At 72.9% G+C, this 113,830-nt stretch carries 102 protein-coding genes and 2 pseudogenes (1 of these 104 running past the window's edge); 64 read left to right on the top strand and 40 right to left on the bottom strand.

Annotated features, from left to right (window positions below):
* Both ACQP00_RS28225 and ACQP00_RS28220 read left to right on the top strand, forming a co-directional pair.
* Window positions 1–3,605, top strand: partial view of a non-ribosomal peptide synthetase/MFS transporter gene (locus ACQP00_RS28225; RefSeq protein ID WP_433200134.1) — the 3' portion only. Its footprint begins 1,591 nt before the window's first position; only the last 3,605 of its 5,196 coding nucleotides appear in the window; its start codon lies off the left edge, out of view; its stop codon occupies window positions 3,603–3,605.
* Complete coding sequence (locus ACQP00_RS28220) at window positions 3,598–4,575, top strand: LLM class flavin-dependent oxidoreductase (RefSeq protein ID WP_433200131.1); 978 nt, start codon at window positions 3,598–3,600, stop codon at window positions 4,573–4,575. Before ACQP00_RS28225 ends, ACQP00_RS28220 begins: the two co-directional genes overlap by 8 nt.
* A gap of 24 nt (window positions 4,576–4,599) precedes the next feature.
* Here the strand turns inward: ACQP00_RS28220 and ACQP00_RS28215 are convergent, their stop codons facing one another.
* Window positions 4,600–5,046, bottom strand: coding sequence for a GNAT family N-acetyltransferase (locus ACQP00_RS28215; RefSeq protein WP_433200128.1), 447 nt, complete (start codon window positions 5,044–5,046; stop codon window positions 4,600–4,602).
* Window positions 5,047–5,140: 94 nt separating this feature from the next.
* Entirely contained in the window at window positions 5,141–5,710 is a 570-nt protein-coding gene (locus tag ACQP00_RS28210) for a carboxymuconolactone decarboxylase family protein (protein ID WP_433200125.1), read from the bottom strand.
* Window positions 5,711–5,895: 185 nt separating this feature from the next.
* On the opposite strand from ACQP00_RS28210, the gene ACQP00_RS28205 reads away from it, so the two are divergent.
* Entirely contained in the window at window positions 5,896–6,699 is an 804-nt protein-coding gene (locus tag ACQP00_RS28205) for an SGNH/GDSL hydrolase family protein (RefSeq protein ID WP_433200122.1), read from the top strand.
* Between the two features lie 19 nt (window positions 6,700–6,718).
* Here the strand turns inward: ACQP00_RS28205 and ACQP00_RS28200 are convergent, their stop codons facing one another.
* Complete coding sequence (locus ACQP00_RS28200) at window positions 6,719–7,834, bottom strand: cytochrome P450 (RefSeq protein WP_433200119.1); 1,116 nt, start codon at window positions 7,832–7,834, stop codon at window positions 6,719–6,721.
* Window positions 7,831–8,925: an AAA family ATPase gene (locus ACQP00_RS28195; protein WP_433200116.1), complete on the bottom strand. Its 1,095-nt coding sequence runs from the start codon at window positions 8,923–8,925 to the stop codon at window positions 7,831–7,833. The genes ACQP00_RS28200 and ACQP00_RS28195 overlap by 4 nt, the downstream gene beginning before the upstream one ends.
* A 44-nt stretch (window positions 8,926–8,969) precedes the next feature.
* Here ACQP00_RS28195 and ACQP00_RS28190 point away from each other — a divergent pair, with 44 nt between their 5' ends.
* Window positions 8,970–9,800: an alpha/beta hydrolase gene (locus tag ACQP00_RS28190; protein ID WP_433200113.1), complete on the top strand. Its 831-nt coding sequence runs from the start codon at window positions 8,970–8,972 to the stop codon at window positions 9,798–9,800.
* A 6-nt stretch (window positions 9,801–9,806) separates the two neighbouring features.
* On the opposite strand, the gene ACQP00_RS28185 is transcribed toward ACQP00_RS28190, so the two are convergent.
* Both ACQP00_RS28185 and ACQP00_RS28180 read right to left on the bottom strand, forming a co-directional pair.
* Window positions 9,807–11,045: a hypothetical protein gene (locus tag ACQP00_RS28185; RefSeq protein WP_433200110.1), complete on the bottom strand. Its 1,239-nt coding sequence runs from the start codon at window positions 11,043–11,045 to the stop codon at window positions 9,807–9,809.
* On the bottom strand, window positions 11,042–11,563 hold the full coding sequence (locus ACQP00_RS28180; protein WP_433200107.1) for a SigE family RNA polymerase sigma factor: 522 nt from the start codon (window positions 11,561–11,563) through the stop codon (window positions 11,042–11,044). Before ACQP00_RS28180 ends, ACQP00_RS28185 begins: the two co-directional genes overlap by 4 nt.
* Before the next feature lie 199 nt (window positions 11,564–11,762).
* On the opposite strand from ACQP00_RS28180, the gene ACQP00_RS28175 reads away from it, so the two are divergent.
* Window positions 11,763–12,908 (top strand): amidohydrolase, encoded by a 1,146-nt coding sequence (locus tag ACQP00_RS28175; RefSeq protein WP_433200104.1) that lies wholly within the window; start codon window positions 11,763–11,765, stop codon window positions 12,906–12,908.
* Here ACQP00_RS28175 and ACQP00_RS28170 read toward each other — a convergent pair.
* On the bottom strand, window positions 12,865–13,284 hold the full coding sequence (locus ACQP00_RS28170; RefSeq protein ID WP_433200101.1) for a MarR family winged helix-turn-helix transcriptional regulator: 420 nt from the start codon (window positions 13,282–13,284) through the stop codon (window positions 12,865–12,867). The genes ACQP00_RS28175 and ACQP00_RS28170 overlap by 44 nt on opposite strands.
* A 77-nt stretch (window positions 13,285–13,361) precedes the next feature.
* Between ACQP00_RS28170 and ACQP00_RS28165 the strand changes: the two genes are divergently transcribed.
* Both ACQP00_RS28165 and ACQP00_RS28160 read left to right on the top strand, forming a co-directional pair.
* Window positions 13,362–13,763 carry a MarR family winged helix-turn-helix transcriptional regulator gene (locus tag ACQP00_RS28165; protein ID WP_433200098.1) on the top strand — a complete coding sequence of 134 codons (402 nt, stop codon included), beginning with the start codon at window positions 13,362–13,364 and terminating at the stop codon, window positions 13,761–13,763.
* 7 nt (window positions 13,764–13,770) lie between these two features.
* Window positions 13,771–14,757: a pyridoxal-phosphate dependent enzyme gene (locus ACQP00_RS28160; protein ID WP_433200095.1), complete on the top strand. Its 987-nt coding sequence runs from the start codon at window positions 13,771–13,773 to the stop codon at window positions 14,755–14,757.
* Here the strand turns inward: ACQP00_RS28160 and ACQP00_RS28155 are convergent.
* Window positions 14,754–16,163, bottom strand: a complete 1,410-nt coding sequence (locus ACQP00_RS28155) for a DUF2207 family protein (RefSeq protein ID WP_433200092.1) — start codon at window positions 16,161–16,163, stop codon at window positions 14,754–14,756. The genes ACQP00_RS28160 and ACQP00_RS28155 overlap by 4 nt on opposite strands.
* 176 nt (window positions 16,164–16,339) lie before the next feature.
* Between ACQP00_RS28155 and ACQP00_RS28150 the strand changes: the two genes are divergently transcribed.
* From ACQP00_RS28150 to ACQP00_RS28130, 5 genes are read left to right on the top strand one after another with little or no spacing between them, the layout of a single operon-like run.
* The gene (locus ACQP00_RS28150; protein ID WP_433200089.1) at window positions 16,340–17,431 is read left to right on the top strand and encodes a hypothetical protein; all 1,092 of its coding nucleotides are present in this window, start codon (window positions 16,340–16,342) and stop codon (window positions 17,429–17,431) included.
* Between the two features lie 40 nt (window positions 17,432–17,471).
* A complete protein-coding gene (locus tag ACQP00_RS28145) occupies window positions 17,472–20,300 on the top strand; it encodes an ATP-binding protein (protein WP_433200086.1) in 2,829 nt (942 codons plus the stop codon).
* Between the two features lie 22 nt (window positions 20,301–20,322).
* Complete coding sequence (locus ACQP00_RS28140; RefSeq protein ID WP_433200083.1) at window positions 20,323–21,222, top strand: hypothetical protein; 900 nt, start codon at window positions 20,323–20,325, stop codon at window positions 21,220–21,222.
* Window positions 21,222–21,848, top strand: a complete 627-nt coding sequence (locus tag ACQP00_RS28135; protein ID WP_433200080.1) for a pentapeptide repeat-containing protein — start codon at window positions 21,222–21,224, stop codon at window positions 21,846–21,848. Before ACQP00_RS28140 ends, ACQP00_RS28135 begins: the two co-directional genes overlap by 1 nt.
* Entirely contained in the window at window positions 21,845–22,138 is a 294-nt protein-coding gene (locus tag ACQP00_RS28130; protein ID WP_433200077.1) for a DUF1905 domain-containing protein, read from the top strand. Before ACQP00_RS28135 ends, ACQP00_RS28130 begins: the two co-directional genes overlap by 4 nt.
* Before the next feature lie 73 nt (window positions 22,139–22,211).
* Here the strand turns inward: ACQP00_RS28130 and ACQP00_RS28125 are convergent, their stop codons facing one another.
* From ACQP00_RS28125 to ACQP00_RS28115, 3 genes are read right to left on the bottom strand one after another with little or no spacing between them, the layout of a single operon-like run.
* Window positions 22,212–23,021, bottom strand: a complete 810-nt coding sequence (locus ACQP00_RS28125; protein WP_433200074.1) for an SDR family NAD(P)-dependent oxidoreductase — start codon at window positions 23,019–23,021, stop codon at window positions 22,212–22,214.
* Window positions 23,012–24,607: an NAD(P)-binding domain-containing protein gene (locus ACQP00_RS28120; protein ID WP_433200071.1), complete on the bottom strand. Its 1,596-nt coding sequence runs from the start codon at window positions 24,605–24,607 to the stop codon at window positions 23,012–23,014. Before ACQP00_RS28120 ends, ACQP00_RS28125 begins: the two co-directional genes overlap by 10 nt.
* 56 nt (window positions 24,608–24,663) lie before the next feature.
* Complete coding sequence (locus ACQP00_RS28115; RefSeq protein WP_433200068.1) at window positions 24,664–25,317, bottom strand: TetR/AcrR family transcriptional regulator; 654 nt, start codon at window positions 25,315–25,317, stop codon at window positions 24,664–24,666.
* A gap of 39 nt (window positions 25,318–25,356) precedes the next feature.
* Between ACQP00_RS28115 and ACQP00_RS28110 the strand changes: the two genes are divergently transcribed.
* The 4 genes from ACQP00_RS28110 (at window position 25,357) to ACQP00_RS28095 (ending at window position 30,570) form a co-directional block, all read left to right on the top strand.
* Entirely contained in the window at window positions 25,357–26,808 is a 1,452-nt protein-coding gene (locus ACQP00_RS28110; protein WP_433200065.1) for an MFS transporter, read from the top strand.
* A gap of 364 nt (window positions 26,809–27,172) precedes the next feature.
* A complete protein-coding gene (katG, locus tag ACQP00_RS28105; protein ID WP_433200062.1) occupies window positions 27,173–29,374 on the top strand; it encodes a catalase/peroxidase HPI in 2,202 nt (733 codons plus the stop codon).
* A 108-nt stretch (window positions 29,375–29,482) separates the two neighbouring features.
* Window positions 29,483–30,076: an RNA polymerase sigma factor gene (locus tag ACQP00_RS28100; protein ID WP_433200059.1), complete on the top strand. Its 594-nt coding sequence runs from the start codon at window positions 29,483–29,485 to the stop codon at window positions 30,074–30,076.
* Window positions 30,077–30,081: 5 nt separating this feature from the next.
* Window positions 30,082–30,570: a hypothetical protein gene (locus ACQP00_RS28095; protein WP_433200056.1), complete on the top strand. Its 489-nt coding sequence runs from the start codon at window positions 30,082–30,084 to the stop codon at window positions 30,568–30,570.
* Between the two features lie 29 nt (window positions 30,571–30,599).
* Here the strand turns inward: ACQP00_RS28095 and ACQP00_RS28090 are convergent, their stop codons facing one another.
* Entirely contained in the window at window positions 30,600–33,191 is a 2,592-nt protein-coding gene (locus tag ACQP00_RS28090) for a CHAT domain-containing protein (RefSeq protein WP_433200053.1), read from the bottom strand.
* Window positions 33,192–33,239: 48 nt separating this feature from the next.
* Here ACQP00_RS28090 and ACQP00_RS28085 point away from each other — a divergent pair, with 48 nt between their 5' ends.
* The 4 genes from ACQP00_RS28085 to ACQP00_RS28070 are packed head-to-tail and all read left to right on the top strand — an operon-like array spanning window position 33,240 to window position 36,756.
* On the top strand, window positions 33,240–34,646 hold the full coding sequence (locus ACQP00_RS28085) for a S8 family peptidase (protein WP_433200050.1): 1,407 nt from the start codon (window positions 33,240–33,242) through the stop codon (window positions 34,644–34,646).
* Window positions 34,647–34,675: 29 nt separating this feature from the next.
* On the top strand, window positions 34,676–35,326 hold the full coding sequence (locus ACQP00_RS28080) for a hypothetical protein (protein WP_433200047.1): 651 nt from the start codon (window positions 34,676–34,678) through the stop codon (window positions 35,324–35,326).
* Window positions 35,326–36,111, top strand: a complete 786-nt coding sequence (locus ACQP00_RS28075; RefSeq protein ID WP_433200044.1) for a hypothetical protein — start codon at window positions 35,326–35,328, stop codon at window positions 36,109–36,111. The genes ACQP00_RS28080 and ACQP00_RS28075 overlap by 1 nt, the downstream gene beginning before the upstream one ends.
* An 18-nt stretch (window positions 36,112–36,129) precedes the next feature.
* Entirely contained in the window at window positions 36,130–36,756 is a 627-nt protein-coding gene (locus ACQP00_RS28070) for a hypothetical protein (protein ID WP_433200041.1), read from the top strand.
* On the opposite strand, the gene ACQP00_RS28065 is transcribed toward ACQP00_RS28070, so the two are convergent.
* Window positions 36,731–37,954 (bottom strand): HupE/UreJ family protein, encoded by a 1,224-nt coding sequence (locus ACQP00_RS28065; RefSeq protein ID WP_433200038.1) that lies wholly within the window; start codon window positions 37,952–37,954, stop codon window positions 36,731–36,733. The genes ACQP00_RS28070 and ACQP00_RS28065 overlap by 26 nt on opposite strands.
* Entirely contained in the window at window positions 37,951–39,141 is a 1,191-nt protein-coding gene (locus ACQP00_RS28060; protein WP_433200035.1) for a DUF3500 domain-containing protein, read from the bottom strand. Before ACQP00_RS28060 ends, ACQP00_RS28065 begins: the two co-directional genes overlap by 4 nt.
* A 44-nt stretch (window positions 39,142–39,185) precedes the next feature.
* Between ACQP00_RS28060 and ACQP00_RS28055 the strand changes: the two genes are divergently transcribed.
* Window positions 39,186–39,599, top strand: coding sequence for a nitroreductase family deazaflavin-dependent oxidoreductase (locus ACQP00_RS28055; protein ID WP_433200032.1), 414 nt, complete (start codon window positions 39,186–39,188; stop codon window positions 39,597–39,599).
* 252 nt (window positions 39,600–39,851) lie between these two features.
* Window positions 39,852–42,683: a GH92 family glycosyl hydrolase gene (locus ACQP00_RS28050; RefSeq protein ID WP_433200029.1), complete on the top strand. Its 2,832-nt coding sequence runs from the start codon at window positions 39,852–39,854 to the stop codon at window positions 42,681–42,683.
* A 13-nt stretch (window positions 42,684–42,696) separates the two neighbouring features.
* On the opposite strand, the pseudogene ACQP00_RS28045 reads toward ACQP00_RS28050, so the two are convergent.
* A pseudogene (locus ACQP00_RS28045) lies at window positions 42,697–43,290 on the bottom strand (LLM class flavin-dependent oxidoreductase); the annotation flags it as partial.
* A gap of 79 nt (window positions 43,291–43,369) precedes the next feature.
* Between ACQP00_RS28045 and ACQP00_RS28040 the strand changes: the two are divergent.
* From ACQP00_RS28040 to ACQP00_RS28015, 6 genes are all read left to right on the top strand, one after another.
* Entirely contained in the window at window positions 43,370–44,095 is a 726-nt protein-coding gene (locus ACQP00_RS28040; protein WP_433200026.1) for an ABC transporter ATP-binding protein, read from the top strand.
* Window positions 44,096–44,117: 22 nt separating this feature from the next.
* Complete coding sequence (gene phzG, locus ACQP00_RS28035; RefSeq protein ID WP_433200023.1) at window positions 44,118–44,723, top strand: phenazine biosynthesis FMN-dependent oxidase PhzG; 606 nt, start codon at window positions 44,118–44,120, stop codon at window positions 44,721–44,723.
* 40 nt (window positions 44,724–44,763) lie between these two features.
* Window positions 44,764–45,057: a hypothetical protein gene (locus tag ACQP00_RS28030; RefSeq protein WP_433200020.1), complete on the top strand. Its 294-nt coding sequence runs from the start codon at window positions 44,764–44,766 to the stop codon at window positions 45,055–45,057.
* Window positions 45,054–45,455, top strand: a complete 402-nt coding sequence (locus ACQP00_RS28025) for a hypothetical protein (RefSeq protein ID WP_433200017.1) — start codon at window positions 45,054–45,056, stop codon at window positions 45,453–45,455. The genes ACQP00_RS28030 and ACQP00_RS28025 overlap by 4 nt, the downstream gene beginning before the upstream one ends.
* 79 nt (window positions 45,456–45,534) lie before the next feature.
* Complete coding sequence (locus ACQP00_RS28020; protein ID WP_433200014.1) at window positions 45,535–47,937, top strand: SpoIIE family protein phosphatase; 2,403 nt, start codon at window positions 45,535–45,537, stop codon at window positions 47,935–47,937.
* A 32-nt stretch (window positions 47,938–47,969) separates the two neighbouring features.
* On the top strand, window positions 47,970–48,602 hold the full coding sequence (locus tag ACQP00_RS28015; RefSeq protein WP_433200011.1) for a hypothetical protein: 633 nt from the start codon (window positions 47,970–47,972) through the stop codon (window positions 48,600–48,602).
* Here the strand turns inward: ACQP00_RS28015 and ACQP00_RS28010 are convergent.
* The gene (locus ACQP00_RS28010) at window positions 48,587–49,384 is read right to left on the bottom strand and encodes a sigma-70 family RNA polymerase sigma factor (RefSeq protein WP_433200008.1); all 798 of its coding nucleotides are present in this window, start codon (window positions 49,382–49,384) and stop codon (window positions 48,587–48,589) included. The genes ACQP00_RS28015 and ACQP00_RS28010 overlap by 16 nt on opposite strands.
* Before the next feature lie 21 nt (window positions 49,385–49,405).
* Here ACQP00_RS28010 and ACQP00_RS28005 point away from each other — a divergent pair, with 21 nt between their 5' ends.
* On the top strand, window positions 49,406–49,822 hold the full coding sequence (locus ACQP00_RS28005; protein WP_433200005.1) for an SRPBCC family protein: 417 nt from the start codon (window positions 49,406–49,408) through the stop codon (window positions 49,820–49,822).
* Here ACQP00_RS28005 and ACQP00_RS28000 read toward each other — a convergent pair.
* On the bottom strand, window positions 49,797–50,933 hold the full coding sequence (locus tag ACQP00_RS28000; protein WP_433200002.1) for an FAD-dependent monooxygenase: 1,137 nt from the start codon (window positions 50,931–50,933) through the stop codon (window positions 49,797–49,799). The two genes, ACQP00_RS28005 and ACQP00_RS28000, sit on opposite strands and share 26 nt — an antisense overlap.
* Window positions 50,934–51,010: 77 nt before the next feature.
* On the opposite strand from ACQP00_RS28000, the gene ACQP00_RS27995 reads away from it, so the two are divergent.
* The 3 genes from ACQP00_RS27995 to ACQP00_RS27985 are packed head-to-tail and all read left to right on the top strand — an operon-like array spanning window position 51,011 to window position 52,728.
* Window positions 51,011–51,658, top strand: a complete 648-nt coding sequence (locus ACQP00_RS27995) for a TetR/AcrR family transcriptional regulator C-terminal domain-containing protein (protein ID WP_433199999.1) — start codon at window positions 51,011–51,013, stop codon at window positions 51,656–51,658.
* Window positions 51,659–51,683: 25 nt separating this feature from the next.
* Window positions 51,684–52,505 carry an SAM-dependent methyltransferase gene (locus ACQP00_RS27990; protein WP_433199996.1) on the top strand — a complete coding sequence of 274 codons (822 nt, stop codon included), beginning with the start codon at window positions 51,684–51,686 and terminating at the stop codon, window positions 52,503–52,505.
* Between the two features lie 10 nt (window positions 52,506–52,515).
* On the top strand, window positions 52,516–52,728 hold the full coding sequence (locus tag ACQP00_RS27985; protein ID WP_433199993.1) for a hypothetical protein: 213 nt from the start codon (window positions 52,516–52,518) through the stop codon (window positions 52,726–52,728).
* Window positions 52,729–52,819: 91 nt separating this feature from the next.
* Here ACQP00_RS27985 and ACQP00_RS27980 read toward each other — a convergent pair whose 3' ends face one another.
* Both ACQP00_RS27980 and ACQP00_RS27975 read right to left on the bottom strand, forming a co-directional pair.
* Window positions 52,820–53,719, bottom strand: coding sequence for a Ppx/GppA phosphatase family protein (locus ACQP00_RS27980; RefSeq protein WP_433199990.1), 900 nt, complete (start codon window positions 53,717–53,719; stop codon window positions 52,820–52,822).
* Window positions 53,720–53,780: 61 nt separating this feature from the next.
* Window positions 53,781–55,697, bottom strand: a complete 1,917-nt coding sequence (locus tag ACQP00_RS27975; RefSeq protein WP_433199987.1) for an elongation factor G — start codon at window positions 55,695–55,697, stop codon at window positions 53,781–53,783.
* Window positions 55,698–55,911: 214 nt separating this feature from the next.
* Here ACQP00_RS27975 and ACQP00_RS27970 point away from each other — a divergent pair, with 214 nt between their 5' ends.
* Window positions 55,912–56,559: an SDR family NAD(P)-dependent oxidoreductase gene (locus ACQP00_RS27970; protein ID WP_433199984.1), complete on the top strand. Its 648-nt coding sequence runs from the start codon at window positions 55,912–55,914 to the stop codon at window positions 56,557–56,559.
* On the opposite strand, the gene ACQP00_RS27965 is transcribed toward ACQP00_RS27970, so the two are convergent.
* Window positions 56,546–57,106 carry a class I SAM-dependent methyltransferase gene (locus tag ACQP00_RS27965; RefSeq protein WP_433199981.1) on the bottom strand — a complete coding sequence of 187 codons (561 nt, stop codon included), beginning with the start codon at window positions 57,104–57,106 and terminating at the stop codon, window positions 56,546–56,548. The genes ACQP00_RS27970 and ACQP00_RS27965 overlap by 14 nt on opposite strands.
* A gap of 78 nt (window positions 57,107–57,184) precedes the next feature.
* Between ACQP00_RS27965 and ACQP00_RS27960 the strand changes: the two genes are divergently transcribed.
* From ACQP00_RS27960 to ACQP00_RS27945, 4 genes are read left to right on the top strand one after another with little or no spacing between them, the layout of a single operon-like run.
* Window positions 57,185–57,892, top strand: a complete 708-nt coding sequence (locus tag ACQP00_RS27960) for a helix-turn-helix domain-containing protein (RefSeq protein ID WP_433224018.1) — start codon at window positions 57,185–57,187, stop codon at window positions 57,890–57,892.
* A gap of 45 nt (window positions 57,893–57,937) precedes the next feature.
* Window positions 57,938–59,134: an LLM class flavin-dependent oxidoreductase gene (locus ACQP00_RS27955; protein ID WP_433199978.1), complete on the top strand. Its 1,197-nt coding sequence runs from the start codon at window positions 57,938–57,940 to the stop codon at window positions 59,132–59,134.
* Window positions 59,118–60,752, top strand: a complete 1,635-nt coding sequence (locus ACQP00_RS27950; protein WP_433199975.1) for an NAD(P)/FAD-dependent oxidoreductase — start codon at window positions 59,118–59,120, stop codon at window positions 60,750–60,752. Before ACQP00_RS27955 ends, ACQP00_RS27950 begins: the two co-directional genes overlap by 17 nt.
* Window positions 60,749–61,444, top strand: coding sequence for a nucleotidyltransferase domain-containing protein (locus ACQP00_RS27945; protein ID WP_433199972.1), 696 nt, complete (start codon window positions 60,749–60,751; stop codon window positions 61,442–61,444). The genes ACQP00_RS27950 and ACQP00_RS27945 overlap by 4 nt, the downstream gene beginning before the upstream one ends.
* Before the next feature lie 143 nt (window positions 61,445–61,587).
* Here ACQP00_RS27945 and ACQP00_RS27940 read toward each other — a convergent pair whose 3' ends face one another.
* Both ACQP00_RS27940 and ACQP00_RS27935 read right to left on the bottom strand, forming a co-directional pair.
* Window positions 61,588–62,163, bottom strand: a complete 576-nt coding sequence (locus ACQP00_RS27940; protein WP_433199969.1) for a DUF3455 domain-containing protein — start codon at window positions 62,161–62,163, stop codon at window positions 61,588–61,590.
* Between the two features lie 93 nt (window positions 62,164–62,256).
* Window positions 62,257–62,853 carry a dihydrofolate reductase family protein gene (locus ACQP00_RS27935; RefSeq protein ID WP_433199966.1) on the bottom strand — a complete coding sequence of 199 codons (597 nt, stop codon included), beginning with the start codon at window positions 62,851–62,853 and terminating at the stop codon, window positions 62,257–62,259.
* A 136-nt stretch (window positions 62,854–62,989) separates the two neighbouring features.
* Here ACQP00_RS27935 and ACQP00_RS27930 point away from each other — a divergent pair, with 136 nt between their 5' ends.
* From ACQP00_RS27930 to ACQP00_RS27920, 3 genes are read left to right on the top strand one after another with little or no spacing between them, the layout of a single operon-like run.
* Complete coding sequence (locus ACQP00_RS27930; protein WP_433199963.1) at window positions 62,990–63,673, top strand: SHOCT domain-containing protein; 684 nt, start codon at window positions 62,990–62,992, stop codon at window positions 63,671–63,673.
* Window positions 63,670–64,242 (top strand): hypothetical protein, encoded by a 573-nt coding sequence (locus ACQP00_RS27925; protein ID WP_433199960.1) that lies wholly within the window; start codon window positions 63,670–63,672, stop codon window positions 64,240–64,242. The genes ACQP00_RS27930 and ACQP00_RS27925 overlap by 4 nt, the downstream gene beginning before the upstream one ends.
* A 9-nt stretch (window positions 64,243–64,251) precedes the next feature.
* A complete protein-coding gene (locus ACQP00_RS27920) occupies window positions 64,252–66,381 on the top strand; it encodes a hypothetical protein (protein ID WP_433199957.1) in 2,130 nt (709 codons plus the stop codon).
* A 40-nt stretch (window positions 66,382–66,421) separates the two neighbouring features.
* Here ACQP00_RS27920 and ACQP00_RS27915 read toward each other — a convergent pair whose 3' ends face one another.
* The gene (locus ACQP00_RS27915) at window positions 66,422–67,249 is read right to left on the bottom strand and encodes a DMT family transporter (RefSeq protein WP_433199954.1); all 828 of its coding nucleotides are present in this window, start codon (window positions 67,247–67,249) and stop codon (window positions 66,422–66,424) included.
* A 95-nt stretch (window positions 67,250–67,344) separates the two neighbouring features.
* Here ACQP00_RS27915 and ACQP00_RS27910 point away from each other — a divergent pair, with 95 nt between their 5' ends.
* From ACQP00_RS27910 to ACQP00_RS27875, 8 genes are all read left to right on the top strand, one after another.
* The gene (locus ACQP00_RS27910; protein ID WP_433199951.1) at window positions 67,345–69,207 is read left to right on the top strand and encodes a ricin-type beta-trefoil lectin domain protein; all 1,863 of its coding nucleotides are present in this window, start codon (window positions 67,345–67,347) and stop codon (window positions 69,205–69,207) included.
* Window positions 69,208–69,244: 37 nt separating this feature from the next.
* A complete protein-coding gene (locus ACQP00_RS27905; RefSeq protein ID WP_433199948.1) occupies window positions 69,245–71,536 on the top strand; it encodes a hypothetical protein in 2,292 nt (763 codons plus the stop codon).
* Window positions 71,533–71,676: a hypothetical protein gene (locus ACQP00_RS27900; RefSeq protein ID WP_433199945.1), complete on the top strand. Its 144-nt coding sequence runs from the start codon at window positions 71,533–71,535 to the stop codon at window positions 71,674–71,676. Before ACQP00_RS27905 ends, ACQP00_RS27900 begins: the two co-directional genes overlap by 4 nt.
* Window positions 71,676–72,056 carry a hypothetical protein gene (locus tag ACQP00_RS27895; protein WP_433199942.1) on the top strand — a complete coding sequence of 127 codons (381 nt, stop codon included), beginning with the start codon at window positions 71,676–71,678 and terminating at the stop codon, window positions 72,054–72,056. Before ACQP00_RS27900 ends, ACQP00_RS27895 begins: the two co-directional genes overlap by 1 nt.
* A complete protein-coding gene (locus ACQP00_RS27890; protein ID WP_433199939.1) occupies window positions 72,056–72,250 on the top strand; it encodes a hypothetical protein in 195 nt (64 codons plus the stop codon). The genes ACQP00_RS27895 and ACQP00_RS27890 overlap by 1 nt, the downstream gene beginning before the upstream one ends.
* Entirely contained in the window at window positions 72,247–74,913 is a 2,667-nt protein-coding gene (locus ACQP00_RS27885; RefSeq protein ID WP_433199936.1) for a hypothetical protein, read from the top strand. The genes ACQP00_RS27890 and ACQP00_RS27885 overlap by 4 nt, the downstream gene beginning before the upstream one ends.
* 154 nt (window positions 74,914–75,067) lie before the next feature.
* Window positions 75,068–76,549: a hypothetical protein gene (locus ACQP00_RS27880; protein ID WP_433199933.1), complete on the top strand. Its 1,482-nt coding sequence runs from the start codon at window positions 75,068–75,070 to the stop codon at window positions 76,547–76,549.
* 5 nt (window positions 76,550–76,554) lie between these two features.
* Window positions 76,555–78,339 (top strand): AAA family ATPase, encoded by a 1,785-nt coding sequence (locus tag ACQP00_RS27875; protein WP_433199930.1) that lies wholly within the window; start codon window positions 76,555–76,557, stop codon window positions 78,337–78,339.
* Here ACQP00_RS27875 and ACQP00_RS27870 read toward each other — a convergent pair.
* From ACQP00_RS27870 to ACQP00_RS27860, 3 genes are all read right to left on the bottom strand, one after another.
* Window positions 78,317–78,769 carry a flagellar basal body-associated FliL family protein gene (locus ACQP00_RS27870; RefSeq protein ID WP_433199927.1) on the bottom strand — a complete coding sequence of 151 codons (453 nt, stop codon included), beginning with the start codon at window positions 78,767–78,769 and terminating at the stop codon, window positions 78,317–78,319. The genes ACQP00_RS27875 and ACQP00_RS27870 overlap by 23 nt on opposite strands.
* 49 nt (window positions 78,770–78,818) lie before the next feature.
* A complete protein-coding gene (locus ACQP00_RS27865; protein ID WP_433199924.1) occupies window positions 78,819–79,724 on the bottom strand; it encodes a flagellar motor protein MotB in 906 nt (301 codons plus the stop codon).
* Between the two features lie 125 nt (window positions 79,725–79,849).
* The gene (locus tag ACQP00_RS27860; protein WP_433199921.1) at window positions 79,850–81,097 is read right to left on the bottom strand and encodes an MFS transporter; all 1,248 of its coding nucleotides are present in this window, start codon (window positions 81,095–81,097) and stop codon (window positions 79,850–79,852) included.
* A 156-nt stretch (window positions 81,098–81,253) separates the two neighbouring features.
* Between ACQP00_RS27860 and ACQP00_RS27855 the strand changes: the two genes are divergently transcribed.
* Window positions 81,254–82,561 carry a pectate lyase family protein gene (locus tag ACQP00_RS27855; protein WP_433199918.1) on the top strand — a complete coding sequence of 436 codons (1,308 nt, stop codon included), beginning with the start codon at window positions 81,254–81,256 and terminating at the stop codon, window positions 82,559–82,561.
* Here the strand turns inward: ACQP00_RS27855 and ACQP00_RS27850 are convergent, their stop codons facing one another.
* Both ACQP00_RS27850 and ACQP00_RS27845 read right to left on the bottom strand, forming a co-directional pair.
* Complete coding sequence (locus tag ACQP00_RS27850) at window positions 82,562–83,119, bottom strand: TetR/AcrR family transcriptional regulator (protein WP_433199915.1); 558 nt, start codon at window positions 83,117–83,119, stop codon at window positions 82,562–82,564.
* 322 nt (window positions 83,120–83,441) lie between these two features.
* Window positions 83,442–84,170, bottom strand: a complete 729-nt coding sequence (locus ACQP00_RS27845) for an SDR family oxidoreductase (RefSeq protein WP_433199912.1) — start codon at window positions 84,168–84,170, stop codon at window positions 83,442–83,444.
* Window positions 84,171–84,249: 79 nt separating this feature from the next.
* Between ACQP00_RS27845 and ACQP00_RS27840 the strand changes: the two genes are divergently transcribed.
* From ACQP00_RS27840 to istB, 6 genes are all read left to right on the top strand, one after another.
* Complete coding sequence (locus tag ACQP00_RS27840) at window positions 84,250–84,966, top strand: aminoglycoside adenylyltransferase domain-containing protein (protein WP_433199909.1); 717 nt, start codon at window positions 84,250–84,252, stop codon at window positions 84,964–84,966.
* Between the two features lie 9 nt (window positions 84,967–84,975).
* Complete coding sequence (locus ACQP00_RS27835) at window positions 84,976–87,249, top strand: ATP-binding cassette domain-containing protein (protein WP_433199906.1); 2,274 nt, start codon at window positions 84,976–84,978, stop codon at window positions 87,247–87,249.
* Window positions 87,246–87,989, top strand: coding sequence for a class I SAM-dependent methyltransferase (locus ACQP00_RS27830; protein ID WP_433199903.1), 744 nt, complete (start codon window positions 87,246–87,248; stop codon window positions 87,987–87,989). The genes ACQP00_RS27835 and ACQP00_RS27830 overlap by 4 nt, the downstream gene beginning before the upstream one ends.
* Window positions 87,990–88,047: 58 nt before the next feature.
* A complete protein-coding gene (locus tag ACQP00_RS27825) occupies window positions 88,048–88,350 on the top strand; it encodes a hypothetical protein (protein WP_433199900.1) in 303 nt (100 codons plus the stop codon).
* Window positions 88,351–89,228: 878 nt separating this feature from the next.
* The gene (istA, locus tag ACQP00_RS27820; protein ID WP_433199897.1) at window positions 89,229–90,518 is read left to right on the top strand and encodes an IS21 family transposase; all 1,290 of its coding nucleotides are present in this window, start codon (window positions 89,229–89,231) and stop codon (window positions 90,516–90,518) included.
* Window positions 90,515–91,339 (top strand): IS21-like element helper ATPase IstB, encoded by an 825-nt coding sequence (gene istB, locus ACQP00_RS27815; RefSeq protein WP_433199894.1) that lies wholly within the window; start codon window positions 90,515–90,517, stop codon window positions 91,337–91,339. The genes istA and istB overlap by 4 nt, the downstream gene beginning before the upstream one ends.
* A gap of 433 nt (window positions 91,340–91,772) precedes the next feature.
* On the opposite strand, the gene ACQP00_RS27810 is transcribed toward istB, so the two are convergent.
* Together ACQP00_RS27810 and ACQP00_RS27805 are read right to left on the bottom strand one after the other, a co-directional pair.
* Window positions 91,773–92,831 (bottom strand): sensor histidine kinase, encoded by a 1,059-nt coding sequence (locus ACQP00_RS27810; protein WP_433199891.1) that lies wholly within the window; start codon window positions 92,829–92,831, stop codon window positions 91,773–91,775.
* Window positions 92,828–93,490 (bottom strand): response regulator transcription factor, encoded by a 663-nt coding sequence (locus ACQP00_RS27805; protein WP_433199888.1) that lies wholly within the window; start codon window positions 93,488–93,490, stop codon window positions 92,828–92,830. Before ACQP00_RS27805 ends, ACQP00_RS27810 begins: the two co-directional genes overlap by 4 nt.
* A gap of 86 nt (window positions 93,491–93,576) precedes the next feature.
* Here ACQP00_RS27805 and ACQP00_RS27800 point away from each other — a divergent pair, with 86 nt between their 5' ends.
* The 3 genes from ACQP00_RS27800 (at window position 93,577) to ACQP00_RS27790 (ending at window position 97,120) form a co-directional block, all read left to right on the top strand.
* A complete protein-coding gene (locus ACQP00_RS27800; protein ID WP_433199885.1) occupies window positions 93,577–94,509 on the top strand; it encodes an ATP-binding cassette domain-containing protein in 933 nt (310 codons plus the stop codon).
* The gene (locus ACQP00_RS27795) at window positions 94,506–96,041 is read left to right on the top strand and encodes an ABC transporter permease subunit (RefSeq protein WP_433199882.1); all 1,536 of its coding nucleotides are present in this window, start codon (window positions 94,506–94,508) and stop codon (window positions 96,039–96,041) included. The genes ACQP00_RS27800 and ACQP00_RS27795 overlap by 4 nt, the downstream gene beginning before the upstream one ends.
* A gap of 350 nt (window positions 96,042–96,391) precedes the next feature.
* Window positions 96,392–97,120 carry an ABC transporter permease gene (locus ACQP00_RS27790; protein WP_433199879.1) on the top strand — a complete coding sequence of 243 codons (729 nt, stop codon included), beginning with the start codon at window positions 96,392–96,394 and terminating at the stop codon, window positions 97,118–97,120.
* Window positions 97,121–97,670: 550 nt separating this feature from the next.
* Here the strand turns inward: ACQP00_RS27790 and ACQP00_RS27785 are convergent.
* Complete coding sequence (locus ACQP00_RS27785; RefSeq protein WP_433199877.1) at window positions 97,671–98,537, bottom strand: alpha/beta hydrolase; 867 nt, start codon at window positions 98,535–98,537, stop codon at window positions 97,671–97,673.
* A gap of 75 nt (window positions 98,538–98,612) precedes the next feature.
* Here ACQP00_RS27785 and ACQP00_RS27780 point away from each other — a divergent pair, with 75 nt between their 5' ends.
* Both ACQP00_RS27780 and ACQP00_RS27775 read left to right on the top strand, forming a co-directional pair.
* Window positions 98,613–98,957, top strand: a complete 345-nt coding sequence (locus tag ACQP00_RS27780; protein ID WP_433199874.1) for a winged helix-turn-helix transcriptional regulator — start codon at window positions 98,613–98,615, stop codon at window positions 98,955–98,957.
* A gap of 69 nt (window positions 98,958–99,026) precedes the next feature.
* Window positions 99,027–101,465, top strand: a complete 2,439-nt coding sequence (locus tag ACQP00_RS27775; protein WP_433199871.1) for a glycoside hydrolase family 3 N-terminal domain-containing protein — start codon at window positions 99,027–99,029, stop codon at window positions 101,463–101,465.
* 45 nt (window positions 101,466–101,510) lie between these two features.
* Here the strand turns inward: ACQP00_RS27775 and ACQP00_RS27770 are convergent, their stop codons facing one another.
* Window positions 101,511–102,326: a tyrosine-protein phosphatase gene (locus ACQP00_RS27770; protein ID WP_433199868.1), complete on the bottom strand. Its 816-nt coding sequence runs from the start codon at window positions 102,324–102,326 to the stop codon at window positions 101,511–101,513.
* A gap of 63 nt (window positions 102,327–102,389) precedes the next feature.
* Window positions 102,390–102,827, bottom strand: coding sequence for a VOC family protein (locus ACQP00_RS27765; RefSeq protein WP_433199865.1), 438 nt, complete (start codon window positions 102,825–102,827; stop codon window positions 102,390–102,392).
* Window positions 102,828–102,890: 63 nt separating this feature from the next.
* Between ACQP00_RS27765 and ACQP00_RS27760 the strand changes: the two genes are divergently transcribed.
* Window positions 102,891–103,280 (top strand): VOC family protein, encoded by a 390-nt coding sequence (locus tag ACQP00_RS27760; RefSeq protein ID WP_433224016.1) that lies wholly within the window; start codon window positions 102,891–102,893, stop codon window positions 103,278–103,280.
* Window positions 103,281–103,306: 26 nt separating this feature from the next.
* Here ACQP00_RS27760 and ACQP00_RS27755 read toward each other — a convergent pair whose 3' ends face one another.
* From ACQP00_RS27755 to ACQP00_RS27725, 7 genes are all read right to left on the bottom strand, one after another.
* Complete coding sequence (locus ACQP00_RS27755; protein WP_433223854.1) at window positions 103,307–104,497, bottom strand: IS110 family transposase; 1,191 nt, start codon at window positions 104,495–104,497, stop codon at window positions 103,307–103,309.
* Window positions 104,498–104,758: 261 nt separating this feature from the next.
* On the bottom strand, window positions 104,759–105,040 hold the full coding sequence (locus tag ACQP00_RS27750; RefSeq protein ID WP_433199862.1) for a hypothetical protein: 282 nt from the start codon (window positions 105,038–105,040) through the stop codon (window positions 104,759–104,761).
* Window positions 105,025–106,464: a CBM35 domain-containing protein gene (locus ACQP00_RS27745; RefSeq protein ID WP_433199859.1), complete on the bottom strand. Its 1,440-nt coding sequence runs from the start codon at window positions 106,462–106,464 to the stop codon at window positions 105,025–105,027. The genes ACQP00_RS27750 and ACQP00_RS27745 overlap by 16 nt, the downstream gene beginning before the upstream one ends.
* Before the next feature lie 4 nt (window positions 106,465–106,468).
* Window positions 106,469–108,541, bottom strand: coding sequence for a glycoside hydrolase family 127 protein (locus ACQP00_RS27740; protein ID WP_433199856.1), 2,073 nt, complete (start codon window positions 108,539–108,541; stop codon window positions 106,469–106,471).
* 9 nt (window positions 108,542–108,550) lie between these two features.
* Window positions 108,551–109,354, bottom strand: coding sequence for a carbohydrate ABC transporter permease (locus ACQP00_RS27735; protein ID WP_433199853.1), 804 nt, complete (start codon window positions 109,352–109,354; stop codon window positions 108,551–108,553).
* Window positions 109,351–110,217: a carbohydrate ABC transporter permease gene (locus tag ACQP00_RS27730; RefSeq protein ID WP_433199850.1), complete on the bottom strand. Its 867-nt coding sequence runs from the start codon at window positions 110,215–110,217 to the stop codon at window positions 109,351–109,353. The genes ACQP00_RS27735 and ACQP00_RS27730 overlap by 4 nt, the downstream gene beginning before the upstream one ends.
* A gap of 2 nt (window positions 110,218–110,219) precedes the next feature.
* A complete protein-coding gene (locus ACQP00_RS27725) occupies window positions 110,220–111,467 on the bottom strand; it encodes a sugar ABC transporter substrate-binding protein (protein ID WP_433199847.1) in 1,248 nt (415 codons plus the stop codon).
* 170 nt (window positions 111,468–111,637) lie between these two features.
* Between ACQP00_RS27725 and ACQP00_RS27720 the strand changes: the two genes are divergently transcribed.
* The 3 genes and pseudogenes from ACQP00_RS27720 to ACQP00_RS27710 all read left to right on the top strand — a co-directional run.
* Window positions 111,638–112,621 carry a LacI family DNA-binding transcriptional regulator gene (locus ACQP00_RS27720; RefSeq protein WP_433199844.1) on the top strand — a complete coding sequence of 328 codons (984 nt, stop codon included), beginning with the start codon at window positions 111,638–111,640 and terminating at the stop codon, window positions 112,619–112,621.
* Between the two features lie 45 nt (window positions 112,622–112,666).
* Window positions 112,667–113,215: a methyltransferase family protein gene (locus ACQP00_RS27715; RefSeq protein WP_433199841.1), complete on the top strand. Its 549-nt coding sequence runs from the start codon at window positions 112,667–112,669 to the stop codon at window positions 113,213–113,215.
* Window positions 113,209–113,646 (top strand): annotated as a pseudogene (locus ACQP00_RS27710) (GNAT family N-acetyltransferase); the annotation flags it as partial. The gene ACQP00_RS27715 and the pseudogene ACQP00_RS27710, both read left to right, overlap by 7 nt.
* Window positions 113,647–113,830 lie beyond the last annotated feature (184 nt).

Raw genomic sequence — 113,830 nt, 5'->3', positions numbered from 1 at the left:
CCGGCCGGATCGTTGCCGTGCACCTGGAACGCGGCCTCGACCTTGTCGTCGGGCTGCTCGCCGTGCTGCGGACCGGCGCCGCCTACCTGCCCCTCGACCCGGACAACCCGCCGGACCGCACCGCGTTCATGATTTCCGACGCGGCGCCCGTCGCCGTCGTCTCCGAGACCGGGGTCGAGCCCGCCGACGGTGGGTCGCTCGACCGCGACGACATCGCCTACGTCATCTACACCTCCGGCTCCACCGGCCGGCCCAAGGGCGTGCCCAACACCCACGCGGCCATCCACAACCGCATCGACTGGATGCAGCGGACCTTCGCCCTCGGCGCGGACGACGCCGTGCTGCAGAAGACCCCGATCGGGTTCGACGTGTCGGTGTGGGAGTTCTTCTGGCCGCTCATCACCGGCGCCCGGCTGGTCCTCGCCCGGCCCGGCGGCCACCGCGACGCCGCCTACCTGCGCGACCTCATCGCCGGCGCGGGCGTCACGACCGTCCACTTCGTACCGTCGATGCTGGCCATGTTCCTCGCAGAGGACGGCATCGAGGCGTGCACCGGCCTGCGCCGGGTCGTGTGCAGCGGCGAGGCGTTGCCCGTCGACCTGGCCCGCACCGCGCTGGACCGGCTCGGTTGCCCGGTGTACAACCTGTACGGGCCGACCGAGGCCGCCATCGACGTCAGCTTCTGGGAGTGCACGGCCGAGGCGTTGGCGGGCCGCTCCCGGGTGCCGATCGGCGCGCCGATCCAGAACATCCGCCTGCTCGTGCTGGACGCCGCCGGCGAACCGGTGCCGGTCGGGGTGCCCGGCGAGCTGCACATCGCCGGCGTCGGCGTCGCCCCCGGCTACCTCAACCGCCCGGAACTCACCGCTGAACGGTTCCGCGACGGGATGTACGCCACCGGCGACCTCGTCCTGCGCGACCCGGACGGCACCCTGGAGTACCTCGGCCGCCTCGACGACCAGGTCAAGTTGCGCGGCATGCGGATCGAGCCGGGGGAGATCGCCGCCGTCCTGCGTGCCCAGCCCGGCGTGCGGGACGCGGCCGTCGTGGTGCGCGAGGACCGGCCGGGGGATCAGCGGCTCGTCGCGTACGTCGTCGGCGACGGTCACGGCGACCTGCGCAGCGCGCTCAAGCTGGTCCTGCCCGACGCGATGGTCCCCGCCGCCTACGTGGAGCTGCCCGAACTGCCGGTGACGGCCAACGGCAAGCTCGACCGCCGCGCCCTGCCCGCCCCGGTCGCCGCCGCCGCCTCGTTCGCCGAGCCGGCCACGCCGACCGAGACCGCGATCGCCGCCGTGTGGGCCGACGTCCTGGCCCTGCCCCGGGTCGGCGCCGACGACGACTTCTTCGACCTCGGCGGCCATTCGCTGCTCGCCACCCAGGTCGTGGCCAAGCTGCGCACCGTGCTGCCGGTGCCGGTCAGCGTCATGGAGCTGTTCAAGAATCCAACGGTGCGCGGGCTCGCCGCGCTCGTCGACACCCCGGCCGAGGCCCGTGGTCCGAAGCGGCTCCTGCACGAGCTGACCCGACCCGTCGCCGGAGGACAGGCGGAGCTGACGCTGGTCTGCATGCCGTACGGCGGGGGATCGGCCATTGTATTTCAACCCCTCGCCGATGCGCTCCCGCCGCGGCACGCCCTGCTCGCGCTGGCCATCCCCGGCAACGACGTCGGGCTGCGGGAGGAGGGCAAGGAGTTCCACGCCCTCGTCGCCGACACCGCCGCCGAGATCCTCGAGCGGGTGCAGGGCCCGGTCGCGCTCTACGGCCACTGCGCGATCGGCGGCGCCCTGGCCGTCGCGGTCGCCAGCGCCCTCGAGGCGGCCGGCCGCGACGTCGAGACCGTGTTCGCCGGCGGCATCTTCCCGTTCGCCCGCCCCCGCGGCCCAGTCGCCCGGCTGCTGAGCCGCTTCGACCGGCTGCGCAGCGACCGGTCCTACTCCAACTGGCTCACCTCGCTCGGCCTGGACCTGAGCGACTTCGACCAGTCCCAGGTCCGCGCGATGGTCCGCCGGATGCGCAGCGACAGCGAGGCGGCCGAGGAGTACTTCACCGGCCTGTACCAGTCCGGCGCCACGAGACTCCGCGCGCCCATCATTTCCATCGTCGGCGAACGCGACGACGCCACGATGTATTACCAGGAACGCTACCGGGAGTGGCACTTCCTGACCGAGACGACCGCGCTGTACGTCCTCGACGAGGCCGGCCACTACTTCCTCAAGTGGCGCGCGGCGGAACTGGCGGCCATCGTCACCGCCCGCCGCCCCGTCCCCGACGGCGTCGCCGAGCACGCCACCGAGACCTGGCGCCGGCTCGGCGCCTCCACCCGGTCCACAGTGGAGCGGCGCGGTCCGGAACCGAGCATGCGCCGCTTCACCGTCATCGCCGCCAGCCAGCTGGTGTCCATGCTCGGCACGGCGATGACCGAGTTCGCGGTCCCGGTGTGGATCTATCTGGAGACGCACTCCCTGCTGCGACTCGCCCTGTTCTCCACGATCGCGCTGGTCCCCGGCATGCTCGTCCTCCCGGTCGCCGGCGCCCTCGTCGACCGCTACAGCCGCCGCGCGGTGATGCTCGCCGCCGACAGCGCGGCCCTGCTCACCCAGGGCGCGTTCCTGGCCCTGCTGCTCACCGACCGCCTGCAGTTCTGGCAAATCTATGTGCTGTTGGGTGTACTCTCCGTGTCCCTCACCTTCCAGCGCCTCGCCTACAACTCCGCGGTACCGCAGCTGGTGCCCAAGCGCTTTCTGGGCCACGCCAACGGCATGGTGCAGGTCGGCCTCGGCATCGCCCAGTTCCTCGTGCCGGTGGCGGCGGTGGGCGTGATGGCCGCCATCGGCCTGGACGGCATCCTCGCGCTGGACGTCATCTCCTACGGCGTCGCCGTCGTCGTCCTGGCGATCGTCAAATTCCCCGCGCTGATGGCGTACCGCCGCAAGGAGCCCATGGCGCAGGAAATCCGCAGCGGCTTCCGGTATGCCATGGGCACACCGGGCTTCCGCGCCATGTTGTTGTTCTTCGCGGTGTCGAACCTGTTCCTGGGCCCCGTGCTGGTCCTGGTCCAGCCGCTGGTATTGAGCGTCGGCGGCCTGCGGGCGGTCACCCAGGTCGCGGTCGCGGGCGGCGCCGGCGTCGTGACCGGCGGCCTCATCATGGTGTTCTGGGGCGGCCCGGCCCACCGCCGGATGCGCGGCGTGCTGCTGTCGGCGCTGACGTTCGCCGCGTTCGCCGCCCTGGCGGGCCTGTTCCACTCGATCCCGGTCATCGCCGTCGGCGTCTTCGGCATGTTCGTGGCCCTGACCGTGATGAACGCCATCTACGCCACGATCGTGCAGGTCAAGGTCCCGCCCCGGGCCCACGGCCGGGTCTTCGCGGTCAACACCGTGTTCGCCTTCGGCACCCTGCCGATCGGCTTCATGCTGATCGGCCCGGGCGTCTCGGCGGCCATCGGCCTGGCCCCGACCTACCTGCTGTTCGGCGCCGCGATCGCGGTGATCGCCCTGGCCGCGATGCGGTACCGCCCCCTGGCCCGCTTCGACTTCGACGTCCCCGACACCGAACCGGAGGACGCCATCGGCCTCGCGGAACTGAGGAGGCGCCATGCTTGACGTGTACACGACGGCCCCGGCCTCGGTCGGCCTCGACGGCCCGGCGTTCCGCCGCCGCCTGCTGGACATCACCGCCTGGACCGAGTCCGCCGGCGGTGTGGGCCTGCTGGTGTACTCGGACAACACCCTGATCGACCCGTGGCTGGTGGCGCAGCTGATCCTGGAGTCGTCCGCACGGGTCGCCCCGCTGGTCGCCGTCCAGCCGGTGTACGTCTCCCCGTACGCGGCCGCCCGCCTGGCAGCGACCCTGTCCTACCTGCACGGCCGCGTGGTCCACCTGAACCTGGTGACGGGCGGCTCCCGCCAGCACCTCGCCGCCCTGGGCGACGGCGTGGAGCACGACGACCGGTACGACCGGCTGTTGGAATACGGCACAGCCATCCAACACCTGCTGGATTCCTCCCGCCCGGTCACGTTCACGGGGGAGTACTACCAGCTCACGGCGGCGTCACTGCCCCACCGCCCGCCGCCGTCGCTGTCCCCGCGGCTGGTCCTGTCGGGCTCCAGCGAGGCGAGCACGCGGTGCGCGGCGGCGCTGGGCGTCCTCCGGTTCGCCTACCCGCGCCCGGTCTCCGACTACGGCCCCTCGGAGCTGGCCCGGGCGGGCATCCGGCTGGGCATCATCGCCCGCCCGACCAGCACCGAGGCGTGGAAGGCGGCCCACGACCGGTTCCCGGGCGACCCGATGGGCGAACGGCGCCACCGCATCGTGACCCGCCTGACCGACTCCCACTGGCACGCGCAGCTCTCCGCCGCGGCCGACGTGGGCGTGTACTGGCTGCACCCGTTCAAGACCTACCGCACCTTCTGCCCGTACCTGGTCGGCGACTACGACGAGGTCGCCGCCTACCTGGCCGCCTACCGATCCTGCGGCGCCGAGTCGCTGATCCTGGACATCCCGGCCGAGGAGGACGACCTGCACCACGCCCGCCAGGCCCTCACCCGAGCGGCGGCCCTGACGCCACGATGACGCAACAGCGTCCTGGATGGTCCCTCAGGACGCCTCCTCAGAGAGCCGGTACACCTTCGAGTCGCGCACCTGGAAGCCGAGCCGCTCGTACAGCCGGTTCGCCGCCGCGCGGGACGGGCGCGACGTCAGGTCGACGGTGCGGGCGCCCGCCGCACGGGCCAGCCGGACGGCCTCCTGGGTCAGCGCGGCCCCCACGCCCCGGCCCCGGGCCGCCCCGTCGACGACCACGTCCTCGATCCAGGCCCGCAGTCCCGTCGGGATCGGGAACGTCACCAGGGTGAGCGCGCCGACGATGGCGCCGTCGGCGCGGGCGATCAACTGATGGGTGCCGGGCCAGGTCGCCACGGCCTGCAGCGCTTCGAGGCTCGGCGGCTCGGCCGATCGGGACAGCTGCGGGAGCAGCCGCGCGAACGCCTGCACGATCTCATCCGTCACGTCCCGGACGACCTCGACCTCAACACCCATGCCCATGGTCGCGACTGTATCCATCGGGCGTGGAATTATGCTGCACCCGCCGGGCGGCCGGATGCGCCGGCGGCGGTCGGCAGCCGGCGCGCGTCCGTCGTCAGGCGGTGGCCGGGCTGATGACCTCCTGCTGGAGGACGCCCAGGTAGCCGTGGGCGGTGATCCGCTCGGCGCGGTCGGTGTAGAAGGCGGGGTCGTCCGGCAGGGCGGTGGCCAGGCCGTCGACGTAGCGGTTGAACATGCAGAACGCGGCCGCGATCAGCACCGTGTCGTGGATTTCCCGGTCGGTGGCGTCCTCGGCGCGGACGGCGGCGACCAGGTCCCCGGTCACCGACTTGCCGCTCTGCTGGACGGCGCCCGCGATGGCGAGCAGGGCGCGCATCTTCGGGGTGACCGGCGCGGTGTCGATGTCGTGGTGGACCTGCTCGACCAGGGCCATGCCCTCCGGCAGCTGCGCGGCGGCGTAGGCGGCATGCGCGGAGTAGCAGTAGCGGCACTCGTTGCGGCCCGAGACGTAGGCCGCGATCAGCTCCCGCTCGCCGCGGGTCAGGGTGCCGGGGCCGCACAGCAGCGCCTCGACCAGGCCGTTGAGGGGCAGGGCGGTCTCCGGGCGGTACCGGAAAAGGCCTCGAATCCCTGGCTCGTTGGAATTGAGCTCGATGTGCGGCATGCGCTCAGCCTCCGGGGCGGGTCGCGGGCCCGTCTACTTCCTGCGTGCGCAACCGGCGAACCGCCCGCGCGGCAGAAAATGATCATTTGCGCCTTTGATCAACCGGCGCAAAACGATCTTCCCGTGGGTACACATAGCTTGATATCAATCCGTGCGACACACTCCTTCCAGCACCGGAGTACGACGTGCGGAGATCCCGTCTCGTTACCCTCACCCTGGCCGTCGGTGCCGCGCTCGCGGTCGCGTTCGGTTCAGCCAGTCCCGCCGCCGCGGCCGCCGCCGACCGGTACGTGGCGCTCGGGGACTCCTACGCCTCCGGCGTGGGCGCCGACAGCTACACGTCCGAGAGCGGTTCCTGCCAGCGCAGCACCAACGCCTACCCCGCGTTGTACAACGCCAACGTCAAGCCCGCCGCCTACAAGTCGGTCGCCTGCTCCGGTGCCACCACCGCCGATGTCATCAGCGGGCAGCTGCCGGCGTTGTCCAGCTCCACGACGCTGGTGAGCGTGACGGTCGGCGGCAACGACATCGGGTTCACCAGCATCATGACCACCTGCGTGCTCATGGGCGAGTCCGACTGCATCGCCGCCATCAACACCGCCGAGGCCAAGGTCCGCGGCGAGCTGCCCGCCAAGCTCGCCAATGTCTACAAGGGAATCAAGGCGAAGGCGCCCTCGGCCCGCGTGGTCGCCGTCGGGTACCCGGTGTTCTACCAGCTCGGCACGGTCTGCGTCGGGCTGTCGGCCAACTCCCGGGCGAAAATCAACGAGGGGATCAACCTGCTCGACGACACCACCAAGGCGGCGGCGAGCGCCAACGGCGTGAAGTTCGCCGACGTCCGCTCGCAGTTCACCGGCCACCAGCTGTGCAGCGGCGGCGAGAAATGGCTGCACGCGTTGAATTACCTGACGCTCAGCAAGTCGTACCACCCGACGGCCGCGGGCCAGGCCGGCGGCTACTACCCGGTGTTCCGCTCGGCCGCCGGCTGAACAGAGCGGCCCGGTTGGATTACACCCGCGCCGCTCCGTGAGGCAGTCGGCCGAGCAGGCGCTTGGGGGCGTGGATGATCGGGTCGTGGTCGCGCCACGGCGGATCGTCCTCGGCCAGCTCCAGCTGCGGAAGGGCGTCGAGCAGAGCCGTCAGCGCCGCACGCGCGGTGAGGCGGGTCAGCTCGGCGCCCGGGCAGTAGTGCCGGCCGAGCCCGTACGACAGGTGCGGGTTGGGGCTGCGGCTGGCGTCGAAGCGGTCCGGGTCGGCGAAGCGCACCTGGTCCCGGTTCGCCGCGGCGGTCATCGCGACCAGGTCGGCGCCCTCCGGCAGCGCCACGCCGCCCAGCACGACCGCACGGGTGGTGCGGCGCAGCACGCCGAGGACCGGCGGCACCAGGCGCGCGCCCTCCTCCACGGCCCCGGCGACCGGCAGCGACGGGCCCCACAGGCCACGGGTGAGCAGGGCGTGCAGCGTGTTGACGATCAGGTTCTGGGTCGTCTCGACTCCCGCGAAAACCAACATGAGGCTGTGCGCGCGGACCCAGTCCGAGTCACCCCAAACTGCCCGCAATGCCGCCGGTACCGGTGCCTCGTCGACCGAGGACCGCAGCGCCGCCGTCGCCGCGGCGATCGCCTCCAGACCGGCGCGCCGGGCCGCCGGGTCGCGGGCGTAGGCATCGGCGTGCTCCAGCACCCGGGCCCGGGCCAGGAACGCCTCGGTCGGCGGGCCGGGCGCAACCAGCAGCCCGGCCACCACCCGCGCGGCGAGGGGGTGGGCGAAGTCGGCGAGCAGGTCGAACTGCGGGCCCCGCAGATCCGCGGCCAGCGACCGGGCCAGTTCCAGCACCGGCTCTGCCAGGAATCCAACGGACCGGGGATTCAGCGCCCGGGCGACCGGCGCCCGCCGGGTCGTGTGCTCGGGCGGGTCGAGGAAGAACAGCCACCGGGCCGACCACGCGGCGAAGTCGGCCAGCAGCGGCTGGTCGGCCGGCGGGACCGGCGGTGCCACGGCGGAGGAGTACGTCGCCGGGTCCTGCAGCACCGCGACCACCTCGGCGTGGCCCGACACCACGAATCGGCGCAGCGTTGGATTCCAGGCGACCGGCGCCGCGCCCGGGGGCACCGGGTCCGTCATCGCCGCCGCGGCGCCAGCAGGTCGCGGACCGCCTCCACGGCGCGGTCGAAGCGGCGGTCGAAGTCGCCGTCGAGCAGCACGTACTCGCGGCCGAGCCGGTGCAGTTCCCGCTCGCAGGCCTCGTGGAACGCGCGCCGCTCGGCCGGCGTGTTGCGCTGCTCGTCGCCGACGTATGCGACATCGGGTGCGCACAGGAGGTACAAATGCGGCGCCTGTTGGTTTGCCGCCTCGATCAGCCAGTCCGGGGCGCTGCCGAACAGCCGCTCGCTCCACAGCCGCACGGCGAGCAGGTCGGTGTCGCAGAACAGCGCCACACTGGCCCGCCGGGCGAGCGCTTCCTCGGCGGCGCGCTGACCGTGGGCCGCGAGGGCGAGGTCGGCGGGGCCGAAGCCGGGGCTCAGGGTCCGCAGCCGCTCGGGCACCCAGACGGTGCCGAACTTGCGGGCGAGGTCGCGGGCCAGGGTCGTCTTGCCGGTGGATTCGGCCCCGATGAGGCAGACCCGGCGGGCGTACCAGGCCCGCACCGGCGGCGGCAGGTACCGCTCGTAATCCCACGGGCCGTTGCGCACGGCGGTGCCGGAGACGGGGACGGCGAGGCGGTCGACGCCGACGAACCGGGCGCCGAGCCGGGCGGCGAACCCGGGACCCCAGGGCTCGGCGCTGAACAGGTAGTCGGGTTGCACCTCGGCCAGGATCCGCGGCACCCACTCGTCCTGCCCGCCGTCGATCGCGGTGACCGGGACGCCCGGGAACAGCTCGGCCATCCAGTGCCGGCGCACCTCCCACGGGATCGGATCGTCCGCGGCGATGCGGACGAAGATGTGCACCCGCTCGGCGTGGGCCTGGGCGAATTCAACAAGGTACCGGTGGCCCTCGTGGACCGGCAGGAACCGGCCGAGCACGACCCCGGTGCGCAGCTGCGGATCCGGTTCGGGTCCGAACTGTTCCGGCGTGGCGAGGCGGCGCTCCCGGGCCTTGGCGGCGGCGGCGTCGAGGTCCGCGTCGGTGGGTACCGGCTCGGGTTCGTCCTCGTAGTAGACGAAGCTCCCGCCGTACCACGCGATCGGCGGGGGGCTCGCGGCGATGGTCACACTCCGAAGGATAAGCACGAAACCCCGTGCCGTACCGTGGCGCGGTGCTGATCGACATCGGCGACGGGGGCCGCCTGGAGGTCGTGACCGTCGGACCCCCGCAAGGCCGCCCGCTGGTGCTGCATCTGCCCACCGTGCTCGGCCCCGGTGACCTGCCGCTGCTGACCGAGCCGGCGGCCGCGCGGGGGCTGCGGACGGTGATCTGCGGCCGGCCCGGGTACTCGTCCTCGACCCCGCGCCCCGGCCGGTCGGTGGCGAGCAGCGCCGCCGACATCGGTGCCGTGTTGGATTACCTCGGGCACGCCGAGTTCGTCACCGTCGGCTGGTCCGAGGGCGGCCCGCACGCCCTGGCCGGCGCCGCGCTGCTGCCCGGCCGGTGCGCGGCCGCGGCGTCGGTGAACGGTGTCGCGCCGTACGACGCCGACGGGCTCGACTGGCGGACCGGGATCGAGGACCTGCAGACGCTGCGGGCGGCGATGTCCGGGCCGGGGGCGCTGATCGCCGCGCTGGAGCCCATCGTGGACCAGTACCGGCTGGTCAACGACGCCGTGTTCGCCGCCGCCTGGGCGCGCATGTACGCCTCGGAGTACGGGCTGGGCGAGCTCGTCGGGGCCCTGGTCCGGCTCGGGCTGTCCCGCGGCGCGGCGGGCTGGCGCGACGACTATCTGGCCCTGGTCCGGCCGTGGGGGTTCGACGTGGCCGCGATCGGCGCGCCGGTGGCCATCTGGCAGGGGTTCGCGCTCGAGCACGGCGCCTGGCTCGCCGCGCGGATCCCCGGCGCCCGGGCCCGCCTCGACGCGGAGGCGGGCCGGCTCGGGCACCTCGCCGACTTCGGGGCCATCCTCGACGACCTCCTCGACGCGGCCGGGTGGTGAAATCCCTCAGCAGGTCCATTGCACGATGTCGTAGTCGCCGTTGCCGTCCTCGCGTGAGCTGGCCACGATCGTGCGGCCGTCGGCGGAGATCCCGGCGTACCGGATCTCGGGCTTCTTCCAGGACTTGAGCAGCGGCAGCTTCGTGACGGTGCCGTCGCTCCACACGGCCGGGCCGAAGTAGTCGGAGTACCCCGTCCCGACCAGCCGGCCGCTCGCGCTGACCGCCATCGTCTGGAACCGGCCCAGGGCGTCGGCGGTGCCGGTCCGCAGATTCCAGCGCACGTGCGGGAAGTACGGCGAAGGATTCCCCTTGTTGTTGGAAAAGAACTCCCGGTCGGCTCCGACGAGCCCGTCGCCGACCACCCAGTCGCCGGCCATCTGCAGGCCCTGATAGGCCGGGCCGTCGAGCACGGTGCCGGTGCCGTCGGGGTTCCACCGGTACGCCATCCGCCGCTTGTCCTGGAACACGTAGCCGATCATGACGCCGTCGTCGTTCATGGCGCTCGGCCCGGTCGGCCCGGTGGACTCGTCGGTCAGCTCGGGCGGCGACTGCAGCTTGACGACGCCGCCGGACGCCGGCCAGTACAGCGTCACGTGCCGCCCGTCGCCGCCGATGACGCCGAAGCCGAGGGCGTTGCCGCGGGCGTCGAGGCGCATCGCCTGGCTCTCCCCGACCTCCTCCGGCGTCGGCAGCCGGGTGATCCGGTTGTCCCGGAAGGTCGCGGCCGCCGTGCCGCCCTTGGCGAGCAGCTCGTACCCGGCCATCGTGCCGTTCGCGGCCACGGCGTTGGGCGAGAACCACCGGCCCCCGGACGGGGCGGTGACCTTGCCGTCCTTCCAGACCAGCGTCCCGGCGGAGGAGCTGCCGACGATCCACTTCCCGGTCGGGTCGATCGCCTGCACCGCCCGGTGCAGCGGATCGGTGCCGGCCAGTTCGGGCAGCGCCGTCGCCGTGCAATGCAACGCGGCGCCGGGTTTGGCGAACGCCGGTGGATATTCGCGCTCGGTCCAGCTCGGCGAAGGCGTCGCCGGCACCGCGGGCAGTCCCTTGTCCGGCTTGCGCGCCGGCAGCGCGAACGCCGCCCCGGCCACCACGAGCACGACGGCGATGCCGGCCACCACGGCGACCCGGGTCCGTCCCCGCCGGATCCGCGTCTTCGCCGCGTCGAGGACCTCGTCGGCGGAGCGGCGGGTGGGGGCGATGTCCTGCTCGGCGTACCGTTGCAGCAATTCCTCCGGGCTCACGCTGACCTCCTCGCCGGCAGCTCGGCGCCCGCGGACGCCTCGAACAGTTCCCGCAGCGTGCGCAGCGCCACGGACGTCTGGGCCTTGATCGTCCCCTCGGACCGCCCCAGCACCTGCGCGACGTCGGCGACCGACATGTCGCACAGGAACCGCAGCGCCACCACGAGCCGCTGCCGCTCGGGGAGCCGTTCGAGCGCCTGCCGCACCGCGAGCCGCTCATCGACCTGGCTCGTGCCGGCGTCCACCTCGGTGTCGGGCGGCGACCCGCGCAGGAACACTCTCGTCCACGGGCGCCGCTGGTCCGACAGGCAGGCCCGCACGACCATCGAGTGCACATACGCGTCGAGGTTGCTCACCTCGCCCCGTTTCGACCATCGCTTGTACAGCGTGGTCAGCGCGTTCTGCACCGCGTCCTCGGCACGGTCCCGGTCCCCGAGCACCAGCACCGCGACCCGGTGCAGCCGGGGCAGCTGGGCCCGGACGTACTCGACGTACTCCCGCTCTTCGTCGACCCGCACCCGCGCCGTCTCCCTCCCGTGGCCATGTCCGCCCAGTAGACGCCCGCGGCGGTCAGCGAGGTTTAGAGGAATCCAACTGGACCGCTCGCCCAGGTAGGTCGCCTCCTGCCGGTGCGCTGTCGTGCAGGTCGTGGTGGTGGACGATCCTGAGCACCCGCCGATATCCGGCCGTCCCCGATCCCCCGTGAGAGCATGGCGCATGCACTTCGGCGAGGTAATCCAATGGCGGCACGACCTGCATCGCATTCCCGAGCTCGGGTTGCAGGAGCATCGGACCTCGGACTATCTCGCCGGTGTCCTCGACGGGCTCGGGCTGCGCGTCACGCGCCATGTCGGCGGGACCGGGATCGTCGCCACGCTGCGCAACGGGGACGGACCGGCCGTTGGATTGCGGGCCGACATGGACGGGCTGCCGCTCACCGAGCGCGGCGACCGCGACTACCGCTCGCAACACGACGGCGTCATGCACGCCTGCGGCCACGACGGGCACATGGCCATGCTGCTCGGTGCGGCGGCGGTTCTGGTGGAGGAACGAGGCTTCGACGGTACCGTCGAAATGATCTTGCAACCCGCCGAGGAACACGGCCTCGGGGCGAAGGCGATGCTGGCCGACGGGCTGCTGCGGCGCTTCCCGGTGCGGGCGATGTTCGGCATCCACAACATGCCGGGGCACCCGCTCGGGCACCTGGCGACCCGCGCCGGCGGGCTGATGGCCGGCGAGGACAACTTCGAGATCCGGGTCGTCGGGCGGGGCGGGCATGCCGCGCGGCCGCAGATGGTGGTCGATCCGATCGTCATCGCGGCGGAAATCGTGCTCGCGTTGCAGACCGTGGTCGCGCGCAACGTGGACCCGGCCGCGCCGGCCGTCGTCTCGTGTACCGAGATCACGACCGACGGGGCCCGCAACGCCATCCCCGGCGAGGTCGTCATCCGCGGCGACACGCGCAGCTTCTCCGGCGAGGTGCGGGCGGTCATCGAGGCGAACATCCGGCGACTGGCCGAGGGGATCAGCGCGGCGCACGGTGGGCGGGCCGTCGTGCGGTACACCCACGAGTTCGAGCCGACTATCAACGACGCGCAGGCCGTGGCGGCCGCCCTCAACGCGGCGCGGATTACCGTCCCGCCGGAGCACGTCGACGGGGACACGCCGCCGTGGACGGCCAGCGAGGACTTCGGCGCGTTCCTGCGCGAGGTGCCCGGGTGCTTCATGCTGCTGGGCAACGGCGCGGACTCGACACCGCTGCACAGCCCCGACTACGACTTCGACGACGGGGCGCTCGAGGTCGGGGTGCGGTACTACGTCAACCTCGTCCGTGGCGTCCTACCAGGACCGTCAGCATCCTGACGAGTTCGGCCCGCTCGTCCGCCGACAGCGGGCCGAAGACGTCGTCCTCGGCCTCGGCGATGAGTTGGTCGAGGCGCTTGAACTGGCCGCGGCCGGCCCGGGTGACGGTGACGACGTTCTGGCGGCGGTCGGCCGGGTTCGGGGCGCGTTCGGCGTGACCGCGCTCCACCAGCTCGTTGACGACGGCGACGATGTCGCTGCGGAAGATGCCGGTCCGCTCGCTGAGCTGGGCCTGACTCACCGGGCCGTCCTCGATCAGCGTGGCGAGCACCGCGTAGTGCCACTTGCGCGCGTCGGCGCCGGCCAGGCCCTCGTTCACGCGCCGGTCGGAGTGCATGGCGGCCAACGACAACAGCCGCGTGGGAAGCGTGCGCACGTGCCGATCCTAACACTTGTGTTAGTGGGACTAACGGTCTAGGTTTGCGTTAGTGCCACTAACGGTTGGAGGAACCGATGACCACGTTCGACGCACAGCTGCTGGGCCGCACCGAGAAGGCGCTCAACGCGATCCTCGATCGGCTGCTGGCCGGGCCCGGCCTGACCGAGCACCAGTGGATCGCCCTGACCCTCACGGTCAACAGCGGCGGCGGGACCATCGCCCAGGCGCTGAAAGTCGGCGACGCGGAGGCCCGGCAACTGCTTGTTGGATTGGCCGGCAAGGGCCTGGTGACCATCGGCGACGACGGCACCGCCACGCCCACCGAGCACGGCGTCGCGCAGTGGCGGGAGCTGCGCGCGGCCACCGTCGACATCATGCACGACCTGTGGGGTGACCTGCCCGCGGCCGACCTGGACACCGCCGGCCGGGTGCTCACCACCATCCTGGGCCGCGCGAACACCCTGCTCCCGGCATAATCGCGGGATGCGCAACCGACACCGCGACCCCGCGTGGGTGTGCCCGCCCGCGCCGGCCGCGGTGCCGGATTTCCACCGCTCGCTGCCCGGGTACGCCGTCAGCCCGCTCGTGCCGCTGCCCGCCCTCGGCCGCGTATACGCCAAGCAGGAGTCCAACCGCTTCGGCCTGCCGGCGTTCAAGGCCCTGGGTGCCTCCTGGGCAATCCAGCAAGCGTTGAAATTCCACCGTCATGCCGGCCCGGTCACGCTCACCACGGCCACGGACGGCAACCACGGCCGCGCCGTCGCCCGCTTCGCCCGCGAGTTCGGCGTCGGAGCGGCGGTCTACGTCCCACGCGGCGTCTCCGAGGCAGCGGTCCAGGCGATCCGCGACGAGGGCGCCACGGTCACCGAGCTCGACGGCGACTACGACGCGGCGGTGCGTGCGGCCGCGGCCGCGGCCGCCGGCGATGGCGGCCTGCTGATCCAGGACACCGCCTGGCCTGGGTACGAGCAGGTCCCCGGCTGGATCGTCGACGGCTACTCGACCCTGTTCGCCGAGCTCGACACGCAGCTGCCGGCCGCCCCGGACGTGATCGTGGTCCCGGCGGGGGTCGGCTCGCTGCTGCAGGCCGCCCTGACCCACTTCCGCAGCATTCCGGCGACCACCACGGTGGTGAGCGTCGAACCGACGACGGCCGCGTGCGTGGCGGCCAGTGTCGCGGCCGGCGAACCGCTGAGCGTGCCGACGGGCACGACGGTCATGGCCGGCCTGAACTGCGGCACCGTGTCGTCGCTGGCCTGGCCGTACATCCGCGCGGGCCTGGATGTGAGCGTGACCGTCGACGATGCGGCGGCGTTGCGCGCCGCGTTGGATTTGGCGGCCGCGGGCGTCGACGCGGGCCCGTGCGGCGCGGCCTCCCTGGCGGCACTGCGCGTGCTGCGCGCCGAGGACCTGGTCGCCCCGGAAGCCACCATGGTGCTGCTCATCACCGAGGGCGCCGCCGCCAGTTAGGCGTGCCGGAGCACTGTGACGTACCGGCTGTAGCGCTGCCCGACCAGGTACACCCGGTCGCCCGGCTCGTAGTCCAGGTGGCGGGCGTCGGCGAGCCGGCCGAACACGTCGTCGTACCGGCCCTGCAGGCGCCGCAAGCCGCCCGCGCCGGCCAGGGTCCGGCTCACACGCCAGGGGGTCAGGCGGTCCGAGACGCCGTCGTCGACGACGAAGAAGTACGAGTGCGGCAGGTCGCGCAGGCCCTCCGTCTCCGACTGGACCTGGGTGTTCAGGGTGACGTCCAGCACCGTGCCGGTGAGGCGAACCGGGCGGGCCAGCTCGTCGACGGCGAGCACAAGACGGTACACGTGGCGCAGCAGCTGGAATCCAACGAGCGTCAGCAAAACCGTGCGCGGGACGACCGCAGTGACGTTGAAGGACACGGCGCCGATCGTGAGCCACACCGGCAGGGACAGGGCCGACCAGATCAGCCGGACCTTGGCGTTGACCCGGCCCAGCGGTTCCAGCAGGCGGTTGCGGCGCCAGTAGCGCACGCGGACCAGCCGCGGGGTGCCCGTCGCGGTCGACCACAGCTCGTCGTCGCGGCCGACGGTTTCCAGGTCCAGGGCGTCGGCGGCGTGCTCGAAGACGTCCAGGGCCACGCCGTAGGCGAGGTAGCGGTCCCACACCGCGACCGCCTCGGGCGGCAGGGCGCGCAGGGTCTCGTGGGCGCGCAGCCACGCGGCGACACCGAGCCAGTGGGCGGCGGCGGCCCGGCCGGCGGCGGTGATCCGGTCACGCTCGTCGATGACGACCGTCTCCAGCAGGAACAGCGGGAGCCACGCGAAGACCCCGACGCACGCCACGCTCTGCAGAGCGACCGCCGCCGGGACGACGAACACCGTTCCCAGGGCCAGCAGCAGGCCCGCCACGATCGCGGAGACCGGCATGAACCGCTCGGATCTGCGCACCAGGCCGCGCCGGCGGGCCTCCAGCCGCGCCTCCCTGGCGAGCCAGGCCGTCCAGCGTCCGCCGCCGCCGGCATGCCGGTCCAGAAGAGCCTGCATCGGTACCGGCCGATCGCCCGCCACCCGGCGCACGCGCTCGAACACGCGGCGTTCGAAGGCGGACAGGTTGGCGGGCTTCGGATCGCGGACGCGCACCAGGACGGTGTCGCCGGTGGAGAAGATTTCCAACACGTGTTGGGCGGCCAGGTCGAGCAGGGTCGCGCTGGCCGCGTGGGTCGGCTGGAGGCGGTGCACGAGCAGGTTCACGATCGCCGGCGGCTCGTCGCGCAGCTCCGGGGTGGCGGGTCCGGGCGCGATCGGGCGTGGCCGCGCGCGCAGCGTGGTCACGAGGCGGACGAAGCCCAGGTGCCCGGCCACGACGAGCGCCGCGTACCCGAGCCCGAGGAGGAGCCCGGGCATCGACGTCAGGGTAGGTGCAGCCGGCAAGCCATCGGCCACCCGGACGGCCGGGCTGGCCGAACGGTGCGAACTGCCATTCGAAACGGTTTGCCGCTCTTGTGACGGCGCCCGGCGATCCATAGATTGACCAGGGCTCCGGGCCTACGGAGTGTCGTGACCGAGCAACGGGGAGTTCCATGACTACGCAGGGCTGGGGCGGCGGGGGCGGCGAACCCTGGGACCAGGCGATGCACAACGTGCAGGCCGCCTACCGCAACGCGCGCGTCACGTACAACGACCCCGACGAGTTCGCGGACGACAGCGTCACCTGGAAGCAGCTGCGGCCGCACACCGTCCGCGCGGCCAACGTGGCCCTCGTGCTCACCATGGCGGCATTTGTCATCGTGTGTTGCACGTGCGGCATCTTCCTCAACATCGGCACGAGTTCCCAGGGCGACCTCAACACCGCCGCGGCGGCGACCAGCGGCGCGTTCATCACCCCGCTCATCGTGATCGGGCTGGCGTTCATCGCCTGGATCGTGTCGCTGTTCTTCCCCATCAAGGAGCCGATCGCGGAGTACGCGCTGCTCGTGGAGAACCGGGCCGGGGCCGCACCCGCCGTCTACGGGTACATGCTGCAATCCGCGGCGCAGCGGGCACTGCCGTTCCCGATGGCGCCGGTGCGCATCGCCGGGCAGTACCTGATGTCGTTCGGCGACACCCGGCTGCAGTCGCTCGTCGCGGTGCAGACCTACGGCACCGACCTGTACTTCGGCTGGACCATGTGGCGCTCCCGCTCGACCATCATCCTGATCGGGCACGCGCTGCGGGACGGCTTCCGGGCCCTCGCGGGCGGGGCGCAGTACCGCTCGGCGATCAACGGCGGCCGGACCCGGGCGCTGCGCGAGATCACGCACAGCATCACGCGGCTCGGCGTGCAGTCGGCCATCGCCGGGCTGTCGGCGACCGAGGAGACCAACCGGCTCGTCGCGACCACGCCGGAGGCGCCGATGCCGCCCGGGTCGCAGATCGCGCCGCCGACCATCGCGCCCGTCGCGACGGTGCCGGCCCAGGCCCAGCCGGTGACCGGCGCCTGGCCCCAGGTGCGGCCCGGATATCCAACAAGTGCCCCGCCGGTCAGCGCGCCGCCGGTCTCCGGGCCGCCGACGTACGACCAGCAGCAGCCGCCGGTCTCCGGTCCGCCGACGTACGGCCAGCAGCAGCCACCGGTCTCCGGTCCGCCCACCTACGGCTACGGCCAGCAGCCGCCGGCGACCCCGACCCAGTGACCCCCGACGCTGTGACCCCCGACCGTGTGACCCCGAACCAGTGACCGCGGCGCTCGTCCCCGCGCCCTACCTGCTCCCCGGGCCCGGCCGGGTCTGGGGGTGGGTGGCGCTGAAGGTCACCGCCGCCGTCGACATCTCCCGCCGCTCGGAGTACGCCCGCCTGGACGTCTCCGAGCGGCTCGCCCGTGCCGTGCGGGAACAGGCCGCCTATCTCGGGCAGTTCCTCGCGCTGCCGGAGAGCGAGTCCGTCGCCCTGCGCCTGTTGCATCTGGAACCGGGCCGCATCGACGTGTACCTGCTGGGCCGCGTCGAGCAGCCGACCGTCGAACTGGCCCTGCGGTCCGCGCAATCCCTCGCCGCCACCCTCGCCAATGTCCCCGACCACGTGCGGGCCGAGCCGTTGTTCGAGGCCGAACGGGTACGCGAGGTGCTCGCCCCGTTCACGCCCGCGCCCGGCGGCATCGCCCAGGTCCACAAGCGGGTGCGGCTGGCCCGGCCGGAACGGGTCGACGCCGGCGTGCCCGCGTACGTGGCCGTCGAGCCGTTCGGCCGGCAGCCGCACTCGTGGGAGGGGCTGCTGGAGGCGGTGCGGCTGCACCCGTCGCCGCTCGCGGTGTCGGTGGAGCTGACCGCCGGGGTGGTGCCGGCGGCGCTGCGCCGGATGCTGGAGACCGAGACGACCCGCTACCGGCGGCTGGCCCAGCCCAACGACATCCCGGCCGACGTGGGCGGGCAGATCCACGTCCCAGCCGACGGCGGCGCCGTGGTCATCGAGCCCTACTACCTCGATGCCCTCAGGCGGTACGACGGACGGGCCTTCCGGTTTTCCGCGACGGTGGCGAGCCCCGAACCGCTGCCGGAAACGCTCGCCGGGCACGTCGCCGCGACGCTCAGCCCGGCGCCGCAGGCCCAGCCGGACCGCGACGACCCGCAGACCGTCCTCAGTGGACACGCGGTGGCCCGCCCCGCGAACCAGGCCGAGCACGACGCGCTGGTGCGGGGATTCACCACGCTGCAGCCCGTCGAGTGGGGCGGCGGCGAGCTCGAAGCGGTGCTGCGGGCCGAGTCGGCGCCCGGGCGCCTCTCGCCGCGCTCGCCGCTGCGGCAGTTGCGGCTGCTCGTCGACCGGGACGAGGCGGCCAGCCTGTTCCGGCTGCCGCTCGCGCTGGAGGGGCACACGCCGGGCATCCCGGTCGTCGCGCCCCGCGATCAGGTCCGGGTCGTCGCCGCTCCGAGCGGGCCGGCGCTGCTGCTGGGCCGCCAACCGGGTGCGGGCGCCGAGGGCGAGGTCGGCTTCGCGGTGGCGGACCTGCCGCGACACGGATTCATCGTCGGTACGCCCGGATCCGGCAAAACCAACACCGCACTGCATTTGTGCCGGCAGCTCCGCGCCCACGGGGTGCCGTTCGCGGTCATCGAGCCGGTCAACGCGGCCCTGGACGACTACCGCTGGCTCGCCACGCTCCCGGAATTCAACGACCTGCTGGTGTTCACCGTCGGCGACGACGAGATCGCGCCGTTGCGGCTCAACCCGTTCCAGGTCCCCGACGGCGCCACGGTCAACGCCCACGTGTCCAACCTGCTCGCGTGCTTCGAGGCCGCGTTCGGCCTGTGGGATCCGCTGCCGTTCCTGTACCGCCGGGCGCTCGCCGAGACGTACCGGCGCCGCGGCTTCCACGCCACGCACCGCGCCCGCCCCGCCGACGGCGAACGGTGGCCGGTGCTGCCCGAGTTCGCCGGGGTGCTGGCCGAGGTCGTGGAGCAGCTCGGGTACGCCGGCGAGACGCACGCCAACATCGACGCCGCCGCCCGGCTGCGCGCCGAGGCCCTCGTCGAAGGCGCGTGCGGGTCGACGCTGAACTGCCGCCGCTCGTACGACATCGAGACGCTCATGCACCGCCCCGTTGTATTCGAGCTGGCGGGCGTCGGGGACAACGCCAAGGAGCAGTCGCTCATCACGCTGCTGATCGTGACGGCCATGCGCGGCTGGTACCGCCAGCACCGCCGCTCCACCGACACCCCGCACGTGGTGCTGCTGGAGGAGGCGCACCGGGTCTTCCCGCGGGCCACGCCGCAGAACGGCGCCGGCGACCAGAAGGAGGGCAACGCGCAGGCCCTCGCCGCGGAGCGGATCGCCCAGGGACTCGCCGAGGACCGGAAATACCGGCAGTCGTACCTCCTGATCGACCAACAGGTGGGCAAGGTCGCCGAGGACGCGTACAAAATCACGAACCTCAAAATCATGCACCGCACGGCGGCGTCGGAGGACCGGGAGCTGCTCGGCTCGACGATGGGCATGCACGAGGACCAGATCGCGTCGGCGGCCGCGCTGCGCCCGTTCGAGGCGATCGTGTCGCACAACGGGCTCGATCAGGCGGTGCAGGTGGCGGTACCGGATGTGCGGGCTCTTGATGCCGCGCAGCGGAACCTGCCGGAGGCGCCGCTGGCCGACGACGACGCCGTGCGGGCGCGGTTCGCGGCGTGGCGGGCCTCGACGCCCGGGGTCGACGACGCGCTGGCGCCGTTCGGGGAATGCTTCGAGTGCCGGCACCGGTGCGCGTTCCGGCCGCGCGCGGAGGCGGTGCTGGGCGGGGCAGCGGGCAAGGAGGCGGCGGGCCGGCTGCTCGGGTCGATGGGGACGTCGGCCTGGTTCGGGGAGCTGCGCTCGCGGCTGGACGCGGTGGGCGGGGAGGCGCCGCTGCCGCCGCCGGACGCCGATCCGGTGGCGTGGCGGGAGGACTATCGGGTGTGCGTGTTCGTGCATGCCTTCCGGCGCCGATATCCACCGGGCGTGTGGACGGACAACGACCGGCGGTCCTCGGTGAACTGGGCCCGCGACGTGCGGAGGGCGGTGTCGCGCGATGAGTGACCGGCAGGGTGATCTCACGCCGATGCAGCCGGTGGAGGCGGTGGCGACCGGCGGCGACACGGTTCCGCAGCGCGGCCCGGCCGAATCGGTGGCCGGCCTCGCCTCGGCGGGTCATGACGCGCTGCCGCAGTCGCCGGGCGATGGTGCGGCCGGGCTCGGTTCGGGCGCGGAGGCGGTGCGGGATTCCGTGCCCTCTTCGCCGCTGGAGGGTTCCGCGGGCCTTGGGGAGGCGGGCGGTGGCCTCGATACGGTGCCGTTCCGGGGCGATGCGACGCCGATGCCGGACGGGCCCGATCTGCAGGCGCCGCTGAACGACATGGCCTCGGCGTCGGCGGTGCTGGACGGGGGCGCGGGCAAGGGGCTGACCGAGGCGGCGCAGGGGTTCTCGCTTGACGGTGCCGGGTCGCCGCTGACCGATGCTGCGCAGGGGTTCTCGCTTGATGGTGTCGGGTCGTCGCTGACCGATGCTGCGCGGGGGTTCTCGCTGGACGGCGCCCAGTCGTCGCTGACCGAAGCGGCGCGGTCGGTTGAGGGCGGCTTCATGGACGGCGTCGGGTCGTCGCTGACCTCGATCGAGGGCGTCTTCGAGCTGCCGCAGGGATTGGAGCGGGCGCCGCTGGACGGGATCGGGTCGGCGTTGGAACAGGACGCCGGGGAGTTCGTCGACGCGGCCGGGCAGGGGTGGGACCTGCAGTCGCCGGCGGACATCTTCCGCTCCGGACCGAACGCGGGCGAGCGGATGCCGGACGGTCAGCCCGGGCGGTACGACGGGGACATTTTCGAGCAGCAATTGGACGGTGCGCTGGCCAAGGGGCTGAACGTCATCGTCGACACCAGCGGGCTGTCTCGCGAATCCAACGCCGACGCCCGCCGGCGCGCCGATGCGCATCCGGACTGGGCGAGCCGGGTGCGGTTCTCGTGATGACGTTCGGGCGTACGCCCGTCGCCTGGCCCGCCGACCCCCGCTCCCGGGCCGCCCTGGAGCAGTACGCCGCCGGTGCGGACCGGTTCGGCGGACCCAATGCCGACCTGCGGGGCGCCGACCTCACCGGCCTGGACCTGCGCGGCGCCGATCTGACCGGGGCGATCCTCCCCGGGGTGCGCCTCGTACGCGCCAACCTCGACCGCGCCCGCCTCTCCGGCGCCGACCTCACCGCCGCGAACCTCTCCGGCGCCGAGCTCGCCCGCGTCGAGGCCGACCGCATCCAAGCCGCGGGTGCCGCGCTCCGGGCCGCGCACCTGTTCGCCGCCGATCTCGTCCATGCCGTGTTGGCCGGTGCCGACCTCCGCGACGCGTTGTTGAATTCGGCCAACCTGATCGGGGCCGACCTGCGCGGCGCCGATCTGCGCGGTGCGTCTCTCCGGCACTGTGTCCTCGGTACCGTCGCCGCACCGCTGCGTCTGGCGGGCGCTCGCCTCGACGGTGCCGTCCTGACCGGCGCCGTCGGCTGCGTCACGGGCGCGGCGTCGGTCGGCGGCGAGGTGGTGTCCGGTCCCGGCCTGAGCGCGTGGTTGCGGGCGCGGGGTTGTGTGATGCTGGGCTCGTGATTGTCGAGTTCGAGGCTGAGCTGTGGCAGTGGGACGCGCGGCCGGGCGAGTCGTGGATCTTCGTCAGCCTGCCGGAGGAGCCGTCCGAGGAGATCCGGGAGTTGACCGCCGGGACGCGGCGGGGGTTCGGGGCGGTGAAGGTCCGGGCGCAGATCGGCGCCACGATCTGGAGGACGTCGATCTTTCCGGGGAGCGACGGGCCGTACGTGCTGCCGCTCAAGCGGGCCGTCCGCACCGCCCAGCGCCTGGAGATCGGCGACCGGGCCAGCGTTTCCGTCGAGCTGATTTAGCGTCTCCGTGGAGCTGATCTAGGACGCGCGGCGGCGCATGCCCTTTGCCAGCAGGGCGTCGGCCAGGTCCGGTCTAGGACGCGCGGCGGCGCATGCCCTCGGCCAGCGGGGCGTCGACCAGGTCCGGCAGGCGCGAGCGGACGGTCCGGGTGACCATCGCCGCGGCCAGCGACGGGAAGTGCCGGGCGATCGACATCTCCATGCGGCCGCGGAACGTCGTGGGCACGTCGCGCGGGGCGCGCTTGGCCGTGGCGGCGCGCAGGATCGCCGTCACCACGCCCTCGACCGGTTCGGAGCGGGAGACGCCCTCCAGCGACAGGCCGGCGGTGGCGGTCGCGTCGTGGATGGGGGAGGCGACCATGCTCGGGTACACCACGCTCACCCCGACATGCGTCCCGACCTCCAGGCGCAGGGCGTCGGCGTAGGCGGCGAGGGCGCGCTTGCTGACACCGTACGCGGCGGCCAGGGGGAGTGGCAGCACGGCCATCCGGCTCGCCACGAACACAATCCGCCCGCGCGTGGATTCCAGCGCCGGGAGCGCCGCGGCCGTGGTGCGCCACGCGGCGAGCAGGTTCACCTCCAGCTGGCGGCGGACCTCGTCGCCCGGCGGGAGCTCGGCCGGTGCCGGGCCGCCCACGCCCGCGTTGTTGATGAGCAGGTCCAGGCCACCGAGCAGGTCAAGGGCAGAATCCACCGCCGCTGGTACCGCGGCATCAGAACTCAGGTCGCATTGGATTATCGGCGCCGGGGAGGTGATCGCCGGGACCAGATCGAGCCCGACCACCTGCGCACCCTCGGCCAGCAGGCGCTCGGTCAGGGCCCGGCCGAACGTGCCGGAGGCGCCGGTCAGCAGGACGCGGCGGCCGTGCAGCTTCAGTGCCATGTGACGCTCCCGGGAGACGACAGCCGCCGGGCGCCCTGGCGGAGTTCGTGGGCGGCTTCGGCGAGGTACACGTCGAAATCGATGCGCATCGCGGGCCGGCGGTCGCCCCACCGGTCGCGGGCCGCCGTCAGCCGCCGGGCGCAGTCGGCGCGCTGCTCGGCCGGCGCGGGCAGCGCGTACTGCCGGGCCAGGAACGCGGCGACCAGCCTGGCCTGCGCCTCGACGACGGGCAGGGCGGCGCCGGTGGACTGCATCAGCCCGACGAAGAACAGGCCGGGGGCGTCGAGGTGGAAGATCCGCCGGTACAACGGGAGGCGGTCGGGCCCGGGTGCCAGCAGCGCCGGGTCGAGAAACGGCAGGTCGACGCGGTAACCGGTGCACCACACGACGAGATCGACAGCATCCCGAGACCCGTCAATGAAACAGACGTTGGATTCCTCGAACCGCTCGATGGCCGGCCGGACCCCGATCTCGCCGTGCGTGATACGGCCCAGCAGCCCGTCGGAGAGCGTGGGATGGTCCTGCAGGAACCCGTGCGCGGGCGCGGGCAGGCCGTACTGCTCGGGCCGGCCGACCGCCAGGCGCAGGAGCCGCTCGCTGACCCGCTGCCGCAACCGCCACGGCAGGCGGCGGGCCATTGCACCGTTCCAGGTGTCGGCGGGCCGTCCGAGCAGGTGCTTGGGGACGATCCAGACCCCGCGGCGCAGCGAGAGCAGCGTCGAATCCGCCACGTGCGAGGCGTCGACCGCGATATCCATCGCCGAGTTGCCGCCGCCGACCACGAGCACCCGCCGCCCGGCGAGCTGCTCGGGGCCGCGGTAGTCGTGGCTGTGCAGAAACTCGCCGGCGAAGGTGCCCGGATACGCGGGTTCAGGCGTCTTCGGTACGGCGTTGTGCCCGCTCGCCACCACCACCGCCGACGCCTCGATCGTCTCGCCGCCGGCCAGCGTGACCCGCCAGCCCTGCCCCACGGCCCGGCCCCGCGTGGACGACATTCCGCCCACCGTCGAAGGCCCGACGCTCGCGGCCGGCTCGACGCCCACGGCGGTGTCCACGGTCGGGTGGACGATGGTGATCGGTTCGACGGTGGCGGCCGACCCTGCGTCCGCGTTTGGGTGTGCGGTGGTGATCGGGTCGACGTCGGCTGCCGATTCGACGGTGGCGGCCGGGCTGACGGCCGCCGCTGGATGGACGGCGGTCGGATGGACGGCGGCTGGATCGAAGCCGGTGATCGGTTCGACGGTGGTGATCGGTTCGACGGCCGTGACCGTGACGCCGAAGCGGATCGCGTCGGTGAGGTCGTAGGTCGCGACGTAGGAGGCAAGGTAGTCGGCGATGTGCGTGTGCGACGGATAGTCCGGCCAGTCCGCCGGCATCGGGAAGTCGGCGAACTCGGTGCGCGTGCGGCTCGTGTTGAGGTGCAGCGTCCGGTACGCGGAGGAGTTCGGCGCGCCCAGCACCCACAGGCCGCCCGGGCGCTCGCCGGCGTCGAGGCACAGCACCGGCACCTGCCGGTCCCGCAGGGCCTTCACCGTGGCCAGGCCGGCCGGGCCCGCGCCGATGACGACGACCGGTTTATCCAACACGTGATGGATAATGCGCCGAGCGGTCGGCGGCGGTCAAGCGGTCGCGGTTTTCTCCGTCAGCCCGTGCCGTACATGCGGCGGAGCCAGCGGTGCGCGAACGCGCGGGCCTCGCGTTGGCGGTCCGGGTCCGGGCCCTCGTGCAGCACGTGCACGGCGTGGGCGTGCAGGGCCCAGATGAGGCTGCGCACGGCGGTGTGCGGGTCCGGTTCGTGCAGGATTCCCTCGTCGTCGGCGGCGGCGAGGATGTCGGCGACGCGGTCGTACAGCGGCGCGGCGTAGCGCTCGTCGAGCCCCTCGTGGCCGGTCGGGTCGAGCCAGCGCCGCAGCCACAGGCCGGTGTTCTCCGGGTGCTCCTCCAGGAAGTCGACGAACGTGTCGACCAGGCGGTGCAGGGCCGGCAGCACGGCGTCGGCGCCCTCCGGCAGGGCCAGGCGGGCATCGGTCAGCGTCGAGGCCAGGTAGCTGCGCTCGGTTTCGTAGATCAGGCCGAAGCAGGCGTCGTACAGGGCCGCCTTTCCTCCGGTGTGGTGGTGCACGGTCGCCACGTCGACGCCGGCGCTCTCGGCGACCTGGCGCAGGCTCACCGCGGCGAAGCCGTGCCGGGCGAACAGGCCCACGGCCACGTGCAGGATCGATTCCCTGGTGGCGGCCCGATCGGCCAGCCGGGGGCGGCCCGGGCCGCGTTTGGGGGTGTCGGTGCTGTGCATCATCGCCTAGTATCCATCAACCGTTGAATAAATGGGGGCGGCATGGCCGGCACGCGACTTCCCCGAACCGGGTTGGCGGCGTTCGCCACCGGATCGTTCGGCATGGGCATCTGGATCACGGTGCCGGGCCTGCTGCTGCTCTACTTTCTCACCGACGTGCTTTCCGTGCCGCCCCTCCTCGCCGGCACCGCACTGCTGGTACCCAAGATCGCTGACGTCGTCCTGCACCCGTGGGTCGGCACCGTCTCCGACGCCGGCCTGGCCCGCCACGGCAGCCGGCGCCGGCTGCTGTTGATCGGCTGCGCGCTCGTCCTCGCGTTCGTGACCCTGTTCGCGGTGCCGGGCGGGCTCACCGGGCCGGCCGCCGCCGCGTGGGTCGCGGTCGCGTTCGTCGCCGGGAACCTGCTGTTCGCCGCGTACCAGGTGCCGTATCTGTCCACGCCGGCCGACCTCGCGATCGGCTACCACGAGCGGACCCGGCTGATGGGCTTCCGCATGGTCGTGCTCACCGTCGGCATCCTGGCCAGCGGGCTCGCCGCGCCGCTGCTGACCGGACGCGACGAGCCGACCCGCGGTGGGTACGCCACCATGTCGATCGTGCTCGGCGTGCTGATGCTCGCCGCGATGCTCGTCGGCGTCGCCGGAGTCGGCCGCCTCGCCGCCGCGGCCCCGCCCAACCCGGAAACCCCGCCGCCCGCGGACCGGCCGGTCGCTGAGGTCCGGCGGCCTGAGGAAACCCCGCCGCCCGCGGACCCGCCGGTCGCTGGGGGACTGCGACCCGCGGAGGCGCCGCTCGCCGTCGCGGCCCGGCCGGAGCGTCGGCTGAAGGCCCACGGTCTGCTGGTGGCGCTGCGGGATCGGCAGTTCCGGTGGCTGATCGGCTCGTACCTGGCCATGTCGACCACGTCGCATCTGGTGCTCGCTGCCGTGCCGTATTACACCGAGTATGAGCTGGGGCGGCCCAAGCTCACGACCGTCCTGGTCGCCGCGTTCCTCGCCCCCGCGCTGCTGGCCACGCCCGGGTGGGTGGTGCTCGCGCGGCGGTACGGCAAGCAGCGCGGCCTCCTGCTCGCCCAGGCGGTGTTCGTCCTCGGCTGTCTGGTCCTCGCGGCCGGGGACTCTGCCGGCGTCCCGGTGCTGGTCGGTGCGGTCGCCGTGCTCGGGATCGCGTTCGCCGCGCTGCAACTGCTGCCGTTCTCGATGCTGCCCGACGTGGTCGCCGCCTCCGGAAGGGCGGAGAGTGCGGGCAGTTACACCGGCGTGTGGACGGCGACGGATTCGCTGGGTGGCGCGCTCGGACCGTACGTCTACGCGGCCTGCCTCGCGCTCGGTGGCTTCGTGGCCGGCGGCGACCCGGCCGATCAACCTGGCTCGGCCGTCACCTGGATCCGGCTCGGCTTCGGCGTGGTTCCGGCTGCCCTGATGCTGCTCGCACTGCTGATCCAGCGCCGCTACCGCCTCGACGGAACGGCGCAAACGGAACCCGCCACCTGAGCAAACCGGCAGAACGCAACAAATCGCAAACCGGCGCCGATGAAGCGACCAAACCGGACGCCGTAACCGACAAGCGCCGGCGCCGATCAAGCACACAAACCGGACACCGCAGAAGAAAAGCGCCGTGGCCGAGCAGCGCCGTGGCCGAGGAACACGCGCAAAGCAAAGTGCGCTGGCGGCGAAAAGCGCCGACAAAACGGTACAAGCGAAACACACTGCGTGACCGCAGGGCCAACAACCCGGGTTCGGGCGGACGGCCCGACCCGCCGCCGGTAGGCTTACGCCAGCGCGTCAGACTTGATTGATTCCAGAAACTGCACGAGACTCGGCCTGACAAAAGAGCGAACCAGGAAGAAGGACCGACGTGTCTGAGTACGACAAGGACGCGACCGAGAGCACCAGCGAGAGCGAGAACCCGGTCATCCCGGCGCCGACCGCGAAGGCCGGCAGCCCGCGGACGAACCGCGACTGGTGGCCGAACCAGCTCGACCTGTCCGTGCTGCACCGTCACGGGCCGCGCAGCAACCCGCTGAACGAGGACTTCGACTACCGCGCGGCCTTCCAGGGCCTCGACGTGGAGGAGCTCAAGCGCGACCTCACCGCGCTGATGACCGACTCCCAGGAGTGGTGGCCCGCCGACTACGGCCACTACGGACCGCTCTTCATCCGCATGAGCTGGCACGCGGCCGGCACCTACCGCACCACCGACGGCCGGGGTGGCGGCGGCAGCGGGGCCCAGCGCTTCGCGCCGCTCAACAGCTGGCCCGACAACGCGAGCCTGGACAAGGCGCGCCGGCTGCTGTGGCCGGTCAAGCAGAAGTACGGCCAGAAGCTGTCCTGGGCCGACCTGCTGGTCTTCGCGGGCAACGTGGCGTACGAGTCGATGGGGTTCCAGACGTTCGGCTTCGCCTTCGGCCGGGAGGACATCTGGGAGCCCGAGGAGATCTTCTGGGGTCCCGAGGACACCTGGCTGGGCGACGAGCGCTACAGCGGCGAGCGTGAGCTGGCCGAGCCGCTCGGCGCCGTGCAGATGGGCCTGATCTACGTCAACCCGGAGGGCCCCGGCGGCCACCCGGACGTGCTGGCCTCGGCGCGCGACATCCGCGAGACGTTCGGCCGGATGGCCATGAACGACGAGGAGACCGCGGCGCTGATCGTCGGCGGGCACACCGTCGGCAAGGCGCACGGCGCGCACAAGGCCGACCACCTCGGCCCCGAGCCCGAGGGTGCCCCGATCGAGCAGCAGGGCCTGGGCTGGAAGAACCAGGCCGGCTCCGGCGTCGGCGTCGACGCGCTCACCTCGGGCCTCGAGGGCGCGTGGACCAACTCGCCGATCCAGTGGGACAACGGGTTCCTGGAGAACCTGTACGCGTACGAGTGGGAGCTCACCGAGAGCCCGGCCGGCGCCAAGCAGTGGAAGCCCAAGGAGAACGCCGGCGCGGACACCGTGCCGGACGCGCACGACTCCTCGCGCCGGCACGCCCCGATGATGCTCACCTCCGACCTGGCGCTGCGCTACGACGCCATCTACGGGCCGATCACCCAGCGCTGGCTGGAGCACCCGGAGGAGCTCGCGGCGGCGTTCGCCAAGGCGTGGTTCAAGCTGCTGCACCGCGACATGGGCCCGGCCGCCCGCTACCTGGGCCCGTGGATCCCGGCCGAGCCGCAGCTGTGGCAGGACCCGGTGCCGGCCGCCCAGGGCGAGCCGATCACCGAGTCCGACATCGCCGCGCTCAAGGCCAAGCTGCTCGACTCCGGCCTCACCGCGAACCAGCTCATCTCGACGGCGTGGGCGGCGGCGGCGAGCTTCCGCGGCACCGACAAGCGCGGTGGCGCCAACGGCGGCCGGCTGCGTCTGGAGCCGCAGAAGAGCTGGACGGTCAACGAGCCCGCTCAGCTTTCGTCGGTACTCCCCGTGCTCGAGCAGATCCAGCAGGACTTCAACGCCGGCGGCAAGCACGTCTCGCTCGCCGACCTGATCGTGCTGGGCGGCACCGCGGCCGTGGAGCAGGCGGCCAAGGACGCCGGCCACGACGTCACCGTGCCGTTCACCCCGGGCCGCACCGACGCCTCGCAGGAGCAGACCGACGTCGACTCCTTCAAGGTGCTCGAGCCGCGGGCCGACGGCTTCCGCAACTGGGTCCGCGACGGCGAGAAGCTGCCGCCGGAGATCCTGCTCGTCGACCGCGCGTACATGCTGAACCTGAGCGCGCCGGAGATGACCGTGCTCGTCGGCGGCCTGCGCGCCCTCGGCATCAGCCACGGCCAGACCCAGCACGGCGTGCTCACCGCGACGCCGGGCAAGCTGACCAACGACTTCTTCGTCAACCTGCTCCGCATGGGGACCACCTGGTCGGCGTCGAAGGACGAGAACGTCTACGAGGGCCGCGCCGCCGACGGCAACGTCACCTGGACCGCGACCGCCGTCGACCTGGTCTTCGGCTCGCACTCGCAGCTGCGCGCCATCGCCGAGGTCTACGCGGCCGACGACGCCAAGGACAAGTTCGTCCGCGACTTCGCCAAGACGTGGGCGAAGGTCATGGACAACGACCGGTACGACATCTAAAAAAGCGCGAACCGAGAGCCGGATCTGCCCGAGGGCGGGTCCGGCTCTTTCGCATGTATCAGGCCGCCACCCGCGCGCGTCTACCCCTCAGGACCGGAGGGGGCGGCGATGGACGACTTCGACCCCGAGGAGACCCTCGGGCGCATCCGCGCAGGTGACGCGGCCGCGTGGGAGGAACTGACCGGACGGTACTCCAACCTGCTCTGGTCGATCGCCCGCAGCCTCGGCATGAGCGAGGCCGACGCCGCCGACGTCGTACAGACGAGCTGGCTGCGGCTGCTGGAGCACCTCGACGGCATCCGCAACCCCCGCCGCCTCGGCGCCTGGCTCGCCACGATCGTGCGGCACGAGAGCCTGACCATCCACCGCCGGGCGGCGCGGCTGCAGGTCGGCGCGCCCGACGAGCCGGAGGGCTGGGACGGCGTGGTGGCCGTGGCCGATCCGCTGGAGGACGGGCTGCTGCGCGACGAGCGCGACGCCGCCCTCTGGCACGCCCTGGGCCTGCTCCGCCCGACCTGCCAGCGGCTCATGCGGGTGCTGATGGCCGATCCGCCGCCGAGCTACGCCGAGATCGCGGCCGCGCTGGACATCCCGATGGGCAGCATCGGCCCGACCCGCCAGCGCTGCTTCGCGTGCCTGCGCGAGCTGCTCGACGGCGACCTGTTCGACGAGTCCCGCCCCGCCGACACCCGGAAGGGGTGAGGGTGATGTCGCCCGAAGACACTCGCTGGCAGCAGGACGTGCTGGTCGCGTGCCGGCGCATCGCCGCCGCCGTGGACCCGCCGCCGGGGCACCTGCTGCCGGCCGCCCGCGCCGCGTTCCTGCTGCGCGCCCTCGACACCGAGATCGCGCTGCTCATCGCCGACACCAGCGTGGAGCTGGGCGTGGACGCGTACGAGCCGGTGCGCGCCGAGCCGGAGACGGCACCGGGCCGGTGGCTGCTGTCGTTCGAGGGCGGCGGCATCGCGGTCGAGCTGGAGATCGAGACCCGCGACGGGCGGCTGCGGCTGATCGGGCTGCTGTCGGGCGCGGCCGCCGAGGACTGTTTCCTGGAGTCGGCGGGGGACTGCCGGCCGGTCGCCGTCGACGAGCTGGGCCGGTTCCTGGTCGAGGACGTCAGCCACGGCCCGATCCGGTTGCGCTGCCGGGCGGTGGACAGCGCCCGGGTGATCACCACCGCCTGGGTGACCGTGTGAACGGGTCAGTGGCCGGGTCAGTGGCCGGGTCAGTGGCCGAGCGCGACGAAGGCGAGGGCGGTGGCGAGAGCGACCGGTTCGCCGTCGCAGCCGGCCCGGGCCTCCGCCAGTGCCTGCCCGCCCGGCACGCCGGTCCGCAGGCCGGCGTGGACCCGCACCATCAGCGGGGCGGTCGCCGCGTCGTTCACCGGCACCACGCTGGCCAGCAGGCTCGTCGTGCCCAGCGGTACGAGCACGCTGATCATCCCGAGCAGCTCGTCGCCGGGCATCGCCGCGACCATCCCCGACTCGCAGCTGGACAGCACCAGCCGCCGCGGGGCCCGGCGCAGCCGGCCGAGGTCGTAGACGGTCAGCTTGCCGTCGGCCAGCCGCAGCGAGGAGAACAGCGGGTTGTCGGCCCGGAAGACGCCGTGGGCGGCGATGTGCGCGGTCGCCGCGCCGTCCACCGCCGCCAGGACGCGGGGCGCGGTCGCGGACTCGCCGTCGAGCACGACCGGCCGGCGGTACCCGGCGGCGATACGGGCCGCCTCCGCGCGCGTCCCGGCCAGCCCCGGGCCGACGACGATCACGGTGCGCCGGCGGGGGTCCGGCGGCAGCCGGCGGGCCCGCAGCCACAGCGCCGCCGACGGCGCGACGCACCAGGGCAGCCGGCGCAGGGCGGGCAGCATCCCCCACGGCACCGCGTGCAGCGGGCTCGGCGGGGCGATGACCACCGGCCGGCCGTCGACGTCGGCCGCGGCCGGGCCGAGCACCGCCCGCTGCAGGCAGTCGCCGGCCCGGTCCAGCAGGTCCTCGCTGCCGCGCGGCGGACGGCCCCGGGCCAGGCGGCGCAGCAGGAACCGGGCCAGCTCGACCTCCCGCACCGCCGCGGCGACCGGGCCGACCTCGTGCAGCCGGGTCCGGCCGTCCCGGGCGGTGACCGCGAACAGCGTGCCGTCGACGGCGACCAGCTCCACCAGCAGGTGCCCGTCGAGCCGGCCCAGAACGTCGTCCGGGTGCGCCCCGGCCGCGGCGGCGTTCCCGGCCCGGCGCTCGGCCGCCGCCCGCCGGGTCCGGGCCCGGATCGCGGCCTCGAGGCGGCGCCGGTCGTGCTCCAGCGAGCCGGTGCCCGCCCCGGACGCGCGGGCGCGGTCGATCCGGTTCATGATCAGGCGCAGCGCGGCCAGGTCGGCGGCCAGCTCGGGCTCGTCGGCCGGGCGCAGCGGCGCGGGGGCGAGGGCGCCGGCCCGCCACCGTTCGCTCCAGCGCAGCAGCATCCTCGCGTCATCGCGGCGTACCGCATGCCGCTGCCCGATCGCCGCCAGTTCCGTGCCGTGCGCGGCGGCGTGGATGCGCAACTCGACGGCCCCGAGGCGCTGCTGATGCTCGGCCGCTGCGGCGAGGCCCCGCCGGCACGCGGACAGCGCCGCCGCCGTCCGGCCGTGCGCGTCGGCCCGAAGCGCCCTGGCCAGCCAGCCCGCCGCGAGCCCGTACGGCGGCCCGCGCAGCCCCAGCCGCGCCGCCCGCGCCAGGTGCCGGTCGGCCTCGGCGAGCCGTCCGCCGGCCGCGGCGAGCCGGCCCGCGAGCATGTGCGCGGCCCCGGCCTCCTCGGCGTGCAGCGCGTCGAGCCGGTCGGCGATCCGCGCGGCGTCGGCCACGGTGCGCCCGTCGCGGCGTCCGGCGTCGTGGCGGGACTGCACGAGCACGAACGCGGCCCGGGCGGCCCACCACTGCCGGTGCTGGGCCTTGAACAGGTCGCGGGCGGCCCGGGCCCGTTCGGCGGCGTCGGCGGGGCGGCCGGCGGCCTGGGCGGCGCGGGCGGCGAAGAACAGCATCTCGGCCCGGTCGGCGCTGCGCTCCCGCAGCCGGGTCACCCCGCCGTCGGCCAGCGCCAGCGCCTCGGCGGCCAGGCCGGCCGCGACGAGCACCCGGCACCGGTCGAACACCAGGTCGGACACGGTGGCGCCGAGCCGGGTGTAGCGCTCCTCGGCCTCGTCGAGCCGGGCCAGGGCGGCCGGCAGGTCCCCGGCGAGCACGGCCAGCTCGGCCCGGTTGTGCACGGTGAAGGCCAGCTCCAGCTCCTGGCCGGTGCGGGCGAAGAGCCGCTCAGCGACGGCCAGGTCCCGCTCGGCCCGGGCGGCATCGCCGAACGTGACGTACACGCCGAACCGGTTGCTGCGCGCCCGCGCCTCCCACACCAGGTCGCCGTGGCGGTGCAGCAGCGGGATGGCGCGGTCGAGGTCGGCGAGCGCCTCCTCGCGCCGGCCGAGGGCGGCCAGGACACCGGCCCGCCGCAGCCGCGCCCGCCCGGCGGCCAGCCCCGTGCTGGCCACGACCGCCGCGTCGAGCGCCGCGAGCCCGGCCGCGGTCCGCCCGGCCAGCGCCAGGGTCGCGCCGAGCGTGCCCTGCACGTCGGCCACCCGTTCGGCGTCGCGGGCGCTGCGGGCCAGCCGTAGCGCCAGCCGCGCCTGTTCCAGCGCGTCCGGGAACCGTCCCGCGTCGCGCAGCACGATCGCGCGGGCCTGATGCGCCACCGCCGCGCGCCCCGGACCGGCCCCGCCGGCGAGCAGCCGGTCCGCCGCGGCCAGTGCGTCGGCCGGGCGGGACAATGCCAGCCGCAACAGCTCCTCGCCCTCGGGCACGCCTCTCAGTGTGTCCTACCCGCACGCCCAATCGAAGGAGTTTCATCCATGACGGCAACGAACTGGCCGAGCGCGAGCGAGCCGCGCTCGGCGGCCGAGGCCCAGTCCGCCGCGGTGCTGCGCGACTACGGCGATTACGTCGAAGCCGGCCCGCCGGACTGGCGGGAGCGCGGCGGCATCCGGTACTACGTCCGGCGCGGCTTCGTGCTGGTGCGCGACGAGTACACCGAGCGGGCCCGCGCGATCCTCGGCCAGGTCGACCTGCCGCCGGTCGAGGCGCCGGACCGCCCGCGCACGCAACGGCAGCACCGCCCGGACGGCGACCGGGAGCGGCTGCTGCGGCCCCCGGTGGACGGCGACGTCGTGCACGGCCTGCGGTACATCGGCATCGGCCGCGACCGCAGCGTGTTCGGCGCGCTGGCGGCCCTGCGCGCCGGGATCCGCAGCGGCGAGGACTTCACCCAGGAGCCGCTGAGCCCGGCCGACGTCGGCCCGGAGCACCTTATCCACATCACCGACCACAGCGGCATCTGCCCGGCCGACGAGCCGTCGTTCGTGCTGGACCAGACCCCGCCGGACCCGCCGCTGTGCGAGGACCGCGAGGCCGGGCGGGGCGTGCGCGTGCTCGTCATCGACACCGGGCTGGACCACAAGACGGTCCAGCGGCGGCCCTGGCTGGCCGGCGTCACCGGCGATCCCGATCCGGGCGTCGGCAACGGTACCCTCGCCCGGTACGCCGGCCACGGCACGTTCATCGCCGGCGTCATCCGCGCCGTGGCCCCCGCGGCCGAGGTGATCGTGCGGGCCGGGCTGCCCGCGTACCTCATCGCCGGTGAGACGAACCCGCCCGGCACCGCGTTCGAGCGGGACCTGGTGGCGGCGCTGCAGCACCACCTCGCGCACGACCACCCCGACATCATCAGCCTGTCCGCCGGATCGCAGACCGACGAGCCGGCCAAGCTGATGGTGCTCGAAGCGTTCCAGCGCCGGATTCTCAGCCAGTACAAGGGAATCGTGGTCGTTGCGGCGGCCGGCAACGACAGCGACCGCGCCCCGTTCTGGCCCGCCGCCGGCCCGTGGGCGGTCGGCGTCGGTGCGCTCGCCGCCAACTGGCGCTCCCGCGCCAGTTTCAGCAACTTCGGCGCGTGGGTCGACGTCTACGCGCCGGGCGAGCGGCTCGTGAACGCGTTCCCCAGCGGGACGTACAGCTATCAGGAGCCGCCGCGCAGCAACAACACGCAACGCTTCGACGGCATGGCCGCGTGGAGCGGCACCTCGTTCTCCACGCCGCTGGTCGCCGGGCTGATCGCCGCCCGCATGTCGTACACGGGGGAGAACGGCCCGGCCGCGGCGGCCGCGCTGATCGCCCAGGCCCGCCGCGACGCGATCCCCGGCGTCGGCGCCGTACTCCTGCCGCCCGAGCGCCGTATCAGCCGCCAGGGGTGCGACGTCTAAGCAGCGACGACTCACACTTGGGGGGATCCATGAGTTTGACGCAACAGTTCGGCGTCTTCGGCGCCCTCGGCCAGGCGGGGGTGAACAAGGCGCTGGCGACGTTCCTGACGGTCCGGCCGCGGTACCTGCACTACGCCTCGCCGCCGTTCGCCGGCACCACCTCGGTGGCGGTGACGGCGATGAGCCCGATCGCGTTCCCGGGCGTGCCGGGCGGCATCGCGTGGGCGGTCGACTTCACGCTGCCGATCGTCGACCTGTTCCCGGCCGACGCCGCGCTGCCCGCACCGCTGACCCTGCAACAAAATCAGCTGGCCGTCACCACCCAGGCCACCATCACCGTCGGCTGCCTGCGCGGCGACCCGAAGGACGACCGGCACCAGAGCGTGACGCCGGTGCGCACGACGCTGGACGTGGTGGCGCTCGGCCACCCCGTCAGCCGGTACTTCTCGCCCGGTGTCGGCGACGTCGGCCTCGTCGTGGACCAGGTGGCGATCGAGAAGGTCGAGCCGCAGACCCTGGCCGGGCTGCTCGAATGCCTGGTCCGCTCGCTGCTCAACGGCGCGCTGAGCCAGGTCCGGCTGCCGTTCGACGTGATCGACGGCGGGTTCTTCAAGCTCGTGCTGCAGTCCGGACCGGCCGTCGCCGACGACCAGGTCAAGCTGTGGGGAGGCGTGGCCTGATGCCCACCGACGTCATCACCGCCGTCGACGAGACCGCCGCCAACATCCTGCTCGCCCGCAGCGAGGCGGCGCTCGGTACGCGGACCGCCGCCGACTCGACCTCGTTCGGCCCGTTCGGCCTGTCCTGGAGCGCGAGCGCCAACCTGACGGGCGGGGTCATGTCGTTCGTGGCGCCCGGTACCGTCGCCGTCGACGACATCGCGGTCAACTACAACCTGTCGCTGAAGCTGACGCTCGACCTGAGCTTCCTCGACTTCTGCCTGCCGCGGATCTGCATCCCGACCCCGTTCGGCGATCTGTGCACGCCGAAGATCTGCCTGCATTTCCCGACCATCACGGTGCCGCTGTCGTTCAGCGGCACGGCGATCGTCTCGGCCGACTTCGGTCTGTCCGCCGCGCTCGTCTCCGGCGACTGGGTGGTCTCGATCGTCATCCAGCAGGTGCGCAAGCTCGATGTCGGGCTCGCCGCGACCGCCCTGGTGACCGCGATCGGCGCGGCGGTGGTGGCCGCCCTGGCCGCCGTGCCGTTCATCGGCCCGCTGCTGGCCCTCGCGGCCGGCGTCATCCTGGCCGCGTTCGGGGTGGCGGCGCTGACCGGCCTGCTCGACGACATCGTCAACCTGTTCCTGGCCGGGCTCAGCATCGAGCTGGCCCGCCGCCCGCAGGTCGTCGTGCTGCCCGCCAATGGGCCGAACGATCCGCCGGTACCGTTCACCGTCACCGCCCTCGCCGCCGAAGTCCAGTCCACCGACGAGGACGAGCTCGTCCTCAGCGCCGACATGTGAGAAGGGAGCGGCTTTCCGATGCACACCCTCGACAGCAGATTCCTCAGCCGGACCGACTGCTTCTCCTACCGCTTCGCCACCCCCGGCACGTTCTGCTACGACGTGTCGCCGCTGCCCACGCCGTCCACGATGGACGACTTCGCGGTCCGGGTCGCCTCGCGGGACGGCCAGTCCCAGCAGCAGCACCACGTCACCGTGTCCAGAGTGGACGGTGCGCTGACCGCGTCGCCGGCCCGTCTGGACGTCGCCCTCGGCGACCTCGTCACCTGGTCGGCGGACAGCTCGGTCGGCACCGGCTACGCGATCCGCGGCACGCTGGGCAAGGCCGCCGTCGACTCGGCGGCCCTGCACGACGACTCGGTCTTCACCCACGCCTTCGGCCTGCCCGGCACCTACGAGTGGGCCGACGCCAACGGCAGCGGCCTGCGCGGCGTGGTCCACGTGGCGGAGGCCAAGGCCCTGGGCAAGGCGGGCAACGGCCACCGCTCGGAGTGGCAGCGCGCCCTGGCCCGCGGCACCCTGATCCACGTCCGCGGCGCCTCGGCGGAGCCGGCCGAGGTGTCGATCCAGGTCGGCCAGACGGTGTTCTGGGCGGTGCAGGACGCGCCCGGCATCACCATCACCGACGTGTCGTTGCTGCGCTGAGCCTGCCGCGGCGGCCCGCGATCAGCGGGACCGCGGCCGTGAGGACGAGGGCGCCCACCAGGAACGCCGGGTGGGCGCCCGCCGTGTCCGCGGCGCGCGCGACCGGGTTCGGAAAGCCGAGCCGGTCGGCGAGCCACCCCGTCGCGGCGACGGCGGCCAGCGCGGCACCCGCCAGCCGGACGGCCCGGCGGTGGCGGGAGCGGGCGGCGACCAGCAGCGCGGGCAGGGCGAGCGCGACGAGCAGCAGCTGGACGAGCTCGATGCCGAGGTTGAAGCCGAGCAGGCTCACGATCAGGCTGCCCGCCGACAGGTGCAGCTCGGCGAGGGTGAACGCGAACGCCAGCCCGTGGACGAGGCCGAACAGCCCGGCGATGAGCGGCTCGCGGTCCGGGAACAGCGGCCGCGCGGCGTGCCCGGCGCCGACCAGGATCGTCACCGCGATGGCCGCCTCGACCGGGCGGGCCGGGAGTTCCAGGCGGGTCAGGGCGCTGACGGCCAGGGCGATCGAGTGCCCGGCGGTGAACGCGAGCGTGACGGCGCCGATGCGCCGGAACGCGGTCCGGCCCGATCTTGCCCGGAACGCGGCCGGGATCAGGAGCACCAGCAGGAACAGCAGGTGGTCGGTGCCCTCGACGATGTGCCGCGCCCCGAGTCCGAGCATCGCCGGGAAGCTGCTCCGGTGCCGGTCCAGCGTGACCGTCAGGTCCGGCACCGCCATCGTCCGCGGATCGACCGCGATCACGCCGAGGGCGTCGCCGGAGCGGGACGCGACGAACACGGTGTGCGTGACGACCTGGTGGACCACGGCGTCGTAGCCGAGCGTGAACCGGCCGGTGCCGGCGCCCGGCGGCGGGGTGAGCACGGCGTCGGCGCGCAGCTCCCGGTACGGGCCGGTGTCGGCCTGCTCGTCGCCGGTCACCGTGACGGCGCCGATCGCCACCGTCCACGGGGTGCCGTCGAGCGCTCGCGGGTGCAGGTGGTCGTGGAGGTACCGGCGGAGGCCCTCGAGGTCGGCCGGCCCGACGCCGCTGGCGAGCGCGAGGTCCTCCACCGGGACCTGCAGGCTCGCCGCGACCGTCGCGCCGCGCGGGTCGAGGGTGACGATCGAGTGCGGCATCGGGTGCGCCACCGCCCGGCCCGGGACCGGGACCGCGCCGCAGAGGGCGGCCAGGACGAGCAGGAGCAGCCGGCGGCTCATCCGAACGTGAACTCGCCGCCGTAGTCGCGGGTGTGGTCGCGGTACACCGTGTGGTAGTGGATCTGGTTCTGCAGCACCACGCCGTTCTGGCAGACGAACTCGACCCAGACGCTGGGGCCGTCGATGCGGACGTAGTCGGCGTGCTTGGTCAGGCCCAGGGTGCCGGACCAGGCGACGTAGGTCTGGTCGAGCTCCGACTCGTAGGTGCTCATGAGCGCCGCGGCCGTCGCGTCGTCGGCGTTGCCGACCCACGGCTCGATCGCGGCGAGCACGAGCTTGCGCTGGTCGGCGGTGAGCGCGCTGACCGCCACGCCCGCCTTCTTCGCCGGGAACTGGCCGTCCTTGCCGGGGCCCATGAGGACGTCGCTGTAGGACTCGGTGAGCTTGGCGTTCTCCTGCTCGGCCGTCGTCAGGCCGGCCTCGAGCGCGGCCATGGCGTCCTTCATGTCCCGCAGCGGCGCGTGTCCGGTGCCGTCGGCGTCGGTCCAGCTGGTCGGTTCGACGCCGACGAAGAACGGGGTCGCGCCCTCGACCTTGCCCGCCTTGTACGTGAGGTTCACGGCCAGGTGGTGGCCGCCGAAGTGCAGCTGCCAGGTGCCCGTGGTGCTGGGCTCGCCGAGGAACGCCAGGTAGTAGTTGCCGCTGTCGTACCCGCCGAGGCCGCCGCCCCCGCCCGGACCGCCCGACCCCCCGGGCATGCCGCCGCCAGGGCCACCGGAACCGCCGGGGCCACCCATACCACCGGACGGCATGCCACCGCCGGGGCCGGACGAGCCCTGCACGCTGCCGAGGTAGCCGTCGGCGGCGAAGATCTGCTCGACCCGCTGGTACCCGGTGCCGGTGCCGGTCCCGAGCGCCGTCGCCACGACGCTCCTGCCCGCCGCGACCTGCTCCGCGTCGAGGTCGCCGAACATCACCCCGGGCCGGCACGTCGAGCCGCACGGCAGGTTCGACCACGCGACCGCCTGGTCCTTGGCGAAGTCCAGCTGCGCCGACGCCTTCTCGTCGTTGCCGAGCGTGGCCAGGAACGCCTTCGCGGCCTCGACCACCCCCGCGACCGTCCTGGGATAGGTCTTCCCGCTGGCCGTGGCGGTCGGCGAGGAGCCGGTGTCATCGCCGGAGCCGCAGCCGGCCAGCACCAGGGCGCACGCGGCCAGACCGGCCGCGACGCGGAGTCGAGAGAGCATATACGCAGCGTAACGATCGACATGCGCACGTGGGTGATGATCTGATGGATTCCGTGAGTGACTGGAACACGAAGATCATCGAGGAGTTCCGCGCCAACGGCGGCAAGGTCGGCGGCCCCTTCGCGGGCGGCAACCTGCTGCTGATCCACCACCGTGGCGCCCGCAGCGGCACCGAACGCGTCAACCCGGTGGCCTTCCTCCCCGACGGTGACCGCATGGTGATCATCGCCTCGGCGGGCGGGGCCGACAAGAACCCGGACTGGTACCACAACCTCAAGGCCCACCCCGACACGACCGCCGAGGTCGGCACGGAGGAACTCGCCGTGCACGCGGCGGAGATCCTCGACGAGGACTACACGGCGACCTGGGACCGGGTGGTCGCCCGGATGCCCGGCTTCGCCGACTACCAGACCAAGACCAGCCGGCGCATCCCGCTGATCGCCCTGACCCGGCGCTGACCCCCGCACCCTCCCGACCTTCTGACCCCAGCAAGGCCCTGACCGCCGCCGCGCCCTGAGCGCGGCGGCGTTGTCGTTGCCGCCCCGGAGGGCCCCGCAGACGGGCTAACGGAAAACATTTACAAAACCCCCGGGCGTTGTTAGCTTTCCTTAGGGATCGACGAAGGTCGTTGGTCCGCATCTCGCCGCCGCTCCCGCCAGAGCGCATCCGCGGCGCAATACCCCTCACTCCTGGTCAGGAGGCGTATCGTCGTGCGTCCACATGCCCGAGGACGGGCCCTGACGGCCGCGGTGGCACTCGCCGTGGTGGTCGGGACCGTGCAGTTCAGCGCCGTACCCGGCGCCAGTGCCGCGGTGGCCGATCCCGCCGCCACCGTCAACACGCTCATCGGGTCCGCCAACTCCGGTGAGACCTTCCCCGGCGCCGACACCCCGTACGGCATGGTGCAGTGGAGCCCGGAGAACACCCGCGGCGACCAGACCCGCACCCCGCAGCCGGGCGGCTACGACTACAACGTGACCCGCACCCGCGGCTTCAGCCTGACCCACATGTCCGGCACCGGATGCGCGGGCGGCTCCGGCGACGTGCCGTTCCTGCCGTACCCCGGCACCGTCACCTCCTCGCCGTCGTCGGACAGCACCGACGCCACCTACGGGAGCAACTTCCAGCACGCGAACGAGACGGGCACCGCGGGGTACTATCGCGTCGGTCTCGACTCGGGCGTGAACGTCGAACTGTCGGCGACCACCCGCACCGGGGCCGGGCGGTTCACCTATCCGAGCGGCAAGACGGCGTCGCTGCTGGTGCGCACGTCCAACTCCGAGGTCGGCAGCAGCGCGGCGACGACCACTGTGGACAGTGCCAACCGGGCCATCAGCGGCTCGGTGACGAGCGGCAACTTCTGCGGCTACATCAACACCGAGGACCGGCGCAGCTACTACACGCTGTACTTTTACGCCGCCTTCGACAAGCCCTTCGCCAGTACGGGCACCTGGACCGACGGCACGCTCGCGGCCGGCTCCACCAGCTCCAGCGGCGGCACCACCTACGGCACCGCCGGCTGGCCGCCCGCGGGCAAGGGCTCCGGCGCCTACGTCTCCTTCGACACCAGCTCCGGGCAGGCGGTCGGGGTCCGGGTCGGCATCTCCTACGTCAGCGCGGCCAACGCCAAGGCCAACCTCGACGCCGAGAACCCGGCCGGCACCTCGTTCGACACCGTCCGGACCCGGGCCCACGACGCCTGGAACGCCGAACTGAACCGGATCGCCGTCACCGGCGGGACGAGCGCGCAGCAGGGCACGTTCTACACCGCGCTGTACCACTCCCTGCTGCACCCCAACGTGTTCAGCGACACCAACGGGCAGTACCGCGGCATGGACCAGCAGGTGCACACGGTCTCCGGCGCGCAGAAGGCCCAGTACGCCAACTTCTCCGGCTGGGACGTGTACCGCGACCAGGTCCAGCTCGTGACGCTGCTGCGGCCCGACGTCGGCGCGGACATCGCCCAGTCGCTGCTCAACCAGGCCAACCAGAACAACGGCGTGTGGGACCGCTGGACGCACAACCAGGGCGGCACGCACGTGATGACCGGCGACCCCGGCCACGCCGCGGTGGCGAGCATCTACGCGTTCGGCGGCACCACGTTCGACGCGAGCGGCGCGCTGAGCTCCATGGTGCACGCGGCGACCACGGTCACCGCGGCCGACCTGAGCCGCACCGGCTGGAACGTGATGGTGGTCGGCGAGCGGCCGTCCCTGGACAAGTACCTGTCGATCGGCTACGTCCCGTCCGACGGCAACGCCTGGGGCGGCGCGGGGGAGACCCTCGAGGACGTGTCGGCCGACTTCGGCATCGCGCAGCTGGCCGGGCGCCTCGGCGACACCGCGAACGCGGCCACGTTCCTGGGCCGCGCGCAGAACTGGAAGAACGTGTTCAACCCGGCGACCGGCTACATCCAGCAGCGCAACTCGGCCGGCGCCTGGCAGTCCTTCGACCCGGCGAGCTCGGACGGGTTCGCGGAGGGCAGCAGCGCGCAGTACACCTGGATGATCCCGTTCAACGTGAACGGCCTGTTCTCGAAGATGGGTGGCAACGCCGCGGCGGCCGCGCGCCTCGACACGTTCTTCCACAACAGCGACGGCAGCTGGGCGCTGTCGAAGGCGGGCGGCGCGAAGTCGGATCTGGCCAACGAGCCGTCCATCGGTACTCCGTGGCTCTACAACTTCGCCGGCCAGCCGTACAAGACGCAGCAGACCGTGCGGCAGGTCGTCAACACGCTGTGGTCCAACGGCCCGGGCGGCATTCCGGGCCAGGACGACCTCGGCGCGATGTCGGCGTGGTACGTCTTCGCCGCCGCCGGCTTCTACCCGCTCACCCCGGGCCGCGGCGAGCTGCTGCTCGGCAGCCCGCTGTTCTCCCAGGTCGTGGTCCACCGCGGCAACGGCGCCACGATCACCATCAACGCGACCGGCGCGGCGACCAACGCGCCCTACATCCAGAGCGCGAAGCTCAACGGCGCCACCACGACCAAGGCGTGGCTGGCGGAGAGCGTGCTGAGCGCGGGCGGTACCGTCGACCTCACCCTCGGCACGACCGCGAACACCTCGTGGGGCAGCGCGGCCGCCGACGCCCCGCCGTCGTGGGACTCGACCCCGCCGGCGTCGACGAACCTGGCCCTGAACAAGCCGGCCACGGCCGACTCCTCCTGCAACACCAACGAGGGCCCGGCCAAGGCCGACAACGGCAGCGTCTCCGGCGGCACCAGCGACAAGTGGTGCTCGACGGGCAGCAGCAAGTGGTGGCGGGTCGACCTCGGCGCCACGAAGACGGTCAGGACGGTGACCATCCGCCACGCCGGCGCCGGCGGCGAGTCGGTGTCGTGGAACACCCGCGACTACGACGTGCAGGCCTCCACCGACGGCACCACCTGGACGACGATCGTGCAGGCCCGGGGCAACACGGCGAGCGTCAGCACCCACGCGGTCAACACCTCGGCGCGGTACCTGCGGCTCAACGTGATCAGCGCCGAGCAGTCGGGGACCGGCGGCGCGGCGCGGATCTACGAGTTCGAGGCGTACAGCTGAGCCTTCTGCGGCATCAGCGAACGGCGAAGGGAACCGCCGGCGGCTCCGTGCGCGGAGCCGCCGGATGGTTCCACAGCCCGCGGGCGTGCAGGATCGGCAGGACGCCCTCGCCGAACCAGTAGGCCTCCTCGAGGTGCGGGTAGCCGGACAGGATGAACTCGGTGATCCCGAGCCGGTGCAGGTCCTCGATCCGGTCGGCGACCTCGGTGTGGCTGCCGACCAGGGCCGTGCCGGCGCCGCCGCGGACCAGCCCGACGCCCGCCCACAGGTTCGGGGCGATGGTCAGCGCGTCGCGCTTGCCGCCGTGCAGGGCCAGCATGCGGCGCTGGCCCTCGGACTCGCTGCGGGCCAGGTTCGCCTGGACCTGCTCGACCGTGGCCGGGTCGATCCCGTCGAGCAGGTGCTGCGCCTGTGCCCAGGCCTCCTCGGCGGTGTCGCGGGTGATGACGTGCAGCCGGATGCCGGACCGCACGGTGCGGCCGCGCTCGGCGGCGAGCTTGCCGATCCAGCCCAGCTTCTCCGCGACCGCGTCCGGGCGCTCGCCCCAGGTGAGGTAGACGTCCGACGAGCAGTTCGCGGACATCCTGCGATGACGATCCTCGACCGGCGCCCGCGGACGGCCACGGCGCGATGCTCGGCCTGCTGACCGACCTCGCACTGCGCTACGGCGAGAGGAGGCTCCTGGCATGGCACCGGGGACTGCGGGCCACGTGACCACCGCGACCGCGGTGCGCCGCGCGTTCGGGGCCACCGTCGTGCTCGACGGCGTCGACCTGACCATCGGGCGGGGCGAGGTGGTCGCGCTGCTCGGCGCCAGCGGCTCCGGCAAGAGCACCCTGCTGCGCGTCCTGGCCGGACTGGATGCCGAGGCTTCCGGGGTGTACCGCACGCAGGGCTCCACCGCCGTGGTCTTCCAGGAGCACCGGCTGCTGCCCTGGAAGCGGGTGGCGGCGAACGTCGCCCTCGGCGTGCGCGGCGCGGACCTGCCCGCGCGCGTGCGGGAGGCGCTCACCGAGGTGGGCCTGGAAGACCGGGCGGGCGCCTGGCCGGCCGAGCTGTCGGGCGGGCAGGCCCAGCGGGTCGCCTTCGCCCGGGCCCTCGTGCGCCGCCCCGACCTGCTGCTGCTCGACGAGCCGTTCGGCGCCCTGGACGCGCTCACCCGCCTCAGGATGCAGGCGCTGTTCGGCCGGCTGCGGGCCCGCCACCACTTCGCCGCGCTGCTCGTCACCCACGACGTCGACGAGGCACTGCTGCTCGCCGACCGCATCCTCATCCTGGAGGAGGGCCGCATCGCCGAGGACCGCCCCGTGCCGCTGCCCCACCCGCGCGCGGCCGACGCACCGGGCTTCGGCGCCCAGCGCCGCGCGATTCTCGCCCGCCTGAACGTGCCCGCCTCACCCGGGGAGGCCTGACTTCCCCGGTACCGTGGCCAGGGTGAGCACCGAGCTTTCGCTGCCCGAGTTCGCCGACCCGCCCGCCGACCCGGTCCCGCTGCTGCGCCGGTGGGTCGACGCGGCAGCCGCGCGGGGGATCGAGCTGCCGGCCGCCGTCGCCCTGGCCACCGCCGACGCCGAGGGCCGGCCGTCCTGCCGCACGGTGCTCGTGCAACACATCCGCGACAACGGGCTCGTCATCGGCACCCACACGGTGAGCCGCAAGGGCCGCGACCTGGCCGACCGCCCGTACGCGTCGGCCACGTTCTTCTGGCGCGAGACCCTCCAGCAGATCCACGTCGCCGGCCCCGTGCACGTGCTGCCCGGCACCGAGTCCGACGCCCTGTTCGCCGAGCGCGCCCCGGTCGCCCGGGCCATGGCGGCCGCCTCCCGGCAGAGCGAGCCGATGCCCGACGAGCAGCTGCTGCGCGCCCGCGCGGCCGAGCTGGCCGCCGACGAGCCGGTCGAACGCCCGCTGATCTGGGTCGGCTACCGCCTCGCCTACCAGTCGATCGAGTTCTGGCACGACGAGCCCGACCGGCTGCACCGCCGGCTGCGCTACGACCGCACCGGCACCGGCTGGACCACCGTCCGGCTGCAGCCCTGAAGGCGGCATGCCGAGTTCATACTGATGTAGCCTGAACGGTATGACAACGGTCCGGTTCACCGTGTCCCTGCCCGAGGACGTGGCGGCCCCGCTGAAAGATCTCCCGCCGGGCCAGGTCTCGGCGTACGTGGCCGAGGCCCTCCGTCGCCGGCAGGCCCTGGAGCGCACGCAGGAGGCGCTCACCCGGGCCGGCCACCGGCAATTCGAACCCGATCCGGCCGATGCGGCCGCGCTGCGCGAGGAGCTGCGTGTTCCCGTGGATGTGCGGGACGAGACGATTGCGCGGTTGAAGGCGGACGGCATTCTGCCCGCCGGCTGGCAGCCCTACCAGTGATCGTCGAGGCCGTGCTCGACAGTGGCGCCCTGATCGCCTACGTGCATGGTTCGGAGCCGGTCGGCCGGCTGTTGTTCCGGGCGGCCGAGGACCTCACGGCGGTGGCCGTGCCGACCACCTGCCTGATCGAGGCCTACTCGGGCCTGCAGGGCGAGGAGGAGTTCGACCGGCTCCGGGTGCTGCGCCTGCTCCCCGCCATCCGCGTCGATGATGCACGGTCGAATGTCGACGGACCGGACGACCTGCCGCTCATCGGGGGCATGGCCGCCCGTACCGGCCGCGTCGGGGCGGCGCATGCGGCGCTCGTCGCGGCGAGTCACTCGGCCGCGGTCTACACCTCGCTCCCGCACCAGATCGAGAGCGTGCTGGGCAAGCGCTGGCCGATCGTCGAGGTCTGACCGGCTCCGTCTGGCCGGTCGGGCGAGGGACGCCCGGAGGAGGTTGGCGTCCGCAGGGTGGGAACGGGATGATGACGGGATGGTCGACGGGTCGGAGGTGCTGCCCTCCGCCGACGTGCTGGCGGTCCTCGACGCCGATCCGCAGGGGTGGGCGTTCGCGCGGGCGGTGCGCGCCGGTGGGGACATCGTCGACTTCGAGCTCGTCTACTGCAACGACGCCGGCGCCGGATACCTCGGCCAGCGGCGCGCGGAGCTGATCGGGCGGCGCTACCGCGAGCTGTGGCCCGACACCGTCAACGACACGACGCTGCAGTTGTACCGCAAGGTCGTCGAGTCGCGGGAGCCGGTCACCCGCACCGTGTACTACGACCGGCCCAGCGTGGCCGGGCACTTCGAGCTGTGGGTCGGGCCCAGCGGGGACGGGTTCGTGGCGCGGTTCGTGGACCTGCGGGCGGTCACGCTCGGGCCGCAGTCGGCGGGCGGGACGCGGCTCTACGAGGTGCTCGACGCCGCCTTCGACGGGTTCACGCTGCTGCGGGCGGAGCGCGGGCCGGACGGGGCGGTGCTCGACTTCGTGTGCGAGTACGTCAACAAGCCGGGTGCCGCGCTCACCGGGCGGTCCGTCGAGGAGACCATCGGGCGGCGGTGGAGCGAGCTGGCCGCGCCCGACGAGCGGGGGCACGGGCTGCTCGAACGGTTCCGCGAGGTGGCCGAGACCGGGCGGGAGTGGCAGGCGCAGCTGCGCTACGACGACCACGACCAGGTGTGGCAGATCGGCGCCGCGCCCGCCGGGACCGACGGCGTCGCCGTGTCGTTCCGGGACATCAGCGCGTTCGTCGGGCAGCAGGAACGCCTCGAGCAGAGCATGGCCGCCGCGCGCCGGGCCGCCGGGCGCAACGCCGCGCTGCAGGCGGTCACCACGGCGCTCGTGGCCGCGAGCACGGCCGCCGACGTGTACGCCGCGATCGGCGCCGTCCTGCGCCCGTCCGCCGGTGGCCAGGGCCTCGCGGTGCTGCTGCGCCGCGACGAGCACCTGGTGCTGCAGTACCACGCCGGCTACGAGGAGGCGGTGGTGGCGCACCTGCTGGCGGTACCGCTGCAGCATCTGTATCCGGCGACGGAGGTGGCGCGGACCGGCCGGGCCCGCTATCTGAGCAGCCTGCGGGAGTTCGTGGCGGCGCAGGCGGGCGAACCGGACCCGATCCCCAACGGCGGGCGGCAGGCGTGGGCGTTCCTGCCCCTCGCCGCGGCCGGTGACGTGCTCGGCACCCTGGTCATCGGCTACGGTACCCCGCGCGAGTTCGACGAGGGCGAACGCGCGAACCTCGCCGCGTTCGCCGCGGTGTGCGCCCAGGCGATGCAGCGGGCCCTGCTCTTCGAGGCGCAGCGCTCCATCGCCGGCGAGCTGCAACGCGCCCTGCTGCCGGCCGCGCTGCCCCAGGTGCCGGGCCTGCGCCACGCGGCCCGCTACCTGCCGTGGACGCACGGCGCCGACGTCGGCGGCGACTGGTACGACGTGATCCCGCTCGGCGACGACGTCGTCACCGTGGTCATCGGCGACGTCATCGGGCACAACGCCGCCGCCGCGGCGATCATGGGCCAGGTCCGCAACGCGCTGCGGGCGTACGCGGCCGAGCGGCACAGCCCGGCCGTGGTCATGCAGCGGGTCAACCGGCTGCTGCTCGACCTGCAGCCCGACGCCGTGGCCACCTGCTGCTACCTGGAGCTGCACCTCGCCGAGGGCACCGCGACCGCCGTGCTGGCCGGGCACCCGCCGCCGATCATGCGGGCCGCCGCCACGACCGACATCCTGCAGCTGCGCTCCGGGCCGCCGCTCGGGGTCAGCAACGACGTGGTCTTCAACGAGACCACGTTCCTCGTGCCGAGCGGGGCGGATCTGCTGCTGTACACCGACGGCCTCGTCGAGGACCGCCGCTACCACCTCGACGACGGCCTGGCCGACCTGCGCCGCGCCGTGCGGTCCGCACCCCCGGCCGACCCGGCCGCGATGCTCGACCACGTCCTGAACGCCGGCGTCGGCCCGCAGCCGCGCACCGACGACGTCGCCGTGGTCTGGCTGACCGTCGACGCGGCCGCCGGCGGGGCGGGCATCGCCCAGCGCCGCTTCCGCGGCGACGCGGTGAGCGCCTCGGCCGCCCGCCGCTTCGCCGCCGACGTGCTCATCGCCTGGGGCGAGCGCCGCCTGGTCGACGACACCCTGCTGCTGCTCGACGAGGTCATCACCAACGCCATCCAGCACACCGTCGGCGCCGTGGTGGTCCGCCTCGACCTCGTCCCGGACCGCCTGCGGGTCACCGTGGCCGACCGCAGCGAACGCCTCCCGCACCCCCGCCGCGCCGGCGCCGACAGCGAGAACGGCCGCGGCCTGCTGATCATCTCCTCGATCGCGGCCGCATGGGGCAGCGAGGCCCTCCCGGCCGGCGGCAAGGAGGTCTGGTTCGAGGTCGCGCGCACCGGTTAGCGGGCGCTACCCTCGGTGCAGATCGATCGACCATGGGGGATGGTGCGGTGATCCGGCGGCAGCAGCAGGGGCGGGCGCGGCTCGCGCAGGAGCGGGGCTGGCGGTACGCGCGGCGGGGTTCGCGGCCCGGCTTCGGGGTGGTCGAGGCCCGCTGGCGGGCGGCCGGTGCCGAGGTCGACGAGCTGGATCCGGCCGATGAGCTGACCGGGGCGGTCGCGCCGGGCGGGCGGCCGTTCACGCTGTTCGACACCACGGTCCTGGGGTCCTCCGCGGGGTACCGCACCGTCAGCGTGCTGCACCTGCCCGTCGCCCTGCCACCGGTGGCCGTCGTGCCCGACCCCGACAACGGCGAGCCCCTCGCTGAGGGGCGGGTCGGGCCGGTGCCGCCGTGGGCCGCGCTCGCCTTCCAGCATCCGCCGGAGCTCGACGGGGCGCCGCCGGCCGCGCATCCCGGGTTCGCCGAGGAGCTCGTCACCGGGGAGGTGCTCGACGTGACGCGGCGCTTCGGGCTGCTCGGGTGGCGGATCGCGGGCAAGGACCTGGTGTGGGTGTCGCGGCCCGGCGACCGGCTGGTGCCCGAGCGGGTCGTCGCCGTCCTGCAGGCCCTCGCCGCCCTCGCCGCCGCGCTGCCGGCTCCCGTGGTCCACCGTTACCGCGTGGAGTAGATCAGCAGCGTCGCGATGACGCCGTCGCGGATCGTGAACGCCAGCACCGCGGTGCCCGGCACGTCCAGGCCGGCCGAGCCGTTCACCAGCACCGGCCGGGCCCGTTCGGCGCGGGACGCGAACAGCGCCGCCTCGTGGGCCACGTCCGCCGCGCCGTGCAGGACGCGCAGGCCGGCCGGGGTCGCGGCGCGCAGCTCGATCCGCGGGTCGAGGACCGCGAGCAGGCCGCCGAGGTCACCGTCGCGGGCCGCGGCCAGGAACGCGGCCAGGACCGTGCGCTGCCGCGCCAGGTCCCGGTCGGGGACCGGGGCGGCGCGGGCCCGGCGGCGGCCGCGGCTGGCCAGCTGCCGGGCGGCCGTGACCGAGCGGCCGAGGATCGGGGCGAGCTCCTCGAACGGCACCCCGAACGCGTCGTGCATGACGAACGCGACCCGCTCGGCCGGTGTGAGGGTGTCGAGGACGACGAGCAGCGCCAGCCCGACGGCGTCGGCGCGCACGGCGGCGCTTTCCGGGTCGTCGTCGGCCACGAGCGGGTCGGGCAGCAGCGGAGGACGGCGGGCCCGCAGCTGGTCGATGCAGATGCGGGCCACCACGGTCGCCAGCCACGCCTTCGGGTCGCGCACGTCCTGCGCGGTGCGGGCCCGCAGCCAGGTTTCCTGCACGGCGTCCTCGGCCCCGGCCCACGAGCCCAGCAGCCGGTACGCGATCGCCTGCAGGTAGCTGCGGTGCTGCTCGAACTCCACGGTCACATCCTCGGCCCGGTCCTCGTCCTTCTGGAACAAGACGAAACCCGGAGGATCACCGTGACAGCGACCACCATCGAGATCGACCGTCCACCCGCCGACGTGTACGCCTACGCCACCGACCCCGCCCGCTTCCCCGAGTGGCAGGCCGACGTCCGCCGGGTCGAGGTGCACCCCGACGGGCGGTTCACCACCGTGCGGCGCATCGCCGGCGTCGACCGGCCGATGCTGCAGGAGATCACGCTGGCCGAGCCGCCGGTGCGCTGGGCGGCCGGGGCGGTCGGCGGCGCGGTCCGCCCGGAGGCCACCATCACCGTCGAGCCGCTGGACGACGGCCGCCGCTCCCGGGTCACGTTCACCCTGGACTTCACCGGCCACGGCCCCGCCGACCTGCTGGTGCCGGTGGTGCGGCGGATGGCCGCGAAGGCGGCGCCGCGGTCCTACGCGCGGCTCAAGGAATTGCTGGAGCGGCGCTGACCGCCGGCTGGTCGAGCCCGGTGATCATGGCGGCCAGCCGGTCGTTCGCCTCCGGTACCGTCAGCAGGTCGGCCATCGCCGCGCGCAGCGCGTCGACCTGCGGGCCGGGGCGGGACAGCGCGACCTGGGCCCGGGTGTTCGCGAGCACCCGGGCGGCGACCGGGCGGCGCTCGGCCTCGTAGGTGTCGAGCAGCCGCGGGTCGGCCCCGCGGATGGTCGCGGCGAGCTTCCAGCCCAGGTTCGTCGCGTCCTGCAGGCCGGTGTTCAGGCCCTGCCCGCCCGCCGGCCAGTGCACGTGCGCGGCGTCGCCGGCCAGCAGGAACCGGTCCCGGCGGTAGGTGGCGGCGAGGCGGGCGGCGTCGTGGTACCGCGAGATCCACTGTGGACTGTGCAGGCCGAAGTCGGTGCCGGCCATGGCGGTGAACAGCGCGCGGAAGGTCGCCAGGTCCAGCGGCGCGTCGCGGGGCGCCGGGTCGTACTGGTTGATCATCAGCCGGTGGCAGCCCGCCTCCAGCTGCAGGACGGTGTAGTCGCCGAGCGGGGTGCGCCGCTGGAAGATCGGGCCGTCCGGCGGGTCGGCCAGCTGGACGTCGGCCAGCATCGAGGAGACGGTCGGGTCGGTGCCCTCGAACGGGATGCCGAGCAGGCCGCGCACGGTGCTGCGGCCGCCGTCGCAGGCCACCACGTAGTCGCCGCGGAAGGTCTCGCCGGCGGCGGTGCGCACCTCGGCGAAGTCCGCGCCCTGGTGCACGGCGGTGACCTCGGCGTTCCAGCGCACCCGGTCGCCGTATCCGTGCAGGTGCTCCTCCAGCAGCGCCTCGACCCGCGACTGGACCAGGCCCAGCACGAACGGGTAGCGGGTGTCGAGCCGCGACAGGTCCAGCCACAGGCCCGCGAAGTGCGCGTTGGGCACCCGGCGGCCCTCGGCGAGGAACCGCTCGGCCAGGCCGCGCAGCTCCAGGATCTCCAGCGAGCGCGCGTGCAGGCCGCCCGCCCGGGACTCCCCGGTCCGGGCCGGCCGGCGGTCCAGCACCTGCACCGCGATGCCGGCCAGCCGCAGCTCGCAGGCCAGCCAGAGGCCGGTCGGGCCGCCGCCCACGATGATCACCATGACAATTCCTCCCCGATCCCTCTAACGTCGTTAGAGACGACCCAAGGATGGCTCTAACGTTGTTAGAGTGTCAAGTCATGGCCATCAACCCGGGTGTGATCGCCCGCACCGGACTCGAACTGCTCGGCGAGGTCGGGCTGGACGGGCTCACCATGCGCCTGGTCGCCGAGCGGCTCGGGGTGAAGGCGCCGACGCTGTACTGGCACGTCAAGAACAAGCAGCACCTGCTCGACGCGATGGCGGCGGTCATGTTCGCCGACGCGATCGAGGGCCTGGACGCCGACGGGGCACTGTGGGCCGAGTTCGTCGCCCGCCGCGCCCGCACGCTGCGCAAGATCCTGCTGCGGTACCGCGACGGCGCAAGAGTCTTCGCCGGCACCAACCTGTCGGGCCCCGACCTGCCCCGCGCCATGGAGCAGACCCTCCAGCTGCTGGTCGACGCCGGGTTCTCGCTGCCGACCGCGGCCCGCGGGTTCGCCACGGTGCTGCACTACACCGTCGGATACGTCATCGAGGAGCAGGCCCGCGCCGGCACCGCCTACGACGACAACCCCTACGACCCGCAGGCCCTGACGGCGGCCTTCCAGCCCGGCCGGTACCCCCTCGCGGCCCGGGCCGCGACCGAGGTCTTCTTCTCCCCGGACCCCGACACGGACTTCGACGCGGGCCTCGGGTTCATCGTGACCGGCCTGGCCGCGACCCTGCCGGACCCGGCCGGACTATGATTCCAGCCGCACGGGACGTCCCTGGATGGAGGCTGCCGTGGCATCGGACTGGACCGGCCGCGCCGGCACCGACCTCGCGCACCCGGCCCGCCGCTACGACTACTGGCTGGGCGGCAAGGACAACTACGCCGCCGACCGGGAGTCCGGCGACGCCATCGCGGCCGCCTTCCCGGCGATCCGCACCGCCGTGGTGGAGAACCGGGCCTTCCTGCGCCGGGTGGTGCGCACGCTCGCGGCGCAGTACGGCATCCGGCAGTTCCTCGACATCGGCACGGGCATCCCGACCAGCCCCAACGTGCACGAGGTGGCGCAGGAGGTGGCGCCCGCGGCTCGGGTCGTCTACGTCGACAACGACCCGATCGTGCTCGCCCACGCCCGGGCGCTGCTGACCGGCGCGCCGGAGGGTGCCACCGCCTACGTCGACGCCGACCTGCGCGACCCGCACCGCATCGTGGCCGATAAGGCGCTCAAGGCCACCCTCGACCTGACCCGGCCGGTGGCGCTCATGCTGGTCGCGGTCGTGCACTTCCTGCCGGACGACGACAAACCGCACGAACTGGTCGCGGACCTGCTCGCCGAGCTCGCGCCCGGCAGTTTCCTGGTCATGTCGCACGCCACCACCGAGGGCCTCGACCCGGAGCTGGCCGCGCAGATCCAGGAGGGCCGGCACGGGCCGGGCCGGCTGCGCGACCGCGACGAGTTCGCCCGGTTCATGACCGGCCTCGACCTGCTCGACCCCGGGATCGTCTCGGTCGCCGAGTGGCGCGCGCAGGACGAGCCCCGGCCCCGACCGGCGTTCGAGGAGGTGGCCGTCTGGGGCGCGGTTGGGCGAAAAGCGGCTGGGTAACTGGTACCGCATGAAGGACTCGATGGGCACGACCGGCACCCCCGGCAGCGACGGGGCGTCGGTCATCGACGAGGAAGACAAGGTCAACGGCTCGGCCGAGGGCGTGCCGGTGGTCTCGCTCGGCGGTGAGGTCGACGACCCGCTGATGCCGTTCGACGACAAGGTCGACGCCGAGGGCAAGCTGCACCTGCCCCGCGACGGCAACTCCACCCAGCGCGGCTGACGGCACCGCGCCATCGACCGCGCGCGGGCAGCGACCCCGGCGCGGCTGACGCCACCGCGCCGTCACACCGCGCGGGCAGGATCCAGCGCGGTCAGCGGCGCAGTTCGGCGTACCGGCGCAACAGCAGGCCCTCGCGCAACGCCCACGGGCAGACGTCCAGCGAGCGCACGTCGAGGGCCTCCATCACGGTGACGGCGGTGACCGCCCCGGCGAGCAGCTGCCGGGCGCGGGCCGCCGCGACCCCGGGCAGCTGGGCGCGCTCCCGCGGGTCCATCGCCGCGAGCTTCGGCACCCACCGGCGAAGGGCCCGCCGCTCGAGCCGCTCCCCGTCCCCGGTGAGCCGCGCCAGCTGCTTGAACGTCTTCGAGGTGCCGACCACCCGGTGCGGGTGCGGCCCGCCCGCCAGCTCCCGCGCGACCGGCTTGACCAGGGCGCGCACGTGCCGGCGGAGCCGCTCGACGGCGTCCCGGCCGGCCGGGTGCTCGGGCAGGTAGCGGCGGGTGAGCAGGCCCGCGCCGGCCGGGAGCGACACCGCCACGTCGGGCTCCGGGCCGGTCCCGGCGGCGATCTCCATCGACATGCCGCCGATGTCGAGCAGCCACAGCCCGTCGGTGGCGGCGTGCAGGCGGCGGACCGCCTCGAACGTCACGCGGGCCTCGTCCTCGCCGCTCAGCGAGCGCAGCTCGACCCCGGTCGCCTCGCGGACCCGGCGGCGGATCTCGGCGTTGTTGGTCGCGTCGCGGATCGTCGCGGTCGCCAGGGGGATGAGGTCGGTCGCCTCGTGCGCGCGGAACGCCTCGACGGTCGCCGCCACCGCCTCGACGACCCGGTCCACGCCGCCGGGGGAGAGCGCACCCTCCGGGGTGACCTCCTCGGCGAGCAGGGTGGGGGCCTTCAGGCGGTACACGAGCAGCGGTGGTCTTCCCTTGCGCGCCTGCACGATCTGCAGGTGCGCCGAGTTGGACCCGACGTCGAGCACGGCGAGCAGCAACGGGCGCCTCCCATCAAACCGAACACGCTACGGCATGAAAGGCGCCCGTTACCCTTGATTGTCACCGAGCAAACACACCGGCGGGCGCGGGTGCGTACCCGGCCGGGCGCGTGGTCAACACGCCGCGGCCCTGCGTGCGGCTGCGCAACCGGGTCGCGTAGCCGAACAGCTCGGCCAGCGGTACCGTCGCCGTCACCACGACCGTGTGCCCGCGCGCCTCGGTGCCGCCGACCTGACCCCGCCGGGCCAGCAGGTCGCCCAGGACGCCGCCGACCATGTCCTCGGGCACGGTCACGGTCACCTCGGCCACCGGCTCCAGCACGGCCATCTGCGACTCGCGCAGGGCCAGCTGCAGCGCCTCCCGCCCGGCCAGGCGGAACGCGAGCTCCGAGGAGTCGTGGTCGTGCATCCGGCCGTCGGTGAGCACGACCTTGACCCCGACGACCGGGTGCCCGGCGACCGGCCCGGCCGCGAGCGCGTCGCGGCAGCCGAGCTCGACGGCCCGGATGTACTCCCGGGCCACGTGCCCGCCGACCACAGTGGACTCGAACACGAAGTCCTGTCCGTCCACTGGGGACACGTCGAGCTGGACGTGGGCGTACATGCCGGGGCCGCCGTCCTGGCGGACGTAGCGGTGGTAGAAGCCGCTGACGCCGCGCACGAGGGTCTCGCGGTAGGCGACCTGCGGGCGGCCGACGGCGATGGCCAGGCCGTTGTTCGCCGTGCGCATCTTCTCCACCGCCACCTCCAGGTGCAGTTCGCCCATGCCGCTGAGCAGGGTCTGGCCGGTCTCCGGGTCGGAGCGCACGACCAGCGCCGGGTCCTCCTCGACCAGGCGCGCGAGGGCCGTGGCCAGCCGGCCGGAGTCGGCGCGGCTGCGGGCCTCGATCGCCACCGAGACCACGGGTGCGGCCCGGTTCGGCGGTTCGAGCACGACCCGGTGGGCCGGGTCGCACAGCGTCTCGCCGACGCGGGCGTGCTTGAGCCCGACGAGCGCCACGATGTCGCCCGCCCCGGCCTCGGGTATGTCGGTGTACCGGTCGGCCTGGATGTGCAGGATGCGCGCGACCCGCTCCTTGGCGTCGGCGTTGGGCTCGTACACCTCCGCTCCCTTGCGCAGCGTGCCGGAGTAGACGCGGGCGTACGCGTACCGCCCGGTCGTGCTCGCCTGCACCTTGAACACCAGCGCCGCGAACGGCTCGTCCGGGTCGGCGGGTGCCGGCAGGTACGCGACGACCGCGTCGAGCAGTTCGGTGACGCCGATGTCGCGGTAGGCGGCGCCGCACAGCACGACGACGGCCTGGCGGTGCAGCGTCAGGTCCCGCAGCGCCCGGCGCAGGGTGTCCTGGCTCAGCGTGCCGGTCTCGACGTACTCCTCCAGCGCCCCGGTGTGCAGTTCGGCGACCCGCTCGACGAGCTCGAGCCGCTCCGGGCGGTCCGACGGCACCGTCAGGTCGACGACGCCGGTGAAGCCGGACTCGGAGCCGATCGGCGCCTGCACGACCAGCGGGACGACGCCGAGGCGGTCGCGGATGGACGCCACGGCGGCCCCGAGGTCGGCGCCGGCCCGGTCGAGCTTGTTGACGAACGCGATCCTGGGCACGCCGTAGCGGTCCGCCTGCCGCCACACCGACTCGCTCTGCGGTTCAACGCCGGCGACGCCGTCGAACACGGCGACCGCCCCGTCGAGCACGCGCAGGGCCCGCTCGACCTCGTCGGCGAAGTCGACGTGGCCGGGCGTGTCGATGAGGTTGATGCGGTGACCGTCCCAGTCGACGCTGACCGCGGCGGAGAAGATGGTGATGCCCCGGTCGCGTTCCTGCGCGTCGAAGTCGGTGACGGTGGTGCCGTCGTGGACCTCACCCTGCTTGTAGGTCGCGCCGGTGGCGAACAGGATCCGTTCGGTGGTCGTGGTCTTGCCCGCGTCCACGTGGGCGAGAATGCCGATGTTGCGGACGCGATCGAGTTGCTTGCGCACTGTTGCCCCTTGGGCTCGTCACTTTGGACAGGACAGCGCGATTCCGCCCGCTCTCGCTACGGCAGAGCGGGACGTCCCAGTGCCGCCGCGCGAGCGGACACCGGAGGCAGGGAAGACACGCGGATCACTTCGTGCTGCACGGCGGTCTCCCTCCACTCTCGACGGACGCAACTACGCCAACAGTAGCGTCGCCGCGCAAGCGTATATTCCCGCCATGCGCGCTCTGGTCGTCGGCAACACGGACGGTATCGGCCTCGCCCTGACCCGTCACCTGCTGTCCGAGGGCTGGACCGTCGCCGGCATCTCCCGGCGGGCGGCGTCGCTGGACCACGCGGCCTACGAGCACTTCGTGGCCGACGTTGCCGTCGATCCGCTGCCGGCCGTCGGCGAGGTGGACCTGTGCGTCTACGCGGCCGGCATCGGCGAGCCGCTCGACCTCGCCGACCTTGGTGAACAGACCGCCGCGCTGCGGGTCAACCTGCTCGGCGCCGCGCTGGTCGCCGAAAGCGTGCTGCCGGGGATGATCGCGCGGGGGAGCGGCCACTTCGTCGGGCTGTCGAGCCTGTCGGACATCCTGGTCACGCCGGCCGCGCCCGGCTATGCGGCCTCCAAGGCGGGGCTCACGTCGTACCTGCTGAGCCTCGGCAAGGCGCTGCGCCCGCACGGGGTGGCGGTGACCGCGGTCCGGTTCGGGTTCGTCGACACCAAGATGGCCAAGGCCCCGGTCACCCCGCTCAAGATCTCCGTCGAGCAGGCCGTGGACGTCCTCATGCGGGCCGTCGACAAGCGTCCGGCCGTCGTCTCCTATCCGCGCCGGATGGCCGTGGCCGCGCGGCTGCTGTCCGGGTTCAGCCGGCGCTAGCCCGGAACCGCAGCCGGTTCTCCCGGGCGTCGACCCGCACCTTCGTGAACCCGGCCGTTTCCAGGCGTTCCGGCAGCGTCGCCGGGTCGAGCGGCACCATGACGTCGCCGATGTGCAGCAGCCGGAACCGTGGCGTGGGCAGGCTGTCGCTGCCGGCGAACACCCCGCCCGGCCCCAGCACCCGCCGGGCCTCGGCGAACAGCCGGTCCTGCTGCTCCACCGACGGCACGTGGTGCAGCATCGTGAAGCACACGACCGAGTCGAAGCCGGCGTCGGGCAGCGGCATGGCGGCCCCGTCGCCGTCGAGCACCGTCACGTTCCCGGCCACGTGCTGCCGCAGGCGCGCCGCCAGCTTCGGGTTCACCTCGATGACGGTGATTTCGCCGGTACCGCGGGCAAGAACCCGGGTCGTCGCCCCGAACCCGGGCCCGATCTCCAGCGTCCGCGCGCCCAGCGGCACGTCCTCGAGGGCCCACGGCAGCATGTACCGCTCGACCGTCTCGAACCACTTGGCCGACTTGCACAGCCGGTTGTGCAACAGGTTCATGCCTCGACGCTAGCGATCCCGGCCGATGGCGGCGAGATGCTAGCCTGCCACGTGATAGCGAATTCCGGACATCCCGTGATGCTGGTCGGCGAGCGCATCATGGGCCACGGGTCCGGCTTTGCCCCGCACACCCACCCGGTGCACCAGATGGCCTGGGCCGCCTCGGGCGCGGTGTCGGTGACCACCGCCGACGGGGCCTGGGTGCTGCCGGCGACCCGGGCGCTGTGGATTCCGGCCGGCGTCCCGCATTCGGTTGACGTGACCACCTCCGCGGTGTTCCGCAGCGTCTACCTGGACCGCAACCCGCACCGGTGGGCCAGGCCGACGGTCGTCGCGGTGACGCCGCTGCTGGACGAGCTCGCGGTGTACCTCATGGACACCGCCCTGCCCGCCGCCCCTCGCCGCCGCGCGGAGGCGGTGCTGCTCGACCTGCTGCGCCCGGTGACCGCCGCCGCGCTGTCCGTGCCGATGCCCCGCGACGAGCGCGCCCTGGCCGTGGCCCGCGCGCTGCTGGCCGACCCGGCCGACGGGCGCGACCTGGACGCCTGGGGCCGCCAGGTCGGCGCGAGCGGGCGGACCCTCGCGCGGGCGTTCGCGGGGGAGACCGGGCTCAGTTTCGGCCGGTGGCGGACCAACGCCCGGCTGCGGGCGGCGCTGGTCCTGCTCGCCGCGGACACCCCGGTCGCCGTGGTGTCGCGCCGGGTCGGCTACTCCACGCCCAGCGCGTTCATCGCCGCGTTCCGAGCCGCCCTGGGCGTCCCGCCCGGCTCGTATTTCGGAACTTGAATCCACTCGTTAGGGTGAATGTCTACGGACGGGGGGAGTTCGCAGATGAGCCGACTGGGCTTCGGGGTGCTCATGTTCCCGATCCACCGGCCGACGCACAACCCGACGCTGCAGCTGGAGGGCGACCTCGAGCTCGCGGAGCTGTGCGACAAGCTGGGTTTCGACGAGTTCTGGTTCGGCGAGCACCACTCCGGCGGCTGGCAGATCATCGGCTCGCCCGAGCTCATGGTGGCCGCGGCCGCCCAGCGCACCAAGCGGATCCGGCTCGGCACCGGCGTGAGCACGCTGTCCTACCACCACCCGCTGACCCTGCTCGACCGCATCATCCAGCTCGACCACCTGACCCGCGGCCGGCTGCTGTTCGGCGTCGGCGCGGGCGCGCTCGCCCTCGACTCGACGATGATCGGCCACGACCCGATGCAGGCGCGGCGGATGATGGAGGAGTCCCTCGAGACGATGACCGAGCTGCTGGCGTTCGCCGGGCCGGTCAGCCGCAGCACCGACTGGTTCGAACTGCGCGACGGATATCTGCAGCTGGCGCCGTACAACGGAAGCCTCGACATCCGCGTCGCCGTGTTCCGCTCCCCGTCCGGTCCGCGGCTGGCCGGCCGGTTCGGGGCGGGCATGCTGTCCTTCGGCGCGTCGGCCGCCGTCGGGCTGGGCTCGGAGAACCCGATGACGACGGCGTGGCAGATCGCCGCCGAGCGCGCGGCGCGGTTCGGCCAGACCATGGACCGGCGCCGCTGGTCGGTGATGAGCCCGATGCACCTGGCCGAGACCGAGGCCCAGGCCCGGCGGGAGGTGCGCTGGGGGCTGCCGGCCTACATCGGGTACATCCGCCAGATCCTGCCGATGAACGTGCCGGTCGACCTCGACGACGCCGACGCGGTCGTCGACGTGCTGCACACCGTCGGCCACGCGGTGATCGGCACGCCCGAGATGGCCATCGAGCACATCGAGCGGATGCAGCGCATCAGCGGCGGCTTCGGCACGTTCGTCATCGAGCACGCGGACCTCGCCGACCCCGAGGCCACCCGCCGCTCCTACGAGCTGTTCGCGCGGCGGGTCATGCCGCACTTCACCGGCGCGCTGCGGCCGCGCCTCGCCGCGTACGCCCGCGAACTGGAGCACGACGGCCTGACCCGGCGCACGATGGCCGCCGCGCAGGCCAAGGCCGGGGTGGAGCACTCGCGCGACCGCGCCGCCCATCTGGAGAGGACACACAGTGACGACCCACGTTGAAGTGATGGTGCTGGGCAGCGGGATCGGCGGCAGTACCGTCGCGGCGATTCTGGCCCGGCAGGGCGTCTCGGTCGGCATCGTCGACGCGGCCCGCCACCCCCGCTTCGCCCTCGGCGAGTCGACGATCGGCGAGACCTCGTTCCTGCTGCGCCTGCTCGCCGCCCGCTGGGACGTGCCGGAGCTCGCCCAGGTCTCGACCAGCGCCGGCATCCGCGACCACGCCAGCCACCGGTGCGGCATCAAGACGAACTTCGGCTTCGTGTACCACCGCCCCGACATCGACCACGACCCGTACGAGGTCACCCAGTGCTCGGTCTCGGAGGGCCCGTTCGGCCCCGAGTCCCACCTGATGCGGGCCGACATCGACAAGTACCTCTTCGAAGCCTCCGTCCGCCACGGCGCCGTGGCCCGCGAGGGCGTGCGGATCGCTGATGTGTCGTTCGGCGACGTGGTGTCGATCGCGCTCGACAACGGCGAGATGTTCACGGCCGACTACGTCATCGACGCCACAGGTCGTACGTCGGTCCTCGCCGACAAGTTCGGCCTGCGCGACGAGCCGTGCCGCTTCCGGACCGACTCCCGCACCATCTTCACCCACATGCGCGGCGTCAAGCCCTACGACGCGGTCGAGGAATCCAGCGGCCAGCCCAACCTGTGGCACGAGGGCACCCTGCACCACCTCTTCGACGGCGGCTGGCTGTGGGTCATCCCCTTCGACAACCACGACGCGTCGGAGTCGGACCTGGTCAGCGTCGGCCTGAGCCTGGACACCAAGCGCTTCCCGAAGCCCGACGGCGCGACGCCGGAGGAGGAGTGGAACGCCTTCCTGTCCCGCTACCCGGCCATCGCCCGCCAGTTCGAGGGCGCCACCTCAGCCTTCCGCTGGATCTCGACGGGCCGCACCCAGTTCTCCTCGTCGCGGACCGTCGGCGACCGCTGGGTCCTGATGAGCCACGCCGCGGGCGCGATCGACGCCCTCTTCAGCCGCGGCATGGCCAACACCATGGCCGTCATCGAGGCGTTCGTACCCCGCTTCCTGGACGCCCGCCGCGACGGCGACTACAGCGCCGCCCGGTTCGCGTACATCGACACGCTGAACCAGAACATCCTGGAGAACAACGACAAGCTCATCGCCGGCTCGTACATCGCCTTCCGCGACTTCGACCTGTGGCGGGCCTGGTCGAAAATGTGGTACCTCGCCTGGAACCTGGGCGTCATCCGCATCGCCGGCACCTACTACCGCTACCTCGAAACCGGCGACGACGCACTGTTCGACCGCCTGCACGCCGGCCCGGTGCCGGGTTCGTTCGCGCCCGACCTGCCGGTGGCGCAGGCACAGTTCGAGGCTTGCTACGCGTTGATGGAGCGGGTGAAGCAGGGGACCCTGACGCCGGAGGAGGCGGTGACGCAGCTGGCGTACCTCCTCGGCGACGGCGAGGCCTCACCGTCGCCGCTGAACCTGCACGATGTGCTGCGCCGCTGGCACGACGGGTCGATGGAGACGCAGCGCCTGATCTACCAGTGGGGCAGGACGGCGGGACCGGCGGCGCTGCGGCAGTTCTTCGAGTACGACCGCGCCACGATCCCGATCGCCGCGGAGAAGGTCCTCACCGCGTGACCCTGGCCGCCGCCGTCGCCGTGGCCGACCGCCTCGGCCCGGTCCGGTCGTTGGTGCTGCACGGCTCGCTGGCCTCGGGCGACTTCCGTCCGGGCCGCAGCGACATCGACCTGCTGATGGTCGTCGACAGCCCACCCGACGCTTCCGTCGTCGAGCAGGTCGTGGGTTCGGCTGACCTCGGCGCGGCGGCGGCGCTCGACCTGCACGTCGTGCTGACCTCGGCCGCCGCCCGGCCGGTCCCCGCGCCGCCGCTGGAGCTGTACGTGCGGCGGCATGCGGGCACGCCCGGCCTGGACGTCGAACGGCGGGCCGCTGCCTCGCCGGATCTCATCCTCGAGCTGTCCACTGCGCGGTCCGGGCGCGTGCTGCGGGGCGAGGCGGTGATCGGGGCCGTGCCGCCGGCGTGGGTTGTCCAGCGGGGGCGGTACTGGCTGCGGGCGTGGCAGGCGCTGACCGACGACACGGCGCACGCCGCGTTCATGGCGCTGACGGCGTGCCGGATCTGGCGGTTCGCCCACTCGCACGGCCACTCCTCGAAGCTCGCCGCCGCCCGGTGGGTTCTCGAGCGGGAGCCGTCGCTGGCGTCGGTGCGGGGGGCGATCCGGCAGTACGAGGGCGACGCGACCGCGACGATCGACCGCCGTGACCTGGCCGAGCTGCTCGCCACGGCCCTGCGAGAGACCGACCGCTGACGGGCGGGGCCGACCAGGCGTTGGACGCCGCCGAACGGGCCATCAAGGCGTTTTCGTCGATCACCGATCGTCCCTGTCCGTACAAGGTCGCCGTCCTCGAGCCGAGCCGGCGCGCCCGCCAGACGTTCAACTGAGCCGCGGAGCTACAGCCGGCAGGGCACCCAGAACACGTAGTCGGCGGTGTAGGCGACCGCCCGGGGTGCGTCGGTCCCTGGGTTGCACGCACCCGTCGGGCCGACGCCGCCGGTGGTGTTCACGCGGCTGATGAACTGGACCGGGTCGAGTTCGCCGCGGGTGGTGTTCTCGTGGGCGGCCACGTGCAGCAGCAGCCACGCGATGGTGCCGTCCTTCGGGACCGTTACGTCGACCGCGCCCAGGATGATCGAGTGGTCGCGGTCGGACTCCCAGCGGGGGCCGGCGTAGTGGTGGATCGTTGTGGCCGGGCGGCCGTAGCGCTGCAAGCGGGCCTCCGGCGTCGACTTCGTCGCCCAGGTGGTGGTGCCGTCCGGGTTCGTTGTGCAGGCGTACGTCTGGGTGCCCGTCGTGACGCGGTACGCCGAGCCGATGCGGAAGTCGCTGCCGGGGGTCGGGGCGCCGGGCGGGAGGTGGAAGCGGGTGCCGGCGAACCCGTCCGTGGCGGCGGACGCGGTGCCGGCGCCGGGCGCGATCAGGGTTGCCGTCGCCGCCAGTACGAGCGCGGCCTTCTTGGATGCACGCATGCCGGCAGCCTATGGCCGTGCCCGAGCTATCGGCGCTGACGAATATCCAACAGGGCTGCGGTCGAACCCGGCGGGGCTGGCATCCGTAAGTGGTCAGGCTGGGCGGTACACCTGGATCGTGACGCCCTTCGCGTCGGTGCGGGACTTCAGCAGGTCGAGGGGCAGCTCCGGGCCGTCCGGCGGGAACAGGCGGGTGCCCTGGCCGAGGATCACGGGGACGATTACGAGAGTCAGCTCGTCGATCAGGCCGTGCGCCAGCAGGGCGCGGATCAGGGTGCCGCTGCCGTGCACCTGCAGTTCGCCGCCGGGCTTCGCCTTCAGGTCGGCGACCGCCGTGGCGAGGCCGGCGGGCAGGACGGTGGTGCCGGACCAGGACGGGGCCGTGAGCGTCGACGAGGCCACGTACTTCGGGCGCGTGTTCAGGGCCTCCCAGGTGCGCTCCCAGCCCGGCACGTCGGCGGCGGACAGGGTGCCCCAGGAGGACTGGAACAGCTCGTACGTGCGGCGGCCGAACAGGAAGGCGTCCGCCCGGTGGTACGTGTCGTCGATGTAGCCGGTGGTGTCCCGGTCGCCCTTGCCCAGCGCCCAGCCGCCGCGGGTGAAGCCGCCCCGGCGGTCCTCGTCCGACGTGCCGCCGTTGCCCTGTACGACGCCGTCGACGGTGATCTGGGTCATGGTGGTCAGCTTCATGGTCGTGTCGCCTCTCGTCCGGACGGCCTCTGGTGGGCGGTCGCACCCCTCCTACGAACGCCCGGGGCCCGATCCGACACCCGCTGCGGAAAATTTCCGACAGGGCCGGGCCGGGGCGCACAGTACGGTGCCGCCCATGAACACCCTCGCGCGTCAGGTCGTCAGCCTCGTGGTCGGGCTGGCCGGGATCGTGCTGCTCGGGATCGGGATCAACACCGTGCTCGACATCGGCAGCTGCTCGTCCGGCGGCCCGTACGTGAGTGTGCGGCCCTGCCCCGAGGGGACCGGCACGGTGTTCTGGCTGATGATCCTCGGCGTGTTCGGGTGGGTCGCGGGGATGCTGCTCAGCCCGCGGCAGTTCTTCGCGCCCGGGGCCGGGCAGGTGCTGTGGACCGTGGCGTTCGCCGGCGGCGGCGTCGCACTGTTGGTCAAGGTGCTCACCCAGCCGATGCCGCCGGACGCCAAGCTCGGGGCGTCGATCATGGCCGCGGTGTTCGTGCCGATGGGGCTGGGCGTCGGGATCGTCGGGGTGGTGCAGCTGATCCGGCGGCGACCCGGAAAACCGAGCAAGAAGGAGCCTGTTTCGACGGTACCGGTGGATGACGCCTGGTCGCGCATGAAGGCCCTCAACGACCTGCGCAGCACCGGGGCGCTGACCCGCGCGGAGTTCACGGCGCTGCGCGACGCCCCGGGTGACTCGGCGGCCGGGCGGGTCGCCCTGATCCGCGAGCTGCAGCAGCGGCGGGAGCGCGGCGCCCTGAGCACCTCGGAGTTCGAGTCCGGCAAGCGCCGGGTCCTCAGCGGCGAGACCGTCGAGTGAGGAGCGTCCTGCTGGTTGTGGCCACCGCGCTGGTCTGGCTGGTCGCCGGGATCGCGGGCGCGCTCGGCGGCTGGATGTGGTGGGCCGTGGCCGCGCTGCCGACCGCGGCGTTGCTCGCGGCGCCGATTCCGCTGTTCAAGCTCTCCGGCGGGCGGACCTGGCCGACCTGGGTGGCGTACGGCTTCGTGTTCGTGCTGCTGCTGACCGCCTACGCCGCGCCCGGCGACTGGTACATGCGCGCCGCCGGAAGCCGCGTCACCGCCACCGTTCGCGCGGCGGCCTGCATGGAGACGAGCCAGGACCGCTGCCTGTACCACTACACGCTGCACGACCCCGCCGGCGCCCCGCTGCCGGGGGTGTTCCGCGACACCGTCGAGTACGAGTACGGCGCGCCGATCGACGTGGTCGTCGACCCGCGCGGGCTGCTCGCGCCGCGGCTCGCCGCCGATCTGGACAGCCGGGTCTTCGACGTGCTGACGCTGGTCGCGTTCGCGGGGTTCGCCGCCACCGTGGCCGCCGCCCACCTGGTCGGGCGGCGGGCCTTGCCGCCCGCGCGAGCACACCGGTAAAACCGGTGGATGGGGTTCACGGCTCCGTCTGCCGCCGCGGTGTACGGGTACCTGCTCGGCGGCGGCCCGTCCCCGGCGCTGACGGACCGGTTCGGCTGGAGCATCCTGCTCGTCAACGACTCCTCGCGGGTCTGCGCGGACCTGCTGGACCGGCACGCCGAGGAGCTGTGTGCGCGTACCGGCGGCCGGGTCCGGTTCGGGTTCTTCACCGGCGTGCCCCAGGAGCGGCTGGACTACCTGGCCAAGCGCGGCGGCGCGGCCCAGACCGGCTCTTCGTGGCTGCGCACGGTGCTCGACGTGGTGGCCCGGCCACGGAGCGGGCTGCGGCCGCCGGCGTATTCCCGGTCCGGCCCCCAGATCGCGCTCGACCGGTCGCCGGACACCCGGCTGCGGGCGGTACCAGGGGCGGATGCGGCGGCCCGCTTCGCCCGGCGGCTCGGGATCGGGCCGTTCGTGCCGTGCCTGGTGATGGTCACCGACGCCGGTGAGCGGCGCATCCACGTGCTGCGGCTGGCCGGGCGGGGCGCCGACGCCGTGCACGCGCGGGTGCTGAGCTGGATCGACGCGTACCACGAGCAGAACCGGGCGGTGCTGGAGCGGTGGACGGCGGTCGAGGAGGCGATCGCGGCCTGCGCGCGGGCCGCCCGCACGTCGCTGAGCACCGTGCGGACCTGGCCGGAAAGCCGGCGCGCGGATCTCGCGTGGCTGGCCCGCATCGCCGGGCTGCTGCTCGACCTCGAGGGCGGCGGGCGCGACGGGATCCGCCGGATCCGCCAGGTGTACGGTGCGCCGGCGCCTTTGCGGCACGTGCTGATCGACCTGGAGACCGCGCTCGGGCGCAGCGACCAGCAGGAGCGGGCGGCCCGCGCGTGCGCCGCCCTGTCCGCCGAGATCGACAGCGCGCCCGACGACCGGCTGCGCGCGGTGCTGGGCCGGATGCACGCACAGTGCCCCGACGACGTGCGGCGGCGGCTGCGCGAGGCGGCGGCGACGCTGGGCCGCTCACCCAGCCCCTGCGGCGCCGCCGACGAGCTGGCCCGCTGGTGGCGCAACGCCGCCCTGCCGCTGGTGTCGCGGCGCGAGTTCGGCCGGTGGACGCGGGCCCTGCCCCGGCCGCTGGCGGCGCCGGTCGACGCGGCCGCCTGGCACGTGGCGTACGCGGTGTTCCGGCGCGCGCTCGGCGCCCTGCCCCTCGCCGGGTCACCCGGGGATCCGGTCACGCCGGTCGTCGACGCGCTCGCCACGTGCGCACCGGCCGAGGTCTGGCGCGACGGCGCCCGGGCGCTCGCCCCGCCGATCGGGGCGGCGGTCCAGCGGCTGCGCTCGACGGCCCCGCCGTGGCTGGCCGACCGGGCGCCGGCGGCCACCATCGGCGACGTGGTGCCGATCGGCGCCTCCTACGACCGGGAGACGTTGCGCGCGTTCGTCGCGTCGTCCCCGTTGCTGGCCGGGCTCGTACGGCTGCGGCCCGACCCGGCGGAGCGGGTCCGGGCCACGGTCGGCGCGGCGCTGCTGGACGCCGCCGGGCGGCTGCCGGAGGAGGCGCGTACCGGGCGGCGGGCCGCCTACGCCGCGGCGCGGACCGCGCTGGAGCGGGTGCATGCCGAGCTCGCGGCCTCGCTGGAGCGTTCGGTGGCCGCCGGTCCGCCGCCGGGGCCGGGCCGGCGGGAGACGGGGGCGCTGCTGGCCGCGCTGGACGAGTACGACACGGCGGTCGCCGCCATCCGCTACCCCTACATGCGCGATCCGGAGGTCATCGAACTCACCGCGGACCTCGACCCGTTCACGGCGGCGGACCTGGGACACGGTGGCGGCGCCGCCACGACGGACCGGCTGCGCCGCGAGCTGGCCGCGGCCGAGGAGGCGGCGGACGAGGCGGAGCGGTTGCGGGAGGCGGCGCGGGCGGCCGGGGCCCGGTACACCCCGCTGGCCGAACTGCGCGCCCGCCTCGAGGCGGCGCTGCCCGGCGGACGGGTCGAGGAGCTGCTGGCCGCGGGCGACGCGCTGGCGGCCGCCGCGGCGTTGCGCGAGGCTGAGCTGACGCTCCTGGGCGGGGAGGGGCCGCTGAGCGTCGAGGAGCGGCGGGCGCTGCTGCTGGCCGAGATCGGCGTCCTGCCACCCCGCGCGGAGGACGGCTGACGCCGGCCCGGGTCGCCACGCCGCTGCCGGCGGGCGGGGCTCAGGCCAGCGCCGCCGGTCGGTGCGTGGCCAGCCGGACCACGCCGGCCGTGATCGCGGCCAGGCACAGCGCGAACACCGCCATGTCACCCGGGCTGTGCGGGATCTCCTCGTGCAGCAGCAGCGCGCCGAGCAGGACCGCCGTGATCGGGTTCGCGATCAGGTCCGCCGGATAGCCCACGCCCAGCCCGTCCGCGGCGAACGCCAGCTGCAGCAGGATGAAGCTCGCCGCGGCCGCCGGGGCCAGTAGCACCGTGGCCACCATGGCGTCCGCGTCGGTCAAGGCGCCCCGGCCGAGCTGGTGCCAGGCGGCCGCCACCGCGTCGAGGAGGACCGCGGCCAGCCCGGCGCTGCAGCCCGCGACCAGGCCGAACGCGGTGGCCCGGGCGCGGCTGGGCCAGCGGCGGGCCAGGCTCAGCACGACCGCGCCGCCCACCAGCAGCGCGCCGGCGGTCGCGATCGTCGTGCGCAACCGGAGCGGGTCGGCGTCGCCCGGGTCGCCGACCAGCAGGAAGAACGCGGCGAGGCCGGCGGCGATCAGGGCGCAGGAACCGTACTGCACCCCGCTCGGCCGCGCCGCCCCCAGCCGCCACGCGGTCAGCAGGGCGACCGGCAGGGCCAGGACCAGGCACGGCTGCACCAGGATGACCGGGCCGGTGGCCAGCGCGACCGCCTGCAGCAGGGCGCCGGCGCCGTCGAGGATGACGCCGGTCCGCCAGCGCGGGTCGCGCCAGGAGCCGGAGGAGGCGGCCGCGTGCTCCAGGGCCGTGGCCGCGCCGTAGGCACCGGCCGCCGCCAGGGCGCACGGGATCGCCACTTCGAGCATCATCGGATTTTTCCACGCGCGCGCCGAACTGTTAAGAACATTGACAGTCGTCTTACCAAAGGGCTTAATACAAGTCCTGAAGTTAAGGAGGCGCGAACATGGTCCCAACCCGGCCACTGTCCGCACTGCTCGTGGCGGCCGCCGCGGTCGCCACCCTCGCCTACGCCCAGGTGCCCGCATCCGCCGCGGCCACCAGCGTGCAGGTCTACTGGAGCTCCGAGTCCCGCACCGCGGGCTACGAGCCCAAGAATGCCAACTGGTACAGCAACCCCGCCACCGGCCTCGCCGGCACGCCGTACCAGCTGTCCCGCCAGTCCGACCTTCCGATCACCGCCGCGAGCGGGAGTGCGGGCATCGTTGTCGATACCAACACGCGGTACCAGAGCGTGCTTGGCGTTGGTTCTTCGCTGGAAGAGTCGACGATCTTCAACCTGTCGAGGATGAGTGCCGCGGGCCGCGACCGGGCGCTGCGCGCGCTCGTCGACCCGTCCGCCGGCGCCGGCTTCAACGTCGCCCGGATCACCTTCGGCACCAGCGACTTCACCTCGCACGACTTCTACACGTATGACGACGGGGCCGCCGACCCGTCGCTGTCGCGGTTCTCCATCCAGCGCGACATCGACTACAACATCATCGCCACGCTCAAGCAGGCGCTGGCGATCAACCCGAACCTGAAGATCTTCGCCAGCGCCTGGTCGGCGCCGCCGTGGATGAAGACCAGCAACAACATCATCGGCGGCAGCCTCAACAGCACCTACATCCCGACCCTCGCCACCTACTACCGGCGGGCGGTGCAGGCGTACGCGGCCCAGGGCATCCCGATCTACGCCCTCACGCTGCAGAACGAGCCGCTGTTCTCGCCGGCCGACTACCCGGGCATGCTGGTCAGCGCCGACCAGGAGCGGCAGCTGGCGGTGGCGCTGCGCACCGAGCTGTCCAACGCATCCCTCGGTACCGTGAAGATCTGGGCCTTCGACCACAACTTCAGCGAGGGCGTCTCCTACGCGAACGGCGTGCTGAGCGGGAACGGCTACGCGGCCGTGGACGGGATCGCCTTCCACGACTACGCCGGTGACCCCTCGGCGATGGCGACCGTCAAGGCCAGCTATCCGGCCAAGGACGTGCTCATGACCGAGCGTTCCGTCTGGGGTACCGCGGGCGCCGACCGGATCGTGCAGTACTTCCGCAACTCCGCCACCCTGTACGAGGGCTGGGTGAGCATGCTGGACCAGAACCGCTCGCCCGAGCGCTGGTCCGGTTCGCCCGATCCGACCATGCTCGTGCAGAGCACCACGAACCGCGACACGTTCTGGGCGCTGCCCGACTACAACATGGTCGCCCAGTTCTCGAAGTTCGTGCAGGCCGGCGCCCAGCGGGTCAGCACCGGCTACGGCTCCACCGGCAGCGTCACCAACGTGGCCTTCCGCAACCCCGACGGCACCCTGGTGACCGTCGTGGTGAACCAGACCTCGGCCGGCCAGGCGTTCACCCTGCGGGTCGGGTCGCAGCAGGTCAGCAGCACCCTGCCGGCCAAGACCGTCGGCACCTACCTGTGGGCCGGGGCCGACAGCGGCACGCCGACGAGCCGGACCGGGCGGATCAGCGGGTACGGCGGCAAGTGCGTCGACGTCTCCGGCGCCAGCAGCGCGAACGGCGCCAAGATCCAGCTGTGGACCTGCAACGGCACGACGGCCCAGCAGTGGACCGTCGGCAGTGACGGCACCGTGCGGGCGCTCGGCAAGTGCCTGGACGTGGCCGCGGCGAGCTCCGCGAACGGGACGAAGGTGCAGCTGTACGACTGCAACGGCACCACCGCCCAGCAGTGGACCGCCGGCCCGAACAACAGCCTGGTCGCGCTGGGCAAGTGCCTGGACGCCACCGGCCCGAGCTCGGCCGACGGCACCCAGCTGCAGATCTGGTCCTGCACCGGTTCGGCCAACCAACAGTGGATCTTGCCCTGACAGGTTTTGTCGTACCCGGTTGATAGTGTCCCGAGCCGTGAGGACGTACACGGCACTGGCGTTGATCGAGGCGGCGGCCACCATCGTCGGCAAGTCCGTCGACTGGCCCCGCCTCGTCAGCGGCCTGCGGACGGGTCTGCCCACCCTGCTCCGCTACAGCCGCCGCCTGCCCCGCCCGTTCGTCGAGGCCGCCCTGAACCTCGGCGACCCGGCCCTGCTCGACGAGCTCGCCGAGAACGACCAGCTGCTCGCCGACCTGCCCGACCTGCGGGAACGCGTCGCCCGCTCCGGCCGGCACCTGGTCGCCCTGCGCTCGCTGCGGGCCCGGTGGGACCTGCGCTCCCAGCGCCTCGCCCTGGCCGCCTACCCGCCCGACGGCCCCGGCCTCGACGGCTGGCTCGACCGGCAGCGCGCCGCCATCGCCGGACCCACCGCCGCCGGGGTCCACCAGGCCCTCGAGGCGCACGCCGCGCAGCTCACCACCGCCGAACGCTGGCGGGCCATGGCCACCCTGCGCCGCCTGCAAGGGCCCGATGTGGTACTGCCCGAGCCTGGCCTGCACCTCCAGCTCGACGAGCTGGAGGCGACCGCCGCGGCGTGGGAGGGCACCGCCGGCGCGCTCGCCGAGCTGCGCGACGGCTTCACCGACCACCTCGCCTTCCGCGCCGAGCTGGACTGGTCCGCGGCCGCCGCCGCCCACGCCGAGGCGCCGTTCACCGGACCGGCCGCGGCCGCCCTGGCCGCCCGGCCCGACTGCCCCGACGACCTGCGGTTCGCGCTGTTCCTGGCCGACCCGGCCGCCGTCGCGCCCGCCGTGCCGGTGCTGACCGAGGCGATGGCCCTCGCCCCGCCGCCGAAGAAGGGCGCGGCCAAGGCGGCCAAGGTGATCGCCAGGCGCGCGGTCGCCGACGGCCTCGACCCGGCCCTGCTGCTGGAGCGGATGCGCCCCGCCGTCGCCGTGCTGGAGACGATCGAGTCCGACGCCCTGGCCAAGCTCGTCGAGACCCACCTCGGCACCGACCCCGGCAAGTGGTGCTGGGCCCGGGCGAAGCTCAACGCGTTTCGGGGCACCGTCACCGAGTTCCTGGAGTCGGCCGGCAGCGCGCCCTGGCCCGCCTCGGTCACCAGCGCCCGCCAGGCGTTCCTCACCCTGCTCAACCACGCCCCGGCCGGCGCCCACCTGGCGCTGCTGGAGCGGATGGACGACGGTACGGTCACCGACCTGTTCGCCAAGGGCACCTGGCGCGCCGAGTGGCTCGAACGCGCCCTCACCGACCCGCGGCGGCTGCTGCGGGTGGCGCTCGCGTCCCGCCCGTCGATCGACGCGGCCTCGATCGAGCGGCTGGCCGCCCTCGACGACCCGGAGCTCAACGGGCTGCTGTTCCGGCGGACGGCGGTGCCGTACCGGCTGCGCACGTCGCTGCTGTCCGGCCGCCCGTTCGACCCGGCGGTGCGCGAGCAGCTGCTCACCTTCACCGCCGGCTGGCACGGCACCGACGCCCTCGACTGCGCCGACCCCGACCTGCAGCGGCACATCATCCGGCACGTGCGGGTACGCGGCAACGCGGCCCAGTTCCGCCTCCTGATCAACGTGTGGCACCGGCACGGCCAGGCCGCGGCGGCGGAGCTGCTCGCCGCCGACCTCAAGCCCGCCAACTACAGCGCGTCGCCGTTCAACCCGCCGGTGCGCAAGCGCTTCGGCCAGATCCTGGGCATCGCCGACGAGACCGAGCGGCTCGCGGCCCGCGACGCGCTGGAGGCCGAGGTGGCGGCCGAGGAGTCGCCGGAGGGCCAGTTCGCCCTGCTGCGGGCCGAACGCACCGACCACATGCTGCTGTTCAAGGAGACGCGGCTGTGGCACTGGGACGCGATCCTCGCCGAACACCGCCGCCTGCCACTGCCCGACCCGATCCTCGCCACCATCGCCACGGGCCGCGGCGTCCCGCCCGAACTCGTCGAGGCGGGCCGCGACAAACTGCGCCCCTGGGAGAGCCCGGCCGCCGAGGAGTACGTCGCCGGCCGCCCCCTCGCCGACATCCTCGCCACGCCGCGCGAGGGTCACGACACCAGCTGGATCCTCGCGTTCATCGCCGCCGGCATCGTCACCTGGCCGGAGGTCCTGCGCCAGGTCGTCCCGGCCGCACACGCCCTCGACCTGATCGGCGGCGGCGGCTCTTCCCCGGCCGCGCGCGGGGCGCTGCTGGACCTGATGGCCGCGACCTGGGACGGCAACCTCGACGCGATCGTCCTCGCCGGCGAGCTGGCCACCACCTTCCCGGGCCCGGCGGCGGAACTGCTCGCCGTCGCCACCGCCGCGGTGGCGCCGTGACGCTCGCGCCGGGCCGCCGCGACCGGGGTCTCCTGCGGGCCGTCGACGGAGCTTCCGACGGTTGCCCGGTGGTGGACGCCGGCGTCGCGCCGGGCCGGGTGGCGGGCGTGCTCAAGACGGCGACAGCGGCGGTGGCTTGATGGCGCGTGTGAAGGTCTCGTTCCAGGCGCGGCCGGTGACGGTGGCGCGCGGTCCGGCCCTACTGTCGGGCTTGCCGGTGGCGAGCGCGCTCGGGACTGCGACGGCGGCGGTGGCGGGTGATGCGCACGGTGGCGACGCGGTGGCGCCTGTGCTCGCCGGGCTGGGTAGCGGGCGCGCTCGGTTTGGCGATGGCGCCGGTTGCTTGATGGCGCGTGTGAGGGTTCCGTCGGTGGCTCGCCCGGTGTTCGTAGCGCGTGGTCTGGCCGCGCTGCCGGGATCGGCGGTGGCCGGTGCGCACGGTGGCGATGCGGTCGCGCCGTGTCCACCGGGCTCGGCGGTGGCGGACGCGCTCGGGTTGACGATGGCGGCGGTGACTTGATGGCGCGGCTGATGGTTTCGTCGGTGGCTCGCCTGGTGTTCGTGGCGCGTGGTCCGGCCGCGTGGCCGGGCTCGGCGGTGGGCGATGCGCACGGCGGCGACGCGGTCGCACCCGTGCCCGCCGGGGCGGGTGGCGGGCGCGCCCGGGACGGCGATGGCGGCCGTGGCCTGATGGGTTCGGCGGTGGCGGGGTGACGTTCGAGAAGTCGCCGGGGCCGTGGGCGCTCATGGAGGCGGCTGCGGGGCCCGGCGTCGACTGGGAGCGGCTGGTCAGCGGGGGGAGGGACCTGCTGTACCGGATCGTGCGGTTTCAGGACCGGCTGCCGTGGCCGTTCATCGAGGCGGTGATCGCGCTCGGCGACGGGGAGCTGCTCGGTGGGCTCGCCTGGAACGACGCCGCGCTCGCCGGGCACCCCGGACTGCGCGAACGGCTGGCTTCAACCGGGGCGCGGCAGGTCGCCGATGCCGCCGCGCCGCAGGGGTTTCAGCGGCGGGGGTGGGAGCTGCGGCTGCGGCGGCTCGTCATGTCGCGGCTCACCGAGGCGCCGGGGGACTGGGCCGCGGGAGACAGGGCCGGGGTCGTCGCGCCGGTCGCGTTCGTCGCGCGGAAGGCGACCAACAACGTCGGCGAGCGGCTGACGATCGCCGAGCGGTTGCGGGCGATGCTCAGCCTGCGGCGGGCGGAGGGGCCGGACACGGCCTTGCCGTATTGGCTGCCGACCGTGCCCGCCTCGCCCGCCTCGCTGCTGGAGGGCCGTGTCGCCGAGGAGGAGGGTACGGCCGGGGCGATCGCCGAGCTGCTCGACGGGTTCACCGACCACCTGGCGCTGCGCGAATCGCTCGACTGGTCCGCGGTGGCCGCCGCGCACGACGAGATGCCGTTCGCCGGGCCGGCCGCGGCCGCGCTCGCCGCCCGCGCCGACTGCCCGGAGGAGTTCCGGTTCGCCCTCTTCTTGGCCGAACCCGCCGCGGTCGCGCCCGCGGTGCCGGTGCTGACCGAGGCGATGGCCCTCGCGCCGCTGCCCAAGTCGGGCGCGGCCAAAGCGGCGCGGATCATCGCCCGCCGCGCTGTCGACGACGGCCTCGAACCCGCCCTGCTGCTCGAGCGCATGCGCCCCGCCGCCGCCGTCCTCGAAGCGGTCCGGTCAGCCGCCGCAGCTCGATCGACCGTCTCACCATCGCCGCCGGTCTCCTCTGCGCCCGCGATTCGATCGGCGCCCGCGGTCTCCTCTGCACCGGCGATTCGAACGGCGCCCGCGGTCTCCTCTGCGTCGGCGGATGCATCGGCGGCGGTCTCAAGTGCGGCGGCGGTCTCATCTGCGCCGGCATCGGCGGCCGCGGTGATCGACGTGCACGGGTCGGCCGGCGCCCTGGATGCGGCGGGGGTCGTCGAAGCGGTCGGCAAGCTCGTTGACGTGCAGGGGCAGGCCGACGCAATGAATAAGGCGGCGGTCGTCGAAGTGGTCGGCGAACTCGTCGACGTGCACGGGTCGGCCGGAGCCCTGGATGAGGCGGGGATCGTAGAAGCGCTCGGCAAGCTAGTCGACGTGCACCTCGGGGCCGATCCGGGCAAGTGGGCGTGGGTGCGGGCGAAGGTCAACGCGTTCAAGGGCACCGTCACCGAGCTGCTGGAGTCGGCCGGGAGCGCGGCGTGGCCGGCGGGTGTGACCGGAAGCCGGGCCGCGTTCGTCGCGCTGCTCGACCTCGCGTCCGATGAGACGCAGCTGGTGTTGCTGGAGCACCTGGACGACAGGACCGTGCACGAGCTGTTCGCGCAGGGCGGCTGGCGGGACGCCTGGGTTGAGCGGGCCGTCACCGTTGTGCGGCCGGCGTTGCGGCTGGCGCTCGCCGGGCGGCCGGCGCTTGACGGGGCGGTGGCGGAGCGGCTGGCGGCGCTCGGGGACGCGGGGGTGAACGGGGCGCTGTTCCGGCGTACCGGCACCTCGCACCGGCTGCGGATGCGGCTGCTCGACGGGCGGCCGTTCGATCCCGAGGTGCGCGCGCATCTGCTCACGCTCAGTGCCGGGTTCCACGGTACCGACCCGCTCGACTGCGCGGATCGGGAGTTGCAGCGGCACCTGTTGCGGCATGTGCGGGTGCGCGGGAAGACGGCGCAGTTCCGGCTGCTGCTCAACCTGTGGCACCGGCACGGGCCTGAGGCGGTGACCGAGCTGCTGGAGGACGACCTCAACCCGGTCACGTTCACCCGGGCGGCCATCACGCCGGCCGTGCGCAGCCGGGTGAAGAAGGTCCTCGCGGCGCGCGATCGGGCGGCCAGGCTCGCCGAGCTCGAGGCCGAGATCGCCCACGCCGAGTCGGCGGCGGGGCAGATCGAGCTGCTGCGCTCCGTCGGCGTCGACTTCCAGAAGGTGTACGGCGAGACCCGCCTCTGGCACTGGGACGCCACCCTCGCCGAGCACCGCCGCGACCCCCTGACCGGCCCCGGGCTGACCAGCATCGGGGAGGCCCGCGGCTGCCCGCCGGAGCTCGCCGAGGCGGGGCGGACCCAGCTGCGCCCGTTCGCCAACGCCGTCGAGGCCGCGCTCGCCGCCGGGGCGCCGGTCGCCGAGGTGATCGCCGCGCCGCGGGAGGCGCCCGGCTGGATGTACCGGGCCACCCGTTCCGGTGCGGTCACCTGGGAGCAAATCCTGCGCCACACGGCACCGGCCGCCGAGCCGCTGACCTTCATCGGCGGCGACGACTCCGACCCGGCCGGCCGCGCCGCGCTGGCCGCGCTCGTCGCCGACACCTGCGGCGGCAACCCCGACGCCGTGCTGCTCGCGATCCGCCTCGCGCCCGACTTCCCCGGCCCGGTCGCCGAACTGCTCCAGGTCGCTGCCGCAGCGGTCAGCACATGACGACGGCGGCTTCCGGCCCCAGGGAGTCCGCGGTCAACGACGGGCGAGTGGTGGTCCTGTTCCCCGGCCCGGTCGCGACCTGCTCGCCGGGCTCGCGCACGAGTTCCCGCCGGCCGCCCGGACTGCTTCAGGTCGCTGCCGCGGCGGTGAGCACATGACGACGGCGGCCCCCAGCCCCGGGCATGCCGGCGGTGCGCACATGACCACGGCGGCCTCCAGCCCCGGAGAGTCCCCGGTCGACGACGGGCACGTGGTCATCCTGGGCGTGCCGACGGTCGACCTGCGCGATCGGCGGGCGCTCGCGGCGGTGGCGCACCCGGATCCCGAGGTCACGGCGCGGGCGGAGCGGCTCAAGGAGGCGGCGCTGCTGGACTTCGGGGTGCGGGACAGCGTTGTCGGGTCCTGGATCTACGCGAAGTGCCGGCATCAGATCGCCACGATGGCGGTGCCGACGGCGGCGGTGGTGGCGGGCGGGGACGGGGTGTGCAGCCTGCTGTACAACCCGGAGTTCTTCGCGCGGCTCGGGCCGTCGGGGGTCAAGTTCGTGCTGTTCCACGAGGCGCGGCACCTGATGCAGCGGCACCTGTATGCCGAGCGGGAGCTGGTCGGCGACCCGCTGTTCGTGCTCGCCACCGAGGTCAGTGTGAACCATGTGGCGATGCGGCGGCTCGGGATGGGGATGCCGCAGGTCGAGGGGGAGACCGTCGGGGTCGATCCGGTCGCGGTGCACCGGCGGTACGAGGCCGACCTGCGCGGGCAGGGGCTGGAGCCGCTGTCGTACGCCTCGTTCGTCGAGACCGACCTCGGGCTGTACCGCGAGCTGCGGCGGATGGCCGAGCCGCCGGTGCGGGTGGTGCTGTGCGTGCACATGGGGGCGGGCGGGGTGCCCCTCGACGCCGAGACCGTCGAGCGCGTCGGCGCGGCCGTCCTCGAATCGCTCATGCGGCAGGCGCGCGGGGGCAACGCGGCGGCGCGGGCCGAGCTGCTGGAGCTGGCCGATCGCAGCGGCGGCGGCGGGGAGCGGCTCAGCCGGATGTGGGGCGACCTCGGCCTGGGCGCCCTGCGCGGGACGACGCAGAAGACCCGGCGGGTCGAGTGGTGGCGGCGCTGGCTTGCCGACGTGCTGGCGGCCCGGCTGCAGCCCGGTGAGCGTCTCGTGTACCCGAAGAAGCTCGGCGCGGTGCTGCTCGCCCTCGGCCACGAACCGATGCTGCATCGGCGGGGCGACACACGGTACAAAACCGTGCTCATCGCCTTTGACACCTCGGGATCGATGCCGGACTCGGTGGTGGGGTGGCTGACCACGCTGGTCGGGCAGATCGACGGGGTGCGGGCGCACTGGCTGAGCTTCGACGCGCACGTGATGCCGTTCAAGCCGGGGGAGCGGGTCCTCGGCGGCGGCGGGACGAGCTTCCAGGGGGTCGTCGACTATGCCGAGGGGCGCCTCGAGGTCGGCGGGAAGCGGCTCGAGGACACCGTCGACGCCGTGATCGTGGTGACCGACGGCTACGCGCCGGAGGTCCGGCCGGCCGAGCCGGAGAAGTGGATCTGGCTCATCACCGACGGCGGGTCGACGTGGCCGGAGACCCAGGACCCGCCGATGGCCTGCCATCGCGTGCGCACGGGAGAGGACTGACGGAGTTGGGTACGTCGCTGCTGGAGCGGTTCATCGACGGCATGATCGCGGCCGGGATCACCGGGCAGGTGTTCGGCGAGCACGGGATCGGCAAGACGTCGACGTTCCTGTCGTACGTGCCGCGCGAGCACGACCTCGACGTCGTGCTCGTCCCGGCGGCCAACCTGACCCCGGACGACCTGCTGGTCAACGCGCCCGTCCGCGACGCCGACACCGGCGAGCTGGCCCTGCACCAGCTGATCATGAAGCAGCTCAGCCCCGGCCGGCGCTTCATCCTGCTCATCGACGACTCCCTGCAGGCCGGCGACACCATCCAGTCGCAGCTCATGCAGGTCGCGTGCAACTGGACGCTCGGCGAGCACGACCTGCGCGCGCTCGGCTGCGTCGGGGTGTTCCTCACCGACAACGAGTCGGCCGCGGAGACCTCGGCCCGGCGCACCGACCTCGCCGTGCTCGACCGGATGGCCACGCTGCACATCGGGGCCAACGACACCTCGTGGCGGGAGAGCCTGGTGCGGCGCTACCCGCGCTGGGACCTCGACGGCGTCTTCCGGGTCTGGGCGGCGCAGACCCCGGAGGTCCGCAAGCTGCTCTCGCCGCGCACCCTGCAGCACATGCTGGACTGCGCGGCCGAAGGGCTGCCGATGCGCTGGGCGGTGCCGCTGCTCAATGGCGCCCGCCTCGACGTCGACGACGCGATCCTGGCCCAGGTCGCGACCGAGCTGGGGATCACCGACCCCGGCACCGTCCCCGACCCGGTGCGCCGGCTCCTGCGCACCGCCATCGCCCGCCGCTGGGCGGTGCTGCTGCAGGGGCCGCCGGGGTGTGGCAAGACGGAGATCGCCAAGCAGATCGTCCGGGAGGAGACAGGGCAGGATCCGGTGTACTTCTCGTTGCCCGTCACCAACGTCGAGGACCTCTGCGTGCCGGTGCCGGCCGCCGACGGGACGCTCGACACGCTGCTGACCCGGGCGCTGCTCGGGCCGCGGCCCAAGGTGATCGTGTGGGACGAGTACAACCGGCCCAAGGACCGGGCCGCCTTCGCCCGGCTGATGGAGATCACCCAGGAGTGGTCGCTGGCCGGGCGCCCGATCGAGGCGCTGCGGGCGCAGTTCGCGCTGCAGAACCCGCCGTACCACGTGGGGCGCAAGCTGCAGGTGACGCCGAACAACCTGGCCCAGGCGAGCCGCTTCACCGCCGCCCTGGAGGTCGGCCCGGACGACATTCCGGCCGGCCAGTGGCTGCTGGACACCTACGGCCGCCCGGCCGAGGCGGCGCTGGACTGGTGGAAGTACGACCTGGACGACGAGGGCCGCGACTGGGTCTCCAAGCGTACCCTGGAGCGGCTCATCAAGCTGCACCTGCACGACCAGCCGCTGCAGGCCGGGCTGATCTACCTCGGCGACGGCGAGTTCGCCCCGGTCGCGCTGTCCGGCCTCGAGGCCCGCCTCGCCGGGGAGCGCCGGGTCGGCCTGCACGAGCTCGCGGCCGACCCGGCGGGCTGGGCGGCCCGCCTCGCGCGGGCGGTCGCCGACTGCGACGAGGGCACCGACGACACCGACCTGGTGCACCAGGTGTTCTCCAACGCCGAGGTCTCCCAGCTGCGCGAGCACACCGCGGTCGTGGTCCAGCTGCTGCGCCACCTGCCGCCGAAGCTGCGGGCCACCTACCTGGTCGGGCAGACGCCGGAGCGGCAGCGGTTCTGGATCGACGCGGTCAAGGCGATGGCCGCCCCCACGGTGGTGGGGGCGGCCGGCGGTCCTGCTGCTACTGGATCACGAACGTCGTGAAGTAGATGTCCATGACCTCTTTCTTGTCGTCCTCGGTGTAGGCCTTGACGACCTTCTCGACGAGCTCCTTCTTGGTCCGCTCGCGCTCGGCGTTGCTCATGAGCTCGTCCATCTTGCGGCCGCTGTACTCGTTGATCGCGATGTCGAGGGCCTTGCTGCCGTCCGGGGCCTCGGCGGCGTCGGTGGTGGCCTGCAGGGTCATCTTCAGCTTCAGGTAGTGCCCGTCGGCCAGGTTGATGGTGACCGCGTCCAGCACGGACACGACGCCGGGCGTGGGCTCCGGCTCGGCCTCGGCCGTCTTGGGCTTGAACATCATGTACCCGCCGGCGCCGCCGCCCAGGACGACCAGCGCGATGACGATGATCATGATCAGCTTCTTCTTCCCACCCTTGGCGGGGGTCTCCTCGGTGGTCTTCTCATCCTTGGCCATGATGGTTCCTCCTCGTCAATCGGTGGTCTGGGTCAATCGGTGGTCTGGGTCAGCTGGTGGCGGAGGCCGAGGGCAGCAGCGCCCGGGTGTCGGCCGGTAGGTTGGACAGGACGATGACCTCGACGCGGCGGTTGAGGGTCTCGGCCCGGGGGTCGGTGCTGGGGTACAGGGGTTTGGTGTCGGCGAAGCCGGCGGCCTGCAGCCGGTTGTCGGCGATGCCGGCGTCGGTGTGCAGCATCCGCACGACCGCCGAGGCGCGCGCTGAGGACAGTTCCCAGCCGGAGGGGTAGTTGCCGGTGCCCCCGGACAGCTGGTTGGTGTGCCCGTCGACCTCGATCTTGTTGGGCAGGGCGGCGATGGCCGGGCCGACACCGTCGACGATCTTCTTGCCGGCGGCGAGGAGGTTGGCCTCGTTGCCGTCGAAGACGATCCCGGTGGTCACGATGGTGACGACCAGCCCGCGTTCGTCGACGGAGTACTTGACCTGGTCGGCCAGGCCCTGCTTGGCCAGTTCGGCGTCGATCTGCTCTTTGATCTTGTCGTAGTTCTTGACCTCGTCGGCCGCGGCCTGCTGGCGCTTGGAGGCGCTGGCGCGTTCCTTGGCCTGCACGGCGTCCTGCACGGCGGTGGCGTCGGAGGTGGTGCCGCCGATGCCGGAGGACAGGTCCATCGGCGAGTTGGAGTCGGAGGACTCCATCAGGCTGGCCTCGCCGCCCTCGAACGCGACGGACGGGTTGCCGAAGCCGACCGCGAGGCCGTTCTTGAGTTCCGCGAACTTCTTCTGGTCGACCTGGGAGATCGCGAACAGCACGATGAACAGCACCATCAGCAGGGTCATCATGTCCGCGTAGGACACCAGCCACCGCTCGTGGTTCTCGTGCTCCTCCTCGTCGTGGCCGCCCTTTTTGTGCTTCGTGTGCGCGCCGGCCTTCGCCGCGTGTCCACCACCACTCATTTGGCGGCCCCCCTCCAGGTCGTTGTAACGCCGTCAGGGGTTACATCGGACCGACCGGAGGACACAAGAGTTCCGGGATGGTGCCTCACGGGTGCGCGCAGGTTGACCGCTCACCGCCCGGAACGTCACTTCGCCGGCGAAACCCGGCGCCCGTCGCGGGTGTAGAGGGCGGCGAAGCCGGTGCCGACGCACAGCGCGGCCGAGCTCAGCGCCAGCGACCAGTGCACGCCGATCGCCTGGCCGAGCACGCCGACGGTGAGGCCGCTGCCCGCGCGCAGGCCCGCCGAGGACACGTTGTACACGCCGATGACCCGCCCGCGCTCGTCCGGCGGCGCCAGCAGCTGCGTGACGGTCTGGCCGATCGACATCGAGGCCAGGTTCGCGATGCCGCCGATGAACAGCAGGGTCACCGCCAGCCACAGCTGTCCCGCGACGGCGAAGAACAGGCTGCTCACCCCGTACAGCAGGGTGGTGCCCACGGCCGCGCGGACCGTCGGGCGCAGCCAGCCCGTCGCCTCCAGCAGCAGGCCGCCGACCACCCCGCCGGCGCCGGCGGCGAAGAGCAGGATGCCGTACACGTCGGTGCTGCCCGGCCGCAGGTCCTCGGCGAACGTGGGCATCGTGGCCTGCATGGCGGTACCGACGAAGAACGACGCGAGACCGGCCAGGATGATCATGCTGATCAGGGTGTGGTCGCCGGCCACGCGGCGCAGCACCTTGAACGTGTCGAGCAGCCCGACGCGGGGGCCGCGGGGGCCGGCGTGGCGGGTGTGGCCGGTGAACTTCGTGCGGAACAGGAACAGCGTCAGCGGCAGGTAGAACGCGATGTTGGCGAAGATGCCCGCGGTCGGGCCGAGCCACAGCAGCAGCGCGGAGCCGACGGCCGGGCCGAACAGCACGCCCAGGCTGCGGAAGGTCGCGTTGAGCCGGACCGCGGAGACGAGGTCCTCGTCGCCGACGAAGTCGTGCAGCATGAGCTGCTCGCCCGGGCCCCACAGCGACCCCGCCATGCCGTGCAGCACCAGCAGCACGCACGCCTGCCAGATCTGCAGCGAGTCGGTCAGGAACAGGATCCCCCACAGCAGCGAGACCAGCATGAACAGCGCCTGGGCGGCCTGGATGACCCGGCGGCAGTCGTGCCGGTCGGCGAGCCCGCCGAACCACACCGAGAACAGCAGGAACGGCACCCAGTGACTGATCACCTGGAAGCCGGCCAGGGCCTCGGAGTGGAACTTCTGCCACAGCACCCAGTACGTGATCACGTGCTCGACGTTGTCGGCCATCATCGACAGCGCCGCGCCGAAGAGGTACGGGCGGCAGTCGGGGTTGCGCAGCGCGGCGAAACGCCGGGCGGCCGGGGCGGCGGCGGTCATCCCATAACCCTCTAATGCTCCTTACACGCGGGCGGCGGCGCGGGCGCCGGAAGTGACGACTGCAACAAACCTGCAAACGCCACGCGTTGACTCCGGTCACCGGCCGGTGCCACCGTGGTCGCCAGGAATGCGCTTTCCTGACTCCTGGAGGACTCCATGCGCGTAGGGATCCGGGCCGGCCTCACCGCCGCCACGGTGGCCGGGCTGGTCGCGACCGGCGTGGTCTTGGCCGCCTCGGCGAACGCGGGCGGGCCGGCGGTGCCCGCCGCCGCGCGCCAGACCCTGGCCGCCAACGACGGCTGGGGCTCGGCGGGCGCCGGCACCACGGGCGGCGCGGCCGCCGACGACGCCCACGTGTTCGTGGTGCGCACCCGCGACGAGCTGGCCGCCGCGGTGACCGGCAGCACGCCGAAGATCGTGCTGGTCGCGGGCACGATCGACGCCAACGAGGGCCGCTCCTGCGCCGACTACGCGGACCCGGCCTACGACCTGCAGGCGTACATGACCGCGTACGACCCGGCGACGTGGGGCAAGGTCGCGCCCAGCGGCCCGCTGGAGAACGCCCGCGTGCAGTCGGCCAAGAACCAGGGCCTGAAGATCAAGATCGAGGTCGGCGCCAACACCACGGTCTACGGCCTGCGCAACGCCCGCATCAAGGGCGGCAACCTGCTCATCACCAACCAGAGCAACGTCATCATCCGCAACATCGCGTTCGAGGACGCCTACGACTGCTTCCCGGCCTGGACGCCGACCGACGGCGCCGACGGCAACTGGAACTCCCTCTACGACAGCGTCACGCTCAGCGGCGCCACCAACGTGTGGCTGGACCACAACTCGTTCACCGACGGCGCCAACCAGGACGCGAACCAGCCGATCTATCTCGGCCGCCCCTACCAGGTGCACGACGGCGCGGCCGACATCATCCGCGGCTCCGACTACGTGACGGTGTCGTACAACAACCTCTTCGAGCACGACAAGACCATGCTGATCGGCTCGACCAACACGCCGGGCGTGGACGTGGGCAAGCTGCGCGTGACGCTGCACCACAACCGGTTCGCGGGCGTCGGCCAGCGCGTCCCGCGGGTCCGCTTCGGCCAGGTCGACGTCTACAACAACTACTACTACGCCACCGACGAGGACACCTTCGTGTACGCCATCGGCGTGGGCGTGCAGTCGCAGGTGTACGCGGAGAACAATTTCGTCCTGCGCAGCGCCGACACCCCGCTCAACGCCTTCGTCTACAACTGGGGCGGCGTGCAGATGACGGAGAAGGGCACCCTGGCCCGGGTCGGCACCGGCCCGATCGTCGCGGTGAACCTGCTCGACGAGTACAACAAGGCGTTCGACCCGGACATCGCCACCGACGCCGGCTGGACCCCGGTCCTGCGCGCCGGCCTCGATCCGGCGGCGAACGTCCCCGCCCTGGTCACCGCGAACGCCGGCACCGGCAAACTCCCGGGCTGATCACTTCAGGACCGACGCGACGAGCTGGTCGAGCCAGGCGGTGAGCTTGGCTCGGCCCCAGCCGCGCTGCTCCACCAGCAGCGCCACCGTGTGCCACGTCACCAGCGCCCACAGCGTGTCCGTCGCCCGGCCGACGGACAGCCCCTCGCGCAGCCGGCCCGCGTCGGCGTAGGCGCGCACGAGCGTCTTGAGCCCGGCGCGCCGGGCCCGCTCGTGCCGCCGCCACGCCTCCCGCAGCGTCGGCTCGGCGTGCGCGGCCTCCTCGAACGCCCGCTCGACCGGGTAGCGGCGCAGCAGTGACCCGGCGAGGTCCTCGGGCACCGGCGCCGCCCCCGCGCGCCGCACCGCGAGCAGCAGCAGGCCGGGCTTGTCGGAGAGCGCGTACACGGATTTCGGGGTGACGCCCGCCTCCTCCGCGACCGCCGCGATGGTCGTCCCCGCGTACCCGTGCCGGGCGAACAGCCGCTCCGCCGCGGCCGCGATCGCCTCCTTGGTCGCCGCCGCGGCCGCGATCCGCCGGGGTGCGTTGTATCTCCTCGGCATGTTCAGTGCAGTCATGGTCACCTCACTTCACGATGACTGTACCGAACGTCGAAGGACTGCTCACGGCGCAGGATCAGACGGTACAAGTGCCGCCTCTTGCTCTTGCAGTGCCCACAGTGGACGGTGCGCGACCCTTGGGGGATAACTGGAAATGTCTCGGAAACCCTTTGTTCACCGGCTGTTTGGTCGTAGTCTCGGTGTCGTTGCCGACGCACTGGAGGTGATTCCCATGGCGAAGAAGTCCAAGAAGTCGAAGAAGGACAAGAAGGGCAAGAAGAAGTAGTCCTGCCCGGACGGTGGCTCGGGTCGAGTGACCACTCGACCCGGCACACCCGTCTCAGGCGGCTCCGCCGTTGACGAACAGCGTCTGGCCGTTGACCCAGCGGGCCGGCCCCGCGAGGGCCGCGACCACCTCGGCGATGTCGTCCGGCCGCCCCAGCCGCCCCATCGGGTTCAGGCTCGCCGTGCGTTGCACGGTCGCCGCGTCCTTGCCGTCGAGGAACAGGTCGGTCTCCGTCGGCCCCGGCGCCACCGCGTTGACCGTGATGTCCCGCCCGCGCAGCTCCCGCGCCATGATCATGCTCAGCGCCTGCACCGCGGCCTTGCTCGCCACGTACCCGGCGTAGGTCGGATGCTGCAGCCGCGTCTGCGACGTCGAGAAGTTCACCAGCGCCCCGCCCGGCCGCAGCCGCCGCGCCGCCTCCCGCGACACCACGAACGTGCCGCGGATGTTCGTGCGGTGCATCCGGTCCAGCTCGTCCAGGTCGATCTCGGCCACCGGCTCGAGGACCATCCGGCCCGCCGCGTTGACCACGACGTCCACCCCGCCGAACTCGTGCTCGGCCAGGTCGAAGAGCGCTTTCACCGCACCCTCGTCGGCGACGTCCGCCCGGGCCGCCACCGCCGGTCGCCCGCCCGCCGCGCCGATCGCGTCCACGGCCTCCTTGGCCGCCACGTCGTTGCCCGCGTACGCGATCGCGACGGCCATCCCGTCGCCGGCCAGCCGCTCGGCCACGGCCCGCCCGATCCCGCGGGAACCACCGGTGACCACCGCCACTCTGTTCACGGTTGCACCCCCTTTGCGCAGGAATAGCCGGACTACCCCGGGGCGGCGCGCTCACACCGCGGGGCGTTACAACTGTGCGGTGAGCTCACTCGACGGGTACCTCGGCGCGGTCGTCGGCCGCCTCCAGGGCATCTTCGGCGGGCGGCTCGTCGGGGTGTACCCGGCGGGCTCGCTCGCGCTCGACGCGTACCTCCCGGGCCGCAGCGACATCGACCTGGTGGCCGTGGCGTCCGCTCCTTCGACCGACGAGATCGAGGCCGTCATCGCCGCGCTCGACCACGGGTCGCTGCCCTGCCCGGCGCGCGGCCTCGAGTTCGTCCTCTACGACCGCGAGGTGCTGGCCGGCCTCACCACCGAGGCCGGGTTCGCGCTCAACCTGAACACCGGGCGGGACCTGCCGTACAAGGCCGAGATCGGCTACTCCGAGGGCCTCGCCTTCTGGTACCCGATCGACCGCGACATCGTCCGCCAGCAGCGCCGGGTGCTGATCGGCCCGCCGTTCCCGCAGCTCGTCACCCGGGTCCGCTCCCGGCAGCTCATGCCGGTCGTCGCCGAGTCCGTCGCCGCGCACCGCGCCATGCCCGGCCCCAACGCCGTGCTCAACGCGTGCCGGGCAATGCGCTACCACGCGGAGCACACCTGGTATCCCAAGCGCGCCGCCGCCGCGTGGGTCCTCGACACCGTCCTCCCGGACGCGGCCGTGATCCGGGCCGCCCTGGACGGCGCCGCCCTCGACCCGGCCGCGGTCGAGAACTTCCTGGCGAAGGTACATGCGATCGTCACATCACCTGCGTAGGGTGTTGCAGTGCATGTCGCCGACAGTCATGACCTCATCCAGGTACACGGGGCTCGCGAGAACAACCTGAAGAACGTCAGCGTCGAGATCCCGAAGCGCCGCCTCACCGTCTTCACCGGCGTGTCCGGCTCCGGCAAGAGCTCCCTCGTCTTCGGCACCATCGCGGCCGAGTCGCAGCGGCTCATCAACGAGACGTACAGCGCGTTCGTGCAGGGCTTCATGCCGAGCCTGGCCCGGCCCGACGTCGACCTGCTCGAAGGCCTCACCACCGCGATCATCGTCGACCAGGAGCGGATGGGCGCGAACTCGCGCTCGACCGTGGGCACCGCCACCGACGCCAACGCCATGCTCCGCATCGTGTTCAGCCGGCTCGGCTCGCCCAGCGCCGGGCCCGCGTTCCACTACAGCTTCAACGTGCCCGCCGGCGCCTGCCTGCGCTGCGAGGGCATGGGCACGATCAACGACATCGACCTCGACGAGCTCTTCGACGCCGGCAAGTCGCTGAACGAGGGCGCCATCACGATCCCCGGGTACACCCCGGACGGCTGGCTGGTGCGCATCTTCTCCGCCTCCGGGTTCCTCGACGGCGACAAGCCGATCAAGGACTACACCGAGCAGGAGCGGCACGACTTCCTGTACAAGGAGCCGGTCAAGGTCAAGATCGAGACGATCAACATGACCTACGAGGGCCTGGTGCCCCGCGTGCAGAAGGCGTTCCTGCAGAAGGACAAGGAGGCCCTCCAGCCGCACCTGCGCGCCTTCGTCGACCGGGCCGTCACGTTCACCGCCTGCCCCGAGTGCGGCGGCACCCGGCTCAACCAGGCGGCGCTCGCCTCCCGCATCGGCGGCATCAACATCGCCGACGCCTGCGCGATGCAGATCAGCGACCTCGCCCAGTGGGTCCGCGGCATCGAGGACCGCTCGGTCGCCCCGCTGCTCGGCACGCTGCAGCGCACCCTCGACTCGTTCGTGGAGATCGGCCTCGGGTACCTGTCGCTGGACCGCCCCTCGGGCACCCTGTCCGGCGGCGAGGCCCAGCGCACCAAGATGATCCGGCACCTCGGCTCGTCGCTGACCGACGTGTCGTACATCTTCGACGAGCCCACCGTCGGCCTGCACCCGCACGACATCCAGAACATGAACGGCCTGCTCCAGCGCCTGCGCGACAAGGGCAACACGGTCCTCGTGGTCGAGCACAAACCGGAGACGATCGCGATCGCCGACCACGTCGTCGACCTCGGCCCCGGCGCGGGCGGCGCCGGCGGCACCGTGTGCTTCGAGGGCACCGTCGAAGGACTACGCCGCAGCGGTACCCTGACCGGCCGCCACCTCGACTACCGCGCGACCCTGCGCTCGCCGAGGTCGTTCTCCGACGTGCTGCCGATCCGCGGGGCGAACACCCACAACCTGCGCGACGTCGACGTCGACATCCCGCTCGGCGTCCTCGTCGTCGTCACCGGCGTCGCCGGATCGGGCAAGAGCTCGCTCATCCACGGCTCCATCCCGAAGAGCGCCGGCGTGGTCTCCGTCGACCAGGGCGCCATCCGCGGCTCCCGGCGCAGCAACCCCGCCACCTACACGGGCCTGCTCGACCCGATCCGCAAGGCCTTCGCCAAGGCCGGCGGGGTCAAGCCCGCCCTGTTCAGCGCCAACTCGGAAGGCGCCTGCCCGAACTGCAACGGCAACGGCGTCATCTACACCGACCTCGCCATGATGGCCGGCGTCGCCACCGTCTGCGAGGAGTGCGAGGGCAAGCGCTTCCAGGCCTCGGTCCTCGAGTACCGCCTGGGCGGCCGCAACATCGCCGAGGTCCTCGCGATGCCGGTCTCCGAGGCCCGCGAGTTCTTCGCCACCGGCGAGTCCAAGATCCCCGCCGCCCACACCATCCTGTCCCGCCTGTCCGACGTCGGCCTCGGCTACATCAGCCTGGGCCAGCCCCTGACGACCCTCTCCGGCGGCGAACGCCAGCGCCTCAAGCTCGCCATCCACATGGCCGAGAAGGGCGGCGTGTACGTCCTCGACGAACCCACCACCGGCCTGCACCTGGCCGACGTCGACCAACTCCTCGCCCTGCTCAACCGCCTCGTCGACGCCGGCAAGTCGGTGATCGTCATCGAGCACCACCTGGCCGTCATGGCCTCCGCCGACTGGATCATCGACATCGGCCCCGGCGCCGGCCACGACGGCGGCCGGGTCGTCTTCACCGGCACCCCCGCCGACCTCGTCGCCGCGCGGGCCACGCTGACCGGCCAGCACCTGGCGGACTATGTTGAGCGCTCATGAACGCTCTCGACGCGGCCTACTTCGACCAGTGGTACGCGGACATGGCCACCTCACCCGCCCGTGACGCGATCCTGTCCCGCACCCTGCACGTCCCCACCGCCCTCGGCCTCCCGGGCGTCCTGACCGGCCCGGCCCTGGACGAACTCGCCGCGGCCCTGAACCTTCCCCACGACGGACTGCTGCTGGACATCGCCTGCGGCCGCGGCGGGTACGGCATCGAGCTGGCCCGCCGCGCCACCGCCCGCCTGATCGGCGTCGACTTCTCCGCCGTGGCCCTGTCCTCGGCGGTCCCCCTGGCCGACTCGCGCCTGCCCGGCCGGGCCTCGTTCCAGGTGGGGACGCTGGACGCGACCGGCCTCGACTCCGCCATCGCGGACGGCCTGATGTGCGTGGACGCCGTGCAGTTCGCGGCACCGCCCCTGGCTGGGCTTCATGAGTTCCGCCGCCTGCTGAAGCCGGGCGGCCGGCTGGTGGTGACCTGCTGGGAGGGTTCGTCACCGGCCGTACCGGCCCGCATCCAGGCGGTCGACCTCGCGCGGGACCTGCCGCTGGCCGGATTCGTCGACGTCGTCGTCGAGGACCGGCCCGGGTGGCGGGCAGCGGAGCGTTCACTGTGGGAGGAGGCGCTCGCGGCACCACCGTCCGACCCGGCCGTGATCGCGCTGCAGGACGAGGCCCGCTCGTCCCTGGCCACCTTCGACGTCATGCACCGCGTCTACGCCACCGCCACCGCCCCCTGACTCCCCACCCTGCGCCCCGGCCCGTCCGGGCGTAGCGTGGATCTTGAAGGAGTCGCACATGGATCCACGTGATGTTGTCTTCGCCGCTCTGGTGGCACTGGTCCTCGGCAGCGCCGCCCGGCTGCGCTCCCCGGCCGGCCGCTGGTGGTGGTGGGCCGCCGCCGGCACCGGCACCTCAGCCCTGCTGGCCGGCATCTTCGGCAGCACCTTCGGCGCCGGCGACACCCATGGCTTCGAATGGGACGAACGGCTGCTGCAGCTGGCGTTCGCCCTGGCCTGCCTCGGCGAACAGGGCTGGTTGATCCGCCGTTCGCCCCCTCCCCGGACACCGCCGCCGGGGGACCACAGCCTCGTGCACTAGCGGGTGGGTTGTCGCACCAATTTTGACTGCACGACGGCCCGGCTCCCGCCTGCGCCGCGTATGAGGCACGCCGTCGGTGTCACTGCTCGGGCAGGAAACCCCGGCGGTGGTCTCGACGGCAGGGAGTCGTGGCCAAGGCACCGCGTGCGGCCAGGCTCAAATCATTGTTTTTCCTCCTCTGAAATTTGATGGCTCTTCGTTTTTCGCTTGTGGACTGGCGTTTGGTGGGACTGCTGCCCGCTGGGAGATCGACGTCTCCGGCGGCATTGCGCCCGGCGACCCGCTCGCCGACGTGCTCGGCGCTCCCGCCTGCGCCGCGTGTGAGGCACGCCGCCGGTGTGACTGATCGGGTAGGCAACCCCGGCGGTGGTCTCGACGGCTGGGAGTCGTGGCCAGGGCACCGCGTGCGGCCAGGCTCAAATCATTGTTTTTCTCCTCTGAAATTTGATGGCTCTTCGTTCTTCGCTTATCGACTCGCCTTTGGTAGAACCGTTCGGCCGCCGGGGCGCGCCGGTGCTTGACCCGCGCCCGTACGACTGTTGGCGGCGAGGGTGGGTAGTGCGAGCCCCCAGCTGTCGGCGTAACGCTCCAGAAGCCGAACAGTCCAAGCGGTGCGCCGGGCCGACCCCGACGGGGCGCCACGGTTCGGTGCGGGGTTGCCTTCAGGCGCAGCAAGCCGCGAAGCGGCTACCTCCGCTCCGCCCCGAGTCTCCGCGCGGCGACTCTGCTCGACCGCCGGGGCTCCGTAGCGCTTTGTGCCGCGTCCCAGTGCTCCGCGCGTCGAGCGCACCGGCCTCCGTGCGGCCTTGTCGACGGCGGCCTAAGACTGACCCTCTGGCGGCGGATTGGAATTGACCCCTCTCCGTAAGTCTGGAGGGGTGATCAAGTTGGAGGAGTGGGCTGAGCTGCGGCGGTTGCACCTGGGCGAGGGTGTGCCGATCAAGGAGCTCGCTCGGCGGTTCGGGTTGTCGCGGAACACGGTGCGGTCGGCGGTGCGGGCGGTGGAGCCGCCGCGGCGTGAGCGTGGGCCGCGGGGTTCGTCGATTGATGTGTTCGAGCCACAGATCCGGTTGCTGCTGACGCAGTGGCCGTCGATGCCCGTGCCGGTGATCGCGGAACGGATCGGTTGGACGCGGTCGTTGACGGTGTTGAAGGACCGGGTTCGGCAGTTGCGGCCGTTGTTCGTGCCGCCGGATCCGGCGGACCGGATCGAGTACTCGCCGGGTGAGGTCGCGCAATGCGATCTGTGGTTCCCGGAGCCGCAGATCCCGGTCGGGGCCGGTCAGCGGCGGGTGTTGCCGGTCCTGGCGATGACGTGCGGGCATTCGCGGGTGACGGACGCGGTGATGATCCCGTCGCGGCAGGCGGGCGACATCCTGGCCGGGATGTGGGAGATCATCGGCGGGTGGGGTGCGTGCCCGCGCACGCTGGTCTGGGACCGGGAATCAGCGATCGGCGGGACCGGGAAGCTGACGGCCGAGGCGACGTCGTTCGCGGGAACGCTGGGCGTCGGCATCCGGCTGACACCGCGACGGGATCCGGAATCCAAAGGTCTGGTCGAGCGGCGCAACGGCTACTTCGAGACGTCGTTCCTGCCGGGCCGCACGTTCACCTCGCCGTTCGACTTCAACACACAGATCGGTGACTGGCTCACGACCCGGGCGAACGTCCGGCACCTGCGCGCGATCGGCGCTTCCCCAGCCCAGCGGTGGGACGCCGACCGGGCCGGCATGGTCGGCCTGCCGCCGGTGGCGCCGGCGATCGGGCTGACCCACCGGGTCCGGCTGGGCCGCGACTACTACGTCCGGGTCGACAGCAACGACTACAGCGTGGACCCCCGCGCGATCGGCCGGTTCGTCGACGTGTTCGCCAACCCAGTGCGGGTCGTGGCGTCCTGCGCCGGTCAGGTCGTCGCCGAACACGCCCGCTTCTGGGGAGTCCGGCAGACGATCACCGACCCGGCCCACCGCGACACTGCCCGGCTGCTGCGCGCCGAGCTGGCGCACCGCCGGCGCGAGCTCGAGCGCGAGACGACCAGAAGCCACGCCGACGGGCATGTCGTGGCCATCCGCGCCTTGCCCGACTACGACGACCTGTTCGGCGTCGACTTCGATCCGCACCCCGTCGAGCACCCACCCGCATCCACCATCGCTGAAGGGATCTCATGACCACCACAGCAAGCACGCGAAGCAAGGCCGCGACGCAAAGGCCTGCCGCGGCCCGGCCGGACGGGCTGACGTCGAAACTGGCCTACCTGGCCCGGGTACTGAAGACCCCCACGATCGGCCGGGTCTGGGAAGACCTCGCCGAGCAGGCCCGCGACGCGAACTGGTCCCACGAGGAATACCTCGCCGCCGTCCTGGAACGCCAGGTCGCCGACCGGGAATCAGCCGGGAACATGATGCGGGTCCGCACCGCGCACTTCCCGGCCATCAAGACCCTGGACGACTTCAACCTCGAGCACCTGCCCAGCCTCCGCAAGGACGTCCTGGCGCACCTGGCCACCGCCACGTTCGTCCCGAAGGCCGACAACGTGGTGCTCCTGGGCCCGCCCGGGATCGGCAAGACCCACCTCGCGATCGGGCTGGGCATCAAGGCCGCCCAGGCCGGCAACTCCGTGCTGTTCGACACCGCCACGAACTGGATCACCCGGCTCGCCCGGGCCCACCACAGCGGCGCGCTGGAGGCCGAGCTCAAGAAGATCCGCCGCTACCGGTTGATCATCATCGATGAGGTGGGCTACATCCCGTTCGACACCGACGCAGCGAACCTGTTCTTCCAGCTGGTCGCGTCCCGCTACGAGCAAGCCTCGATCCTGGTGACGTCGAACCTACCGTTCGGCCGCTGGGGCGAGGTCTTCGGCGACGAAGTCGTCGCCGCGGCGATGATCGACCGGCTCGTCCACCACGCCGAGGTCCTCACCCTCGCCGGCGACTCGTTCCGCACCCGCGCCCGCCGCGCACTCCTCGCCAAGAACCGCGACAAATAGACCAAGCCGACCTGACGGGGGGTCAATCCCAAACCGCCCGAGGGGGGTCAGTTCTAATCCGCCGTTGACAGGCCTTCGCGTGCCGCGTTGCGCGCTCGCGCTGCATGCTTCGCCCCGGTCGCGCTTGGCCTCGCGCGTCTAGCTCCGCGCGTCTGGATCCGCGCGCCCGGTTCCACGCGCGCCCGGTTCCACGCGCGCCCGGTTCCACGCGCGCCCGGCTTTACGCGCCCGACTCCGCGCGACTGGCGCCGCGCGCCCGGTTCCACGCGCGCCCGGCTTTACGCGCCCGACTCCGCGCGACTGGCGCCGCGCGCCCGGTTCCACGCGCGCCCGGCTTTACGCGCCCGACTCCGCGCGACTGGCGCCGCGCACCTGGCTCCGTGCGCCCGACTCCGCGCGAGCTCTGCGCGCCTAGCTCCGCGCGGCCTAAGGGTCAGCGGAACGTCACGGTCACCCTGAGGCCACCCCCTTCGCGCGGCGTGGCGGCCAGGTCGGCGCGGTGCGCGTCGGCGATGGCCCGCACGATCGCCAGCCCGAGCCCGTACCCGTCCTTCGTCGTGCGTACCCGCTGCCCGCCCAGTCGCTGGAAGGGCTGGAAGAGCCGGTCCAGCTCGTCAGGCGGTACAACAGGACCCGTGTTTTCGACGACCAGCGTCGCCCGGCCGTCCGTCAGTCCCGTCAGCACGGTCACGGTGCCGCCGGGCACGTTGTGCTTTTCGGCGTTGTCGATCAGGTTGGCGACCAGGCTCTCGACCAGGTCGGCGTCGCCGGTGGTCGGGGCGTCGTGCAGCGTCGGCAGCAGCCGGGGTCCCTCCAGCGCCCGGAACGCGAGGGCGCGGGAGACGACTTCGGCCAGGTCGAGCGGCGCCGCGTGCTCCACGCCCTGTTCGCCCGTGGCCAGCGTGAGCAGCGAGTCGATGAGCCGGGCCTGGTTCTCGCCGAGCGCCAGCACCTCGTCGGCGGCCGCACGCAGCTCGTCGCTCGAGGCCTCCGGGTCGGCCAGGGTGACCTGCAGCAGGGCCCGCTGCGCGGTCAGCGGCGTGCGCAGCTCATGTGAGGCGTTGGCGACGAACCGGCGCTGCGCCGCGAACGACGCTTCGAGCCGCGCGAACAGGTCGTCGAGGGTGTCGGCCAGCTCGCCGAACTCGTCGCGCCGCCCGGTCGGGCCGAGGCGGCGGTGCAGGTTCGTGGCGGAGATGTCACGGGCCGTGTCGACGATGCGCCGGATCGGGCGGAGGAAGCGGCCGGCGATGAACCAGCCGAGCACCACGGCGACCACGGCCATCACCGCGAGGGAGGCGCCCGCCAGCGGTACGGCGTTGGAGTGCGTCTCCACCATGACGTGCGGCTCGGGGGTGCCGGGGAAGTCGCCGGCGGGGACGGTCTGGCTCGCGCCCAGCAGCGGCACCATGAGCAGCACCGCACCGGAGATGAGGAACGGTCCCGCGTACAGCAGGGTCAGCTGCCGCCGCAGCGTCCAGCGGGTGCTCATGCCGCACCGAGCCGGTAGCCGGCCTCGCGGACCGTGTGGATGACGGGCGGGTCGCCGAGCCGGGACCGCAGCCGTTTCACCGTCGTCTTCACCGCCGTGGTGAACGGGTCGGCGGCCTCGTCCCAGACCCGTTCGAGCAGCTCCTCCGCGGACACCGGCCGGCCGCCCGCGGCCATCAGGCACTCCAGCACGCCGAACTCCTTGGGGCTCAGGTCCAGGCGGTGCCCGTTGCGGCTGGCGACGTGCCGGGCCGGGTCGAGGGTGATCCCGGCGGCGGTCAGCACCGGTGGCAGCGCCGCCGACGGGCGCCGCAGCAGCGCGCGGATGCGGGCCACGAGCTCGTCGAAGTCGAACGGTTTGGGCAGGTAGTCGTCGGCGCCGAGGCCGAGCCCGTCGATGCGGTCGCGGACCGTTCCCGAGGCGGTCAGCATCAGCACCCGGCTGGTCGGATGCTCGGCGACGATGTGCCGGCACACCGTGTCACCGCCGACGCGGGGCAGGTCGCGGTCGAGGACGACGACGTCGTACCGCGTGCTCGCCAGCCGCTCGAGGGCCTCCGCGCCGTCGGCGGCGACGTCCACGGCCAGGCCCTCCCGGCGCAGTCCGGTGCCGATGGTCTGGGCGAGAATTTCGAAGTCCTCCACGACGAGCACGCGCATGGGCCCACTGTGCCAGCCCGAAGGTGTCAATGAGGTGTCAGCCGTTGACACCGGGATGACACCGGCCGCGGCGTAGAACTCGACCCATGCATGACGCCACCATCACCGTCGAGGGGCTGCGGAAGCGGTTCGGCCCCACCCTCGCCCTCGACGCCATGACGTTCGCCGTACGGCCCGGGCTCGTCACCGGGTTCGTCGGCCCGAACGGGGCCGGCAAGTCGACCACCATGCGCGTCGTCCTCGGCCTCGACGCCGCCGACGAGGGCACCGCGCTCGTCGGCGGGCGCCCCTACCGCGGCCTCGCCCGCCCGCTGTGCCACCTCGGCTCGCTGCTCGACGCGGCGGCCCTGCACCCCAGCCGCACGGCCCGCAACCACCTGCTCTGGCTCGCCCACTCCCAGGGCCTGCCGTCCCGCCGCGTCGGCGAGGTGCTGGAGCTGACCGGCCTCGGCGGCGTCGGGCGGCGTCGGGCCGGCGGCTTCAGCCTCGGGATGCGCCAGCGGCTCGGCATCGCCGCCGCCCTGCTGGGCGACCCGCCGGCGCTGATGCTCGACGAGCCGTTCAACGGCATGGACCCCGAGGGCATCATCTGGATGCGGACGTTCCTGCGCGCGCTCGCCCGCGAGGGCCGCGCCGTCCTCGTCTCCAGCCACCTCATGAGCGAGCTGCAGGACGCCGCGGATCACGTCGTCGTGGTCGGCCGCGGCCGCGTCATCGCCGATGCGAGCGTCGCCGAGCTGCTCGCCGGGGCCGCCAACGGACGCATCGTCGTCCGGTCCTCAGCAATAGAAAAGGCCGCTCTTGTACTGCACGATCAAGCCGAATCCGTCGTCCCCAACGGCGACGGGACGCTCACCGTCACCGGCCCGCCCGCCGAGCAGGTCATCGCCGCACTGACCGGTGCCGGGGTGCCGTTCTCCGAGGTCGCCGCGCACCGCGCCACCCTCGAGGACGCCTACCTGGACCTGACCCGCGACGCCGTCGAGTTCCGCGGCACCGCACCGGGGGAGGACCGATGAGCTTCCTGCGGCTGATCCGCGCCGAATGGACCAAGCTGCGCTCCGTGCTCGGCTGGGTGCTGGGGCTGCTCGCCGGGGCCGGGATCATCCTGGCCATCGGCCTCACCCCGAGCCGGATGGGCTCCTGCGGCCAGCACGGCCCCGCCTCCGACTGCACCCCGCTGCACGGGCCGGAGGGCCAGGAGGTCGCCGACAGCTTCACGTTCGTGCACCGCACGCTGACCGGCGACGGCACCATCACCGCCCGGGTGGCGAGCTTCACCGGGCAGCTGCCGACGTACGACGGCGACACCATGCGCGACGGGCTCGCCCCGTGGTCGAAGGCCGGCCTGATCGTCAAGGACGGCACGAAGCAGGGCTCGGCGTACGCGGCGGTGATGCTGACCGGCGAACACGGCGTGCGGATGCAGCACGACTACGTGCACGACCAGGGCCGCCCGGCCGACGCCAAACTGGCGCCGCAGCCGGTGTGGCTGCGCCTGACCCGCACCGGCGACACGATCAAGGCCGAACAGTCGGGCGACGGCAGCGCCTGGACCGAGGTCGGCACGGCGACCCTGCCGGGCCTGCCCGCGACCGTCACCGCCGGGCTGTTCGCCACCTCGCCCCAGTACGACCAGCAGGTCAACCAGTCCGTCGTGCTCTCGGGCATCCAGGGCGGCCCCAGCATCGCCACCGGCACCTTCGAACGGCTCGCGACCACCGGCACGTGGTCGGCGGACTGGGAGGGCGAGGCGATCGGCGGCCGGATCGGACCGGCCGAGCCCACCGGCGGCGGCGAGGGCGGCACCACCACCCGGGCCGTCGGCCCGCAGCCCCACTTCGAGCCGACCGCGGACGGCTGGGCGGTGACCGGAACCGGCGACATCGCCCCGTCCGGCCCCGGCACGACGATCAGCCAGACGCTCGTCGGCACCTTCCTCGGCCTCATCTTCTTCGCGGTGATCGGCGCGATGTTCGCCGCCGCGGAGTACCGCCGCGGGATGATCCGCACCTCGTTCGCCGCCGCACCGCACCGCGGCCGCGTCCTCGCCGCGAAGGCCCTCGCCGTCGGCGCCGCGGCGTTCGCGGCCGGCCTGGTCGCCGCCGCCGTCGCGATCACCTTCGGCCCGGACGTGCTGCGCGACGCCGGCGTCTACGTCACCCCGGCGTCGGCCGCGACCCAGCTCCGCGTCGCGGGCGGCACCGCCCTGCTCCTGGGCGGCTGCGCGGCGCTCGCGGCGGGCCTCGGCATGCTGCTGCGCCGGGGCGTCACCGCGGTGACCGTGTCGGTGGTCGTGGTCGTCCTGCCGTACCTGCTCTCGGTCACCGTCCTGCCGTTGCGGGCCAGCGACTGGCTGCTGAGCGTGACCCCGGCCGCCGCCTTCGCCCTGCAGCAGGCCGCGCCCAGGTATCCGCAGGTCGACGCCGTGTACTCCCCGGCCGACGGCTTCTTCCCGCTCAGCGCCTGGGGCGGCCTGGCCGTCCTCGCCGTGTGGGTCGCCGTCGTGCTGGGCGCCGCGTGGTACCGCCTGCGCCGGAGCGACGCATGACCCCGGCCGCCGCCCGCTCGGCAAACGAGGCGGCGCCGGCCGGCGGGCCGCCAGTCGGGACATCGTGGGCACGGGCAGGCGGGGATTGCCGGGCGCACGCGGACGAGGCGGTGCCGGCTGGCGGGTCGCCCGCCGGGACATCGTGGGCACGGGCGGGCAGGGATCGCCGGGCGCAGGCAAATGAGGCGGCGCCGGATGGCGGGCCGCCCGCCGGAACATCGTGGGCACGGGCGGGCGGGGATCGCGGGGCGCACGCAAGGGAGGCGGCGCCGGATGGCGGGCTGCCCGCGGGGACATCAGGCGCACGGGCGGGCGGGGATCGCCGGGTGCACGCAACGGAAGGAGGACGGATGAGGGCGGCGCTGCACGCGGAGTGGACGAAGCTGCGGACGTCGGCGGGGAACTGGTGGCTGCTGGGCGGCGCGGTGGTGGCGACGGTCGGGCTGAGCGCGTTCGCGGCGGCGAGCATTTCGTGCGTCGCGGGCTGCACGTCGGACTTCACGAAGGTCTCGCTCACCGGGGTACAGCTCGGGCAGGCGGTGTTCGCGATCCTGGCCGCGCTGCTGATCGGCAACGAGTACGCGTCGGGGATGGTGCGGGTCAGCCTCGCGGCCGTGCCGAGCCGGACGCGGCTGCTGGTGGCGAAGGCGGCGGTCCTGGTGGCGGTCACGGCGGTCGCCGCGGTGGCCGGGGTCGCGGGGTCGCTGCTGGCGGGGCGGATGCTTCTGCCGGCGCATGAGTTCGTGTGGCGGCCGGCGGTCGGGTCGGTGCTCTACCTCGAGCTGATCGCGCTGCTGAGCCTCGGGCTGGCCACCGCGGTGCGCAGCCCGGCGGGGGCGGCGGGGATCGTGCTCGGGCTGATGTACGCGTGGCCGCTCGTCAGCCGGGCCGTCGGGGACAAGACCTGGTCGCGGCGGCTCGACCAGATCGGGCCGGTGACCGCCGGTACCGCGGTGCAGGCGACGAAGGATCTGGCGGCGCTGCCGATCGGGCCGTGGCACGGGCTGGGGGTGCTCGCGCTGTGGGCCTTGGGCGCGATGCTGCTCGGATGGGGGGTGTTGCTGCGCCGCGATGCCTGAGGACCGCACCGGACCGTTGCGCCCCGTCGGGGTCGGCCCGGCGCACCGCTTGGACTGTTCGGCCCCTGGAGCGTTACGCCGACAGCTGGGGGCTCGCACTACCCACCCTCGCCGCCGGCAGCGAGACGAGCGCGGGTCGAGCACCGGCGTGCTCGGCGGCCAGCAGTCCCGCCGGAAGCCGGTCGACAAGCGAAAGACGAAGAGCCGTCAAATTTCAGAGGAGGAAAAGCAATGATTTGAGCCTGGCCGCACGCGGTGCCTTGGCCACGACTCCCTGCCGTCGAGACCACCGCCGGGGTTTCCTGCCCGAGCAGTCACTCCGGCGGCGTGCCTCCCACGGGACGCAGCCGGCAGGGGATGGTTGGTGTGCACTGGCCGTCCCCGTTGAGCCAGACGTTGCGGTGCCGGTCCGGGTAGTTCAAGACGAGCGGCAGCGCGGCCGGGTCGCTTCGCGGTCAGGCTCGGTCCTGCCGATCCCGGGGTGGCCGGGTGACCGCGAAAGGTCGGCCACACCGAGATCGGCGGGGCGGGTCGTCTGCGCCGGGGTTGCCTACGCCAGGTGTTCGGTGAAGAAGGCGGCCGTCGAGCTGGTGGCTGCGGCGACGTAGGGCTCGTTGTCGTACAGGTCGATGTGCAGCTCGCAGTCCAGCCACTCGATGTGTTTCGGGCCGGTGGCCGTGTCGTGGAGGCGGGCGGCCAGGTCGGGGGAGCAGTACGCGTCGACCTTGCCGTGGACCACCAGCAGCGGGGTCTGGCCGAGCAGCGGGGCGGCGCCCAGGGCGTCGAACGTCAGCAGGCTGTGGACCGAGCCGCGGGTGACGCGGTTCTCCCAGGTGGGGGCGGCGGAGCGGGCGGTGCCGTAGTACGCCCAAGGCTCGTCGCCCGGCATCGCCGCCGGGCCGCCGTCGGGGGCTACGGCCGGGATGTAGTCGTCGTAGCCGTCGAGGAAGGTGGCGAGGGCGCTGCGGTAGCCGGCGGAGAAGGACGGGCTGTTGTAGCCGCCCGCGATGCCGGCCACGGCGCGGACCCGCGGGTCCTGGGCCGCCGCGCGGACCGCGTAGCCGCCGCCGAGGCACACGCCGAGCAGGCCGATGCGGTTCGGGTCGACCGTGTCCAGCGCGGCGAGGGCCGACACGGCGGCGCGCAGGTCGGCGAGTTTGCCCTGGGTGTCCTCGTGGGCGCGGCGGCCGCCGCTGGCGCCGAAGCCGCGGTGGTCGAAGGCGAGGGTGACGAAACCGGCCTCGGCCAGGCGGGCGGCGTAGGTGCCGGCGACCTGTTCCTTGACGCCGGTGAAGGGGCCGGTGAGCGCCACGGCCGGGAAGCCGCCGGCGGGTGCGGGGCCGGACGGGGTGCGCAGGTGCCCGCTGAGTTCTATGCCTTCGGTGACAAATGCCAATGCATCGACGTGTACTGCCATGCGCCCGACAGTAGGCTTTGCCCGCGGTACAAAACAGAAGGCACTTCGCGGTGCCCATGGCAGCGGGAGGGCCTGATGGCGCTGGTGATCCCCGATGTGCTCGACGCATCGTGCGCGACGCGGCAGGCGTTGGAGCGGCTCGCGGCGAAGTGGCGGGTGCTGCTGCTTTATGCGTTGGCGGCGGGGCCGCAGCGGCACGCGGAGTTGCGGCGGCGGGTGCCCGGCATCACGCAGAAGGTGCTCACCGAGACCTTGCGCGGCATGGAGGCGGACGGGCTGGTCGAGCGGCGGGTGCTCAAGGCCGGGGCGCCGCAGCACGTGGAGTACACCCTGACGGCCCTCGGCAAGACCCTGGAAGGGCCGCTGCAGGCCATCTGCGAGTGGGCGGCCGTGAATGTTACACCGTCACCGGCGCCCTGACCTGGACACTTCCACGCCGGTCAATGGTTCCACCCGAAACTGTCGTACCCCCCGCCTAGTGTCCCTGGCATGCGCCGCCCCGTCCTCATCACCGCCCTCGCCGCCCTCTCGGTCGCCGCCGCCACCCTGGTGCACGTGCTGCCGGCCGCGGCCGCCGAGCCGTATCTCGACCCGAGCCTGCCGGTCTCGCAGCGGGTCGCTGACCTGATGTCGCGGATGAGTCTCGACGAGAAGCTCGGGCAGATGACGCAGGCCGAGCGGGCGTCGGCGTCGGCGGCGGACGTGACGCAGTACCGGCTGGGGTCGATCCTGTCCGGCGGCGGGTCCGCGCCCTCGCCGAACACGGCGTCGTCGTGGGCCGACATGACCGACACCTTCCAGCGCGGGGCCCTGGCCACGCCGCTGAAGATCCCGCTGGTGTACGGGTCGGATGCCGTGCACGGCCACAACAACGTGGTCGGGGCGACGCTGTTTCCGCACAACATCGGGCTCGGCGCGACCCGTGACCCGGCGCTGGTGCAGCAGGTCGGCCGGGTGACCGCCGACGAGGTCCGCGGCACCGGCGTGCAGTGGACGTTCTCGCCGTGCCTGTGCGTGGCCCGCAACGACCGGTGGGGGCGCACCTACGAGTCGTTCGGGGAGAAGCCGGAGCTGCCGGTGTCGATGGCCACGATCATCGACGGGTACCAGTCCGGAGGGGTCCTGGCCACGGCCAAGCACTACGTCGGCGACGGCGGGACGACCGGCGGCGTCGACCAGGGCGACACCCAGATCTCCGAGACGGAGCTGCGCGCGATCCACCTGCCGCCGTTCCAGGAGGCGGTCCGCCGCCACGTCGCCTCGGTGATGGTGTCGTTCTCCTCGTTCAACGGGCAGAAGCTGCACGGCAACGACTACCTCATCAACGGGGTGCTCAAGGGCGAGCTCGGCTTCGACGGGTTCGTGGTGTCGGACTGGAACGGCATCGACCAGATCGAGGGCGGCACCGGCTTCACCGCCTCCGAGGTGCGCCGGGCCGTCAACGCCGGCATCGACATGGTGATGGTGCCGACCGCGTGGAAGCAGTTCATCGACACCCTGCGCGGCGAGGTCCAGGCCGGGCGGGTGCCGCTGGCCCGCATCGACGACGCGGTGCGCCGGATTCTCACCAAGAAGTTCGAGTTCGGGCTGTTCGAGCGGCCGTTCGCGGACCGGAGCCTGACCGGCACCGTCGGCAGCTCGCAGCACCGGGCGGTGGCCCGGCAGGCGGTGCGCGAGTCGCAGGTGCTGCTCAAGAACACCGGCGTGCTGCCGCTGGCCAAGAGCGGCAGGATCTTCGTGGCCGGCAAGAGCGCCGACAACATCGGGCTGCAGAGCGGCGGCTGGACCGTCAGCTGGCAGGGCGCGGCGGGCAGCACGACGCCGGGCACCACGATCCTGCAGGGGATCAGGGCGGCGGCGGGGTCCTCGGCGACGGTGACGTACAACGCGGCCGGGTCCGGCATCGACCGCAGCTACGGCGTCGCGGTGGCCGTGATCGGCGAGACCCCGTACGCGGAGGGTCAGGGCGACCGGCCGAACTCGCTCGGCCTGGACGCCACCGACCTGCAGACGCTGAGCACGCTCAAGGCCTCCGGCGTCCCGGTCGTCGTGGTCCTCGTCTCCGGCCGACCGGTGGACATCGCGGCGCAGCTGCCGGACTGGAGCGGCCTGGTCGCGGCCTGGCTGCCCGGCACCGAGGGCGCGGGCGTCGCCGACGTGCTGTTCGGCGACTACGCGCCGACGGGCAAGCTGCCGATGACCTGGATGCAGTCGGCGTCGCAGGAGCCGATCAACGACGGCGACGGCAAGACGCCGCTGTTCGCCTACGGGTACGGCCTCACGTATGCCACGACCCCGCCGCCGGACGGCCCCGGGACGCCCGGCACCCCGGTGGTGTCGGCGGTGACGAGCACGTCGGCCACGCTGACCTGGACGGCGCCGGCGAGCGGGACGGCGGCGGTGTCCTACCGGGTGTACCGGGGCGGCACGCTGCTGGCCACGGTCGCCTCGACGAGCTACGCGCTGAGCGGGCTGACGCCGAACACGACGACGACGTACACGGTGGTGGCGGTCGACTCCGCCGGGCGCACCGGTCCGGCCTCGGGGGCGGCGACGGTGACCACGCCGCCGACCACGACCAGCCCGCCGCCGTCGAGCCCGCCACCGACGGCCGCGTGCGCCGTGACGTACTCCGTCAACGACTGGGGCGGCGGTTTCACCGGCACCGTGGCGCTGAAGAACACCGGCTCGACGACGCTGAACGGCTGGACGCTGTCGTTCACGTTCCCCGGCAACCAGAAGGTGTCGCAGGGCTGGTCGGCGACCTGGTCGCAGTCGGGCGCCGTGGTGAGCGCGAAGAGCGAGGCCTGGAACGGCACCCTCGCGCCGGGGGCGACCCAGTCGGCCGGGTTCAACGGCACCTACAGCGGCTCCAACCCGCGGCCGACGGCGTTCACACTCAACGGCGCCACCTGCACCGTCGGGTAGACAGTCCTGCCCCGGGAGCCCGCGCTCCCGGGGCAGGTGGTGTTGTCAGACGAGCAGGCGGGCCTTGATCGCCGCGATGTCCGCGTCGGTCAGCATCAGGCCGCTGTGCAGGTACGCGGTGAAGGTGCCGTAGATGTGGTAGAGCTCGGCGAACGCCGCGCGCAGCCACGCCACCTGCACCGCGTCGGCGCGGCCCAGGTAGGTGTTGCTGAGCAGGAAGTCGGCCTCGACGGTCGCCATCGGCACGCCCAGCAGGGTCAGCAGCACGGCGGTCGCCCAGCCGGTGCGGTCCTTGCCGGCCGAGCAGTGGTACACCACGCCGCCGGAGGTGTTCGTCGCGATCGCCTTCAGCGTGTCCCGGAAGGCGTAGTCCGCGCCGACGAAGTTGACCATGAACGGGTAGCCGATCGACTGGCCCAGGTCCGACGAGCCGGACAGCAGGCCGGCCGCGATCGCGGCGAGCAGGGTGACGCCCGCGTTGTCGTGGAACCGGATGCCGTGGCTGAGCGAGGCGACGTCGGCGACCTGGTAGGCCACACCCGCCGGGGCGTGGTCGGGCTCGTCGCCGCGCTCCTGGATGTTGCGCAGGTCGACGTCGCGGTTGATCCCGTGCGCGGTGACGACCTGCCACTCGGCGGCGGTGAGGTTGGACAGCTTGTTGGAGCGGAACACCACACCGGTGCGCACGGTGTGCCCGTCGGCGGTGGTGTACCCGCCCACGTCACGGAAGTTGGTGGCGTTGGCCAGCCCGAGCGACCGTTCCCAGGTCGCCGCGGGCGCGGCCTGGGCCGGGGTGGCAACGGCGGCGCCGGCGAGCAGCGCCGCCGTCAGGGCCAGGGCGGCCCGTCGAGTGATCGTCATGGCGCTGACCCTCGGCCGTCACAATGACAGGCGTCTATCGGCAGGTGAACGTCCTGATGACGGTCAGACGACGCAGAACTCGTTGCCCTCCGGGTCGAGCAGGACGACGTGGTCGTGGCGGCCGTCGATGTCGACCACGACCTGCTCGGTCGCCCCGGCGGCGATCAGCCGGTCGGCCGTGGCCCGCACCCGCTCCCAGCGCTCGTCCCACGGCGTGGCCCGGCCGCCGCCGACCTGCAGGTCCAGGTGGAGGCGGTTCTTGGCGGTCTTGGGCTCGGGGACCTTGAGGAACGAGATGCGCGGGCCGACGCCGGTCGGGTCCTCGATCGCGGCGCCGTCGTCCCACTCGTCCTCGGGCACCGCGAGGTCGCGGAACCACTGCTCCCAGCTGTCGAACCCCGCCGGTGGCGCCGCGGGCACGTAACCGAGCGCGACGCACCAGAAGGCGCTCAAGGTACCGGGGGAGGCGCAGTCGAACGTGAAGGAGAACGGCGTCGTCATAGCTCAGCAGTGTGCCGGGCTTGATAGGCAAGCCGTGACTTGCATATGCTGGCGGGCGTGACGATGCGAATTCACCTTGCCAGCGTGTTTGTCAGCGACCAGGCCGCCGCCCTGCGCTTCTACACCGAGGTGCTCGGCTTCGTGAAGAAGACCGACGTCCCGCTCGGGGAGAACGTCAGCTGGCTCACCGTGGTCTCCGCCGACCAGCCCGACGGCGTCGAGCTGGTCCTCGAGCCGGCCGGGCACCCGGCCGTCGCCCCGTTCCGCGAGGCCCTCGTCAACGACGGGATCCCGTGGACGTCGTTCGCCGTCGAGGACGTGCAGCGGGAGTACGACCGGCTCGTCGCCGCCGGCGTGGTCTTCACCCAGCCGCCGACCGACATGGGGCCGGTCACCACCGCCGTCTTCGACGACACCTGCGGCAACCTCATCCAGATCGCGGCCCAGAAGTGAGCCGGGGGGTGTCCCTATGGGTTTCGTCAAGCGGCAGCTTGACGGGCTTGGTAGGGCGTCTGGTCTCGGAGCATGGCGAACAGGACGTCGCAGCGGCGGCGGGCGAGGCAGATGAGGGCGGCGTTGTGGCGTTTGCCGGCGGCGCGTTTGCGGTCGTAGTAGGCCCGTGAGGGTGGGTGCGAGAGGCTGGCGAACGCGGCGAGGAAGAACGCGCGTTTCAGCTGCTTGTTCCCGCCCTTAGGTGGGTGTTCGCCGCGGATGCTGCTGCCGGAACGGCGGGTGACCGGGGCCAGGCCGGCGTAGGCGGCCAGATGTCCGGGGGTCGGGAAGGCGCCTCCATCGCCGACCTCGAGGAGGATGCGGGCTGCGGTCCTGACCCCGATGCCCGGCATCGACGTCAGGACCGAGGCAAGAGGGTGCGCATCAAGCATCCCTTCGACCTCCCGGGCCACCTCGTCACGCTGGCGCAGCACCTCGCGCAGACTCTCAGCGAGTTTCGGCAGGATCTTCTCCGCCGCAGCGGTGCCTGGAACGGTCACCGTCTGCTCGCCCAGGGCGGCGACGAGCTGCTCGACCAGACGTTCGCCCATGCGGGGTGCGTGCGGACGGACGATCTCGGCGAGTTTCGACCGGCCCGCGCGACGCAGACCGGCCGGGCCGCCGCAGCGTGACAGCAGTTCCAGCACGGCTTTGTGCTGGACTTTCGGCCCGAGGACCCGCTCGAGGGCGGGGTGGATCTGGGTCAGCAGCCCGCGGAGGCGGTTGCTGATCCGGGTGGCTTCACCGGCGAGGTCGTCGTCGAAGCCGACCAGGACCTCGAGCTCGGCCAGGGTCTCGTCGCCGACGTCGACGCGGCGCAGGGTGTGCGGCAACGTGCGGGCGGCGTCAGCGATGACGTAGGCGTCACGGGCGTCGGTCTTCGCTGCACCCGGGTGCAGGTCCGCGATGCGGCGCATCGCCAGTCCGGGCAAGTATGCGACCTGGTGGCCGCCGTGCCGGGCGACCGCGACCGGCAGCGCCCCGATCGAGGCCGGCTGGTCAACCACCACCAGAACCCGGCCATGCCGGGCGAGCCGGTCGAACACCTGCCGCAGCTTCGCCTCGGTATTGACCAACGCGGCGTCGTGCAGCCGCTTGCCCTCCCGGGTCAACGCCACCGCGTGATGGCCGTCCTTACCGACGTCAAGCCCGAGAAACACCTGATAGTCGCCGTGCACATCGCCTCCCCGCGACGGTCCCAAGCCTCGATCGCGAACTTGGCGTCGACTGCCGGCAGCCACGTTACGAAGAGACCTACCCAGGCACATCAGGTGGTCGTGTCCCTATCAGCGGTCCGTCGACGCCACCCAGCCCGGCGACAACACCCCCCGGATCATGCCGACGACAGGGGCAGTAAGTCATACCGAACCAGGCGACCGAGCGCCCCCAACGGGGACCTAAAAAAGGTAACGGGCGCCGCGCGGGCGCCCCCCGAACCATCACGACAGCGTGATCGCGTCCAGCTCGGCGTAGCCGGTGCCGCCCGCGAAGAACGGCGCGCCCTTGGCCAGCCGGATGGTGTTGAACCCGGCGTTGAGACTCACCGCCACGCTGACCGCCGCGCCGAACGAGCCCCAGGCCCCGGTCGGCGGATAGGTCACGGTCGTCCAGCCGCCGCCGTTCCAGGCGAGCCCGTGGGTCGCGGTCGCGCCCGTCCCGTTGGCATAGCGGATGCTCATCGTGTACTGCCTGGTCTGCGGGACGTTCACGATGAAGTCCACGAACGCGTCGGTGCGGCTGTTGGCCGAGCCGTCGATCTGGCCGACGTAGCCGCCGCCGGACGCCGACCCCGACGAGACCGGTTGGCGTTGACGACGGCCGCGTTCTCCGCCTCGTACCGCTGCTGCCAGCTCGCGATCCCGCTGGTCGGCGTGATCAGCAGCTGGTAGGCGGCCCAGGCGTCCATGCCGGTCACCGGGACGCTGATGCTGCCGCCGGAGACGGTGTAGGTCGCGGTGGACACCGTCGTCGGCGCCGGCTGGTTCGTGGTGCGCCCGGTGGTGCCGGTACGCGAGAGCGTCACCCGCACCTGCGAACCGAGCGCGCCGAGGCCGTTCACCCGCACCGTGTTGGTGCCGCTGTCGCCGCCGAACACCACGTTGACGAACCGGCGGGTCGGGTCGTAGGCGGCGACCCCTTCCAGCCACGAACCGGGCACGGTCTGCACGACGTTGCCGGCCATGTCGCCGTACCACTTGTACGCCCAGTAGGACGCCGTCGGCGCGTTGTTGTACAGCAGCCCGTTGAGCGTGCCCGCCTCGTACCAGTAGGCGCGCTCGGCGTCGCGGATGCCGTAGCGCTCGAACACCGCCATGTAATGCACGGCGACGCTGGGGATGTCGACCTGGCCCGGCGACGCGTACTCGTTGATCGAGATCGGCCGCGGCGCGATGCCCAGCGACGACTCGATCGCCCGGTAGTCGGCCACGTGCGCGCCGACGTTGAGATAGTCGTCGTTGCCCAGCTCGTGCCAGACGACGACATCGGGCACGGTGCCGGTGTTGCGGGCGTTGGTCAGAAAATCGACCATCCAACCGTGGTTGTACTGCGAGTGGCTCGGCCCGACGATCGGCGTCACGCCGTCCAGGGAGCGGACCAGCTGGAAGGTGCGCGTCCAGCCCGCGTTGAACGAGCCCGCCGCCGAGGTGTTCCAGGTCCAGTCGGGCTCGTTCCACAGCTCGTACCCGTCGACGTTCGTGACGGCCGCGGCGTTCACCCGGGCCGAGACCATGGTGCGGACCTTCGACTCCCAGTCCGCCCAGCTGACCCAGCGGTACGGGAAGTTCGGATAGATGTCCGGCAGCCGGTAGAACTGCCGGGCGCCGGCGCTGGTGACCTTGCCCGCCACCTGGAGCCCGTCGCAGCAGGGCTGGGTGGCGCCGTTGCCCAGCTGCTGCCCGCCGGGCGGGGGCTGGGTGAAGTGGTTCATCCGCAGCGGGTACAGCTGCGCGAGCGGCGGCTTGCCGCCGGTGTCGACGCCGTAGAGCCCGCCGGACGCGACCTGCGTGACGGGTCGTACGACGGTGCCGACGTTGACGGTGAGGGTGTTGCCGGCGGCGTGGGCCGGCGCCGCGAGGACGCCGGCGGCGGCAACGGTGGTCAGCGTGGTCAGGACCGCCGTGGCGGCGGCGGATCGGATGCGCATGGCATCACCTCGGGGGAGTTGTAGGGACGAGCGGGATCCAGACCCGCATTGGTCCGGGCCCGCGGTTGGCCCACAGGAAATACGGAACGGCGGGAAGGTCTTCGTTGACGACGAGCGCGACCGGCGCGAGCGGATGGTCGCGCCGCACGCCGATCGGGACGCCGGGGTCGAGCCGGATGTCCTCGAACGCGACATCCGGAGCGTGCTCGAAGTCGCCGCCGGCGGTTTCGGCGGCGGTGGTTCGAGCGTGCTCGAAGTCGTGGCCGGGGAGGCCGGTGGTGGTGGTTCGAGCGTGCTCGAAGTCGCCGCCCGAGACGTCGGCGCCGGTCGTTCGAGTGTGCTCGAAGTCCTGGCCGGAGGGGTCGGCGCCGGTGGTTCGAGCGTGCTCGAGGGCCGCGGCGGGGAGGTCGGCGTGTTCGAGGCAGTAGACGAGCGGCCCGCGGGCCAGGGCGGCGGTGCCGCGCACGGCGTCGACCCGCGGGTGCGGCGTGATCAGGCGGGGCGGCATCGGCAGGACGAGCTCGACCCGGTCGCCGGGCCGCCAGACGCGTTCGAGGCGCACCCAGCCGTCCTCCACGAACGACCCGGGCACGCCGTTGACGCTCACCCGGGCGTCGGCGCACCAGGCCGGGACGCGCAGGGTCAGCGTCCACGGGTCGTCGTCCGACGCGGTGACGGTGATCGTGACGGTCTCGTCCCACGGGTACCCGGTGGCCACGTCGACCGCGCGGCCGGCGGAGGCGAACGAGCCCCGGCCGTACAGGTGGAGCTGGAGTCCGCTCGACGTGCCGGTCGCCGCGTAGGTGTGCAGCGACGCCATCAGCCGGGCCAGGTTGGGCGGGCAGCAGGCGCACTTGTACCAGGGCAGCCGCTCACCGGGCGCGTCCTCGTCCGAGCCGTCGTGCCCGGTGCGCAGCTGCAGCGGGTTGGAGTAGAAGAACGAGCGCCCGTCGAGCCCGATGCCCGAGGCGATCCCGTTGTACAGCAACCGCTCCAGCTCATCGGCGTAACGCGACCGGCCCGTGGCCAGCAGCAGCCGCCACGTCCACTGGAACGAGCCGATCGCCGCGCAGGTCTCGGCGTAGGCGCGGTCCGGCGGCAGCTCGTACGGGTCGCCGAAGGCCTCGTCGCGGTGCCGGGAGCCCTGCCCGCCGGTCAGGTACGTCTTCGTCGCCTGCGCCGACTCCCACAGCCGCTCGGTGGCCCGCAGCAGCTCGCTGTCGCCGGTCTCGACGGCCACGTCGACCGCGCCGGCCAGCAGGTACACCTGGCGCACGACGTGCCCGGTGACCTCGCTCGCCGCGCGGACCGGCCGGTGGTCCTGGTAGTAGGCGCGCTGCCCGAAGCGGCCCTCGGGACCCAGCAGCCCGTGCCCGCGCAGGGCGACGAACCGGGCGGCGAGGTCCAGGTAGGGGCGGTGCCCGGTGACCCGGAACAGCTCGACGAGCGCGGTCTCGATCTCCGGGTGGCCGTCGATCGCGTCCTCGCCGCCGGCGCCGAAGCGCTCCACGAGCAGGTCGGCGAAGCGCCGCGCGATCGCGAGGAGCTGCTGGACGGCCGGGTCGCCGGGGGCGGTGCGGGCCCCGGCCACGGCGGCCTGGATGAGGTGGCCGGCGGTGTACATCTCGTGGCTGGACGGCAGCTCCCGCCACTGCCGGTCGCGGTGGCCGGCCTGGAAGTAGGACACCAGATAGCCGTCCGGGTCCTGGACTTTCTCCAGCACCTGCACGGTTTCGGCAACGAACGAGGAAAGGTTTCCGGCCGTCGGGGCGGCCTCGGACGAGGCGACGTTCCCGGCCCACAGGGCGGCCTCGAGGGTTTTGTGCACGTCGGTGTCGGCGAACCACCAGCCGGTGAACGGCCCGTCGAACTCGCCGGTGACCCGGTGCAGGTTGGCGAGGTTGCCGTGCTCGTGCAGCCGCTCGACGCAGTGCGGCAGCGTGGCGGTGCGGTTGCGCTCCTGCCAGGCGCCGAGCAGGCCGGTGGGGTCGAGCCGGACGGCGGAGGCGGGCAGGGGACGCAGCGCCGAGATCGCGCGGTCCGTGGGCACGACGGGGCCCAGAGGCGTGTTGTGCATGGAGTTTCCTCAGTCCTTGACGGCACCGGCGGTCACGCCGGCGGCGACGTAGCGCTGGGCCACGATGAGCAGCAGCGTCGCGGGGATGGACGCGACCACGGCGGTGGCCATGATGGCGTTCCACTGCTGGTTGTTGTTGCCGATGTAGTGGTAGATGCCGAGCGTGATCGGCTGCTGGGTGCCGCCGCCGTCGAGCGTGCTGGCGAACACGAAGTCGGACCACGCCCACAGGAACGCGAACAGGCTGACGGTGACCACGGCGTTGCGGCTCACCGGCAGGACCACCGACCAGAACGTGCGCAGCGCGCCCGCCCCGTCGACCCGGGCCGCGGCCATCAGCTCGGCCGGGATGCCGGACATGAACGCGGTGAAGATCAGCACGCCGAACGGCACGGCGATGGTCGAGTCGGCCAGGATCAGCCCGGCGGTGCTGTTGAGCACGCCGAGGCGCAGGTAGATGGCGTAGAACCCCATCGCCATGATGATGCTGGGGATCATCTGGGCGACGAGCAGGACGAAGCTGAGCGCCCGGCCGCCGCGCGGGCGCAGCAGGGCCAGGGCGTAGCCGGCCGGCGCGGACAGGGCCACGGTGAGTGCCACGGTGCCCAGGCCGATGGCCAGGCTGTTGCCGAGGTACGGCAACTGCTGGTGCAGCACCGCCCGGTAGCCCTCCAGCGTGCCGTGCAGCGGAAGAAGCGGCGGCGGATCGCGGCGCATGTCGGTGTCGCGGGTCAGCGAGACGTTGATCATCCAGTACACGGGAAACAACATGAGGGCGGTCAGCAGTACACCCGCGGCGGTTTTGACTTTCATCGCTGGGTCCTGATGTAGACCAGGCCGGACAGCATGGCCACGATGATGAGCAGGTTGCCGACGGCCGCGCCGGGCCCGAACGCCGGCAGCAGGTTGCCGAAGCCGAGCCGGTAGGACCAGGTGGCGAGGGTGGTGGAGGCGTCGGCCGGGCCGCCCTTGGTCATGATCCAGATGATGTCGAACACCTTGAGCGTGTAGATCAGGCCGAGCAGCAGCGTGATGGCCGAGACCGGCCGCAGCAGCGGGAACGTGATGCGCCAGAACGTGCGCCACGGCGTGGACCCGTCCAGCGCCGCCGCCTCGTAGATCTCGGCGGGGATCGCCTGCAGGCCGCTGTACACGACGACGAGGTTGAACGGGATGCCGATCCAGATGTTGGCGATCGTCACCGACGCGAGGGACCACGTGGGCGAGGTGAGCCAGTTGACCGGGTCCAGCCCGGCCAGGCGCAGCGCCGCGTTGACGATGCCGGAGTCGCTGTTGAGCATCCACGACCACGTCGAGGCGGAAACGATGAGCGGCAACAGCCACGGCACCAGGAACAGCGCGCGCAACGTTGCGGAAAGCGGAAAATGCTGGTGGAAAAACACGGCCAGTGCCATGCCGAGGGAGAACTGGAACACCAGCGAGACCCCGGTGAACACGGCGGTGTGCCAGACCGCGGGCCAGAACGTCGGGTCCGCGACGACCGTGTCGTAGTTGTCCAGGCCGGTGAACGGCGCGCCGCCCTGCACGAACGAGCGGACGGTGTACCGGTGCAGGCTCAGATCGAGGTTGCGGTACAGCGGGTAGGCGTAGAACGCGCCGAGGTACACCACGACGGGCGCGAGGAACGCCCACCCGCTGACCGACTTGAACCGCATCGTCACTTGATGGCCGCGGCGGCGCTGGTCTGGGCCGCGGCGAACGCGTCCTGCGGCGACTTGCCCCCGGACAGGGCGGCCTGGAAGCCGGTCCACATGGGCTGGGAGATCTTCGGGTACTTGGTGCCGAGGTTGTCGCTCGTGCGGCCCTTGGCCGCCTTGACCGCCTCGACCCAGACCTTCAGCTCGGCGTTGCCCGCCACCTGCTTGGTCTGCACGGCGTCGGTGGCCGCGATGTAGGACAGCGTCGTGTCGGTCGTGTAGGCGTTGTCGGCACTGGACAGGCAGCTGATGAGCTTCTGCGTCGTCGCGTACCGCTTGGTCTCCTTCTGCACCGGCGCGGTCACGAACTCGCCGCCGGTCGGGGCGGGCGCGGTGCCGCCGGCCTTCGAGGGGATGGGGATGATGCCGTACTCGAAACCGGTTTTCTTGGCGTTGCCGAGTTGCCAGGTGCCGTTTTCCGCGAACGCGAACTGCCCGGTCGCGAACTCCTGCCAGCTCGTGGTCTGGGTGTTGCCGATGACGGAGTTGGGCGCGTAGCCGTTCTTGAGCCAGTCGGTCCACAGCTGCAGCGCGGCGACGCCCTCGGGGGAGTCGAGCTTGGTCAGGTTCGCGCCGGAGCCCCAGAACCAGGGCAGGAACTGGAAGCTGCCCTCCTCGGTACCGATGGCGGAAAACGTGATGCCTTTCTTGCCGGTCGCCTTCACCTTGCCCAGGGCCGCGGTGAGGCCCGCCCAGTCCTTGACCGTCGCCGGGTCGACGCCGGCCGCGGTCAGGACCGCCTTGTTGTAGTAGAGCGCGAGGGTGTTGGCGCCGATCGGGATGCCGTACGTCTTGCCGCCGAGCTGCCCGGCCGCGAGGAGGTTCGGCGCGACCGCGGACGTGTCGACCTTCATCTCCTCGGTGGTGGTGAGCACGCCCGCGTCGGCGAGCGTGGAGACCACCGGGTTGTCGACGATGAGCACGTCGGGGGAGTTGCTCTGCTGCGCGGCCAGCAGGGCCTTGCTGGTCAGGTCGGTGGTGTCGTACCCGGTCCGCTTGACGGTGACGCCAGCGTCGGTGCCGCACGTGCGCAGCAGCTTGACCCAGTCGGAGGAGTCGTCGAACTGCGGATACGGGTCCCAGACCTGGTACGTGTCGGTGCTGCCGGTGCCGCCGCTCGCGCCGGCGTCGACGTCGCCGGTGGTCGAGCACCCGGCGGCGGCCAGGCAGGCGGACAGGGCGACGACAGCCGCTTTGAAGCCTCTCATGGCGGTTTCCTCGAGGGGGTGTAAGGAAAACTCGGAAAACGATTGCCTTGACGCTAAAGAGCGGCTTGAACGGCTGTCAAGGCGATGTTACGGTCACAGCCGGAGTTTCCGAGTTTCCTTCCCCGGAGGTCGTTCTGAGCAGGATCGTCCGACCCGCCACCATCAGCGAGGTGGCGGCCCTGGCCGGGGTCTCGACCGGCACCGCATCGAAAGCGCTCAACGGCCGCGGCTCCCTGCGCGCGGAGACCCGCCAACGCGTCCAGCAGGCCGCCGACCAGCTGGGCTTCATCGCCAACGCGGCCGCCCGCGGCCTGCAGACCGGCCGCACCTACACCGTCGGCATGATCACCACCGACAGCATCGGCCGCTTCAGCATCCCGCTGATGATCGGCGCCGAGGACGCCCTGGGCGCCGGCCAGGTCTCCGTCCTGCTGTGCGACGCGCGCGACGACGTGATCCGCGAGCAGTACTACCTGCGCACCCTGCTGAGCCGCAAGGTCGACGGCATCATCGTCACCGGCCGCCGCACCCAGGCCCGCCCGCCGATCGCCGCCGACCTCCCCGTCCCCGTCGTCTACGCGTTCATCAGCTCCTCGAACCCCGACGACTGCTCCGTCGTACCGGACGAGGCCGACGGCGCCCGCCGCGCCGTCCTGCACCTGCTCGGCATCGGCCGCCGCCGCATCGCGCACATCACCGGCCCGGAACACCACCACTCCGCCCGCGTCCGCGCCGGCGCCGCCGCCATCACCCTCGCCTACGACGACCTGGTCATGGTCACCCCGACCCTGTACGGCGAGTGGAGCGAAGCCTGGGGCCGCCAGGCCGCGGGCATCATGCTGTCCGGCGGCCGCGACTTCGACGCCGTGTTCTGCGGCAGCGACCAGATCGCCCGCGGCGTCGCCGAGGCCCTCCGCGAGGCGGGCAGGACCATCCCGGACGACGTGGCCCTGGTCGGCTTCGACAACTGGGACGTGATGGTCGAGGGCTGCCGCCCCCAACTGACCAGTGTGGACATGGACCTGGAGGGCATCGGCCGCACCGCCGCCGAGCTGCTGCTGGACGCCATCAACGGCGAACCCATCGCAGGCCAGCACGCCCTGCCCTGCCGCCTCGTCCCGCGCGCCTCCACGGAGGTCCCGGCCCTGCAGTAGCCCGGCTGCACTCGGCATAATCGCTGCACTCGGCATAATCTCGGTGTGGTCGCGCTCCGCATCACCATCGGCGCCATCGTCCTGGGCGAACTGCTCCAAGCGCTCCGCCTGCGCCGTGGGGCGACGCGCATCGATCTGGGCGCGGAGGTGCTGTTCCGCGCCGTCCTGTTCGCCGGCATCCTGCTGCTGCCCGCCGCACGTGCCTTCCTGCCCGAGGCGGGCATCCCGCGGCCGTGGGCGCTCGGGGCCGGGGTGGTCGTCGCCTGGACCGGGCTGCTGTTGCGCTGGTGGTCGTTTCTCACCCTCAGCCGGTACTTCACCGTCGTACTCAAAACCGCCGCCGACCAGCCCGTCGTGGACCGCGGCCCGTACCGGGTGCTGCGCCACCCGAGCTACACCGGCCTGCTGCTCGCCATCGCCGGCTGCGGCCTGATGCTCGGCACCTGGCCCGGCACCCTCGCGGCGGTCGCCGTCATGACGGCCGCCCTCATCTACCGGATCCGGATCGAGGAGCGGGCGCTCACGGCAGCGCTGGGGGAGCCGTACCGCGAGTTCGCCCGCACCAGAGCGCGGCTCGTGCCGTACCTGTGGTGACCGGAAGGACGGCCAGTAAGGTCGGCGGCGTGATCGAACTGACCCGCCCCGACGCGCGGTGGCACGAGGCCTGGCTCGCCGCGTTCGCCGAGTGGCCGGCCGGCTCCCACCTGGACGGCGCCGGCCTGCGCCCCGGCGACGACGTGCACACCCCAGCCGGCTTCGAGGCGTGGGTCGCGAAGCTGCTGCGCTGTGAGGACCCCACGCTGCCGCCCCCGCCGGAGCACGTGCACTCCACGTACCGCTGGATCGTCGACGACGGTGCCTGCATCGGCGGCATCGAGCTCCGCCACGCCATCGACCACCCACTCCTGCGCGAGGCGGGCGGCCACATCGGCTACCACGTCCGCCCGTCCTACCGGGGCCGCGGCATCGCCGCGTGGGCGCTGCGGCAGACACTCCAGCAGGCGCAGTCGATGGGGATCGATCGCGTACTGCTCACGTGCTCCCCGGACAACGCCGCGTCCGCCCGCATCATCGAGGCCGCGGGCGGCGTGCTCGAGGACGTGCGCGAGACGGAGATCGGCCCGAAACGCCGGTACTGGATCACCGTCGGGCCGATGACGAAGGCCGAAGTCGAGGCGGTCTTCGACGCGGCGCTCCGGGAGGACGACG

Source organism: Dactylosporangium sp. CS-047395, from assembly GCF_050942185.1.
Taxonomy (GTDB): Bacteria; Actinomycetota; Actinomycetes; order Mycobacteriales; family Micromonosporaceae; genus Dactylosporangium.
This window is presented reverse-complemented; position numbering and strand designations above follow the sequence as displayed.

Coding starts and splice junctions, on each gene's coding strand:
- ACQP00_RS28015 (WP_433200011.1), top strand. CDS start 47,970: ATGGGGGATGGTGCGGTGATCCGGCGGCAGCAGCAGGGGCGGGCGCGG.
- ACQP00_RS27915 (WP_433199954.1), bottom strand. CDS start 67,249: ATGATGCTCGAAGTGGCGATCCCGTGCGCCCTGGCGGCGGCCGGTGCC.
- ACQP00_RS27890 (WP_433199939.1), top strand. CDS start 72,056: ATGGCGCGGCTGATGGTTTCGTCGGTGGCTCGCCTGGTGTTCGTGGCG.
- ACQP00_RS27855 (WP_433199918.1), top strand. CDS start 81,254: ATGCGCGTAGGGATCCGGGCCGGCCTCACCGCCGCCACGGTGGCCGGG.
- ACQP00_RS27865 (WP_433199924.1), bottom strand. CDS start 79,724: ATGAGTGGTGGTGGACACGCGGCGAAGGCCGGCGCGCACACGAAGCAC.
- ACQP00_RS27790 (WP_433199879.1), top strand. CDS start 96,392: ATGAGGGCGGCGCTGCACGCGGAGTGGACGAAGCTGCGGACGTCGGCG.
- ACQP00_RS27860 (WP_433199921.1), bottom strand. CDS start 81,097: ATGACCGCCGCCGCCCCGGCCGCCCGGCGTTTCGCCGCGCTGCGCAAC.
- ACQP00_RS27735 (WP_433199853.1), bottom strand. CDS start 109,354: ATGAAAGTCAAAACCGCCGCGGGTGTACTGCTGACCGCCCTCATGTTG.
- ACQP00_RS28030 (WP_433200020.1), top strand. CDS start 44,764: ATGACAACGGTCCGGTTCACCGTGTCCCTGCCCGAGGACGTGGCGGCC.
- ACQP00_RS28065 (WP_433200038.1), bottom strand. CDS start 37,954: ATGAGCCGCCGGCTGCTCCTGCTCGTCCTGGCCGCCCTCTGCGGCGCG.
- ACQP00_RS28200 (WP_433200119.1), bottom strand. CDS start 7,834: ATGACGGACCCGGTGCCCCCGGGCGCGGCGCCGGTCGCCTGGAATCCA.
- ACQP00_RS28000 (WP_433200002.1), bottom strand. CDS start 50,933: ATGGTGATCATCGTGGGCGGCGGCCCGACCGGCCTCTGGCTGGCCTGC.
- ACQP00_RS28020 (WP_433200014.1), top strand. CDS start 45,535: ATGGTCGACGGGTCGGAGGTGCTGCCCTCCGCCGACGTGCTGGCGGTC.
- ACQP00_RS27725 (WP_433199847.1), bottom strand. CDS start 111,467: ATGAGAGGCTTCAAAGCGGCTGTCGTCGCCCTGTCCGCCTGCCTGGCC.
- ACQP00_RS28055 (WP_433200032.1), top strand. CDS start 39,186: ATGGATTCCGTGAGTGACTGGAACACGAAGATCATCGAGGAGTTCCGC.
- ACQP00_RS28220 (WP_433200131.1), top strand. CDS start 3,598: ATGCTTGACGTGTACACGACGGCCCCGGCCTCGGTCGGCCTCGACGGC.
- ACQP00_RS28155 (WP_433200092.1), bottom strand. CDS start 16,163: ATGCCCGGGCTCCTCCTCGGGCTCGGGTACGCGGCGCTCGTCGTGGCC.
- ACQP00_RS28095 (WP_433200056.1), top strand. CDS start 30,082: ATGTCGCCCGAAGACACTCGCTGGCAGCAGGACGTGCTGGTCGCGTGC.
- ACQP00_RS27745 (WP_433199859.1), bottom strand. CDS start 106,464: ATGCGCATCCGATCCGCCGCCGCCACGGCGGTCCTGACCACGCTGACC.
- ACQP00_RS27880 (WP_433199933.1), top strand. CDS start 75,068: ATGACGACGGCGGCCCCCAGCCCCGGGCATGCCGGCGGTGCGCACATG.
- ACQP00_RS28110 (WP_433200065.1), top strand. CDS start 25,357: ATGGCCGGCACGCGACTTCCCCGAACCGGGTTGGCGGCGTTCGCCACC.
- ACQP00_RS28040 (WP_433200026.1), top strand. CDS start 43,370: ATGGCACCGGGGACTGCGGGCCACGTGACCACCGCGACCGCGGTGCGC.
- ACQP00_RS28075 (WP_433200044.1), top strand. CDS start 35,326: ATGCCCACCGACGTCATCACCGCCGTCGACGAGACCGCCGCCAACATC.
- ACQP00_RS28135 (WP_433200080.1), top strand. CDS start 21,222: ATGACGTTCGGGCGTACGCCCGTCGCCTGGCCCGCCGACCCCCGCTCC.
- ACQP00_RS28150 (WP_433200089.1), top strand. CDS start 16,340: ATGACTACGCAGGGCTGGGGCGGCGGGGGCGGCGAACCCTGGGACCAG.
- ACQP00_RS27895 (WP_433199942.1), top strand. CDS start 71,676: ATGGCGCGTGTGAAGGTCTCGTTCCAGGCGCGGCCGGTGACGGTGGCG.
- ACQP00_RS28115 (WP_433200068.1), bottom strand. CDS start 25,317: ATGATGCACAGCACCGACACCCCCAAACGCGGCCCGGGCCGCCCCCGG.
- ACQP00_RS27810 (WP_433199891.1), bottom strand. CDS start 92,831: ATGAGCACCCGCTGGACGCTGCGGCGGCAGCTGACCCTGCTGTACGCG.
- ACQP00_RS27910 (WP_433199951.1), top strand. CDS start 67,345: ATGGTCCCAACCCGGCCACTGTCCGCACTGCTCGTGGCGGCCGCCGCG.
- ACQP00_RS27870 (WP_433199927.1), bottom strand. CDS start 78,769: ATGGCCAAGGATGAGAAGACCACCGAGGAGACCCCCGCCAAGGGTGGG.
- ACQP00_RS28140 (WP_433200083.1), top strand. CDS start 20,323: ATGCAGCCGGTGGAGGCGGTGGCGACCGGCGGCGACACGGTTCCGCAG.
- ACQP00_RS27920 (WP_433199957.1), top strand. CDS start 64,252: ATGGGGTTCACGGCTCCGTCTGCCGCCGCGGTGTACGGGTACCTGCTC.
- ACQP00_RS27775 (WP_433199871.1), top strand. CDS start 99,027: ATGCGCCGCCCCGTCCTCATCACCGCCCTCGCCGCCCTCTCGGTCGCC.
- ACQP00_RS27960 (WP_433224018.1), top strand. CDS start 57,185: ATGCTGGTCGGCGAGCGCATCATGGGCCACGGGTCCGGCTTTGCCCCG.
- ACQP00_RS27795 (WP_433199882.1), top strand. CDS start 94,506: ATGAGCTTCCTGCGGCTGATCCGCGCCGAATGGACCAAGCTGCGCTCC.
- ACQP00_RS27765 (WP_433199865.1), bottom strand. CDS start 102,827: ATGACGACGCCGTTCTCCTTCACGTTCGACTGCGCCTCCCCCGGTACC.
- ACQP00_RS28080 (WP_433200047.1), top strand. CDS start 34,676: ATGAGTTTGACGCAACAGTTCGGCGTCTTCGGCGCCCTCGGCCAGGCG.
- ACQP00_RS28160 (WP_433200095.1), top strand. CDS start 13,771: ATGCGCAACCGACACCGCGACCCCGCGTGGGTGTGCCCGCCCGCGCCG.
- ACQP00_RS27830 (WP_433199903.1), top strand. CDS start 87,246: ATGAACGCTCTCGACGCGGCCTACTTCGACCAGTGGTACGCGGACATG.
- ACQP00_RS28060 (WP_433200035.1), bottom strand. CDS start 39,141: ATGCTCTCTCGACTCCGCGTCGCGGCCGGTCTGGCCGCGTGCGCCCTG.
- ACQP00_RS27730 (WP_433199850.1), bottom strand. CDS start 110,217: ATGCGGTTCAAGTCGGTCAGCGGGTGGGCGTTCCTCGCGCCCGTCGTG.
- ACQP00_RS27850 (WP_433199915.1), bottom strand. CDS start 83,119: ATGACTGCACTGAACATGCCGAGGAGATACAACGCACCCCGGCGGATC.
- ACQP00_RS27770 (WP_433199868.1), bottom strand. CDS start 102,326: ATGACGATCACTCGACGGGCCGCCCTGGCCCTGACGGCGGCGCTGCTC.
- ACQP00_RS27785 (WP_433199877.1), bottom strand. CDS start 98,537: ATGGCAGTACACGTCGATGCATTGGCATTTGTCACCGAAGGCATAGAA.
- ACQP00_RS27990 (WP_433199996.1), top strand. CDS start 51,684: ATGGAGGCTGCCGTGGCATCGGACTGGACCGGCCGCGCCGGCACCGAC.
- ACQP00_RS27935 (WP_433199966.1), bottom strand. CDS start 62,853: ATGAAGCTGACCACCATGACCCAGATCACCGTCGACGGCGTCGTACAG.
- ACQP00_RS28210 (WP_433200125.1), bottom strand. CDS start 5,710: ATGCCGCACATCGAGCTCAATTCCAACGAGCCAGGGATTCGAGGCCTT.
- ACQP00_RS27940 (WP_433199969.1), bottom strand. CDS start 62,163: ATGCGTGCATCCAAGAAGGCCGCGCTCGTACTGGCGGCGACGGCAACC.
- ACQP00_RS28070 (WP_433200041.1), top strand. CDS start 36,130: ATGCACACCCTCGACAGCAGATTCCTCAGCCGGACCGACTGCTTCTCC.
- ACQP00_RS27780 (WP_433199874.1), top strand. CDS start 98,613: ATGGCGCTGGTGATCCCCGATGTGCTCGACGCATCGTGCGCGACGCGG.
- ACQP00_RS27955 (WP_433199978.1), top strand. CDS start 57,938: ATGAGCCGACTGGGCTTCGGGGTGCTCATGTTCCCGATCCACCGGCCG.
- ACQP00_RS28215 (WP_433200128.1), bottom strand. CDS start 5,046: ATGGGCATGGGTGTTGAGGTCGAGGTCGTCCGGGACGTGACGGATGAG.
- istB (WP_433199894.1), top strand. CDS start 90,515: ATGACCACCACAGCAAGCACGCGAAGCAAGGCCGCGACGCAAAGGCCT.
- ACQP00_RS27965 (WP_433199981.1), bottom strand. CDS start 57,106: ATGAACCTGTTGCACAACCGGCTGTGCAAGTCGGCCAAGTGGTTCGAG.
- ACQP00_RS27825 (WP_433199900.1), top strand. CDS start 88,048: ATGGATCCACGTGATGTTGTCTTCGCCGCTCTGGTGGCACTGGTCCTC.
- ACQP00_RS27760 (WP_433224016.1), top strand. CDS start 102,891: ATGCGAATTCACCTTGCCAGCGTGTTTGTCAGCGACCAGGCCGCCGCC.
- ACQP00_RS27970 (WP_433199984.1), top strand. CDS start 55,912: ATGCGCGCTCTGGTCGTCGGCAACACGGACGGTATCGGCCTCGCCCTG.
- ACQP00_RS27995 (WP_433199999.1), top strand. CDS start 51,011: ATGGCCATCAACCCGGGTGTGATCGCCCGCACCGGACTCGAACTGCTC.
- ACQP00_RS28085 (WP_433200050.1), top strand. CDS start 33,240: ATGACGGCAACGAACTGGCCGAGCGCGAGCGAGCCGCGCTCGGCGGCC.
- ACQP00_RS27805 (WP_433199888.1), bottom strand. CDS start 93,490: ATGCGCGTGCTCGTCGTGGAGGACTTCGAAATTCTCGCCCAGACCATC.
- ACQP00_RS28100 (WP_433200059.1), top strand. CDS start 29,483: ATGGACGACTTCGACCCCGAGGAGACCCTCGGGCGCATCCGCGCAGGT.
- ACQP00_RS27985 (WP_433199993.1), top strand. CDS start 52,516: ATGAAGGACTCGATGGGCACGACCGGCACCCCCGGCAGCGACGGGGCG.
- ACQP00_RS27930 (WP_433199963.1), top strand. CDS start 62,990: ATGAACACCCTCGCGCGTCAGGTCGTCAGCCTCGTGGTCGGGCTGGCC.
- ACQP00_RS27740 (WP_433199856.1), bottom strand. CDS start 108,541: ATGCACAACACGCCTCTGGGCCCCGTCGTGCCCACGGACCGCGCGATC.
- ACQP00_RS28165 (WP_433200098.1), top strand. CDS start 13,362: ATGACCACGTTCGACGCACAGCTGCTGGGCCGCACCGAGAAGGCGCTC.
- ACQP00_RS28175 (WP_433200104.1), top strand. CDS start 11,763: ATGCACTTCGGCGAGGTAATCCAATGGCGGCACGACCTGCATCGCATT.
- ACQP00_RS28125 (WP_433200074.1), bottom strand. CDS start 23,021: ATGGCACTGAAGCTGCACGGCCGCCGCGTCCTGCTGACCGGCGCCTCC.
- ACQP00_RS27800 (WP_433199885.1), top strand. CDS start 93,577: ATGCATGACGCCACCATCACCGTCGAGGGGCTGCGGAAGCGGTTCGGC.